The following is a 115,343-nucleotide window of genomic DNA, read 5'->3' on the forward strand; positions in this document are numbered from 1 at the left end:
CGCTTCTTGTCAAAAGAATAACCATCAAGGAAATAAATAATCCGAAAGTTGCTGTAGTCTGAATCCAAGATGTCCAGTAGCCACGCTGACCCAGCGGTGAGTGTTCCGCCACATAAGTTGCCGCACCACCATATTCACCACCAAGCGCCAAGCCTTGCAACAGACGCAGTACCAATACTAAAAGCGGTGCCATAAAGCCGATACTTTCATAACTAGGAACGCAACCAATCAAGAAGGTAGCCCCTCCCATGAGCAAAAGCGTAACCATGAAAGTATATTTACGGCCGATCAAATCGCCCAATCGTCCAAAGAATAAAGCTCCAAAGGGACGCACTACGAAACCTGCAGCAAAAGTGGCTAATGTGGATAGAAAAGCAGCAGTGGGGTTGTCTGCGGGGAAGAATTTAGTAGAAATAACCACGGCTAGACTTCCAAAAATGTAGAAATCATACCATTCGATCAAGGTTCCCAGCGAGGAGGCTGTGATCACTTTCCAAATTCCTTTTGTAGATGTTGTACTCATATAAAAATAGTTTTTAGTTTTTATAAATAGATTTGCAATTGAACGATGAATTCGCCTTTCTGCCCGTCGATAGTATCAGGCGAAGTATAAACAGGTCGTGTAGAATATTGTGTGGTTACTTTTGCATGGTGTCCATCGATAAAGAAATTTGCTCCGATATCAAACTGACTGCTGGCTTTGTCTAAGGCTTCGAAATTTTTATAAGTATACGCTCCAAAAGGCTGGATTCTTACTTTTGGCTTTTCTTGCGCAGTCGGTAATAAAAAACCTGCTTGCGTATACCAGATATTTCCAGTTCCCATCATCGCTTGGAGATTTCCAGCACCGGCAAGCGCTCTGTCTCCAGTAAAATCTGGATCGGCAGAACCTACGTTCATAATACCTAAATTTCTGAGGTAATTTGGACCGAAGTCATAATTATAGAATACGCTATAAGCTGTCAACGCCATTTTGTTTTCTGGCTTACCTATCGGCATGTCAACAAATACATCAGCAGAAAGCAACGTAATATCGTGCTTATCAATATTTCCTGCTACAGAAGTCTGCGTAGCATCTGGAGCGTTGTAAAATCCTGCTCCTAAATTGAACACTTTTTTAGTTCCTAAATACGACCCTACTTTATACGGCAAAACATTCGACTCTGTATCTAGGAATTGATATTCAAAATAACCTGCTTTAGACCATTTGGTATTTCCGTTGTTATCTACGGCAACCGCTAAATCAGAAGTTGCTACGTCTACGGGAGCAATATTGGTCGCATACGGTTTGTTGTAGCTTACGCGGTACTCGAATTTGCCATATTTCCCTTTTGCGAAAAGTCCCATCTGACGGGCAAACTGATCTGAGTTTTCAATAAGCGGCCAGCTAAAAATAGGTGAATCGATAGTCAGAAAATTTAAAGTTGAAGCCATTGTCAGACGTGAAAGTCCCATGTAATAATGCAATCCTCCTCCAAGCGAAAGACTGAATTTTTTGTCAGCTTCTGGCAGTACTATCGCATATTCATTCCATGCGTCATGAAAAAATAATCCTGGCTTTTTGCCTTGTCCGTATCCTCCAGTTCCTGTAGTACCAGCTGCTCCTCCGTTAGTAAAAGTCTGGTTATTGATTCCGAAATGGGTCACGATCATATAGCGTTTTGAAAGTTGGGCTTGAAGTAGGATTCGAAGCCTGCGGTTTCCGATATCGGTACTGGTAGTTGCTTCTTCCCCATTAATCATCGTTCCGGGATTCATTTCTGAAGAACGAAACCAGATTTGGTTCCACGCCAATACTCTGAGGTATTTTGAGCCTTCCTCGTTCAGGTTGAATTTAAGACCACTACCATAATCGGGAGCGCCTTGCGAATAACCATTAAGGGAGGCCGATAAAACTACTGCAATCAAAAAAAATCGTTTCATAATCTAGTTAGTTTATTGTGTTAATACTTCGCTTATTGGAGTACCAAATTCAATAATTGAAACGATGAAAAAAATATAGATATATATAATTGTAAAATGGTATAGCTAATCCTTGAAACGTTCCCATTTTATGAGCATAAACTTATCCCCTAGTTCGGTAATAATCATTCCTGCACCTGACAATTGTTCTTTGTTTTTAAGAAACTCAACTAACTCTAAATGACTGTATATCTTATAAGTAGGATGGTAATCCGCATGAGATGGCTTTTTGACTTTAAACTCCTTGATCCAATTGCTGACGGTTACATGCGACACTCCTAGAATTCTTTCAATTTCCCTAAAACTTAGCCCTTCAAGATAGAGCTGAAGTGCCTTGGTAACATAGTAATTATCTATCTTTTTGCCAATCTTGTTGACTGTAAAATAATAATTACATTTTTTACATAAATACCGCTGTCTGTCTTTGATGACACCACTTTTTACAATTTCATTCCGTTGACATTTTGGGCAGGCTAAAATCTCCATGTATATAAATTTTGCATAAATATACTATTTTAGCAAATATCAATAAAGAATATGATTAAAAAATTAAAATATTTTTACACACTATATAATTTTATTCTGAATTTATTGATGATTCGTAAGCTTTTGCTCTCTTTCTGTATATTGAAGTTTTTGTAACAGAAAAACAAAAACTTTAGACCTTCAAAGGTTTTAAGAATTTAATAAGAAACAAACGAATATTGATGACTATCTTTGCATAAATCACATTCCAGAAATGCAAATTCGCAAAAAAGTAATTGGATTAAAATGGCTGAAGCTTGCCCTTGCCGCATCCTTAATAGGATTTCTTGCTTCTCTTCTTGCCATTTCATTGAAACACGTTACAGAGCATTATGAAGAAATTTTCTTCGGCAGGACAGAAAAAAACAATTTTCTGCTTTTGATACTTCCTTTTATAGGACTTTCTGTCATCTATTTTTTAAGGCTCTATTTATTCAAGAACAAAGAAAACAAAGGCATTAAGGAAGTTTTTGAAAGCACAAAGCCAGGCAAAAGCCTTCCTGCTTATAAAATTCCTTCCCATTTTATCAATGGTTTGATTACCGTCGCTTTTGGCGGCTCTACAGGTATCGAAGTTTCTACAGTCGTGGCTTCTGCAGCAGTAGGCTCGATTGCCCATTCCAAAGAAAGTTTTTTGAAGAAATACAAAACCGAATTAATTTGTGCTGGAGTAGCTGCTGGAGTGGCTGCCTTGTTTGCAAGTCCGATTGCCGGGCTTTTGTTTGCATATGAAGTCATCTCAAAAAAATTATCCAAGTCTTTTTTATTTGCAGTTGCTATAGCCGTGGGCGTTGCAGGATTGTTTTTATTCTTTTTAGACGAAAAACCGCTGTTTGCCGTAGGTCTTGAGCAATGGCATTACCATGCAATTCCTTATTTTATTTTGCTCGGAATTGTAGCAGGACTGAATTCTGTTTATCTTACAAAATGTGTACTCAAGATAAAATCCTTGTTTTTAAAAATACAAACGCCGTATTACAGAGTTGTACTTGGCGCAGTAATTGTCGGAATTGGATTATTTGCCTTCCCTCAATTATTTGGCGATGGCTATCATGCTGTAAAAGAAAATATTATAACATCCAATACGGCTATTCCCGCAGTTTCGATACTTCTGACATTGGCAGCATGTATACTGTTGAAACCTGTAATGACTTCTGTTACCTTGTCTTCTGGCGGCGATGGTGGCGTTTTTGCTCCTAGCATCTTTATCGGAGCCTTACTCGGATTGTTGTTTGCTTTTGTATCCAATCGTTTTTTTAATGCAGGTGTTATTCCGTTAAATTTTATGGTAATCGGAATGGCAGCCATGCTCAGTGCTAGCATTAGTGCTCCGTTTACGGCGTTATTTTTAGTGTGCGGACTCGTAGGAAGCTATGTCTTATTCTGGCCCATCCTAGCCGTGTCTTTAGTGTCTAGATACGTAGCTCAAAAGCTTTGTCCTTACACTGTATACACTTACGTCCAAAAAACCGCCTGATGCCGATTCGAAAGATAAAACGTACTTATCGCAAGACAAGATATGTCCTATACAAAGAAACTCTTGTCGATTTCAGGGAACATTTTTGGGCCTTCATAGGCTCGTTTGTCGGAATGGGACTGATCGCCTATCTACAATATAGCAAAATGAACGAGTCGGATTTTGTGTTCTTGATCGGTTCTTTCGGAGCTTCGTGCGTTTTAGTTTACGGAGTGATTCAGAGTCCATTGGCGCAACCTCGAAATTTAATCGGCGGACATGTGGTTTCTGCTCTGATTGGAGTCTCAGTCCAGAAATTGGTCCCTGATATTTTGTGGATTGCTGCTCCCCTGGCTGTCTCACTTTCGATAGTGTTCATGCAGATTACCAAAACATTACATCCTCCTGGAGGCGCTACGGCGTTAATTGCTGTTACAGGCGGTGCGCAGATCAAAGAGCTGGGATATATGTATGTCATTTCTCCTGTGCTTAGCGGTGCGCTTATTCTTTTAATTGTTGCACTGATTTTCAACAACCTGACGCCAAAAAGAAAATATCCTGCCGTTCCAATCCTTAGAAAGCGAAAAAGAAAAAAGCTCCCAAATTAGAGAGCTTTCTAGTGTTATTTATCAACGCGAGTCCAATATTGCGTCCTTCCTAGGAGCGAAACACCTATGTACCCCCGAACTTTTAGTTTGTTTGCATTTTCAAGCGTAATGTGGCATTTGTATTCTTTTCCGTTTTTAGGATCGAGGATTGTGCCATCTTCCCAAGTATCGCCGTCTTTGGTAAGGCCTTCAATGATTACCAGCCCTTCTATAGGCTTATCTTTTTTAGCTCCTTTACACTTTTCACAGATTTTGTCTTCTTTGCCTTTTTCAAGGATTTCTAAAACCCTGCCATAAATCTTGTCATTTTTCTCATAAATTTCGACAATAGACTTGGCCGATCCGGTTTCGTCATCAAACGTTTTCCATTTTCCGGTAACTGTTTGGGATTGTCCAGATTGTATTCCCGCGAATAGCAGAAAAATACCATATACTAGCAGCTTTTTCATTTTCCAAAACTATAACGGATTCCTACATTGATACCCACGCCGCTAGCATTTACGTATTGCGTCGGAATTCTTCGTGGTGAATTAGGATCAGGAGGTCCTTGTGTAAAAGTATCCGAAAAAATAAATTTCTTTTCGTTCACAGGCAGATCAGCTAGCTGTTGGCCCGGAACCAATACGGCATTCCCGTCTGTAACTGCCGTGGTTTCATATTTGGTTATTTCGGCTGACTTGCTTTTGATACTTAAGTTTTTAAATTCAAGCTCTCCAAAAACCTGAAGTTTTGGTCCAATTGGATACGTGACACCTACCGCACCTACAAAACCAACGCTGAACTTAGATTCTACCTCCGATTCTGCATTAATATGTATATCGGTGCCGGCTCCGCCTCCATCGGTCTGGTTGGCCGTTGTTTCGATGTGTAATTTTCCTGCTGCAGGAATGATAAGTCCTATTCTAGCATAAGGATTCAGCTTGCTAAAAGCCGGTGTAAGATAGATAGCTGGAACAATATCGAGTCCTCTCAAATAAGCAATTTCTTCTGATTGTAGCTGTGGACTGGTAAATTTTCCGATGGTCTTGTCATATCCAGAAAAGTAATTAAATCCGACCTCGGCTCCTACATAGGGATTGAACATATAACCTGCCGTGATGTTTGCCTTGAAACCGCCGCCAAGCGTACCGCTCAATGATTTTATCCTAGCACTTCCATCCGGATTTATAGTAATATCCGTCGATTGCTGAATCATTGTCAGTCCATTTGGATCAGCATTATTAAACTCAGTCTTTCCTGATTCGGTAACATAACCCACGCCGCCGCGTATATAAAACTCTTGAGCATGGCTTTTCGCGCCTGTAAGCGCCATAAAAAGTGTACAAATTAGTAAGCTTACCTTTTTCATGATATAGATTTTAAATTAAAAGGAATTAGTTCTGCTCCTGTTAAGTCTTGGACAGGATGCATATTAAAGTTAGGCATTTTGAGCTAGAACAGTTCCTATTTTAGCCATACCTTAACAATTGGGACTAATCCTACAATCATGATTGGTCGTGACAAGGACTTATTTCTCCAAAGATTTAAAATACTCTATGGCCTCTACTATCGCATTATCAATAGGCTGATACTGGATTCCTAGGTGTGTGACTGATTTTCGATTGGTAAAAAAATTCACCAAAAAATAACGGAGCCCTTGAGCTCCGCTAATCACAATATACAAAATCTATGAAAATACTTTTAGAATCAACTATGGAATAGGCGTGAATTTTATAGCTGTTCCTCCACCCGCAGCCAGATTTATATCCAATATCGTAGTGCTGTTTACCGTTTTGGAAGACCTACTAACAGGATAAGGATTGGTCTTATAATCAGCCCCGTCTCCATCAGCATACACTTCTGCCTTATAGGACTTTCCGGAATCTAGGAAAGACAAAGACACTTTCAGCTTTCGGGCATCTTGGTTGGTAATAGAACCTAAATACCAGTTCTGTCCATCCCAATCTTTACGGACAATTGTAGTATATTCTCCTATTTTTGAATCCAGTACTTTGGTATCCGACCATATGCATGGAACTTCTTTTATGAATTTAAATTCAGGCTTGCCGACATAATTTTCCGGCAAGTCGGAAGCCATCTGCAACGGACTAAAAAGAACAACATACAACGCCAATTGATGCGCCAGCGTAGTCAGCACTTTTGCGCCAGCCGCTGTTTTATAGTCAAAGTCGAAGTTGCCTGGCGTATAATCCATCGGACCAGAAAGCATTCGGGTAAAAGGCAACGTAACCGTATGCGCAGGCGTATTGCCTCCGTCTGCAGACCAGGCATTGTATTCTTGCCCTCTTCCTCCTTCTTGAGTCATAAAATTTGGATAGGTACGCTGTAATCCTGTTCCTTTTACAGGCTCGTGGTTGTCGATCATGATATGGTATTTGGCCGCAGTCTCGATTACTTTTCTGTAATGACGGACGCCATATTGGCTGTCGTGCCATTCCTTTTTATCCAAATATTTGTTTACATAACCCGTCTTTACGGTATTGACACCCATCTTGTTATACAATTTAAAAGCATCGTCCAATTGGCTTTCGTAATGCTTGGCAGCGCCAGCAGTCTCGTGATGCCCGATTAAGCGGACGTTTTTCATCGCGGCATATTTGCTTATTTCGTCAAGGTCAAAATCAGGATACGGTTTTACGAAACTGAAAGCAGTTCCGTCGGCAGTCCAATCGCCATCCCAGCCTTGGTTCCAGCCTTCTACTAAAACTCCATCAAGACCATTGTCTGCGGCAAAATCGAGGTATTCTTTAGTATTTTTTGTAGTAGCACCATGCTTCTCGCCTTGCCCCCACGTATATTTTTCTAAATGCATGCCCCACCAGATGCCGATGTACTTTGAAGGTGCAATCCATGAAATGTCTTTAATCTTAGAAGGCTCGTTCAAATTGAGCATCAATGTTGAAGTCACCAAATCGCCAGGAGTCTTTCCTACGATTACGGTTCTCCAAGGTGTATCAAATGGAGCTTGCGCATATACTTTTACGCCGTCTGCCCAAGGCACCAGTTCGCTTTTATACTGATTGTTTGGCAATTTTAGCAAGGTCATCGAAGCAAAATCTGTCAGGTTGGCTTCATGTATTGCTACAAAAAGATTGTTCTTGGTTTCAAAAGTAGCTGGCGTATTGATGGTATCGGTTTGGCTCATCGGAGTTTTTTTATAAAAGCTTTCATAATAGCTGTTATCAGAATGCACCGGAATTGACCAGACATCATTATCAAAAGGAAATGTGAACTGCGTAATCTCGTTGGAAATCTTCACTTTGTCCAGATTTGGCTGTTTCGGGAAAGAATATCGAAAGCCCAAGCCGTCGTCAAAAACCCTAAAGATGATATCGACCAGCCTTCCTTCTCCGTCTTTCAAGTGAATGATGAGCTCATTGTGATGATCTCTAATTTTTTTAAATTCTCCCCAAGGCTGTTCCCAAACAGTATCAGCTGTGTTGATTTCTGTGGCTACAACTTCAAAGCCTTCGGTCATTTTCCGGATGCCTTCAAATTCAAATCCTAATAAAGAAGGCTCGATTACTGACTTCCCATTAGAAGAAAATCGGTATTGTGGCTGTCCGGATTGGGTCAGATTAAAAATGAGCTCGTTATTTTGGCCTGGAGATTTTACGATATAGGTCTTTTTAGCACTGCAGGATATAAGCAAGATGGAAGCCAAGGCTATCAGACAGAAACGGTATAGATTATTTTTCATTATTGAATTTTGCATTAATTTAGGTGCTTATTGAATTTCATTGAGTAGCGTAGCGGCTTTATTAGGTTGCATGGAAACGAAATAATTAAAAGCTAGGTCGAGCTTGCGCTGGATGGCAGCATTATTTCTGTAGGTTTTTCTCAACGTATGGAGCCTGCTGATGGCACTGAAATAGTTTCCTGAATACTGGACTCCTGCAAATGTTTTTATCTTTTCGATATACGAATAACCGAATTCTACTGTCGGCTCAATCATAGTTCCTTCTCCGAAATCGTTCCATGTAATGAGCTGCAAGTACTCTACTCCAGCATTTTGAGCCATCGAAAGTGTTTCGTCTAACGTTGCCCCATTATTGTGATTGATGGTCCAGCCAATAGTTGTCGACGTACCTCCTTCTTCATAAAAATCATTAAAACCTGGATAAGCGCTTCCAAAAGCAACTCCTAGATTTGGAAGGTTGGAAGCATAAAAGCTGCTTAGCGAATTATTGTTTTGATACACCCAAGCAAATTCGCCAGAAGCGTTTGTACCTGCTTCCCCAGACTCGTTCCATAAAGTCAAAAAAGTAGGTTTTGGATTGAGTCCGCTAAAAGTACTTGTCCAGGCTGCAGGAGTAGTCAGCGTTATAGGGCCAAAATTTAACAACAGCGGACGGTTATTGATTTTTATGTAATTGGCATCGCCAAAATAATGGGCCTGCATATAGTTCATGTCTGTTTTGGCAGCGCCAGTTACTGTCGGAGCAAGCCCGGCATTCACAATATCGTTTAAGAAACGGTCTTCGTAAACGATGGCATATTCGAGACCTACTTCATCGAGCATGTCAATAAGCTGTTCGGCGTTTTCCTTAAGTATTCTATAATCGTTAAGGTTATACGTGCCATACCAATCGATTAATATCCCATCAATTCCGGCATATTTCATCAACAGCAGATGGTTTTCGATGACCTCTTTGTCGCCAGAATGATACGGACCGATTAGCGGATAATAATGGGAGGCAATTTCCCTTCTTCCGTTGGCATCAACAGTATTCGGATTTTTGTTTGCCATGGTCCAATGATAGCCCCATTGGTTGTTGGGACTGCTTTCATTAGTTTCAAACCAAGGCATATAATGCATGTAGATTTTGGTATCGTTTGTCTTGGCCACCGCCACAGGAGCCAGAGGCTCTGAATCTGGAGGATTGGAACTGGAGTCGTCTTTGCTACAGCTAGACGCAAGAGTTACACTGAGAATGCTGATACATAAGGGCAATAGATATTTTTTCATCGTAATTCGATTAATTATTAAAAATGACAGCCTTCTATGACTAACTCAACACAGAAGACTGCCATTTGCCAACCTAATATCCAGGATTTTGGACTAAGTTTGAATTGGTAGCCAGCACAGTTGTCGGTATTGGATATATCGCTCTTGACGCTGGCGTAGCGCCTTTCTGCCACCATGGCTGGAAAAAAGTACCGAAACGGATATTGTCGGTTCTTCTTCTGCCTTCAAACGTAAACTCACGAAGCAATTCTTTATCAATAAAAGCAAGGTCGATAGTAGCTGGCATTTCTGTTCCGGCACGCGAAGTTATTTGCTGTACAAACGGAGCCGCAAGATCAGGCGAACCTAATCGTACATAACATTCTGCCTGCATCATCAAGATTTCTGAATAGCGCATCAGTACCCAGTCGTGATCGCGTTCCCACTTTTCGCCTGCTTTTATTTCGTATTTGCCCAGCCTTACGCCTTCGTTTTGTTTCGCATCTGTAAAATTCACGATGTCTTCTGTGTAGGTTAACGGCTGTCCGCTGTCCATGATGATGACTGAGCCTGTTGCCAGATTGATCTGGTCGCCCTGAATCATGCATTTTTTTCTTTTATCCGTATCTTGGAAACTAGAATACAATCCTGGCTGTCCGCAGATTCCGTTGGCGCTCCATGGATAATCTCCAGTAGCCGAAACCGTGAATCGGTGTAAGTAATGGCAGCTCATAGACGAAAGATAGTTGCCTACAGTTCCTGCGTTGGAATCATACGGAATCGAAAGGATGATTTCGCTCGATGTCTGGTTCGTGGTAGCAAAATTGGCAAAGAAGTCTGTCGTTAACGAATAGCCACTAATGTTTTGGCACATATTGATACAATCTTGCCAACGGGCAGTTCCAACAAAAGCTTCTGAATTCAAGTAAAGTCTTGCCAATAGGCCATAGACTACATTTTTAGTAAATTTTGAATAGACCACATTCGGACGTAAATGCGGCAATGCATCTAACCATTCAGATTCCACAAAATCATACACTTCTTGTCTGGATGAATTCGATGGCAAAGACTGCTCTTCAAAATTGGTGACGATTGGCACGTTTCCGAACATGTCCAAAAGCAAATAATAATAGTAGGCTCTGATAGACTTTAATTCTGCATAAATCGGCACTTTGGCCTCTGCGCTCAAACCTGATTTATCAATCTGGTAGATGATCGCATTGATTTTTGCAATTCCCGAATAGCAGTAGCGCCATGCGGACAAGATCATACCATTGCTGGCATCCCACGTATGCGTCTGTACTTGTTGGTATCTTCCGCCATCGTACCAATCGGTACCTCGAGTCGGAATAGTAGCCTCGTCTGAAGCCACCTCGTTCAAAAAGAATACATATTCGCAGGTCGGGAAAGAATTAGAAATTCCATCGCTGAAGCCTCTTAAAGAAGAATAAGCCCCGCCTACAAGCGCTTCGATCTCGTTAGGAGTCGTTCCAAAATCATCATCCTCGACCCTATCGTATAGGTCTTCGCTCAAATCTGTACATGAAAAGGTAAAGAGAAGGCTCAGGAGTAATGCTGCTTTTATTTTGATTTTCATTTTAATTTATTTTAAGGTTATCAAGTTGCTTAATTCGTCAAGGTGAAATTAAGCCCGAATGAAATGGTCGTTGGCCTTGGATAGTTGTTGAATCGGTCGATACCAGGATTGGCTAATCCAGTCAGGTCGATTTCAGGATCTACACCATCATAATTGGTAAAGACAGCCAAGTTTTCACCCAACACGTAAAGTCTTAGTTTAGAACCTTTGTTTTTAAACGGTATCGTATATCCTATAGAGACAGTCTGCAGTCTGAAAAAAGAAGCATCTTCTATCCAGTAGCTTGAAAATTTAGGTGCCGAAGTAATACCGCTGCCCAAAAATCCGTCAGGAACATTATACGCTGGAAGGCGGTTCGGATCATACAGCATCATGTTTGTGGCATTCAGCACTTCTTGCCCGAAGCTTCCATAACCTGTAAATCCGAAATCAAAATTATGGTACGTAAAATTCATTCCCAAACCTAGCGTAAAGTCAGGCTGTACGTTGCCTATCGCCTTTTCTTCGGTACCTAAGATAAATTCTCCGTTTTCGTTCAAGCCAGAACTTTCAACACCCCAAAAAGTTCCTACAGGATAGCCTTCGGCAATAATCTGGGAGAATTGGTTTGACATTCCAGAAAGTCCGTGCAGAGAGCCACTGTAGATGGCTTCTGTTTCATAAATCTGGTTGGAAAGCTTTTCTATTTTTTGCTTGTTTTTTGCAAATACGACATTGGCATCCCAGGTAAACTTGTCTCTATTGATGATGTTGGCGTTCAAAGTAAGCTCAACGCCTTTATTGGACAATTCTCCCACATTCGCAAGCATTGTTCCTACAAGATACGGTGGTTGTGGCACTTGGTAGGTGTACAACAAGTCTTTTGTCTTTTTAGAATAGATCTCAAGAGTTCCGGTTATTCTATTAAAAAGCCCGAAATCAAGACCGAGATTTAGCTGTTCGGTAGATTCCCACTTCAAGTCTGGGTTCGGATTTTGTGTCGGTGAGTACGCCAGGCTCCAAGTTCCGGTTACAGGATCATAATAGCTGTCTTGCCCCACTCCTAGTATGGAAAGCGACTTGTATTCTCCAATACCGTCTTGGTTTCCCGTCACACCATATCCTGCTCTCAGCTTCAAGTTTGTAAGCCAATCTTGTGTCGAGCTCATGAAATCTTCTCCTGTAATTCTCCAAGCGACAGAAGCGGATGGAAAAACACCCCATTTGTTATTAGCCCCGAAACGGCTGGATCCGTCTCTACGGATAGTTCCCGTAACCATATATTTTCCGTCATACGAATAGTTCGCACGTCCGAAAAAAGAAACCAAATTCGATTTTCCTTTATACGAATACACATCGCCCAAACGGTAGTTGTACCCTGCTCCAAGATTGTTATAGCTAAAAAGGTCTGTTTCAAAGCCGCTTCGCTGGGCTCCAAAACCTTCGTAGATGTTTTCAAAAAAGGAGTAGCCCGCCAAAGCATTGATGCTGTGCTTACCAATCAGTTTGCTATAGCTGAGGTAGGTTTCGATTTGTGCCGTAGTATATTCGGCATAGGTCTTTTGGGCATAACCGCCTTCTGTCCTACCTTCCATTACTGCATAAGAAGGTTTGTAGGTACTTCCCTGCATTGCGTTATGTTCTAGCGACAAATTTACCGTAGCCTGAAAGTCGTTAAAGATCTGAGCTTCCGTCTTAAAATAACCCAATACACGGTGACGTTCGTTATCTACAGTTCTGTTAGTCAATATCTCAACTGGATTTTCATAAAGCGTTCCTCCAACTGAAGTAAAATCGCCGTTTTCATCATAGACCGGAATTGTAGGATTCAAATTAAACGCTCTTTCAAAGATGCGATAATCTAGCGGATGCCATTTGTCGATATTGGCAAACAGTCCTGCATCAAACTTTAATGCTTTGTCTAGTGCATATTGATAGGTGCTGATGTTAGCGCTCAATCTTTCCAATCCTGTCGTTTTGATAACTCCTTCGCTATCAAAATACGATAAAGACGTACGAAGGCCGCTGGTTTCATTTCCTGATGAAATGCTCAACGTGTGCGATTGTGTTACGGCTGTCGGACGTTCTAATTCATCTTGCCAGTCGGTGTTTCCTCCATAATCGATAGCATCCATCAGAGAGTTTTGACGCACATGGCTTCTCCATTGGTTGGCAGAAAGCATATCCAGATGGTTAGACGATTCGCTCAATCCTGTATAGCCGTTGTAAACAATAGACAAGCCTTTAGAGCCTCCTTTGGTCGTAATGATGATAACACCGTTAGCTCCTCTTGAACCATAAATCGCAGTGGCTGAAGCATCTTTCAATACGTCAATCGATTTGATATCCGAAGGCTGTACGATGTTGATGTCTACTCCTGCTATACCGTCCACTACAATCAGCGGACTGTTACTTGCCGTTAGCGAAGTACCGCCTCTTAATCGTATCGACCCGCCGTTACTCGGGTCGCCAGAGCCGCGGATAATCGTCAATCCCGCAACTTTTCCTTGAAGCGCCAATTCCGTTGAAGGAATAGCTCCTTTTACAAGATTTTCCGAAGTAACGGTCGAAATTGCTCCAGTAAGGTCTGACTTCCTCATGGTTCCGTATCCTACAGAAACGAGCTCGACAGCCTCAAGCATGTGCACGTCTTCTTGCATATTGAGAATTAATGCAGAACCCGTAGTAGCATCCACGGTGATATTTTGGGTCAGGAAACCTATATAGGAAACTACGATGGTGTTTCCGAGAGTAACCTCCAGCACAAATTTTCCGTCAGAATCAGTCACTGTGGTATTGGTGGTGCCTGATTCTAGAACGGAAACACCCGGCAGTGCGCCGCCGGCAGAATCATAGATGGTACCCGAAATCAATTTTTTTCCTTGTGCAAACAGTCCTGCAGAAAGAAAAAGCATGAAAATAAGGAATACCAACGATTGGTTTGACCCGCATTCAGATTGGGCCGCTTTAGTATTTTTGCTATTCATTAGAATTAGTTTTAGTTGCTGTTAGTCGGTGGTTTTGAGAGGAATGTTGGTATCAGAAATAGTCCTGTTTGTATTGTCTTTGACCAAGACATGGATCTCGCTCAGTCCCTGTACTCCGTTGAGTTCAGAAACCAGATTCACAAAACCTTTGATTTCGCTGGTACCGCCTGTAAATTCTCCTGTGAGGATACGGCTGCCCGCAGTAATCGTATAAATGAGCTTGTTTACTCCAGGTTCGTTATTTTTCCTGATGATGCCCAAAAAATCTTTTTGGCTTAACTGCATCGGGAAGAATCGGAATTCCGGCGGCGGCGGCGGAATGTATTCTCCTGCATGGAGAATCTGATCTGGAGTAGTTGCCGCCCAATTGTCTTTGACCATCAAAAAGACAATATTGTCCATGACATAACCATCTTCGGTGTTGTAATATTCAGACGGGATAAGATCCATTTTATAAAAACCATCGCCTAAGTTTTTCAGCTTGGTCTTTTCCACGACATCTGGCAGCCAGGCTTGATATTCTTGCAATACCGCCCAATTATTAAGTCCGCTATGAAAATGCACGCTTGTCGCATCGGCAAACCCAGGAACCAAGTTTGAGTTGAATAAGATACTTAATCCTTTGTCTATGACAGGTGCTGTCGGATACGATCGGATCAGCTCATTGGCCGTATAAAAAGACGAAAAGCTAGTATAGGCTACCTGAGCCACGTCGCTCTGTTTGGTACCTGTCTTGTTTTTCAAACGGAACCAAAATCCGGCACTTGCCGCAATAGCTTCAGCAGTTGTAGAAAAATAGGCTGTTGGCGTTAGCGTAAAGCTCCAAACCATATTGCCTTCATACGTAAGCTTGGCAAATTCAGAAGAGTTTTCCCAATTGCCAGCATCAGGCTCGGTCGGTGACCAGATCCAAAGATACACATCGCTTTCAGGGGCAAATGTGGTACTTGAAAGATCAAAATACCATGTAACTTGTTCATCGTATTTATAAATCACAGGATAGGATGAAATAGAAGCTATAGGACCGGCAGCTTCTTGCCCAATTGCTTGGCTTGGAGCCATCATGGCAATAAACAGCAGTAGAAGTATAATTTTTTTCATATCGTTAATGGATTGCGCTTAGTTTGAATAAATAGGACACAAAGGCAGTTCCGTTAGAAACTCGCGTCAGCTGGAATTCCATCTCTTCGTTGCTTCCTGGAACTGAGATAAGGCGCAGCTCATCCGTCAGCTGCGTCTTGGCCGCATCGCTATACAGATAGATCAGCACTCCTTCGGCACGAGCCGGCTGGAAAGCAGCACTTAGCTTCCAATAGCCGCTTGGCGCAAATAACGGAGGCACGTCGCCAAGTACTTCATAAGTAGTAGGCTCCATTTTAGAGTCAACGGAAAATCGGATCTTGAAATCCTCATAATTAAAGAGTGTGCTCAAGTTTTGCTCAGAGGGTTCTACAGCATTTGACTTCGCAAACTCATCGACCATCTTCAGGCTCATCAGTCCCCACTCTCCGTTTACTTTTTCATATAAGGTAATTGGGTCGGTAGGATTTCCGTCATCTGTTTCGTTGCATCCGAGCGCAAGAAAACCGACGAAAGCCAGCAGGTAAATAATTTTACATCTCATACGTTTTTTGGTTTTTTGTTAGTAGCATTATTCTTCAAAAAAGAATCATAACGAAGCTAGATGTTAAATTAGTCTTAAGAAAATGATAGGAGAAAAATCAAGGTTATAAAGCCTACATATCTGAATCAACACTTTTAAAATCAATTATTTACAAATAATGAGTCAAAAAAAAATCAAGATGTTGTATAGGTAAAAAACACTTTCTAAAACTTAAATTAATGACAATATGAAAATTAAAGAAGCTTATTTTTTTGGATAACACATATATATCCGCAATTTTTTATAGAATTATAAAATTTTGCTGTACATTTAGCAAAACCAAAACACTTTATTGGCAATTTTAGGCGGAAAAGTATAACACAATCTCTTTCAATAATTTCCCGCTGGCCAAGAACACCACTTAAATTGAAAATAGCTTAAAAATGGGCACAGCCCTAGCCAAACATGACCATGTGCAGACTACTTATTTTATTCTTTTTTCTAAGCGGAGCTACCCTTGCCGCTAAAGACATAAACCCCGTGCTTAAGGATCTGGATAAGGCGCTTCTTCACAAAGAAGTTTATATGAAGCAGAAATATGCGAAAATAAAAGCGCTCAAGATCAATATCCATAAATTTACCCTGAGCCGCGACAAGAAAAATCTGTATTCTAATTACATGCTGCTGTTTGACGAATACCGCTCTTTTAAATATGATTCGGCTTATTATTATCTCGAAAAAGCCAAATCGGAAGCCTTAGGTCTCAAAGATTTTCAGCTGGTCGACAAGGCAAAGATCAAGGAAGGTTTTGTGTTGCTTTCGTCAGGACTGTTTAAAGAAGCCATAGACACGCTCAACAGTATTGATGCCGCAAAGCTTGACAAGAACAGCAAGTTTGATTATTATTCGGTAAAAGCCCGCGCCTACTACGATCTGGCAGACTATAACAAAGACCAGCGCTACAACATCAATTATGTGCAGAACGGGAATCTTTATCTTGAAAAAGCATTGGCCTTGATCAATACCAATACCAACGAATATTGGGCTACAGAAAGCCTAAAAAGAATGAAGCAGCAAGATTGGAAAGGTGCCGAATTTGCCTTCAGCTATTGGATCAATAATTTTAAGCTACCTGCGGAATACTACGGAATTGCTACTTCCAGCCTTGGCTATATCTATTCAGAAAGAGGATTTACCGAAAAAGCGATAGAATACCTGGCACTTGCCGCCATTGCCGACGTAAAGAATGCGACAAAAGAAACCGTAGCACTTCGCAATCTGGCCAACGAGTTATTTAAGATGGGCCATTTAGAAAAAGCCAACGAATACATCAACTTGGCTATGGACGATGCTACTTTTTATAATGCAAGGCACCGAAAAATCGAAATATCGTCTATATTACCGATTATCGAAAAGGCGCAACTGAATAAGGTAAACGACAAAAACGACATGCTCGAAAAAATCGTGATCCTTCTTACCGTCTTAGCGCTAATTATCATTCTTTTTCTGGTAATTATCTTCAAGCAGCTTAAAGAGAAGAATGCCTCCAAAAAGGCCATGGCAGCATCTTACAGCAAATTGCAGGAAATGAACATCAGCCTCAGCGAAGCCAATACGATTAAGGAAGAATACATTACGTATTTTATAAAAGCGACTTCCGACTTGATCAATAAGATCGATCATATCCAGAAGAGCACCATACAGAAAATCATTTCCAAAAAAACCGATGAGGTTATTGCAAGCCTCAAGAGATACGATGTGAGGCTAGAACGCGAGCACCTGTTCCACCAGTTTGATGAGATTTTCCTAAAGCTCTTCCCTACTTTTGTTACTGATTTTAACGCACTCTTTTCTCCTGAAAATAAAAGTATTATCAAAAAAGGCGAGTTGCTCAATACAGAATTGCGAATCTTTGCCCTTTATCGTTTGGGAATTCAAGATTCCAGCCAGATGGCCGACTTTCTAGAACTTTCCGTATCAACCATATACACGTACAAGGCACGCATAAAAAGCAAATCCGACTACAAAGAAGTATTTGAAGATAAGATCATGGAAATCAAGACGATATAATCATCGTATTAGAGCTTTTTCAATACTCTTTCCGGATAATCCGTAATGATGCCGTCTACGTGTAGCTCGATCATTCGGTCGATATCTTTGTCTTCGTTTACGGTCCACGGAATAAGACGCATTTTCAACGTCTTGAGCGAATCTTTTAGTGCTTGGTCTACAAGTCCGTAATGCGGACTGTAAATCTCTGGCTTAAAATTCAACTTGGCCAAATTCTTAGCCAGTCCTTTATCTCCAGTAAGAAAAGCAATCTTGATGTTAGGGTATTTTTTATGGAGCGCATTCAATATTTGAGGGTCAAACGACTGTATGTTGATCTTACTCTGGATGCCTTTTTCTTTTACGACTTTCATTACCAAATCTACAAATACATCAGGCTGCGGCTGTGATAAATCATATTGATCGGCGCCTGATTTGATTTCTATATTATAGCGGATAGGCTTGTTTTTTCTATTCTTGGCAGTATAGGCTTCCATATCGTCTATCAGTTCCGAAAGCAGCGGTTTATAGGCTTTCATCTTTTGCTGCTCTGGAAAATGTACATTTCCTTTCGAGCCGATATCAAATTTTCGGATGCTGTCATACGGCATCAAATACAAGTTATATGCCCTTTCTGTCTTGCGTGTCAAGCGCGTCCCATCAGGCAGCAGTACATATTCAGACGACATAAAAGGTTCGTGCGAAACTACCACTTTTCGGTCTTGAGAAATCACCACGTCTAATTCGATGACATCGGCGCCTTTATCAATAGCGCTTCGGAAAGCCTCAAGGCTGTTTTCAGGAAAATGACCGCGGTCTCCCCTATGGCCTTGTACTTCAATAGCAGGGATTTTTGCAGTGGATGTGTTGGTTGGCTTGCAAGAGCTGGCCGCTATTAGTAGCGCGCTCAAAAAAAGGATGCTGTAGTTTTTCATTATCTTTAAGATTGTATGCTTCGGGCTTTTTCGGTACGTATAGACCGTATTGCAAATATAAGCCTTTTCGATTTTTTGCCAATCTTACTTTCATAAAAGCCTTTCAAGTTTCCTCAAAAGGCTTTTATTGTTTTTATTTAAGCCGGAACTAGGTTGGTAGAAATTCCAATCCTGTTCCATACATTGATGGTAATAATTATTATGGGTTTGCCCTTATTCCTTGACGAACTTGCCAACGGCACTGCCCTGTTCCGAATAGATTTTCATTACATAACTTCCCGTTGCCAAGTCAGAAATATCCACAGAGTTAACAGCTGCTGCATTACTTATGATTAGTACCGGCTGTCCCATCATGTTGTATACCGAAATTGACTTTAGCACAATATTGTCCTTGTTTTCAAGATGCAGCAGTCCTTTTGACGGATTCGGATAGATTGAGAAACGGTCTGATAAATCAATACCCGGCGTACTTAACGACTCGATAGTCGTAACGATGCGGTCGGTCAAGATTGGCAGGTTATAATCAAAATAGATGCTGGCACTGTTGCTAAAAGTGTCCCCAACAGCCAGCGAGGGTTTGATCTTGATCTTGAACGCCACATAGCCGTCGTTGAAGTCGTTATAAAACGGAAGGTCGATATCCTTAAAGACAAACTCAACCGTATTCCCATTGCTGATCTTGGTCGTGAAAGGATGGCTGCTTTCAATTGGCTCCAAGCTTCTCATATCAAACCTATCTGTATCGATGATGTCTTTTACTATGATATTTTTGGCGATGGCCGTTCCGGTATTCTCAAAACGGACGATATAGTGCACATACTGTCCTATATACTCTGTAGAAACCCGGTCTCCCTGCAGGCAGGTCTTGTCATTTGGGTCAAAAGAATTGGTTACTTTCTGGCGGAAAGAAATGACATTATCTTCTGGCGATGCATCGAGCGCTGGAGTGGTTACGCTGGCCGTATACTTCAGGACGTCGTTAGCATTCAACGCAGGAGTATCTGTCGGCGTGTTCAGAGTAAAACTCAACACAATCGTACGCATTTCAAGAGGCATCAATTCTGAAAAAGTCCATGACAGGCGGTCTGGCCTTTCTTGCACTGCTTGCGGCACTGAAACACCCAGACGAAGGACAGGAGCGTCAAACTGCAATCCTATACTACCCGACTGTACGACGGTTCCCTTGTTTCGATACATAATCTTATAGCTGCTGGCATAGCCCGGAATAGCATCCCCTAAAGGCAACAGCACGATTTCCAAATCAGCATATTTCCCTTTAGGGCTAACGCAGAAATGTGGGTTCTGTGCGCTGTTCTGACTCGGAAACGTAACCGAGGCACTCGGCGGCGTAACCATAAAATACGAAGCATCAGCCAGCAAGGGCGTAATGACCGAATTGCCAGACTGCAATGGCAGGTTGTATTTACCGGTACGATCCGACAGATAGATCGTTTCTGTTGTTCCGTTAACGACCTTATATCCGGCAAAAGGAAAGCCAGGATCGTTTGCTTCACAGCCATTATTGTCGTTATCAAAAGCAGTGACGCTTTCTACGGCATAATAACGTCCACCCGGCGCGAAAGAACAATACGAATTCACTTCACATTGGCGTCCGGCCGTAGCAGCAATTAAGTGCTGCAGCTGTGTCGTCTCTGCCCCTTCATCTGCACAAATATAACGCAGACGCGGTACCGTCGGCAAAGCCGTCGCTACAGACGAATGGTTGTTCTTTCCATTTTTTATAAAAAGCGTAGCCAGCTGCGGATTGGATTTAAAACTCAGCACTTCTGCACCAAGACATTGAGAAACGTCCAGCGAGGTCAGCCTGTTGTCGTTAAAAAGTATCGAGCTTACTGTAGTGTCGGCCATGACCGTCAAGGCGCCCGTCAGTCCGTAGTTATTGCAGGCAATAGAAGTCAGTCCTTCATAGCCTCGAACATCCAGTAATGTTAATGGATTGTTTCTAAAATTCAGGCCTCGTTCGCCAAGACTAAGCACTGGACAGCCGTACGCTTTAAGACTTTCGAGCTGATTATCCTGTACGCCCAATTCAGAGAGCAGCGGACAAGAAACAACAAGCGAACGCAAGCGGTTATTGCCTGCCTGTACCGATTTCAAATTGCGAAATCCTACAAGGTCACTGATGGTTGCTAGCCTATTGTTTTGAGCCAGCAGCCGTTCTAGGCTGGCCAACCCCGAAAGGTCTAAAGCTGCCAGTCGGTTGTTTGAACAGTTGAGCGATTCCAGAGCTGTCTGACCCGAAAGGTCAAGCTGTACAAGAAGATTATAGCCACAGTGCAGTTCCTTGATCGGACTGCCGGTAAGGAGTAATGATGTCAGTTCGTTCGTATCACATTTCAGGTCACGCAGCGAAGCCTTTTCAGAGACGTCTAAAGATGTCAGACGGTTATGGCTGCATTCCAAATCCCGAAGGCGGTTGCATCCCGAAAGGTTCAGTTGAGTGAGTACATTAGTAGAGCAATACAGGTATTCTAAATCAGGCGAGCTGCTTACATCCAGCGACATAAGCTGATTATCATTACAAGCCAGATACTTTAATTCCGTAAAATATTCAATGCCAGACAAGTCGGCAATAGACGATGAAGCAATATTCAGGTAAGCGACAGCACTGGCTTCTGAAGCTTCAATCTCCCCGTTGTTGTTGGTGTCAATCGACACAAATTCACCCTCTAAGTTTTTGGCCACCTTATTGCCTGTACTGGCAGACAGCAGCTTTGACTTAAAATTTGAATCCGGTATATGAAGTCCTTGCCCGTTCATTCCATGCCAGCAGCAGAACCCTAAAACAGCAAAGTACAATTTTTTCATACAGAATATTTACCGTAAATATATCTTAAAAAAATCATAAAAAATAAAAACTATAAAAGTTATGGTAAAGATTTTTTAACAAACAGCAACTTTCGTAATCCATTTCTTATTTTCCAACCCAACCCCAAACTATCCACTTTCCACTATCAATTTCCCACTATCAACTATCAACTATCACTTCCCAAACAACCGATTCACCTTCTCCGGCGCCTTAAAACGATACCCAATATAAAACTCCAAAAACTGCTGCTGATCCTGTACATGAATCTTGGCTTCAGAACTGTATGAAAACGAATTCAAGCTCGTAGCAGCGCCCGCATAAAACCGTTCCGAATTATAGCCTAACGTAAGCCGAAACTGCGCCTGAAAGGAAAGCCCGTCAAAAGTCTCGTCAGGTGTGCCGTCGCTATAAACCGTCTTTGACCTATTATAACCCACGCCTCCATAGCCGCCTGCCGAAACAAGAAACCTGTCTTGGATCACCCAATTGTAATAATAACCGGGACCCACAGCAATATCAAGAATATGGTCTTTGCTCGGGTCGTTATTTTTAATGGTCGTAAAATAATAGCTGATGCTGGGCACAAAGCTGCCCGCGCTTTTTCGCTGCCATTCGCTCTGCAGGAAGATGGCGCGGAATGAAAACTCCCGATTAAAAATATACGAAGTGCTCCCTCCTATCTTCTGTACCTGGAAATGCGGGAACAAGATGTTTTCGTCCGACCCTATGTCGTCACGATCTACATAAAAGCCTTTGGTCTTGGCATATTGCAGTTCCTGCATCCAGTAGCCCAAATAAAACCGTGTCCCAAAATTATAAAACTTCGTACGCCCTCGGATGGCGTCGTCTTTATTAAAACGAATAAACTCAAGCGTATAGCCCAAATCAATCTCGATAAACTTATACATCAGCGTAAGCGTCGACCGCAGCCGCTGGTTGGGCGACAGCGTAAAATCGAGACGGCTGGTTCTGTCTTTGATATGGAAGGAATTAAAGCTGTTGCTGAATCCCAAACGCAGCTTAACGTGGTCGCTGTATTTTTCTATAGCGGTTGCAGCCGCAGGAATCGAATCAGCAGTCTGTGCCTGACAGAAAACAGTAAAAAAGACGATAAAGAATAAGGCGTATTTTACCATAAGATATTGTGCTATCCTATATGCAATGTACTAAATTGACGCGAAACTAAATGCAATTCCTGTTTTTTATAGTGCCACATTTTTTGTAATTTGCCCTATCAAGCACACCAACCCATGGACAACACTAGAGTATTTAAGATGTCTTTCGCGGGCGTCTATCCGCATTATATTCACAAAGCAGAGAAAAAGGGACGTACCAAAGCGGAGGTCGATGCCATTATCTTTTGGCTGACGGGCTATGATGAAAAGGCGCTGCAACAGATTATTGACGAGAAGACCAATTTTGAAACTTTTTTTGCCAATGCCCAGATACCTCCCAATGCGTCAAAAATTACAGGCGTTATCTGCGGCTATCGCGTAGAAGACATTGAAGACAAGCTGATGCAGCAGATCCGCTATCTGGACAAGCTAATTGATGAGCTGGCTAAAGGAAAGGCAATGGAGAAAATCTTACGACAGTAAGAAATAGTTATCTTTTATTGCAACACTATAAACGAAATCACCTTGCCATCTTTTGTAGCTCCTACATAACCCAATCCGCGTAAATAATAAAACACATAGGTTGATTTTGCATATTCGGCTTGTAATGCCATTAGTCCTGTATAATGACAATAAGGTGTTTTTAATACGGCATCCTCTGACAGAAGCGTATAAAGCACTGTATCCGTTTTATCTTCATTTTGCCAGTTCTCTCCTTTTTTAAGAGATTGTTTCCAACGTATTGTTTCTGCAGAGCAGCATTCTTCATATTGTAGTACTTTGCCATTCGCCTCTCTAAAATAGATCATGCTATTACTTCCGTCCTGCCATTGCTGTTTAAAAGCCACGTAGGTTTTGTCTTTTAGTATTTTATCGCCTTCAAGCGTTTCATAATAATAGGTATTGTACCAGACTATTTTCTTTTTCTGAATGTCTAACGGAAAATAACTTCCGTCTGTAGTTCCTTTACAGAAATTCTGTCCTTCTTTTTGTGCGAAGATTGATGTGGTGAGAAAAAGCAATAATAGTAAATATTTCATTAAGAGATTTTTGCTAATCATTTTATATGTTGAGATTATGGCAGTTAAAACTAAATCAAAAGAACAAAAACAGTTGTGTGGCTGGGACTTTTAGGAATTTTGATTGTTAAAACCAATGACTCTCGTAATAGTATCAACTGAATGGTTGGTTAATTTTTCTACGCAATTTCTAATGTTCTACATTTTTGAATTAATTTTATTTTATGTGTCACCCCATTCAAACATTGGATCATTTTTATCAACAATAGAATCTATAAAGACTTTAAAATGCTTTCTGGGATTTTCAACATATTTTATATTATCAACTGGTAAGTTATGCAACATTCGATAATGAGTTAAAAACTGATTACCTTCGTTGCCAATATAATCCCAATTTGCCCCAAATCCAATAACATAATTATAGTATAATAACTTTTGCTCTCCATTTGACATTTGCGCTCTTAGTAATTTTAGATATTCCCTTGATTGGGCATAATTAAACAATCCTTCTTTTTCTTTTTTAACAACATACTTGACGGTACTATATAAATGCCTATAATAATGTCCTAATCTTGACTCATGCCCCGTAAACGGACTATATTTTATATGCAAAGAAATTTTTTCTTTTTTTATGCCAGGGAATAAATTTATTTGTCCTGATGATTTTTTATGCTCGTCTCTAATCATTTTAAGATTCTCTCTCACTTTCAAAATAAATTCAGCACTAAAGCCATTTAAAAAAATGGTATCAGACGTTGAAGAAAAAAAGAAAATTCTATAAGCTAATTTTAAAATTTTATCTTTTTTGTATTTATGAGTAAGCTGTGAATTGTATAATTGGCAAAATTTATAGCATGCAATAAATTCCTTTTCCATTGATACAAAAACTTTTCTTCCTTCAACTGGTCTTTCTATCTGAGTTCTAGTGATTGTTTCAACTATTTTACCACTGCCAGTTTCTACTGCATTTGAAATCAAAACATCATAACCATTAATTTTCATTTCATTAATATTTTCTTTATGCAATCTAAGCATTTCAAAAAACTGACTCTCAAACTGTTGTATTTTAAATTGTTCTTGAACCTGTTGGTTAGCCCTATACTGAGCATAAAAAGCAAGAGAAGCAGCTATAATTCCAATAAAAGCTATCACAGGATTCATCATTCCACCTATAAAATCACCGTAAGGTCCTATTTTGGACAAATCACCTTTTATATTTTCTGAATTGATGAGTAAATAATTAGTCTCATTTAGTACCACAGCAAGTAAATAGCTAGAAAAGGATAATAAGAATATGGAAATTATTATTATAGAGCTTTTTCTTTCATAGGGTTCTAAATTAGGTTTGTATTTTTTTAAAAAATAATAAAAACCAATACTAAAAGCTATTACAGCAATAGAATAAAAAAATATTATAAATATAATCATGTTCTAAATACTAATAAATTGATATTTTTTTAAACGTTAGCCTTAATCTCTTCTAATGTTTTTTTGGATTGGCTTTAGTATAATATTCACCAAAACAATAATTAGTATTATTTAATTCATTAGAAATATTTAAGATGTGGTGTAAATCATCTGAAAAGAGCTAGCACATGTTCTTCTGCTTTAAAATAAGAATAGTATTAATAACTCTTTTCTTATATTTTTATCATGTGATATTTGATTAGGAAAGGCATAACAAACATAAATAATAAAAAAATAATTAACACTATTTTAATAAGAATATTTCTCAAACAAAATTTTTATAAGGCTATATAATTCAAACATAAAAAAACCCGAAGTTTCCTTCAAGGCTTTAAAATAATCACATACACAATCCTAACTAATGCGTCCGCTCCAAAAGCGCTTTCTGCCTATTAAATAGCGCATACTGCAAACCAAGAATAGAGAAAAAAGAATTGCCCGATAACTGAGCATCTTCAAAATCTTTTCCAAGGCTCAGATTGACACTTACATTTTCTACAATAGAGTATGAAACCTGTGCCGACAGCCTATAGGTAAAATCCTTTTCTAGGCGCGTTATAGGCAGCCCTGCTTGGTTTAAATCAGGAATTTCAGTACGATACCATCGTAGCATACCATCTATAGAAACATTAAAATTTTCTCCCTCTTTAATATAGCCGAATCCGGCATCAAAATTTGTTGAAGTAGTATCAGCCGTATTTGTCATTAGCCTAGCCGTAATAGTCCAAGCATCTGTTTCTGTAAAATAATTATTGGCATTGACCCAAAAACCTGCCTTTTGGAAAGCCTGATTGCCCGTTGTAGTAATAAATTTTCCAGCAGAGGCTACTTCAAGACTAAACCTGGTTCGCTTATTCGAAAGAATAATTACCTTTTTGGCAAGTGCTGTAGTTTCTTCCTCAAAGCTTTCATTCAGCGCCACACAGAACGCTTTGATTGAATCTTCGGTATTCTTATAATCCTTACTCATACCAATCGCACGCTGCTCAATTTCAAGAATCTTAGCCTCAGGAATCTCACTTTCACGCATAGTCTTGATTATAAAATCAATAGCTTGATTTAGTGTCTTGATTTCGTTACCTGCAAATGCTCTAGCACCTGTTATAGCCGACATAGCCACTTCTAATTGCTGTAAGGCTGTTTCATGTGCAGCAAATTCATCGGTCAGTTTTCCTTTTATAAGCTGTACCCTAAAGCCTAGCCCCAGATTGTTATGCCCTGTAATCGTATCTTTTACCGTAGCAGCAGAAATAGAGAAAGTCTGCAAAAAAGATTGCAAGGGTTTGGGGTTCAAGTATTCCTCTCGTGTCAGTGCCGGTCTGCTTTTTAGCCAATACGGCGTTACTTCCATACCCAGATTCATCAAAAGCTTGCCTTCACTGTCAAAAGAATTTAAAAGATCGCTTGACAGCTTTTTGGTCGATGTCGGGCGCATAACAGAAGTCGGTTCATAGCCCAAGATACTAAATGCAGGAGTATTAGGAATCTGTAGATCCTGTGCTAGTATAATCGTAGGCATTAACAACAGGATAGATGCTAAAAATATATGTTTTATTTTCATTTTTCTATCATTTTTAGCTTGATGGTATAACATACGGTATCCAAATGATTTTCTACTTCCCTTTTATAAGGGCCGAAAGAAGTCTGATTTGTCTTGTCTTTGATATGGACTGTAACGCTCGTCCAGTTGGTTTCCAGAAGCTTGTCTTTAACAGTAGCAGTAACAGTAATCCATTCCTTGATATTTGCCTTTGCGGATATGGCACCTTTTTTATTGGGTCCAATCAGGCTAGTACCATTAAAAATAAGATATCCTCCTCCCTGTCCGTCACCAATTGTCACGCTTATTTCCAAAGGAAAAGAGTTAGAACTAAAATGATACATATCTTGCGTGTCATAATAAGTTGTTGCCATAGTAAGTACGTTTTAAGTTATGTTATGTTTTAAGTTTAAAGACAGCCATTACTATCTTTTTGCAATAGTACTTTCTATAATTTTATATTCCTTACGATTTTCCTCATTTATTATTAAAAAATCATTATTTAATATAAATTAACATGAATAAACAGTTAATTTAACCTTAAATAGTATTAATTCATCATTAATTAATAATTTTGCTTTCTTTGAACAACTAACTTAAATAATAAATATTATGAATAAAGATTTTTGGGATAAACTAAACACAATTGGCACCTTTCTTTCAACAACAGTCCTTGTTATATTTACTACCATCGTAGGCTACAATACCTCCAAACTGAGCAACCAGGTAGAAAATTTTGGAAAGAGAATCGATGAGAACAAAATGATCAGTGAACTTGTAAGCAACCTTTCGAGTGATACTATCTCGACCTTTAAGTCAGATTTTGCGCTTCTTGCTCTCGAAAGATATCTAAGAAATGGTAACGAAGATGGCGAATTGATGCCTCAGGACAAGGAAATGCTTGTGGGATTCGCACAGTCACTGATACTCAATGGCAGCAAAAAAGACAGCCTCAATGCAGAAGAATCAAGGTATAAAATCCCTCGTGACTTTCTTTTCAAATACGACGTAGACAAGTGGAATACCATAGTCGGTATTTATTCCAAAGAAACCAAAGACAAGATTCCTAGCAAAGAAGTGACAAACAAGACGGTAGCTGCCCTAGAACCCGTATCGCAGGTCAACGACAGCCTCAAATCTTCACTCATGACCTCCATACTCAAAAAAATAGCCTACATACAATATGCTGGAACCGAAGGAAAAACCAAGGCAGAAACCTTGCAGCAGAGCCTTAAAGACGGGCAATGGGCAGTGCCAAAGATTGAAGAAATCAAAGGAAGCTATAGCAATGTCATCAAATATTTCCATCCCGAAGACCGTGACTATGCTTTAGAAGCCAACAGGCTCATGGGCGATAAGTTCCAGATCGTACCTTCATTTTTGCCAAAATACCAAAAGCTTGTTCCTATAGGTCAGATAGAAATCTGGATCAGCAACAAGCCCTAAAAATAGGGCAAAACGACATTTCCTAATAAAAAAAGCCCCGAAGTTTCCCCCGAGGCTTTTCCCGCTGTACTCCTACACAACCGACTATACCGCTTCAATTTCTCCCAGATATACGCTGGTAGAATACAGCCTGTCGTCTTCCGATACAAAAGAGGCCCAGCAGTGTACCTGCGAACCGACAAAAGGCGCCGGCAGGGTTACAGAAGCCGACAGTGCCGAACGCAATCCCGCCTTTTCCATCGTCTCAAATTTGTCGGTTATCGGATCATAGACCGCCACCAGCAGTCGGTCGGTTGCTTTGGCCGTTCCCTGTCCCGAATTATCCGTCCAAGAAAACTTCAAGATACCGCCCGCTTCTGCAGCAACCGCTGGCGTCTGCAATCCCAGCAGCACGCCACGCGTAATCTGCACTCGGTTCAAAAGAATTTCCACACTGTCGTCGATTTGCACCAGCGCCTCCTTCATATGGTACGAAGTCGCCAGGTTGTTCTTCGATTTGTCGCCCATCGCTATTCCGTAATAACGTCCCATGACCGGCCTCAAATCGTGTAAAAAATTCGCAACCGTAAGAAAACGCAGGCGCTGCATCTCCTGTTTGTCCGTCGCGATACGGCCCGTCTTTTTTGGCAAGCTGCGCATCACGTCCTTGCCCCTCCAATTGGCACCTACTACCGTACCGACCTTGCCTGAAAAGGCACCTAAAATTCCCTTATTGTACGTACCCATTTTTATCTATTTTTTAGGGTTACTAAAGCCCCCTCGTGGAGCTTATCTGAAACGAAAGTACAGCAGCCGATACGGCAAACAAAGGCCCTGACTGGTTTTGAACAGTATTGAAATGATTTGACGGACAATGACCGAAATTGGCTGCTTTTGACCGATTTTGACCGGTTGTTCCAGAAAAAAGGCCGTTTTGTTCCGGTCATGTTTTGGTCATGTTTTGGTCACGTTCGGAAAAAGAGGTGTTTTTGCGAAGAAAGGTGGGAGAAAAGTGGAATGAGGAATTACGAATTTAGGATTTATGATTTCGGAATTAGGATTTGGAATTTGGGATTTGGGAATGAGGAGAGCAGGATAAGCAATAATCATAAACAATACGGTGTATTATATACAATTTTGTTTATCGCTTGGAGTGTTTGGGATAGCCAGCCGAAGGTTGAGAAGAGAAGCTGTCTTGGGAGACAAGAAGCTTAGAAACCTTGGCCTTTATTTCGGCACCTGTTGCCCAACGTGCTTACGAAAAAGCTTTTCGGATAGACGAACTTGCCGCCGATCTTGGTAAAAGGAATTTCTTTGCTGATTCTCAGGCGGTAGAGGGTGCTGTCGCTGATGTTAAACATTCTTTTGACATCCGAGCTGTCAAGCCAGTAGTCGCCGATGTCAGTTCTTTTGGGGATGTTGTTTTTTTCCATTTTGCTGCATATATTTAATATTAAGTGGGGTAAAATTCGTTCAACCAAAACGCCACAACCAGCCCCTTTATTGCATCCCAGCCCTCACCCATAAATCCTAATTCATTTTACACATTTCACAATTTTCGCTTCCCAAAAATACATTCCCTTAAAAATAATTCTAAAAATTTCCTTTAATTTGTACAAACGCAAATAAAATGGAATTCAACCCTGAAGAACTGGACCAAAAAGCCATCTACAAGCTCATCACCGGAGCCATCATCCCGAGGCCGATCGGCTGGATCTCAACCATAAGCGAGGAAGGCATACCCAACCTCGCTCCTTTTTCTTTCTTTAACGTCATTGGCGACGATCCGCCTCATGTCATGTTCTCTACGGCACACGGCAACCAGCATAAAAAAGACACCCTGAACAACGCCTTGGCGACCGGGCAGTTTGTCGTAAACATGGTTACCGAAGAAATCGTGGAAGCCATGAATGCCACGGCACAATCGGTACATTCCGACATAGACGAATTCGAATTGGCTGGACTTACGCCCCTGCCTTCGGTCAAGATCAAGCCGCCAAGGGTAAAAGAAAGCCCGATTACGTTTGAATGCGAGGTAGTGCACCACTATTCGCTGGAAAACCATAAATACGGAGGCGCTACGATGGTCGTCGGCCGGATCGTCATGTTTCATTTCGACGAAGCTGTGCTGCTCGAAGACCATAAGATTAACTTAGACGTCTATAGGCCCGTATCGAGGCTCGCAGGAGCCAACTACTCCAAATTAGGAGAACTGTTCGCGGTCAAGAGAGGATAAAATAACATCATCCAACCAAACCTACTCCGTACCCTGTCAGGGTTTAAAACCCTGACAGGGTACGGATAAAAGATTAAAAAGATAAAAAAATGAAAATAACCGTAATAGGTGGCGGTCCCGGAGGACTCTACTTCTCCATACTATCCAAAAAAGCCAATCCGGAATTCCAGATCGACGTCTACGAGCGCAACAAGGCCGACGATGCCTTTGGCTTTGGCGTGGTCTTTTCGGACGAGACGCTGAGCGAGTTCCTTACGCGCGACCCCAAGTCCTACGAGCTGATCCGCAGCCGCTTTGCCTATTGGGACGACCTTGATATTGTGCGCGACGGCGAAAAGGTACGCATTACCGGAAACGGCTTCTGCGGCTGTTCCCGCAAGACCCTGCTCCAGCTCCTGCAGCAGCGCTGCCAAGAAGAAGGCGTCGGACTGCATTTCGACCACAATGTCGACGACCTGTCGCAGTTTAAGGATTCTGACGTAATCGTGGCCAGCGACGGCATCAACAGCGCCATACGCGACCAATACCCAGGCGATTTTGGCACTACTTCGGTACTCCAGAAAAACAAGTTTGTCTGGATGGGCTCAACGCGTCCGCTGGATGCCTTTACGTATTTTTTCAGGAAAACGCCTTACGGCCCTATCGTGGCGCATACCTACCAATACGAAGAAGGAAAAAGTACCTGGATATTCGAGACCTCGCCACAGACGTGGGAAAAAGCAGGTTTTGTGACCGAAGACGAAGAAGGTACCATCGAGAAGCTGTCCGAACTTTTTAAAGAAGAACTCGACGGCCACGGGCTGATCTCCAACAAATCGCACTGGAGAAACTTTCCGGTTATTACCAATGCCGTATGGCACAAAGACAATATCGTGCTGCTGGGCGATGCCAAAGCTACCGCACACTACTCTATAGGCTCGGGCACCAAGCTCGCGATGGAATGCGCCATAGCGTTGGCCGATGCCATTGCAGCCCATCCGAACGACATACCGCAGGCTTTCCAAGCCTACGAAAAGAACCGACGTAAGCGCGTCGAGATGATACAGCACGCCGCCAAGGTTTCCTTGGAATGGTTTGAGGACATCGACAGGCACATCCAGCAAGACTTCTTGCCGTTTGCCTTTGGCGTCATGACCCGCTCCAAAAAAGTCACTTTTGAGAACCTTGCCATCAGGGATGCCTCTTTTACCGATGCCGTGCTTAAGGAATTCAATGCGGCCGTAGCAAGCGAGAACCTAAAAACTCCTCCGGCTTTTACGTCCTACCAGTTGCGCAAGATGCACTTGAACAACCGAATCGTCATGGCTCCGATGGAACAATATACTGCCAAAGACAGCCTGGTGTCTGACTGGCATTTGGTACATTACGGCAGCCGTGCCATAGGCGGTGTCGGCCTTATTCTTACGGAAGCCGTAGCCGTTTCCGAAGAAGGAAAAATTACTTTAGGTTGCCCGCTGATAAACAATCAACAACAAATAGATAGCTGGAAAAAAGTTACGGATTTCGTACACCAAAACAGCAAGGCCAAGATCGGCATCCAACTCGGGCATTCCGGAAGAAGGGGCGCTGCAAAAATGCCATGGGAAGGCTATAACGAACCGTTAGAAAATCCATGGGAATTGCTGTCTGCTTCTGCCATCCCATACAGCAGCAAGATGCCTGTACCGAAAGTAATGGACCGACAGGATATGGATACCGTAATGGCACAATTTGCACAAGCCGCAAAAAATGCAGAACAAGCCGGATTCGACATGATCGAGCTGCAGGCCCATCATGGATTCCTGCTTGCCTCTTTCCTATCGCCGCTGACAAATACCCGTAACGACGAATATGGCGGAAGTACAGCCAACAGGCTGCGATTTCCATTAGAAGTATTCCAAGCCGTCAGACAAAACTTTGATACCGACCGTCCTATATCCGTAAGGATTTCTGCTTCCGACTGGGCCGAAGGCGGCATCACGTCCGAAGAAGTGCTGGAAATAGCCGAAGCCTTTAAAAAAGCGGGAGCCGACATCATCAACGTATCTTCAGGATATACCGTCAGCCATCAAAAACCCGCCTATGGCAGGATGTACCAGACGCCTTTTTCAGATGCCGTACGAAATTCCGTCCACGTACCGACGATTACGGCGGGGTCCATACAAGACATCGATCAGATCAATACCATCATCCTGAACCGAAGAGCCGATTTGGTAGCCCTAGGAAGACCGTTATTGCTAGACCCAGGCTTTGTCAGAAATGCACAGGCTTACGAACAGTATCCCGCAGAAGACATCCCGCAACAGTACGAAGCAGGAGTCTCGCACCTTTATCCGTATAAGCTGAGCGAAAGAAAAGCTGTGGAAGGAATGAAGAAAGCGTTGAAACCGGAAAGCCATAAAAAATAATTTAGGAATTAAGAATTTCGATTTTAGAGTTCAAAACCGTCATAAATCGTAATTCATACATCATAAATCATATTAAAATGTACCAAGATAATTTCGCCCACAAGCACCTCCCTTCTCAAAAGCTGCAGCCAGAGTACATCTACAGCGATCCTGATTTTCAGCTTCCTGAAGACCTGAACTGCGTAGAAAAGCTATTGGACAACCATATCAAGGAAGGGCGCGGCCATCATATCGCCATCCGTACTTTCGAAAAGACATGGACCTATCAAGACCTGTACGAAAAGACCAATCAGATAGCGCATGTCTTGGTTGATGATTTGGGATTGGTTTCTGGCAACCGCGTACTGATACGTTCCGCCAACAATCCGATGTTTGTGGCCATCTGGTTTGCGATACTTAAAGCTGGAGGCATCGTGGTCGCGACTATGCCGCTGTTGCGCGAAAAAGAACTGGAAGTGATGATCGACAGTGCCGAGATATCGCACGCCTTCTGCGACTATCGCTTGGAAGAAGCGTTGGCGGCCGTAAAATCTCCATTCTTAAAGCAGTCCATTACATTCGACGGCACCGAAAACGGAATGTCGAAGCTGGAAACCCTGATGCACAATAAGCCAAAGGAATTCCAGAACTTCCCGACAAAAGCCGATTCGGTCGCCCTTATAGGATTCACTTCCGGAACTACCGGAAATCCGAAGATGACATCCCATTACCATAAAGACATATTACTAATCTGCGAGGCCTTTCCTAAATATGCGCTACAGCCCGTGCCGGAAGATATTTTTACAGGCAGTCCGCCGTTAGGATTCACGTTCGGATTAGGCGGCCTTGTGCTGTTTCCGTTTTATTTCGGGGCATCCACTTTCCTTATCGAAAAGCCATCCCCAGAACTGCTATTGCAGGCGATACAAGACCATAAGGTTTCCATAGTATTCACAGCACCTACAGCCTGGAGGATATTGGCAACCAAGGCAGCCGACTACGATATTTCATCATTACGCAAATGCGTATCCGCTGGAGAAACGTTGCCTGAAAAAGTCTGGGAAGACTGGTACGAAGCCACAGGATTGAAAATCATCGACGGCATCGGCGCTACGGAAATGCTGCACATCTTTATCTCTTCTAACGAAGACAACATGAAAAAAGGTGCTACCGGACTTCCGATACGCGGTTATGAGGCCCGTATTGTAGATCGAAAAGGCAACGAACTCGGTACTAACGAACCGGGAAGGTTGGCCGTAAGAGGAATCACGGGCTGCAAATACCTGAACCGCACCGACAAACAGAAAGAATACGTACAAGACGGCTGGAACCTGACTGGAGACATCTTCCGCAAGGATGAAGACGGCTATTACTGGTTTGTGGCACGAGGCGACGACATGATTATTTCTTCTGGCTATAATATTGCGGCCATAGAGGTCGAAAGCGTACTTCTTAAACACGACGATATTTCCGAATGCGCTGTCGTAGGACTGCCTGACGAAAACCGCGGTATGCTCGTATGTGCTTATATCGTATTGTCCGATAAATCCAAGGCTTGCGACGAATTTGCCAAGACTTTGCAGGACTGGTTTAAGGAGAATGCAGCACCGTATAAATACCCAAGAGAAGTACGTTTTTTAGACAACCTTCCGAAGACCGAAACAGGAAAAATACAGCGATACAAATTGAAGGCAATTAGCAAGGGAAATTGATTAAAAATTACTAATATTATGGCTGGTAATTTATAATAAAACAGAGAGAGTATATGAGAAAAGTATTTGTAGTATTCAGCATCACGTCGTTGGCCATTATTGGCATCATGACCTACATCAACTGGAAGGCAAGCTTCCTGCTATTGATATTCATTCCTTTGATAATCATGGGCTTCTATGACATGTTCCAGTCCAAGAAAACCATCAGAAGAAACTTCCCGCTTGTGGGAAGGATGCGCTACCTGCTCGAGTCGCTAGGACCGGGCGTGCGACAATACTTTATTGAAAGCGACTTAGACGGAAAGCCTTTTAACCGTCTGGAACGCAGCCTTGTCTACCAGCGAAGCAAAAAAGAAACCGACTCCAACCCTTTCGGAACCCAATTAGACATTTACGAAGTAGGCTACCAATGGATCAACCATAGCATCAAGGCCATTCCGTTTTCGAAGGTCAACAGCAACCCGAGAGTACGCATCGGGTCTTCGCAATGCGAAAAGCCGTATGATGCCAGCCTTTACAATATCAGCGCCATGAGTTTTGGTTCCTTGAGCAAGAACGCCATACAGGCACTGAATGCCGGAGCCAAGCAGGGCGGATTCTACCATAACACAGGCGAAGGAGGCCTTTCGCCTTACCACCTCGAAGGCGGCGATGTCGTATGGAATATCGGTACGGGCTATTTCAGCTGCCGTGACGACAACGGAAATTTCTCTTATGAGCAGTTTGCCAAAAGAGCCGTATTGGATAACGTAAAGATGATTGAGATCAAATTCTCGCAAGGAGCGAAACCGGGCCATGGCGGAATCCTGCCAAAAGAAAAAGTAACCGATGAGATTGCGGCCATACGTTTGGTGGGCAAAGGAAAAGACATTATCTCGCCTCCTACCCACTCCGCTTTCTCTACGCCGCTGGAGCTGATGGATTTTATCAAGCTGTTGCGCAAGGGATCGGGCGGAAAACCTATCGGCATGAAGATATGTATCGGGAATAAGTCTGAATTTATTGCGATCTGCAAAGCCATGGTGCAGACAAAAACCTATTTCGACTTTATTACCGTAGACGGCGGTGAAGGCGGAACTGGAGCAGCACCACAGGAATATTCAGACCACGTCGGCATGCCGTTGAGAGATGCGCTTGCCTTTGTATACGACTGTCTAAAAGGCTTTGGCATCAAAGACCAGATCAAGATTATTTGCAGTGGCAAGGTCATTACCGGTTTTGATATCATCAAGACATTGGCAACCGGAGCCGATCTCTGCAACTCTGCCAGAGGAATGATGTTTGCCTTGGGCTGTATCCAAGCTTTGGAATGTCATGCGAATACCTGTCCTACAGGAGTTGCAACACAAGACCCGAGGTTAGTAAAAGGACTGGTTCCGGAAGAAAAGAGCATACGTGTTGCCCGCTTCCAGCATGAAACCGTAAAAAGTGCCATGGAACTGATGGCATCGGCTGGAATCTGCCACCCGGATGAGGTAGACCGAAATGTTGTCAGCATGAGAGTTGACAGGACCAAGATACAGACGTTTGCAGAAACGTATCCGGAGCTTGACAGCGGCTGTCTGTTGGATGAGAATGCGCTTCCGGAAAGCTTTCGTTATTTTTGGAAGAAAGCCACAGCAGAAAGTTTTTAAGAACAATAAAAAACATAAAACCCACTATGTAGTGGATTAGAGAATATGAGCAATTATTTTATAAAAGAAGAAAAGATACGTTTCCAGCATGTCGATTATGCAGGAATTGTCTTTTATCCCCGATTTTTAGAAATGTTAAACGCTTTGGTAGAAGATTGGTTTGAAGAAGCGTTAGAGCGTCCGTTTTCAACCATACACGAAACGAATGGCATTCCGACCGTCGACCTAAAAGTACAGTTCAAAAAGGCTGCCCGCCTCGGAGAGACTCTTACCAAATACCTATGGGTCAAAAATCTGGGTGGCGCCTCCGTAAACTGCGGCTTCCGATTTAAGGATGCAGAAGGAAAAACCTGCCTTGAAGGCGAAGTCACCTTAGTAAATGTTGCTATCAGCAAAGACCGAAACGCTATCAAAGCCGAGCCTTTTTCCGAAGACATGAAAGAGAAAATAACGCCTTATATCGTATCGGAATCTTAAGAAACAAATTCATAATTCATAATTCATAATTCATAATTCATAATTCATAATTCATAATTCATAATTCATAATTCATAATTCATAATTAAAAAAATGGAGTTCCCTAAATTCAAAGCCGCCGCAGTACAGACCTCTCCGGTATTCCTCGATGCAGGAGCCACGGCAGACAAAGCTGTCGCATTCATCAAGGAAGCCGCTGCCAACGGAGCCGCTCTTGTCGCATTTCCAGAAGTGTTTATTGCCGGCTATCCGTATTGGAACTGGATTATGACTCCGGTACAAGGCAGCAAATGGTATGAGATACTATACAAGTGCTCAGTAACTGCCCATGGTCCGGAAGTACAAAAATTGTGCAAGGCAGCGAAAGAACATAATGTGCATGTCGTCATCGGAATCAACGAAAGAGGTAATAGCTACGGCGAGATCTACAATACAAATCTGATTATAGATAACACAGGAAAGCTGATCGGAAAGCACAGAAAATTAGTTCCTACCTGGGCAGAAAAGCTTACATGGACAAGCGGTGATGGTTCTTCTTTAAAGGTTTATGACACGGAGATAGGTCCGATTGGCACATTGGCTTGTGGCGAAAACACGAATACCTTGGCGCGTTTTACGCTATTATCGCAAGGCGAGCTTATCCATATTGCCAATTATATTTCCTTGCCTGTGGCACCGCCTGATTACAATATGGCAGAAGCTATAAAAATCCGTGCCGCCGCACATTCTTTTGAAGGAAAGCTGTTCACGGTCGTGTCTTGCTCTACCATTTCTAAAGAAATCATGGACGTATTGAAAGAAGATGTACCGAATGTAGAAGAACTATTGACAAGAAAGAATTCTGCTTTTTCTGGGATTATAGGTCCAAATGGCGCCGTGGTAGGCGAACCGCTGATTGACGAAGAGGGAATCGTATATGCTGATATCGATTTATCGAAATGCATACAGCCGAAACAGATGCACGACATCTTGGGGCATTACAATCGTTTTGATATTTTCGACTTGAGAGTGAACGTCGCTCCGACAAGAAAGATTACTTTTATTGATACTCATGAGGAGTTTCATAAAAAATAAATATCCTTTTTCTTCGATATTCTACCCTGACAGGGTTTTGAACCCTGTCAGGGTAGAATATCGGTATCGAAAGGAAAGCGAATAGCATAAAAAAAATAATTTAAACGCCATACAAAATGAAAATACAACCGCTAGAACCTGGAATGTTCTATCACGTCTATAATCGTGGAAATAATGGAATTGATCTTTTTTATGATACAGATTGCTACTATCATTTTTTAAGATTGTATGAAAAATACATGAATCCGGTAGCAGACACCTATGCTTGGTGTTTGCTGGGAAACCATTTTCATTTATTGGTATATATAAAAGCAGAAGATGAGATCGATACCAGCAAGCTGGAATATTCGACAGTTGAAAAGCCGAAGGTCGTCAATGCATCCAAACAGTTTTCGCATCTGTTCAATGCATACACTCAGGCTATAAACAAGCGTTTCAAAAGAACAGGGAGCTTGTTTGAAAGGCCATTTCACAGGAAATTGATATCGTGTGAGGATTATTTCCAGAAACTGATCTATTACATCCACAATAACCCTGTGCATCATGGTTTTTGTAAGAATATAAGCGAGTATCCATGGTCTTCCTACGGAAGTATTGTTTCCGAGAAGCCGACGCAAATAAAAAGAAAAGAAGTTATTGATGCTTTTTATGATTTAGATAATTTTATAGCGTATCATAATCAGGATCAAAATTTGTTTGATATAGATAATTTGATAATAGAATAAATATACATCTAGTTATACCTACCACCCTGACAGGGTTTTGAACCCTGTCAGGGTGGTAGGTGTCAGATACCGAATACCGAACTAGAAGACTAAAAAACAAAAAATATGGAATCAAAATTCAACGACGACGTAATCGGAAGAGCCCGAGTCCAGACCACTCCGGAATTGGAAGCCTACTATAAAGAACTAGAAACCTTGGGTGCAGGAGCCTTATGGACCGTTGCCAACGACATCGAGCCATGGGAGCCTCGTACTTCTTCTGTTCCCATGCTTTGGAAATACGAAAGCCTGAGAGAGCTGGTACTTAAATCTTCTGAACTGGTGACACCAGAACAGGCCGGACGCCGCGTAGTGTATCTGGTCAACGACAAGCGCAAAGATGTCAGCGCGGCAGTAGGCTGGCTGTATACAGGAATACAGGTAACGCGTCCTGGAGAAAGCACTTCAGCCCACCGACACAAGGCATCGGCTCTTCGCTTTATCATGGAAGGCGAAGGAGGCTACACTGTAGTAGACGGCAACAAGATTACATTTGAAGTCAATGATTTTGTGATTACCCCCAACAGTACGTGGCACGAGCATGGTGTCGCAGAAGACGGAAAGACCTGCATCTGGCAGGACGGCCTGGATATTCCGCTAATCAATGCACTCGAAGCGAATGACTATGCCGTATATGACGGAAAACAAGACTTAAAGTTTCCAGTTAACTTTTCACCCCTAACGTATGGAAATTCAGGATTATTGCCAGCAGACAAAATTTGGGACAAGCCCTATTCGCCGCTATTTAAATACTCGTGGAAAACGGTCTATCCTGCCCTGCTAGAAGCCGCAAAAGTAAACGAAGGATCGCCATATGACGGCATATTGATGCACTATTCTAATCCAGTAACCGGAGGACATGTCATGCAGACTATGGGTGCTTCGATGCAATTATTGCGTGCCGGAGAGCATACAAAAGCACACCAGCATACAGGCTCTTTTGTGTACCAATGTGCCAAAGGAAAAGGCTATTCGGTCATCAACGGAAAACGCTACGACTGGAAAGAAAGAGATATCTTCTGCATTCCGTCATGGGCTGTGCATGAGCATGTAAACCTATCAGAAACGGAAGATGCCTGCTTGTTCTCTTTTAATGACTTACCTGTCATCGAATCTTTAGGATTATACCAAGAAAGAGCTTATGAAGAAAATGGAGGGTTTCAGGTAGTGGAGAATTAAAAGTCTTAAAGTCAAAAGTTGGAAAGTTGGAAAGTCCAAAAGAGAAAAGAAAAATACGATACAATCAAACCTTAGTACTACAATAAAATGAAATTAGTTACTTTCACGCATAAAAATTCAGATCCGAAGCTTGGGATTTTCAATAATGATACGGTCCTTGATCTTGAAGCCTTCGGGCACAAGCACAATGAAGAGTTTCCAACGACCATGTTGGAACTTATCGATAAGGGACTGGAAGAAGTCAGCAGAATTGCCGAAATAGTAAAGACTTCTTCTGAAAATGCCATAGCCTCAGCTTCGCTTCCTTTGAACGAAATAAAGCTGCTGGCACCGATTCCGAAGCCTAGAAAAAACATCATAGGCATCGGACTAAATTACACAGAACACGTAGCGGAATCGGCAAGGACATTAGATACGTCAAAAGAACTGCCGCAGCAGCCTGTTATCTTTTCTAAGCCGCCAACAGCAGTCATCGGAACTGGAGAAGCCATTCTTCACAATACCAAACTGACACAGCAATTGGACTGGGAAGTAGAATTGGCCGTAATCATCAGCAAAAAAGGAAAATACGTAGCCAAAGAAAATGCTATGGATTATGTTTTCGGATATACCGTCATCAACGATATCAGCGCCAGAGACTGCCGTCGTGCAGGACAATGGATTGTTTCTAAAGGACAAGATACTTTTGCTCCTATGGGACCTATTTTGGTAACTAAAGACGAAATTGAGAATCCGCACAACCTGAACTTGTCGCTGACCGTCAATGGTGTCGAAAAGCAGAATTCCAATACCAAATACATGCTTTTCAATATTCCTGATTTGATTGAAGACTTGAGTACTGTCTTCACGCTTGAAGCGGGAGATATTATTGCAACGGGAACGCCAGCCGGAGTCGGTGCAGGAAGAAATCCGCAAGAATGGATGTGGGATGGCGATGTGGTAGAAGCTATCGTAGAAGGTATCGGAACACTTGTCAATACCATCAAGAAAATCCAGTAAGCCTTGCACTTTATGACCTTTGACGTTATGACTTTAGACTTTACAACCTTACACTAAAAAACAATGAAAAAATATAAAATAGGCCAGATCGTACCTTCGTCTAACGTAACTATGGAAACGGAGATTCCTGCATTGTTTCGTTCTAGAGAAACGATAGCGCCAGAACGATTCACCTTCCATTCGAGTAGGATGCGAATGAAAAAAGTAACCAAAGAAGAATTGGAAGCCATGGATGCCATGAGCTTGAAATGTGCTCAAGAACTTTCGGATGCGCAAGTAGACGTTATGGGCTATGCCTGTCTTGTTGCCATCATGAGTATGGGACGCGGTTATCACTGCGTTTCGGAAACCAACTTGCATGAAGAGACCGTAAACAACGGCTTCCCTACTCCTATCGTGACGAGTGCTGGAGCACTTATTAACGGACTAAAAGTTCTTGGAGCAAAAAAAGTAGCTGTCATTACACCTTATATGAAACCGTTAACTCAATTAGTCGTTGATTATATCGAACATCAAGGGTTTGAAGTCGTAGATTTTGTGGCGCTGGAAATAGCCGATAATCTTGAGGTAGCAGCACAAGATCCGATGAACTTATTGCAGATTTACAAGCAGCTGAACTTAAAAGATGTGGATGTATTGGTAGCATCGGCTTGCGTACAGATGCCGTCTTTGGAAGCCATTGACTTTATTGAGAAAGAAATAGGCATTCCTGTAACTACTGCCGCCATCTGTACCACGTATGAAATGATGAAAAAGCTAGGATTGGATACGAAAGTACCTATCGGAGGCGCACTGCTTAGCGGAAAATATTAATAATTCTATCTTAAAATATTAAAGAACTTGAACGGAAATAGCTAACTTTAAGGAAAACCTTAAAAACCTATACCATGAACGGATTCTTTAAAACCATACTGGCCGGATGGGGAGCCAAAAAACTTGGAGGCGGATGCCTCGGCACTATCATCTTATTCTTTATCATTTATTGGCTGTTAGGCTATCTTTAAAATAAAAAAATCCCTTCTTTTGAAGGGATTTTTTATTTAAGGATTTGTAGACCAAAGTGAAGCAGACTTCAACAATGCCCTCCTATTCAATTTTAGCTGGGCTACGACCAGTTCGGCAAAATCTTCAGGCTGCAATACTTTTTCTGGATTACCGTCCGTGATATTTAAAGACAGTGACATTTCTGAAGCAATCGTGCTCGGCATCAAAGCAGAAACGCGGATATTGTGTTTTCTTACTTCCATCATCAGCGCTTCTGAAAGTCCGGCCACTGCAAATTTTGAAGCGGTATAAGCCGTCGTGTTGGCATTTCCTCGAAGGCCAGCCGTAGAAGAAACGTTGATAATATCGCCTGTATTTCTAGCAATCATGCCTGGAAGCACTTGGTGTGTCACATAGTAGATTCCCATGACGTTGACGTTCATGATTTCTTGCCATCGGGCCGGATCCATTTCTAAAAAGCTTCCGAACGAGGCAATGCCTGCGTTGTTGATCAAAATATCTATGGTTCCGAAAGCTTCGTGTATATAGGCAATTCCTTTTTTTACTTGCTCAAAGTCGGACACATCAAAAACGGAGTAGATTGCTTTTACGCCAAAGGCTTGTAATTCGGCCACGACCTCAAGCAGCGTCTCTTCATTCCTGCCTGTAATTGCTACGTGAACGCCTTCGGCTGCCAATGCTAACGCGGTGGCTTTTCCGAGTCCGCGGCTTCCTCCTGTTATTAATGCTTTTCTTCCTTGTAATTGTTCCATTTCGATAAGTGTTTTGGGTTTCTATACGATGACAAAGTTAGCCAATGCGCGTGGATTGGAATATCTTTTAACTTTTTGTTCGGTCCAAATTATTGCTCTTGGTTAATTTTTATAAAAAGACAAGGAAATGTGACGGCTAATAATTAAGTTTGTTATTAACCAACTTCTAGGATTTTTACAATCCTTAATTAACTCGTAGAACACTAATTACAACATTATGAAATTAAAAACCTTACTGCTCTGCCTGCTTTTTGTCGGCGCCATGACACAAGCAACTGCACAAGAAAGTGCCGACAAGATTCTCGAAAAAGCTTTTGCACAGGCAAAAAAAGAAAAGAAAAACGTCTTTGTGATGTATCATGCTTCGTGGTGCAAATGGTGCAAGAAGATGGAAAACAATATGGAAGACCCGAGCGTCAAGCCTTTTTTTGACAAAAGCTACGTGACGACTTTTTTGGTAGTGCAGGAATCTAAAGACAAAAAAAATCTTGAAAACCCTGGTGCGGAAGACATCCTGAAAAAATACAAGGCAGACAACAGCGGCATTCCTTTTTGGCAGATTTATGATGCTAATGGAAAATTATTGGCTGATTCGTTTAATGCCAAAGGCGAAAACCTAGGCTGTCCGGCTACCGTTGAAGAAGTTACTGAATTTACGGACAAACTAAAAAAATCATCAAAGCTTAGTGAAAAAGACCGCAAAAAGATTGAAGATATCTTTGTGCTAAAGAAAAAATAGACAAATAAAAAGCCTCCTGATTGCTCGGGAGGCTTTTTATTTTTAGGCTGGATACTATCAATAATTGAAGACTGCTCCGATACCAAAGCCCATATCGCTATCATAGTGCGTACGGATGCCCATATTTTTATTGATTATATATCGGAGATCGAACATATATTCTAAATCGGTGTTGGCCATAAAACCGGCTCTCAATCTTTTTGAGATTGGAATATCCTCTCGCATCAAAGATAGTCGTGCTATGCCGTCATGATATACTTCTGCTTGAACGTTGACCAGCATCGGCAAGGTGTACATGATTCCCAAACTTACGGCACTTCGGCTGTCTTTTTTATTTTTTTGTCCGAATATATTTTTCTCATGCTCGTCTTCTCCCATTTTGCGGTAGCGCCAGTCAAAACCTATAAAAGGCATCAGCCATTGCATCTTGCCAATATACCTGCCTACATGTGTTTCCACTTCATAACCGTGCATATCGTTATAGCCCAGACGCCATTCTGTACCAATTGACCATCGTGCATTCTGAAACATGGCATCGCCATCATTGCCATTAGTTGCAAAATCATTTTGGGCCATAAAGTGCGGCATATTGCTTTCTTCTTGCAGCATCTTATATGCCATTTTTTTATCTGGAAGCAAAGGATTTTCGTAATCTCCTACTTCAAAAACACGATTCATCCCCGCCATCATATGATACAATATATGGCAGTGAAAGAACCAGTCGCCTTCTTCATTGGCCAAGAATTCGATCGTGTTGGTTTCCATCGGCATGATGTCCATTACATTCTTTAACGGTGCATTTTCACCTTTGCCGTTGATTATCCTGAAATCAAAACCATGCAGGTGCATCGGGTGTCGCATCATAGAATTGTTATAGATGGTAATACGCAGAATTTCTCCTTTTTTTACTGGAATCTTATCGGTTTCTGAAAGGATTTTATTGTCCATGCTCCAGACATACCTATTCATATTTCCAGTAAGTACAAATTTCAATTCCCGTATCGGCGCTTCTTTAGGAAGTACTGTATTGTGAGGCGATTGAAGCATTGCATAATTTAGAGTTACTATATCACCTAAAGCGTTGGCATTGTATCGATTTGGGTCGTTATCCTTATTCATTCCATGCTGGCTATGATCCATTTTTGGTTTGGTTTCTCCTGTGATTTCGGGATACATTACCACATTCATATCCATTTGATTTAGGCTCATCTTCATTCCCATATCGTCAAGATCGCCATTCATTTTCATCATATCGTTCATCATCTTCATGCCTTCAAAATACTTTAGTCGGGGAAGCGTAGAAATCAACTGTTTGATACCATTTCCGATAAAATAACTTGCGGATTGCGTTCGGTCTTCTGTAGTTGCTAAAAATTCATAGGCCAATCCTTCTTCGGGAATCGTGACTACTACGTCGTAGGTTTCGGACACAGCGATTATCAGCCTATCGACTTCTACAGGCTCGACGTCATTGCCATCGCTTGCCACTACCGTCATTTTGCCTCCAGCATAACGAAGCCAGAAATAGGACGATGCGCCTCCATTTGAAATACGCAACCGTACTTTATCGCCTGCTTTTAGTGTTTTGCCATCAACCGCCTTAAGGTCTGTAGAATGATTTCCGTTAATCAATATCTTATCATAATAGACATCGCTTACGTCCATCGCCATCATGCGCTTCCATTCGTTTTTGAGTTTGGTCTTGAAGTGGCCTTCTCTTATCGCTTCTGCGTAGGATTGTGTCGCTCCTTTTTTTATAGCGGCCCAATCGTTGGCATTATGGAGCATTCTGTTGATATTGTCGGGATTAAGATTCGTCCATTCGCTTAACATGATTGGAACGGTTGGAAGATCATCTATTCCTTTGCGAAAGGTTGTATCGTCATTGCGTTTCTTCATCACAAAATTACCATACATCCCGATCTGTTCCTGCAAACTGGAATGGGAATGGTACCAATGCGTTCCGTTTTGTATAATCGGAAAACGGTAAGTATAAATAGTTCCAGGCGGAATAGGTTCTTGAGTAAGAAAGGGCACGCCGTCTTCCTTGTTTGGCAAAAATACGCCGTGCCAATGCAATGATGTGCTTTCTTTTAATTCATTATGCACTACAATTTCGGCCGTATCGCCTTCTGTAAACGTTAGTGTAGGCATCGGTATTTGTCCGTTTACTGCGATTGCCCGTTTTTCTTTGCCTGCATAGTTTACCAGCGTATCGCGCACATATAAGTCGTAACGTACGACCTTTTGTGCCTGCAGATGAACAGCTGTAAGCAATAGGAATACCGCTATAATTCCTGCCTTGGCATGATTATATTTTTTTGTCATTTCGCTATCTTTTAAAGTAATTGCCATGCAAAATGTGAGACTTCTGCATGGCACTAGCCTATTTGATTGTTTCAACTGTTTTTCCGCACGTGAGCATCTGCGAACCATAATACGGATTTTTTACCGCGTTTTCTTTGCTCAGCCAATTGGCACCTTTGTTGTCATTCGCCATCGGACAGAATTGGTAGTAGACAGGTACTTCGTATTTTGAAACCTTAAGCAATTCATAGATACTTTTAGACAAGGTGATAAAATGATCTCTTTGGTGTTTTGCATCGGCAGTTTCAGAAATGTGTTCTGCATCTTCCCTCAGGTCGTTCAAGACTTTCATCCAAACGGTATGCTCATCTGCTTTTAGTTCATTCATCTTTACGGAACCGATCGCTTTTACTAAGGATTTTGCTTTTTCTGACGCCATCTTTCCGTCTGTTTTTACCAAAGCATCTTTTACGTCAAAATAGCTATCAAAAACGGATTTAAGCTGTCCTTTTTCCTGCGTTGCAGTAGGTGCTGGCATAGCATGTCCAGCATGAGCCGTTTCTGCTTTAGCCATTGTTTTTATGGGACGGTCGTATTGGCAGCATTCTGGAAGCTTGGCATAAGCGTCGTCTGGAGCACGAAAGGCATCGCTGTCATAGCCCGCCAAGGCAATACGCTTTAAGATGTCATCCAGATTGGTTGTTTTTTGGTCGTAGGCTATAGAAGCCATCTTGGTGTCTTTGTTCCATTCTACTTTGGCAGTCTTGCTAACATTTCCTGCTTTTTCAATCGTGCTTTTGCACATGTTGCAGTTGCCGTAGATTTTTACAGTCTCTTTTTTCTCGTTTTTAATTTGTGCCTCACAGGCCGTAAATGTAAATACCATGGCAATAACTGCCATTATTTTGGATAATGATTTCATCGTGAAAATTTTATGTAATGATTATTATGTAAGCTTATAATTGTTTTCAATACGACAGACTTATGGCTGTCATGAAAGGATCTTAGCTTATTTTAGGACGCAACCAGATGGAATAGAAACCAGAAGCAAAGTCGGTTGCTCCATAATAAAATTTTAATTTCTTCTTTGTGGAAGAAATTACATTATTGGAAAACTCCTGATTAAAAAAAACGGCAGCGCTCACAGAAGAAACGGGACATATACATGAAGAATGTCCGCATTTGCCTTTACAATTCTTATGATTGTTGTCTTTACAGCCATTGTTTTTTTCACAGCTGTCTTTCTTATGCTTGTGGGAAACCATTTCTTTAGAGCAGGCTTTTTTATGGGAACCTTTACTGCAAGCCCATGAAGACTCCGGTATCAAGAAGATTCCGAGGACGACCAGCAGTATGAAATAAAGTTTTCTCATTTCTCCATAAAAAGTAATTCCAAAATTAGAGATTTATTTTGAGTACTTCACTAATAAAGTGTTAAAACGATTTTAGAAAAATACTTCCGTTTACTTTTTTTGGAGTTTTAAGGCAAGATTGATAAAAATACTCCTGTCTGATGTCATAAAGGCCATTATTTATTTGAATTATAGTATTTTTGGCAGAACGTACTATCCAATAGGCTCGCAGTTTTTTATCATACTTATGAGGAAGTTTTTTGAAGAACACTTTTAGAGACTTGAGATTACAATCATCATTATTATTAACAAACTAAAATCCTATGAAAAGACTACTGTCAGCCTTTCTACTCGTGGCGTGCTGCGTTGCCAATGCCCAGCAGCTTGCCTCACCCGACCAGAACTTAGAATTAAAATTCGGATTATCTCCAAAAGGAGAGCCTACCTATGAACTTTCTTATAAGAAAAAAGCCGTCATCAAGACCAGCAAGCTTGGACTAGAACTGAAAGGCGCTCCTTCTTTCCTTGACGGATTCCAAATCGACAAATCAGAAAAGAGTTCTTTTGACGAAACGTGGAGCCCTGTACTTGGTGAACAAAAAAACATACGCAACCACTACAATGAGCTTTTGGTAACATTGAGCCAAAAAGCTGTAAACGGAAGGTATATTCGTATTCGTTTCCGTCTTTTTAACGACGGACTGGGATTCCGATATGAATTTCCAGAACAAAAACACTTGAATCATTTCGTAATCAAAGAAGAAAAGACGCAGTTTGCTCTTGCAGGCGACCACAAGGCTTTTTGGCTTCCGGGCGATTATGATACGCAGGAATACAGTACGGTGACTTCCAATCTTTCTGAAGTGAGGGGAAAGATGAAAGATGCCGTGACGCCTAATGCTTCACAGACTACGTTTTCGCCAACAGGATTGCAGACGCCTTTGATGATGAAAAGCAAAGACGGACTTTACATCAACATACACGAAGCATCATTGATCAATTATTCGTGCATGTCATTGAATCTCGACGACAAGAATATGATATTGGAATCATGGCTGACACCAGATGCCATTGGCGACAAAGGTTATTTACAGGCCGCTACGCAATCACCTTGGAGAACCATTGTAGTAAGCGACAAGGCAGCTGATATCTTGACTTCAAGATTAATATTGAACCTAAACGAACCTACCAAATACAAAGACGTTTCTTGGATCAAGCCTGTAAAATACGTAGGCGTTTGGTGGGAAATGATTACCGGAAAAAGCACTTGGGCGTATAATGACCTAGAAAGCGTACAATTGGGCGTAACCGATTATTCCAAAACCAAACCGAACGGAAAGCACGCGGCTAATACAGCTCATGTCAAAGAATATATCGACTTTGCTTCCAAGCATGGTTTTGACGCTGTTCTTGTTGAAGGCTGGAACGAAGGCTGGGAAGACTGGTTCGGAAAATCGAAAGATTACGTTTTTGATTTTGTGACACCGTATCCTGATTTCGACGTACAGGAATTGCACCGTTATGCTGCCTCTAAAAATGTAAAGATGATGATGCACCACGAAACATCTGGCTCTGTGAGAAACTACGAGCGCCACATGGACAAAGCCTACCAATTTATGGTTGATAACGGTTATAACTCCGTAAAAAGCGGTTATGTAGGCGACATCCTTCCTAGAGGAGAATTCCACTACAGCCAATGGATGATCGACCATTATTTATACGCCATCACAAAAGCGGCAGAATACAAAATCATGGTGAATGCGCACGAAGCCGTACGTCCTACAGGATTGAGCCGTACTTATCCTAATTTGATCGGCAACGAAGCTGCAAGAGGAACAGAATACGAATCGTTTGGAGGGAATAATGCCGACCATACTACGATATTGCCATTCACAAGATTGATGGGCGGCCCAATGGATTATACGCCAGGAATCTTCCAGACTAAAATCAGCGCCTACAATCCGGAAAACAATTCTTTCGTGCATACCACTCTTGCAAAACAGTTGGCATTGTACGTAACCATGTACAGTCCGTTGCAGATGGCTGCCGACTTGCCAGAAACATACAACAAATTCTTAGATGCTTTCCAATTCATCAAAGATGTGGCGGTTGACTGGGACGATACCTATGTGATTGAAGCCGAACCAGGCGATTACATCACCATGGCCAGAAAAGCCAAAGGAAAGAACGAATGGTTTGTAGGTGGAATTTCAGACGAAAATGCAAGAACGGCCAACGTCACTTTTGACTACCTTCCAAAAGGAAAAACCTATACAGCTACAATTTATGCCGACGGAAAAGATGCCAGCTACGACAAGAACCCGCAAAGCTATGCTATCAGAACCATCAAAGTAACCTCTAAGACCAAACTGCAGCAGCCTATCGCACCAGGCGGAGGTTTTGCTATCAGCATCAAATAAGTACTACTTTTGTTTATCTTTTTAGAAATGGAGCAAGGCAACTTGCTCCATTTTTTTATACCTTTAATTTTCAAGGACGGACTGTAACATTTTGGCGGCCTCTCCTACTCATAAGGTAATCAAACCAAAAAACGATACAAATGACAGCACACGAAATTGACTACCACATCTATGGCGAAGAAATGCAATATGTGGAAATAGAACTAGATCCGCAAGAAGCCGTCGTGGCAGAAGCAGGAAGCTTTATGATGATGGACAGCGGCATTGCCATGGATACTATTTTTGGAGACGGCTCCAACCAGACCCAAGGCGTTATGGGCAAACTCTTTTCAGCAGGAAAACGACTCCTGACCGGAGAAAGCTTGTTTATGACCGTATTCCTAAACCAATACCACAGCAAGCGAAAAGTAAGCTTTGCTTCTCCGTATCCTGGCAAGATTGTTCCGATTGACCTGACCGAATATGGTGGCCGTTTTATCTGCCAAAAAGATGCTTTCTTGTGCGCCGCAAAAGGCGTTTCTGTAGGCATTGAATTCTCAAGAAAACTAGGGCGCGGACTTTTTGGCGGCGAAGGTTTTATCATGCAGAAGCTGGAAGGCGACGGAATGGCCTTTGTTCACGCTGGAGGTACCTTGGCTAAAAAAGAACTTGCTTCGGGAGAAACCCTTAAGGTAGATACTGGCTGTATCGTAGGCTTTACAAAAGACGTGAACTACGATATTGAATTTGTTGGCGGTATCAAAAATACTATTTTTGGAGGCGAAGGATTGTTTTATGCGACGCTCACAGGTCCTGGAATTGTCTACATACAATCGCTTCCATTCAGCAGATTGGCGGGAAGAGTCTGGGCATCGGCACCTCAAGGTGGCGGCAAAAGCAGAGACGAGGGCAGTATCTTAGGCGGTATCGGCAACCTTTTAGATGGCGACAACAAATTCTAGTCCCTAGACTTAAAATTATCAATTATATTTACCCTCTATAACCGACCTACTTATGATCCAGGACATACTACAGCTACAGCAACGCCATGAGGAATTTATAAAGAAAATCTGCAAGACCGAAAAAGTATACGGTCTTGAAAACCAAATAGGGTTTGCCACCTTAGACTCCGCCAATTACGAAGACGAAAACGGAAAGTCCATGCCTGTTATGTGCTTTTGGTCAGACAGAAACGGCGCCAGGGCTTGTGCCAAAGACAAATGGAAATCCTACGAACCGTCGGAAATCCAGCTGGCAGAATTTATAGAAGAATGGTGTGTCGGAATGTACAATGAAGGCCTTTTAGCCGGAACTGATTTTGACGAGAACAAGCTGGGCAACGAAATCGATGCACTGGAACTATTGCTGGAAATCACTACAGAACTGCAATCACAGAACAAAGAACTGCAATTTAAGAAGTTTGAAAATCTTTCCGATCTGGAAGAGCAAATCCGAGAAATTTTAGAATAAATCCATACGCCTTTAATCCAATCTTATGAGCATGAAAAAAAATAGCTACTCCACGCTGCCCTTTATCCTAAAGCCTTCTTTCGTAAAACAATTTCTATTGCTCTTTTTCCTCCTATCTGGAATCTATTCTTTCGCTCAGGAAAAAGCAACAGCACCCGCTAAACCTGTAGCAGAGAAAGGCAAGCCTTCGATCTTTACTGACGATGAATTGGCTTCTAGCGATTATCTGGCTTCCATAGAAAGAGCCGGAGAGCTGTTAGACGATTCCAAAAACAAAGGAGCGCTTGATGCGAGCGTATTGTTTCTGCTAGGCGAAGTCCATCAGACCAAAGAAGCCTTAAAGCTTATCGATTCGAACCTTGGGTCGCAAAATAACGGCAACGTGCGCAACCAGCAGATGTACCGAAAAGTGCTTTTGGAACTGCAGCAAAAGTTCGAGATTTACTGGAAAGCGCTGAATGAGAACGATGAAAAGATTGTGAAAATTAGAAAAGGCAACAAAAGCATTCTTAAGGATACCGTTTTTGCCAAGCTGATAAAAGATACCTTGCGTATTAATGAATTTCGTCCGCAGCTGAAAGACTTAAAAGCAAAATGGATTACAACAGATAGCCTGTTAAAAGCCAATATCGATTCGCTTAACAGCTGGAAAAAAGGCATTACTGAAAAAAGAATGCTGATTTCCAAAGACCTGATCCTTGTGAATGAACGCCTGAACAAATCAGGAGTTTCTCTTTTTGGCAGTGAACATCCAAACTTATGGAGCACCGACCAAAAAGCTAAAACGCAAGAAATGCAGGCCTATCTAAAAGATAAATTCAATGCCGAGCAGAAAGCATCGGCCTATTATTTTAGTTACAGCTTGGGCAGTACCTTCATGCTCCTGCTGCTTGCCGGACTGTTATGGTGGTGGGTTAATTTCAATTTAAAATCTCTAAAAAAGGCACAGCGGTTTGAAAACTTAAACGTATTCCAGTTCCGCTATCTGAATCACAGTACTATATTCCCTATCATCGTGATAGGGCTGAATATCGCGATTGCCATAAACCTGTATGCTCCTGCCCTGTTTATCGAATCCATGCACCTGGCACTTTTGGTAACACTCACTGTACTATTCAAAAAGATATGGTCAGAAAAAGCATTCCGTAACTGGCTGCTGCTGGTTGTTCTTTTCGCTTTGTTCTGCTTCCTCGATCTTTTTGTAGAAATTAGCCAGTTACAGCGTTGCTTGTTTGTGCTGGTCAACCTTGCCTGTATTCGCTTCGGATTTGCTTACTTGCAGACTATCCGTGATGAAATGTATATCAAGGGTCTTTTAAAATATGCCAAAGTCTTGTTTATCAGCTTGAACATCCTTGCGGTACTTTTTAATCTTTTCGGACGCGTATCTCTAGCCCATACGCTGAGCCTAGCGGCTATCATCGCCTTAACACAGGTAATCGCGCTTTCTGTTTTCTTGAAAATTATCTTAGAAATAATTACGTTGCAGATCTATACGATTCGTATCCGCAGGGGCATCGACAAGATTTTTGATTTTAGGAATCTTGAAAAGAACTTGAAAAAACCTTTCATGCTTCTTATTACTTATCTGTGGGTCATTGTTATCGCTTCGAACCTCAACCTTTCTAGCGTATTTTATGATGTTATCACTTCGATCGTAACGACTGAAAACAAAATCGGGAACTTTACCTTCACTATCGGCAACATATTGCTTTTCTTGCTGATTGTCTGGATAGCCCATATCATCCAGAAATATGTAGCTTATTTCTTTGGAGAAATAGACGATGAAGATGAAGAAAGCGTTAACAAAAAACAACATTCCAAACTGCTTATCACAAGATTATTGCTTTTGATATTAGGATATCTATTGGCTATTTCGGCAGCCGGAATTCCTTTAGACAAAATTACTATTGTACTTGGAGCACTAGGTGTCGGTGTTGGTTTGGGACTTCAGAATATCGTAAACAATTTTGTTTCGGGCGTTATTCTGATTTTTGACAAGCCGATACAGATCGGTGACGTAATTGATGTAGGTGCCCAAACTGGAAAAGTCAAAACCATCGGATTAAGGACAACCAAAATCGATACGTCTAATGGCGCTGAGGTCATCGTTCCGAACGGAAATATATTGTCACAAAATATCGTAAACTGGACGTATACTAATAACTCTAAACTGGTCGACTTGAGCTTTACATTGCAGGGAGAGATTTCTCAAGAAGCAATCAAGAAAACGATAATAGACTGCATCAGCACTATCCCGCTAATTTATTCTGAAAAAGAGCCACAGCTTTTTTACAGTTATATTTCGGATACCAAGCATCAGCTTAAGATTCAATTCTGGTGCAATATTTATAGGACGGAAACGGCTATCAGTGAAGCAAGGATTGCGCTGTATGACGGTTTTAAAAAACAGGGCGTTGTTTTTGAATAGTCTTATATTTTTTCTTTACACTCCTTGCAGAGTGAAAGAGTTTCGTTATCAATCGTAGCAATACTTTCGACTGCGTCAGTCATCACGCATTTTTTGTTTTTGCAGTGTGGCAGGCCCAAGTTGTGTCCAAATTCATGTACAGCAACTTTTTCCAGCCGTTCAAATTGCTTTTTGGAATTTGCATGACGTAGTCTGAAAGTAGAAACGACACAGCTTTTGCCCGGACAAAACCCAAGTCCCATAACACCCCAATCCGAATAGCGTGAGGCAGGTTGTAATATTTTACCATCGTTGTCTCTTTTAGTAGTCGAGACATCTTTAGTTGTCAGTCCAATGATAAAGTCTAATGAATCCGGAAGGTTTCGTTGCTGTATCCTGATAATACTGTCGGCTCTATACCTCGGAGACTTTACGTTTATAAAGGCTTGTGCATACAATTTCTTTTCAGGAAGGACAACCGTTTTTATAGCATAAAAGCTATCGATTGTTTTGGCAATACGGCGTGCTTTTTCTTTAGAAAAGCCTTCATAAGGCAAAATGCCCACAACCATTTTTTCGGTCACAGGCATTTGCTTTTGGCATGAGCATAAAAGAAGCAGCAATGAGGCTAGTAAATATCTCATCTACATTTTTTCTTTTAGCATCAATTCTTTGATATATTTAACTGGAGCGCTGCCATAACTAAGGAATTTCTCATGAAAATGCTTCAGGTTAAAGCTCTTGCCCTGCTCCTTTTTAAGCTGTTCTCTAAAGTCATAGATTTCAGTATAGCCTGTAAAATACGAGCAAAGCTGTACTTGCGACAAGGTCACACGTTTCCATTTGCCTTCAGCTTCTGCGTCTTGCTGGAAAGCTTCTTTGGTCAGCAGATGGATTCCTTCTTCTTTAGACATATTTCGGGTATGCACGCTATTGTCTAAGATGGTATTACAAATTGTTCTCAGATTCCATTTATAATACATCAGCCACATTTCGTCTGAATTCTTGTAGCCGCTCTCTAGCATCATTCTTTCCGTATAGACTGCCCAGCCTTCAATCATTGCACCATTGCCCAGAATGGCCTTGATAATACTCGGCGATTGGTTGCTGTAGACCAGTTGCGTATAATGTCCAGGAATTGCTTCATGGATGTTCAATATCTGTAAGATATAGTCATTGTATTCTCTCAGGTAGCTTTCGGCATCTTCTGCCGACCAGCCTGAAAGGCTTCCGACATTATAATACGTATTTCCATTTTTATCATAAGGACCAGGTGCCGAAATTGAAGCACCCGCCACGCCCGCCATATAATCTGGTTCTTTACGAACGACTAAAGGCTTGGACGGATCGATATAAATTAGGTCTTTTGTTTTTACATAAGAGATCAGTTCTGGAATTTGCATTTCAATTTGCGACTGGAACTTTTCAGGCGTCGTATGCTGCAAGGAAATTTTGTCAATTACTTGCTTGATTAGGTCTAGCCTATCTGTCGGTTTTGGCGCATTGCCTAAGTATTTGCTCCATAATTTATCTGCCAGTGCAAACATCTTGTCGTGCAGTTCTTTTTTCTGACTGATGGCTTTTTGGTAGATCTGTTCGGCATTATAACCCGACTGGATGTCGAAATCAAACTTCTTGGCATACAGTTCTTTTCCGAGTCGGAAAGAGCGCGGTGTCTTATTATCCAGCTTCTGCAGCCAGTCGGCATAGTCACGGATAGCTGTTACAGCTGTAGTCGCTTTTTCAAGAATGGCGACCTTCTCTGCCTTACCAAGCTTGCTTTTGTCTACGGCTGCCTTAAGGTCTGTTTCAAAAACAGAAATACCGCCTAAGTTTTGCGCTATTGCCAGCTGCGTATGTTCTACCGTAGGGTTCTTTATATTTTTTTTCGCCGCGGCATAATAGGCCGGAATATTGCCCATCTTAAGGCTGATGTTTTTCAAGCGCGCTTCGAGCGAATCGTAATTGCCATTCAGCATTTCAGCAAAAGAGCTACTCACGTTATAGGAAGAAGGATCCCATTCGTCTGATTTTACTTCCTTAATAGTAAAGACCACGTTTTCTAAAAGATTCTTGATCATATAGAAATCGGTCTTATTGTTGTCTGACAGGTTTTCGAGCGAATATTTTTTTAGCGAGTCCAATTGCGAATTGGAAAACTCCAGCTGTTTTTTCTCATAAGCCTCATCAGGAATCATCAAAACGCTATCGTATTTATGATAACCTTGGCTTGAAGCCCAGCCGGGATTAAGCTTCCATAGCTCATCGACAAAATGTTCTTTGTAGTTTTCAAAGTGAATATCTGCAAACTCATCGGCCTCTACTTTGGCGGTCTTGTTGCAGGAATAAAGCGAACCTAAAACAACTAACGAAAGTAATGTTCTTTTCATATAAGGAATAAATTAAAGCCTAAAGATAGGAAAATGTTTATGAGGTTGAAATTATTTTGAGGTTTTATAGAAATCTAAAAGGAGTAATTTCGTTAGATAAATTTAATGAATATATTCGCACCAAAATTGGAAATATTGCAAATCATTAATCAAGTTATTGCTAGGCTTATCCTATTCCATCACTTAAAAAAACAGCTGGAAGATGAGCTTGCAGAATAAGCATGCAAATGAAGGGCAGTGGCTTGTTTTTAGTATATTTGATTTGTGGCATTTGCCGGAAGTCAACACTAACAAATAGCCATTCCTTATTTTGAACAACATTATAAATACACTACCCTATCCTTTGTCTTGATAAACATCTGGACATTGTATGTTTTTTTTGATTATTTTGTTACAAGACATAAAATATTTAGCGAAACGGGATTATTCATTTTCTTCGTTAAAAGTATTTTTTTTTGCATAGTTCTTGGAGTGACCCTGATTCTTTTGAGACTTTTCTATTTTAAGAAAAAGCGAAAAGACAAATTGAGAGCCAACTTCTTTTATATTTTTGCAGGTGTATTTAATTTGTATGTTTTTATCATTTGGCTTATTTGTCTTTTCTTAAAATTACTTCCAGCTGATACGCCTTTAGCATTTTATATGCTTGGGAATCTCACGATAGCACTATTCATTGATTTTGATATTTACTATAAAAAATAAGTATAGCGTCATAAACGGCAATCACACATCTATTTAACCAACAGCAACATGTCTATCACAGAATTCGAAGAATATAGAAAAATGGTTATAGGCAGGGTCCTGACAAACTTATTTTTCACGAAACAAGACGGCCCCTATGATTATATGCCCGGAATATCGCCTGCTTATTATTTTTGGACTGTTATGGAACTGGACAATAGCACAAAACTCCGCTTCGGGAATGACTATATAGTGGAATGGGATGGTAAAGAAGAATTGATTGTCTTAACAAATTATAATTGGGAACTACCCGAGGATATCATTTTTAAAAACCAAAAAATAACAGACTTAATAAAAGATGATTACGACCAATTAATCTTCCATTTAGAAAACGGAATAACAATAATTCATACTATCGACTATGGTGATGCATTGTTTATTGAGAACCAAACTAATATGCAATAACATCCAAAGCTATAAATTAAGCATACATATCAAAAAAATTGCCTATTATCTTAATCTTAATTTTTTTACGCTTTCATTACATAAAATCTTATAATATCACTTATTCTACTACTGTCTTCTTGCACTTTTCTTCTAGGTGAGTCCATAGTGAGTCCATAATGACTCCATAAAAAACATTATTCTTATAGACTCACTATAGACTATAGAGTCAGTATAGAGTCATATGCAATGCAACAAAAAGAAAAGCCAAATAAGAATTAGACATTCTAGGAAGATTATAAATAAAATCATGTCTTACGAACATAAAAAAATCCCAAGAGAACTAATTCTCTTGGGATTTTAATTTTTAGGTTCAGGGTTTATCTAGCTTTCCCTGCTCCTATTGGTATTACTTAGTTTTTAACCAATTTGAAAGTCGCAGTACTTGCACCATTCTCTAGTTTTGCCGTGTAATAACCCGCTGACAGATGTGAAAGATCAATTACGTTATTCTCTTTCGGAGTCAGGACTGCAGTGAATACTTTTGCACCCAATAGGTTGTACACATTAATTGAAGAATAAGGTGCGCTTTCTTGGCTCAAATCAATATTGAACAAATCGCTACTTGGATTTGGATATACCTTTATGTTGCTGAAAGTTGGATTGGTATCGATTTCAGGCTCGCTTACATATACTACGCCTGTACCTCTTGACTGCAATCCTGAATCGCCAGAAATTCTGGTAACAAATCCTGCAGATAATCCGTTAAATGTTTTGAACCTTCCGCCTACGATTACCTTACCGTCTGGTTGTAGTTTTAACGCTCTGATATGATTATAACAGAACGGACAGCTAGAAGAACCTGGCAGGTCTGTTGTTCCAGAGCCGATACTGAATGTAGTATCCCATGTTCCGTTGGTGTTTAGGCGTATCATCTTTTTCACGGCACTTCCGTTAAACGTAGTAAACTCACCGCCAATAATGATCTTGTTGGTAACCGGTTCCATGATTACGGTATTGATCCCTCTATCTACACCTGTAGTAGTATTAAAAGTCGGGTCAATCTGTCCGTTAGACAATAAACGCACGATACATTTTGTATTGGTACCGTTGTATTTAGTGAAGCCACCCACAACTACGATTTTGCCGTCTGGCTGCACAGTTGCTCTTGTTAATGGACTGTATATAGAAACGTCTAGATCTTGATAATTTATCGTACCAGCAGTATCTCCTGCCAAGAATCCAGCATCCAATGTACCATTAGCATTCAATCGAACGATATTTTTTGCTGTAGCGCCTGCAACCGGAGGAGAGAATACACCTAGTAAAATGATTTTTCCATCAGGCTGTACAGTTATCGAATGAACAACCGATCTGAAATAGGTATTCAATTCTGTAGGATTAAAGGTAGCATCAACTGTACCGTTAGACAGAAGCCTAGCAATTCCTAGTTTTTGTACGCCATTATAATAGTAGAAGTCACCTCCTACCAAAATTTTTCCGTCTGTCTGAATAGCCGCTGCATGACCGATATTGTTAGAAAGACTTGGATGTCTTGCCGTGCCTACACCACCTACGTTAAAGCTGGTATCTACACCTCCATCAGGTAATAGTCTTGCTACACATGAAGTACCTCCAAATATAGGATTGGCTGCTACTACAATAACTTTATTGTCAGATTGTATCGCCATTCCTCTTGCTTCTTGATTTCCTGTATAGGTAAAAGCAGGGTCTAAAGTAAGATCGGTATTCAATCGGGCCATATTAATTTTCGACACGTTGTTGTAGGTCGTAAAGTATCCTGAAATGATAATCTTGCCTGTAGACTGCAATCCGATATTATTAACCGAATTGTTAGCTCTTATGCCTGGCAATGTGCTCGTACCGTTTACCACGATAACAACAGTTGCCGTATCTGTTGCATTACAGTTTCCTGTACCACTTAATGAATATGTCAAAGTATACGTACCTGATGGAGTATTAGCAGGAACATTAATCACTCCAGTACCGTCAATACTAGCTCCAGTAATAGAGATCGGATTCACCAAAGCAAAAGAAACATTTGATAAAGATGCCGGAGTAGACAATACGCCATTATAGTTATCATTTGAATAGACGCTAGGAGTAAGTCCACCTGTGATGCCATTTACTGGTATGCTTGAGAAATTGTCATTTACAGCGTCTACAGGAATCGTGTTCGTAGATGTTGTAGTTACGTTGATTGTGTCATACAATGTCGTAGGACAGCCGCTCGAATTGGTATACGTATACGCAATAGTGAAAGTGCCTACGCCCGTTACGGAAGGATTGAAAGAATAAATACCACCCGCTACTGATACGCCAGGACCAGAGAAAACTCCGTCTGTATCTACGTCAGACAGATAGACGCTCAAGTCATTCAGCCTTTGTGTGCTGCATACGGCAGTTGGAAGTTCAAATGTTGCACCGTTAGTAGGGATCAACACTACATTGTCTAGATAGTATCCTCTAAAGTGTTGCTGATAATCATCAGGACCTTGGTTATTGTTATTATAAGTACAACTTGTGTTATTTACTGCAGCAGTATTGGTTACAAGTCCTGCATTGTTTAGCAATCCTAAATATAAGTATTGTTCGCCTCCTGTAGTTGTAGTGAAGGTAAAGGTAATCGTATCCCAACCACCACTATTTCTTATTATAGAAGGGGAAGTCAGCAGATTAGCCGGATTCGGAATGCTTACATCCATATTAGAATTTATAGGCAACACAGCAGTATTGGACAAATAAGCCTGCAAATAGCCTGCATAGCCGCTCATTCCATCACATAGAGACACATCAAAGCTTAGCTGATAAGTAGTGTTGGCCGACAAAGGTGCTTTTAACATTGTATACAAATGCTCCTTGCCTCCGTGACGGCTAGTTCGTATTTGAGCATAACCGTTACCGATATTATTGTTTGCTGCTTGAAATCCAAATATGTTACAAGGAACACCAACCCAAGACGCAAAAGTAGTCGAGCCTGGCAATACAAGCCCATTAAAGTAAGATGGAGAATATTGCGCATTGGCATTTGGATAGCTCCACCCACAAGCTCTTATTATTTGGCTAATTTGAGTAGGCAATGTAGAATATTGCTCAAAATCACCGTTCATTACCATATTGCAGGCAGTAGGTGTCGGACTGCATCCACCAGGATTTGGCGGCGGTATGATATAAACATATAAATAGGTAATATTACCTCGCTGTGTGCCATTTATCGGAACATAACGCAACAAATGCAAACCAGGGACTGCCGTCGTAAAGTTGACTGTCGTACCCGAAGTACCTGCTGTAGCAGAAAGCGTCGCTGCTCCAGTAATGTCTTGAAGACATTCGAATCCTGTAGCATTTACATCATTAGACAAAAGTATGTTTCCTGATATAGCCACATTTGTACTAGTACCACCAGTTGTAGTGATTGCGCCTGAAAAAGTATAGGAGCCGTTTGCACTTACACCATCATTCAAACCTGCTACGATAATACCGCCGCAAACTGTGCCTCCATAATTGAAGAAACCACCGCTTGTAGTGCTCGAGCCATAAGTAGTCTTTACGCTATAGCCCATATCACATAAGGTTCTTCTCTCTTCTGCTTTTAGGTATCTTTTGGTAACACCTTTCGCGATGCTATTGCTTACTACGAAATATGTATCATTGCCATTAGGACTGGCACATGAAGGATATAACATGTCTTCAAAATGGCTCAAGCTACTTCCTAATTCAAAGCAAGTTGGCGTATAAACTGGCACGGTAGACGATCCTACGTATCTTATAGCATTGTTGCAAACCGTAGTGTTAAGCGAACCTGTACCCAAATTGTCTGGCAATGTACAACCCGGACGCAATACTGTTGGCGATACGGCAGAGTTGAAATTTACGTTATACATAGAGCAACCTCCAATTGTCAACAAAGGCACATTGGCATTTGTTCTTAAAAAGGTATCGTATCTGCTGTAATAGCCCGCTCCTGTTATAGAAGCTCCATTCTGATTGATAAAGCTGCCAAAGCCTAAAGCATGCGTTACTTCGTGAAGTACTACAGTATACAAATCATACAAGTTGCTAGGCGCATTGGTTGTTAGGTCAGTATGCCATTGGATATTGGCATCGGCAAAATTAAAAGCAATCTCCCCATGATACAGATTGACTGAACTGCCTAAATTGGTATAAGAATCTTGGCCAAGATGTATGGTCTTCCATATCTCGCCATCCAAGATGCCTCCTGTAGTGATGCTGTTATTGCTAGGCGCAATATAGTAAGAAGACGCAGAACCTAAAACTCCTGCCGGAGCAGAGCCAGAAGCAATATCTTTCACCCAGATGTTTACTTTTTTTCCGCTAGCCGTCAGCGGGGAATTGATAAAATTGGAAAGGTCTTCAAAAACTTTGCAGACCACTGCCCTACGGGCGTTGTGAACCGGATCCGCTGTGTTTTCCATTCCACAGCCGTCTTCAAAGTATAAATTAAAGTAGGAAGTCGAAGAGCAGGTAATCTGTTGTGCTCTTTGCAACATCCTTCTTCCTGGAGTAATGATCATAATGTCCGAAAGAGAATGCTCTTTACCATATCGGTCGTATACTTTTTCAAGTACGCCCTCTGGTGACAGTTTTGGATCAAATAATACAGGTTTCGGCTCGAACTCAATAGGAATGGTTCCCCGTTGAGAATAACCTGTAAAAAAGCTCATCAGCATCAAAAATGCTAATAAAAGCTGTTTTGTCATGTGTTTGTTTTTTTTCATACGATTGGATTTAGGGTAGCTAAGTTAACGAAAATTAACATTTATTAATATTTTTTTAATAAGAAAAAGAATACTTTTAAAAACCCTTTATTTACGTGGCTTCGCACATTGTTTTCTTATAATTTTGACTTTCAATTTGCGATAATTTAATTTTTTTAGCATCAAAAAAATCTCAATACAAAGTACAAATAGATTTTATTTTTTAGATAAATAGCTTACTGTGTTATCCTTATACTAGTTTTATATACAATCGGTATTGATTAGTTTTTTGAAGAGTTTTAGTATCGCAATGCGCGAATCCTATTTTAGTTTTCCTATATAAATAGGCTGCTGACAGGTACGGAAAGCCAGTCGGAACATACTTGTAAAAACACGACATTTCTGATTCAAATAAAATCCTACCTTTGCCCTACTCCTTCAAAAACATAATTTCTATGGATTATGACAAATTTATCTTCTGCCTTGAAGCTGTTCCCGATATCGAAACAGAAACTACGACCGATGCTTTTAAAAGCCTAGAAAAACTTGCATTACAGACAGGTATCGACAGCATTTACAAAACCTGCGATACAATTGAAGGACTGGAAGAAAGCTTAAACGTTTTGCTTTATGAAGACCATAATTTCAAGAATTATGAAATCATCTACCTGATCATGCCTGGTGAAGGAAATACGATCTGCCTGAACAATTATTATTACAGCCTCGAAGAGATAGCCGAAATCTTTGAAGGAAGAATGAAGGGCAAGATTCTGCATTTTGCTAATGCAAAGCCTTTGGATCTAAGCGAAGAAGAAGCGCAATATTTCTTAGATATTACGGGAGCTAAAGCCGTTTCGGGCTATGGAATCACTTACCGCAAGGCCACGAGCAGCCAGCTCGATAATGTTTTCTTCAGTCTGTGCCAAGATGAAGATGATGTAGTCGAAATTGTAGAAACACTACATGAAAAATATTATGCAGCCTGCAAGGTGTTGGATTTTAGGCTGTATTATTAAATAGCAACAGCCGCTTTTACAAGCAGCTGTTTAAAATCTTTTATCTGTTTTTGAAATTAACGCGTCAGCCAGCCTCTCCTGCCCGCCGTAGCTATCGCATAAGGCATGATCCAGAATAATCCGAAAGTATATAAGAGGCTGTACGAATAGGCCCATAATGATTCTGAAAAATTATGACGTTTTGCATAGAAAAACACAGGGAAACTCGATAAGATCAGGATGCCCAAAAGCGTTGAGCTAAAAAACAGTACGGGGTGTATCAGTATAAAATACAACATGAATAACAGGAACGGATAGGCCATAGCAATAGTCAAGAACTGGTTGAGAAATAACAGCCTCGCTCCTACTTTAGGGCCTTTTCTAAAATTCGTGAAGACAAATTTCGACATCATCAGGTTTTCTCGTACGTTGCTTCTGCCCCATCGGATAAACATTTTTGACAAGCCACGGTATTTTTCTGGCACGTTTGTAAGCACGTAAGCATTTCTCTGGAACAGCACATGATGGCCTTGCTTTAAGATCATATTGGTCATGGCACGGTCTTCACCTATGTCTGAAGCTTGTCCCATAAACGTCTGATTGATCCATTCTTCAAGGCAGGCAAATACGGCCGTGCTGCGGTAAGCCGCCAATGCACCTGGCGTACAAAGCACAGAGCCGACTCTGCTTTCTGCCGAACGTATAAATTCAAAGCTCATCACAAAGCTCACATTGAGCATTTTCGGAAGCATCGCTTTTTCATTGTTCAATACCTGAACATTTCCGGCCACTGCACCGCAGTTTTCATCCACTACAAACGGGCTGACCAAATTTCTAAGAGTATCGGTCTTTACGATAGAATCGCTATCAATCGTTACAAAAATTTCTCCTGTGCCCATATTAAACCCGCGGTAAAGCGCATGTCGCTTTCCTTTGTTTTCGGGCTGCTGATAAATTGACAATCGGTCGCCCAATCTTTTTTTGGCTTCTTGCATCCAATACCAAGTATCATCCTTGCTTCCATCATCGATTGCTAACAACTGTAGTTTTTCTTGTGGATAATCGCTTTCAGCTATGCTCAGTAGCGTATCCCATACCAGCTTGCCTTCGTTATACGCCGGAACGATTACGGTGCACGTCGGCAGTTCTTCATCGGTTACAGACTTGATCGGCTTGTAGCGAAAATAAAGGTAAATATTATAGAGCATAAAGCCCGCCTTGAAGAGCAGCAATACGCTGGCAAGAACCAAGAAAGGAAATCCTATGACCGAATTTAGACGTTCGATATTGAATTCGTAAAATTCGGGCTGCAATTCATACGCCAGATAGGCACCTGCCATCAGTAACAGGAAAGTACCTGTTAATACCATCAAGTTTGCCTTTCTGGGATAGCTCAAAAAGAGCATTTTTTCTAGGATCAGGCTGTTGATTTTAAAAATAAAGCTTGTCAATCCTTGTTCGTCGGCATGGATATCATTTTGGGGGTAAAATTTTGTAGAAGTAATTGTTTCACTTTTCATGCTATACTACTTAAATTAATAATGGGTTTGGTGGTGTGTCGTACGAAGGTTTTTTTTCTTCCTAATTTTCTGTTGAGGAAAACCGTAATGAAATGTAAGTAAGCACGTACAGCAACACGATTAGCAAGCCTCGTGCCATTTGGCTTATCCTCATAATTAGGGGCTTTAGAGCACTTGTCGTTTCCACAAAATGTAGATTTTTTTAATAGAGAACAACACAATTCCCCAATGCAATTGTGGATTTTTTGTATGATTTAGATTGAAGAAGTAACTGCTCAAACCTTAGTAATTATACTTTTTATGGACATTATTGTTTAGCAGACATAGCTTTTTCGAGTATAAAAAAAGCCACTCAAAAGAGTGGCCAGGGAAAATAGTCAGGAAATTTTTGAATAGGCTACTTGTAAAAAAGTGGTAGTGTTCGGTTAATTTTTACAGGGATATTGCAGCTTTATGTCTTGAATAATCAGTTCGGCGTTAGTTTTGTTTCCGGCAGGAATAAAAAAATAAGAATAGATGATGCCGTCTCCAAGATCGGTTTTCATAAACTCCATCATGTCTCTATGATAGGCAATGTAGACCAGGCTGTAGCGCTTGGGTAAAAACAGGGAGCAGGCGATGCATACCAAGTCGGTTACGGGTAATATTTCTAATCTGCTCGGCCTGAATTCCCAAGCTTCATACGTTTTGCTCAGCCCTTCTACTTTGCTTTTGGGATGCAGGAACTTACAAAAGTTCATGATTTTTCAATATATGAGAAACGATCATTTTTTACTTTTTCAACAGCTAAATGTATTGTTTTTATTAAAATTCATGATGCCCTGGTGAGTAGAATTATTACTACATCTTTAAACAAACAGATTCGATTCAATTTTTCTTCTTTTCATTACAAAATACTTACCGCTTCTTTCACTTTCGACTGTAGTATTGTAACGGCTTCTAAATTTGCGGGCTTTTAAAAAACTTAATTATGAAAAAAATTACGCTTTCCTTATTCCTCCTTGTCCTTTTTGCCACCCAAATCGCAATAGCGCAAACGATCGAACCAGCCTATCCAATTCCTAAAGAATCTAAAGTGACATTTGGCTTTTTTGAAGGAACTGTTGTCGCAGGCTATGTAGATAAAGGCGGTTTCCTAAATTTTACGGGGCCAAACGTCAGCTTCACCTCTGGGAAATCAAAACTATTGCTAGGCATGCTTCCTTCGCTGCGCTTCAAGGAAGACAAATCGCAAGTAAAAAATTCTTTTGTCATGCCTACGCTCGGAATGGGACTTACGTACAGCTATAAAAAACTAGCCCTACAGGTACCTCTGTATTATAATGCCAAAACAAGTACGGCAGATGGAAAATGGAATGTCGGTATCGGAGTCGGAATAAAATTGAAATAAGTAAAAAAAGAAAAAGACATGGACAATTAGTTTGCGTGGTTCATGTCATGGAACACCAAGCCAATCATGTGTGGGCAGATTCAGATGATCCGAAACGTTTTCCTGAAAAATAGACGACAAAAAAAGGTGTAGATTTCGCTACACCTTGTTTATTTATATCTAAAATCTAGTACGCCATCAGCTCTTTCAAAACATCTTCAAATCGGCTCTTTGCCAAGAATTGGTCTTCGAGCGCTTTTGTAAACGGAATCGGCGAATCAAGGCTCGCTACACGTTTTACAGGACCGTCAAGATATTCGAAGCAATGCTCCATAATCATGGCAGAAATGTCGCTGGCAACGCCGCCAAACATTGTATCTTCTTGCAATATGATTGCTTTTCCTGTCTTTTTTACAGAAGCAAAAATAGCTTCGGTATCGAGAGGCTGCAACGTTCTCAAATCTAATAAGTCTGCAGAGATTTCCGTATTTTTTGCCAAAGTCTCCAAAGCCCAATGCACGGCAGCTCCAAAGGCAATAATAGTTACGTCTTTTCCTTCTTTCAGCAATGATGCTTTTCCTAGCGGTAATGTGTAATAATCTTTAGGAACGTCTTGGTATACGCTTCTGTACAATTGCTTGTGCTCAAAAAACAAAACCGGATTCGGATCGTTGATCGACGTATTTAAAAGTCCTTTAGCATCATACGGGAAGGCTGGATAAACTACTTTCAGGCCAGGTGTTTTAGTAAACCAAGCTTCATTGGTCTGCGAGTGGAAAGGCCCGGCTTGGGTTCCGCCACCGCAAGGCATTCGCACTACGACATCGGCATTTTCGAGCCAACGGTAGTGTGATTTTGCCAAAAGATTTACTATTGGATTGAAGCCTGTCGATACGAAATCGGCAAATTGCATCTCTACGATAGCCTTATGCCCGTTGATTGAAAGTCCCATTCCTGCAGAAACTACGGCACTTTCGCAGATTGGCGTATTGATGACTCTTTCTTTTCCGAACTGCGCCACAAAGCCGTCGGTAATTTTAAAAGCACCGCCATATTCTGCAATATCCTGTCCCATGATCACTAGGTTTTCATGACGTTCCATTGACTGCTTCAAACTGGTTGAAATAGCGTCGATCAGACGGATATTTACTTTTTTATCCGAAGGAGTAACTTCTTCAAAACCATAAGGTTTATATACATCATTTAATTCTCCTTCATAAGTAGCTTCAATTTCTGGCTCGGCCTGAACCATTGCCCAATTCTCGTCAATTTCTTTCTTGATTTCGGCACGAATTTCTTCGTCAAGTTCAGAAGTAAGCACATCTGTTTCTGAAAGGTATTTTCTGTAATTGTCTACCGGATCTTTGATTGCCCATAGATCCATTAATTCCTGAGGTACATATTTCGTACCGCTGGCTTCTTCGTGGCCGCGCATTCGGAATGTCTTGAACTCTAATAGCACAGGTCTTGGCTTTTCGATCATTGAAGCTTTAAGCTCTGAAAGCTTATTAAAAACTTCCAGAATATTATTTCCATTGATAATATGCGACTCCATGCCATAGCCGATTCCTTTATCAGCCAGGTTTTCGCAACGGTACTGCTCGTTCGTAGGTGTCGATAGCCCGTAACCGTTGTTTTCGATTACAAACATTACTGGCAATTCCCAAACCGACGCAATATTCAGTGCTTCATGAAAATCGCCTTCACTGGTAGCGCCTTCGCCTGTGAAAACTGCTGTTACCTTTCCGTTTTTCTTTAATTTATTTGCCAAGGCGATTCCGTCGGCAACTCCCAATTGAGGGCCCAAATGCGAAATCATTCCTATAATCTTATATTCTTGTGTCCCGAAGTGGAACGAACGGTCGCGTCCTTTTGTAAAACCATTAGCTTTTCCTTGCCATTGCGAAAACAAGCGATACAATGGGATATCTCTTCCTGTAAAAACGCCAAGATTTCTGTGCATCGGAAGAATGTATTCGTCTTTGTCTAAAACGGCAGTAACGCCGCAAGCGATTGCCTCCTGCCCGATTCCGGAAAACCACTTGGAAACTTTTCCTTGACGGATCAAGATGAGCATTTTTTCCTCAATCAGTCGGGGCTTTAAAATTCTTTTATATAAGTCTAACAGTTGGTCGTTGGTCAGGTTTTTTCTGTCGAAATTCATAATAGTTACGAAAAGGTTTGCGTGTTTTTTAAGTTGTCCAAAAGTATAAAAAAATAACAGCATAAACTCGTAATGTTACAGAATTTTCAATTGTTGATAACTTTTGAAATTAAATTCTCAAAATAATCTATACATTTGTGATAACAAGGCTTGACGCCTAGCAAAGTTATTAACATATATTTTTAAAGAGTATGCAAAATATTCCTAGTGTTGACTTGCGTGATTTCCTTTCGGATGACCCGAAACGTAAACAAAAATTTGTAAATGAAATCGGAAAAGCTTTTGAAGACATTGGCTTCGTGGCTTTAAAAGGTCATTTTTTAGATGACCAATTGGTAGATGAATTGTATGGCGAAATCAGAAATTTCTTCGCCCTGCCATTAGAAACCAAATATAGTTATGAAATTCCAGGAATTGGAGGACAGCGTGGTTATGTTTCCTTTGGAAAAGAACATGCTAAGGGAAGAAAAGAAGGTGACTTGAAAGAATTCTGGCACTTCGGACAGTATGTAGACAAAGATTCAAAATGGGCTAACGAATATCCAGACAATGTTGAAGTAAAAGAACTTCCTCGTTTTAATGTTGTGGGAAAAGAAGCCTACCAAATGCTTGAGAAAACAGGTATTTATGTACTAAGAGCTTTAGCCCTACATTTAGGATTGGATGAGTTCTATTTTGATAAATATGCCGAAGAAGGCAACTCCATCTTAAGACCTATCCATTACCCTCCGATCACACAAGAGCCTGAAAACGCGATTCGTGCTGCAGCTCATGGCGATATCAACCTGATTACCCTTCTTATGGGTGCTCAAGGACGTGGCTTGCAAGTACAAAACCACAATGGCGAATGGATTGATGCTATTGCAGAACCAGACGAATTGGTGATTAACGTAGGTGATATGCTTTCAAGACACACAAATAACAAGCTGAAATCTACAATCCACCAAGTGGTCAACCCACCTAGAGAATTATGGGGCACTTCGAGATATTCTATTCCGTTTTTCATGCACCCAGTAAGCGACATGCGTTTGGATTGCTTGGAAAACTGTATTGATGACCAAAATCCAAAACTATACGAAGATATTTCGGCTGGAGAATTCCTTCACGAACGTCTGGTTGATTTGGGATTAATCAAAAAATAAGTTTTACATTTATACTTTAATTAGAAAGACATTGAGTTTTGCTTGATGTCTTTTTGATTTTTTAGAATATGAATTTAGGCACGAACACCTATTTTTATAAGTCGTATTCTACAAAAATTATCAAAAATAAAATCTGCGAATATCAGTGCGATCAGCACGTATCCGCGTCCAATTAAATGCATATGGACTTACAAGACCAATTAAAAAAACTATTCCCAGACCACGAACCGTCTGAAGAAATTGAAGAAACTGCCGCAGAACCCAAAGAACTCTGGGTACAGAACGAACCGATGATTTGCAAATTTGAAAAGCGAAAAGGAAAGCCTACTACCATAATCGAAGGTTATACAGGCGCGGACGAGGATTTCAAGATCTTAGCCAAAGAACTGAAAACCCGATTAAGTGTAGGCGGCACTTTCAAAGACGATTCGATTATCATTCAAGGCGATTACCGCGATAAGATCATGGCCATCCTTAAAGAAAAAGGCTTTAAGGTAAAACGTGTTGGCGGATAAGAACGACCTACCTCCATTTACAAACAAAAAACTTAGTAACTCAGCAACTTTGCCTTAGCAACTTATAAAAAATGATACAATCCTCAGAATTAATATTAAACCCTGACGGTAGCGTCTACCACCTGAATCTAAAACCAGAACATATTGCCAATGATATCATCTTTGTAGGCGACCAAAACCGCGTCGAGAAAATAACGCAGTTTTTCGACAAGATCGAATTTTCTACACAAAAAAGAGAATTTAAGACGCAGACAGGTATCTTCAAAGGAAAAAGAATTACTGTAATGTCAACTGGAATCGGTCCTGACAATATCGATATCGTAATAAACGAGCTCGATGCCTTGGTCAATATCGACTTAGAAACCCGTCAGCCGAAAAAAGAACTGACATCGCTGAACATCATACGTATCGGAACTTCAGGGTCATTGCATAAAGATATTCCTGTAGATAGCTTTGTCATGTCTAAATTCGGACTGGGCTTAGACAATATGCTTCGCTCCTACCTAATCGACAGGATTTCGGAAGATGCTATAGAAGAGGCCTTTATTCATCATACAAATTGGGACATCCGAAAAGGAAAACCTTATGTGATACGATGCAGCGAAACACTGGAAAAACTGATTGAAAGCGATAAAATCTTTGAAGGAATTACCGCAACTGCCGGAGGATTTTATGGCCCTCAAGGACGCGTACTGCGTTTGGAAATCCAAGATCCTCAGCTAAACGGCAAGATGGATAATTTCAATTTCAACGATAACAGGATTACCAATCTTGAAATGGAAACAGCAGCCATCTACGGATTATCTGCCCTGCTCGGCCATAATGCTTTGTCATTAAACGCTATCATCGCCAACCGTGCAAGCGGTACTTTTAGCGAAGATCCTTATAAAGCCGTAGACGAACTGATTGCTTATACTTTAGACAAAATAGCACAAGGCTCCTGATGATGCAAGATGTAATTCGTAAATTCGAGAAATTGCTGGACCAAAATCTTGACTATATCAAGAAGGCGGACAAAGCAGTTTTAGAATTCCAACCAGAAAATAAATGGTCTAAAAAAGAAATTTTGGGACATTTAGCTGATTCCGCCATCCATAATCTGGTACGATTTACGGAAATACATTATGTTGCAAAGCCTTATGCTTACAGAACTTACAACCAGAACGACTTGGTTAAAATCAATCGTTATCAAGAAATCGATATTGAGGAATTAGCACAGTTATGGCTTTCGATCAACAAGCAGATTTTAAGAGTTTTTAAGTCCGCAAGTGAGGAAACACTACAGTATGAAATCGAGCTCAACGACAAGTCAATCGTCAACCTAAGATTCTTGATGACCGATTATGTTGACCACCTAGAACACCATATCAACCAAATAAAAAGCAACTAGTTAAAAAGATGAAAACACTAAAAATAGCAGGAGTACCAGAGCATTTCAATCTGCCTTGGCACCTTTGTATCGAAAATGGAGAATTTGAATCGCAAGGTATTGATTTGCAATGGACTGATGTTCCGGAAGGAACCGGAAAGTTGTGCCAGATGCTACGCAATGGCGAAACCGATATTGCCGTAATCTTGACAGAAGGAATTATCAAAGATATTGTAGCTGGCAATCCAAGCAAGATTGTGCAGGTATACGTACAGTCGCCTCTTATCTGGGGCATCCATGTAGACGCTGCTTCTGACTATAAAACGCTTTCTGACCTAAAAGACACCAAAGCTGCCATCAGCAGGATTGGTTCCGGATCTCAGCTTATGGCCTATGTCAATGCCCATAATCAAGGATGGAAAACAGAAAGCCTGCAATTTGAAATTGTGAATACTATAGATGGCGCAGTTGAAGCATTATCAAACGGCACAGCTGACTATTTTATGTGGGAACGTTTCATGACCAAACCCTTGGTTGACAAGGGCACATTCCGCAGAATAGCCGACTGTCCTACTCCGTGGCCTTGTTTTGTAATTGCCGTTCGAAATGAAATACTAGAAAATGATCCAGGTAGCATCGAAATATTGTTGGATGTAATCAACCAAACGACCGAAGAATTCAAGGATATTCCAAGCATCGACAAGACTTTATCTTCTCGATACAATCAGAAAATCGAAGACATCCGAGAATGGCTTTCGTTAACAGAATGGTCGCAAAAGCCCTTGGATAATAAAACGTTAAACAATGTCCAAAATCAGCTATTGGAACTTTCTCTTATTGATAAAAAAGGTACTTTTGCAGATATAGCAAAAATCTAATCGTAGATTGGCCTTTGGGTTGATATGGTAAAACAGAGTAACATAGACTTTCAAAAAATAAAGGAGAAGCTTCAGGTCAAAAAACCTTGGGACAGCGTCATTATTTTTGTGCTGAATATTTTGATTGCTATTCCTGTTTTTATTATCATCCACCAAAACATTATTGACCCGAACTGGTATTTCCACATCGATAGGATTTTGCTTTTTCTGCTCGTAGTAGTAGCTATTCAATTGGTACTGAGACTAATGAAAACCATTATCATCCTTTGTATCGCCTTATATCTTATGGCCTTGATTTATGGAAGCTTGTTTGGCAACTATGGTTTCAATAGCGTTTTTGAAGACTATCGTTCTATGGTCTATAGTATGTCTGAAGACCCAAATCCACAGGACATAATTATTTCAAAATTATTGCCATTTCCGAACAAGTCAAAAATCCTAAACGCTATTGAATATGACAATCCGAAAGTGCGAAACTTTGCATTGCTGGCCACTACTAAATATTTCAGGAATGTAAAAGGCTACAGTGAATACCGACGTCAAATCCAGAGTTTTGCGGTTTTCAAGGAAATACAGAGCCGTTGGAATTATGTAAGTGATCCGAAAGGAAAAGAATATATTGCCCGCGCGACAGAATCCTTGATTCACTTTTCAGGTGATTGTGACGACCATGCCATTCTTATGGCAGCCTGTGTTCGTGCAGTAGGCGGTACACCAAGGCTGATTCACACTGGAGGACATATCTATCCCGAAGTCCTAATAGGAAACAAGACGGCAGACTTAGAGGCAATCAACTATTTAATCAAAGAAGTACTTTTCAAGCAAGAAAGCAAGGGCAAGGAAATCCATTATCATATTGACGAACGCGGCCAGATTTGGCTCAACCTTGATTATACTGCGACCTATCCCGGCGGACCGTTTATGTCTGAAGAAATTCTCGGTGCTTTGACTTTGAATTAATCCATACCAATATAATTAAGGGAATTTGGCAAATTTATTTTATGTACTGTCTGCTCAAAATCAGGCAATCTTTTTTCTATATTTACAGACAGTTTCAAAAACACGACTATGAAAAAATGGCTCTTCATTGCATTAATCGCCTTCCAGTTTTCAAATGCTCAGGACGGTTCTAATATCCTTGCTTCCAAACAAAACGAAGTCAAGTTTGATGTGCTGTCTGCTATCGCATTTTCTAAAATTCATATCAGCTATGAGCGCTTCTTAAACGAAGATTTTTCTGTCGGTATTAGCGGCGGATTCCAAGACAGCAAGAACGCGAAGGAAGATTTCGATAAAGGTTATGATCGTACGCTGCCGAAATACGAGATCAATCCTTTTGTAAGATATTCATTGTCACAAAGCCAAAAAAGCTTCTATTTTGCAGAACTATTTGTTTCAGCAAACGGAGGGAAATATAGAGAATTACAGCGTTTTGTAGACGAAGCTGGTAACGGTTATTATGACACTTTTGAAGATAATTATACAGATGTAGCCATTGGCGGTGCTGTAGGATATAAGCTGTACATCCAAGAAAAGTTCGGACTTGAATTGTTTCTGGGAATGGGAAAAAATCTTTTCAATACCGACAAAAGTCCTGAAGTAGTACCGCGCGTCGGCTTAAACTTTGGCTACCGATTTTAATAAAAAATACTATGAAAAATATAAAGAACTTATTACTCGCAATTATCGGACTCGCACTGTTTGCAGGCTGCGGTGATGATGACGAATTTTACAATTCCAAATACCTTTCTTTACCGAATCTGATAGCGATAGAACACCAAAACAGTTTTGCTGTCGGCGATATGCTTTGGGTGAATACGAATTTCTCAAGATACCAACCAGAGCCCAACCAGACGACTCCTCTAGATCTTTTTAGGACTACTGGCGGTGCTTCTTTCAGTTTTGTGTATGGACTGGAGAAAAAGACAGGAACTGACACGTGGACGCAGCTTGATATCCAAAATATAATAGAAGATGAAGGGGATGCTGTAGTCAATTATTTTGTGATTGCCGAAAGTATTTATGATCCTGCTTCGCAAAATTATAAGTTTAGAGCTGGAATTCCGCTGACACAGGCTGGCGAGTATCGGTTGGTTTTTGGATTTACAGAAGTATCGCAATTAGAACTGTCATCAAACAACAGCACGTCTGAAGACACTTTTCTGACGATACAGACAACAGCCAATAACGTATCGGGAGGCTATTATAATTTTACCGTACAATAGCGTCTACCACTCGATTTCCTTTTTGCCTAACGACTTCAAGTAATCATTAGCCTTGCTAAAATGCTTGTTGCCGAACCAGAATCCTCTGTTGGCGCTCAAAGGCGAAGGATGTCCCGAGGTAAGAATCAAATGTTTAGAAGTGTCGATCAAAGCTCTCTTGTTTTGGGCAAAACCACCCCAGAGCAAAAAGATAACCTGCTCCTTTTCACTTGAGACTTTCTGAATTACGGCATCAGTAAAGGTTTCCCAGCCTTTCTTTTGATGGCTTCCCGCTTCTCCTTTTCGGACAGTCAATGTTGCGTTTAAAAGCAGTACGCCTTGATCAGCCCAGCGTTCCAGATTTCCCGTTTTTGGCAGAGGCTTTCCTAAATCGCTTTCGATTTCCCTAAAAATGTTATACAAAGAAGGGGGAAAAGGAATTCCGTCGTTAACAGAAAAACAAAGACCATTGGCTTGGTTTGGACCATGATAAGGATCTTGCCCGATAATTACGACCTTAACATCGTCAAAATGACAATGATCAAAGGCAGCAAATATCTCACTTCCCTTAGGATAACAGGTATGATGGGCATACTCTGATTTCACGAAATCAATAAGTTGATGGAAATAAGGCTTTTCAAATTCTCCAGCCAAAACGGCTTTCCAAGAAGGATGTATCTTTACTTGCATATAACGCGGGTTTGGTTACAAATTTCGGAAAGTTTAGCAGAAAACAAACTAAAAAATATAATTCATTTCACACAAAAGGCAAAAACTTTGTAAGTCCCGATGGCTTTGTTTTTTGTACTTTTGTATATAAAATTCGCTTAAAGATAAAATGACCAGCATAACAGACAAGACATTACAAGATTTAGAATTTAATACCGTCCTGCAAGCCATTTCAGAAATCTGCAATACAGATATCGGAAAGGAAAAAGCATTACAGATCACGCCTTTTCGAAACAAAAAGGACTTGATGGATGCCTTGCACCAGACCTCAGAATATGTTTCCTCATTCACGAATAATAATGCGATTCCGAACCACGGATTCGAAACCATCAGCAATGAAATAAAATTTCTTGCCATAGAAGACAGCTTTTTAGAGGTTGGCAGCTTTCGAAAGATTGCGGCCATTTCAGATACCGTAAACGTATTATTGCTTTTCCTGAAGAAATTCAGCGATTATTATCCTATACTGAGCGAAAAAGCCGCCACAGTAGAGTTCACAAAATTTATCTCCCAAAAAATTGACGATATTGTTGACAAATATGGTGAAATCAAGGATAACGCATCACCCGCCTTGGTCGATATCCGCAGAAACATGAACATGGTTCGCGGAAAGATAAACCAAAGCTTCGGTATGGCATTGAGCCAATATAACGGACTCGGCTATTTGGATGACATCAAGGAAAGCATTGTAGAAAATCGCAGAGTACTCGCTGTTTTAGCGATGTACAGGCGAAAAGTAAAAGGTACAATTCTTGGAAATTCAAAGACAGGAAGCATTACGTATATCGAACCAGAAACCACGTTGAGATTTTCAAGAGAGCTGAACAATTTGGAATACGAAGAAAAAGAAGAAATCACAAGAATCTTAAAACAGCTGACGAATGATATCCGTCCGTTTTTAGAATTATTGAAGGCCTACCAAGAATTCTTAAGCGATATTGACGTAATAGCCGGAAAGGCCAAATACGCAAACAGAATCAACGGAATCTTGCCAAATATTACCGAAGAGAAACGACTTTATTTTAGAGAAGCCTTCCATCCTATCCTTTATCTGAACAACAAAAAGAAGAACGAAGTTACTTTTCCGCAGACCATCGAACTGACCAACGAAAGCAGAATAATTGTCATTTCGGGTCCAAATGCTGGGGGAAAAACAATTTCGCTAAAGACCGTCGGATTATTACAGCTGATGTTGCAAAGCGGTATGTTGATTCCTGTTCATGAACGAAGCGAAACGTTCTTGTTTGACCGAATCCTGACCGATATTGGAGACAATCAGTCCATTGAAAATCACTTGAGTACCTACAGCTACCGATTGAAGAACATGAACTATTTTCTCAAAAAGTGCAATGCGAAGACCTTGTTTCTTATTGATGAATTTGGTACGGGTTCTGATCCAGAATTAGGAGGTGCTTTGGCTGAAACGTTCTTGGAAGAATTCTATCACAGAGAAGCTTTCGGAATCATAACTACACATTATTCCAACTTAAAGATTTTAGCCAACGAATTGCCTTATGCTTCTAACGCTAATATGTTGTTCGATGAAAAATCATTAGAACCAATGTATAAGCTGATTCTCGGTCAAGCGGGAAGCTCTTTTACTTTTGAAGTGGCGCAAAAAAATGGCATTCCGTACGGATTAATAAATCGTGCCAAGAAAAAGATCGAGGGCGGCAAAGTACGTTTCGACAAGACAATTGCTACGCTCCAAAAAGAACGTTCTAAACTAGAGAAAACGTCGCAAAATCTGAAAGAAGAAGAAACCAGAGCTCGTGAAGAAAGCAAGAAGATGGAGAACATCAATTCAAAAATCCAAGATAAGCTGGAGCGTTATCAGGAATTATATGATGCCAACCAGCGCTTGATCTACATGGGACAAAAGCTAGATGATATTTCTGAAAAGTACTTCAACAATAAAAACAAAAAAGATCTTATCGGAGAATTTCTAAAGATGGTAGAAATTGAGAATTCGAAAAGAAAAAAGGTTACGGTTAAGGAAAAAAAGGCCAAGGAGATTATCCAAAAGCAAATCATTCAAGAAGTAGCCGTAAAAGTAGAAGAAATCCGAGAAGAGAAGAAAGAAAAGAAAATTAAAGCCATCAAGCAGGAAGCCAATAAACCTAAGCCTGTCTTAAAGCTGGGTGACCGCGTTAGAATGGTCGACGGAAAAGCGATAGGAACGATTGATAAGATCGAAAAGAACAAAGTTACGGTCAATTATGGCATATTTACCTCAAAAGTAGATTTAGAAACATTGGAATTAGTAGAAGCTAAGAAATAAAGGCTATGACAAACTTACCACAAGATAAAAAGATAATCCTGTTTGACGGAGTCTGCAACCTCTGCGATTCTTCCATACAGTTTATCATCAGGCACGACAAGAAAGATCTTTTCCGTTTCGTGGCGCTGCAGTCAGAAATAGGTATGGAAATAATTAAACATATTGGTGTGGATACTTCTAAAATAGATTCAATCCTTCTGTACGAGCCAGGTAAAGCCTATTATTATAAAGCTGAAGCCGCCTTAAAGATTGCAAAAGAATTAGGTGGAATTTATACAGCTATTAGCTGGTTTGGTATTCTTCCTAATTTTTTGACCAATTCTGTGTATGATTATATCGCTAAAAACCGATATAAGTGGTATGGAAAAAAAGACGCCTGCATGATACCTACGCCAGAATTAAAAGCTAAGTTCTTATAATAAAAAAAGCCAAACTTTACAGTTTGGCTTTTTGATTTTATCTAAACAATAAATTAGTTTTTGATAATTTTTTTAGTTGTAGATCCTTGATCAGAGTTGATGTTCATCATATAAACACCAGCAGACAAATCAGAAATATTAACTTGAGCAGAAGAATCTCCGTTCAATTCTACAGTTTTAACTGTACGTCCGTTCAAATCTGTAATGCTAACTGAATTCAAAGAAGAGTTCAAATCGCTAGAAATATTTACTAAACCGTTAGATGGGTTAGGATATACAGAGAATTTAGAAACTGCTGCAAAATCATTAGTGCTCAACAAGTCAATTGTTGGAGTTGCAGTAACTACATAATTATCATAGGTATTTTCAGAAACGGCAGCATTTGTAGTAGGAACAGCTGAACTAAAAACAACTCTTTCTGGCTGGAACGGACCTGCATAGTTAGCCTCATTTATACCTGCGTTAAATCCTGGGCCTTTCCATACTACTTCACCAGTTGTTGTATCATATGCCACTCCTAATCTGTACCATGTATTATCTTCCAAAACAATTGGAGTTGCCGCAGATGCGCCCAAGCCTACTAAATAGGTACCTAGAGTAGCGCCATTTGTTAAGTAAGCAACTCCTGATAAAGTTTTAGTACTTGGAACATAAGCAAATCCTCCTACGATTCTTAGAGAAGCTCCATCAACTCCGTAAATAGACATACCATTTTGAGCTGTACTAGTAGAAGCTGCACCTGTAAAGAAATCAAATTCTAATTGAATAATGTCATTTCCTGTTGTTCTAGCAGTCCATGCATCATCCATACCCGCTTTAAACATAAAACGTGATCCTTTATTTCCGTTTGAAGATACGATTTTTATACCGTTTGAGCTTTGTCCAGATGTAATTACTTGGAAATTAGTAGGTCCAGAATTAGTTCCTGTTGTTGGAGCTGCTCCATTAGATGATTGTGTAAACCAACCGTCTTGTCCTGCAGTTACACCAGTCATATCAGTCCCTATGTTTCCTACTGTCAATGTATTAAAATTATTCGATTCTAATACTTGAGCATTTACACTAAAAAAAGAGCCAAATAAAAGCCCTGCAAAAAGTAATTGTTTTTTCATATTTCTTAAATTAATGATTTGGTCACGAAATTAACAATAAAAACAGACAAGCATACAATTTTTATTGTTAAAATATATGCTTTGATGTTGTTAAAAGAATCTTTTTTCGATTAAATTGTATTAAATAGATAATAATCTGCTATAACTAATGCTGCCATTGCTTCTACGATAGGAACAGCTCTAGGAACTACGCACGGATCATGCCTCCCTTTTCCTTGCATTTCCACTATATTTCCTTGTGCGTCTAACATTTCTTGCTTTTGCATAATTGTGGCCACTGGCTTGAATGCAACCCTAAAGTAAATGTCCATTCCGTTGCTTATTCCTCCTTGTATACCCCCCGAAAGATTGGATTGGGTAGTTCCATCTGGATTGTAAAGATCATTGTGCTCACTTCCTCTCATTTTTGCACCACAAAATCCGCTCCCATACTCAAAACCTTTTACGGCATTGATAGACAGCATGGCTTTTCCTAGTTCCGCATGCAGTTTGTCAAAAACAGGCTCGCCCAAACCAATCGGAACGTTTTGAATGACGCATGTAACAGTTCCTCCGACAGTATCTCCTTCTTTCCTAATTTCTCTGATGTAATCTTCCATCTTTTTCGCAGTAGCTTCATCTGGACAACGAACAGGGTTGGTTTCTGTTTTAGAAAAATCTAAGGCTTGGTAAGGCTTGTCAATAAAAATATCTCCTACAGACGAAACAAAAGCATTAATCTTAATATATGGAATGACTTGTTTTGCAATCGCACCTGCCACTACTCTGCTTGCCGTTTCTCTTGCTGAGCTTCTTCCCCCACCTCTGTAATCCCTGATTCCGTATTTTTTTTCATACACATAATCGGCATGACTGGGTCTATAATTGTCTTTTATATGAGAGTAATCGTCTGATTTCTGATTTGTATTGGGTATGATGAAACCTATCGGGGTTCCTGTAGTCTTTCCTTCAAAAATTCCAGAAAGAAACTGTACTTCGTCGTCTTCTTTTCGTTGTGTTACTATAGCAGATTGTCCAGGCTTCCTGCGTGACATCTCAAATTGGATGGCTTCAAAATCTAGTGTAATTCCGGGCGGGCATCCGTCAATTATGCCACCTAAGGCTTCTCCGTGCGATTCTCCGAAAGTCGTTACTCTAAATAAATTTCCAAAACTATTTCCTGCCATTTTTACTTTATTTTACAACAAATGTAGGGATTCTCACGGAGATTTAAACTTAATTAAATCATCACTATATGTTAACATTCTGGTAAGTATCTATTCATAGATGTTTTATTTATTTGCTAAACTTTAAAGCACAATACGTTGAAAAAAAGAATTGTTGATTTAGTAGTAATCTCAGATGTCCATCTGGGCACTTTTGGCTGCCATGCGAAAGAACTTCATAATTATCTTTGCACAATAAAGCCTAAAACATTAATCTTAAACGGCGACATAATCGATATCTGGCAATTCCGAAAATCTTATTTTCCGAAATCGCATTTAAAAGTAATCCGAAAAATTTTAGACTTCGCATCAAAAGGCACGCAAGTATATTATATCACTGGAAATCACGACGAGATGTTACGAAAGTTCAGTGATTCTAAAGTCGGTAATTTTTCGATTATTGACAAGCTTGTCCTTGATTTAGACGGACAGAAAGGATGGTTTTTTCATGGTGACATTTTTGACTCTTCTGTACAACATGCCAAATGGATTGCTAAACTTGGAGGCATTGGTTATGATTATCTTATTCTTCTTAATCGTTTCTTTAATTGGTGTTTAAAAAAAATGGGGAAAGAACCTTACTCTTTTTCTAAAAAAATAAAATCTGGTGTAAAGTCTGCGGTAAAATTTATTTCAGATTTTGAGACGGCTGCTATAGATCTGGCTATTGAAAACAAATATGATTATGTAATCTGTGGCCATATTCATGAGCCAAAAATTTTAAACCAGACTAATAAAAAAGGTAAGACCGTCTATCTAAATTCTGGCGACTGGGTCGAAAACTTAACAGCATTGGAATATAACAAGAAGCGCTGGAAACTCTACAGGTATTCCGAAAATGTAGAAATTGTTGAAGAAGACTATCTCGAAATGGAAACGAAATTAAGTGAAAAGCTGATTTCTGGCTTCATTTTTTCAAAATAAGGCAGAAAAAAGGCTTTCTATTTTTGTTTGGTTATCAGTATTTTACAAAAAAAATCATTTTTTTCTTGTTATAAAATTCACAATTTAACGTTTTTTGGCAATATTATTGCTACCTTGTATTAAACTCTAAATTAAAATTTTATGAAAAAACTGTTTTTATCGGCTTTTATGCTGGCTGGGATGGCATTTAGCGCACAGGCACAAGAAATTTCAAAAAACGCATTAGGTTTGCGTCTTGGTGACAATGATGGTTTTGGTGGTGAGATTTCTTATCAAAGAGGTTTATCTAGCAACAACCGTCTGGAAGTAGATTTAGGCTGGAGAGATAGCAATCACGTTGATGCTATTAAATTAACTGGGGTTTACCAATGGGTATGGAATATCGAAGGTGGTTTCAACTGGTATGCCGGCGTTGGTGGTGGTCTTGGTACTTGGAGCTACGATTATCGAGGAGCTGACGATAGCGGTACATTCTTCTTTGCTGCTGGTGACATTGGTATCGAATATAAATTCGACATTCCTTTGATGCTTTCTTTAGACTTCAGACCTGAACTTTATTTCAATCATGATGATTTCAGAGATGATAGCTTTGGACCAGATATCGCTTTAGGTATCCGATATACATTCTAAAAATACCTTTATTTATAAAAAGAAACATCCCGATAATTCGGGATGTTTTTTTATTGAAAGATAATTTCCTTGGTCGAATTGATCTTGACTATCGTATAAGGACTCGTAAAAGACATGGTGACAATATCGCCAGAGCCGGGCTTGGTTTCTTCTACGGCTACATATATCTTCCCTCCTTTTTCAGAAACATTTTTTACTTTGATGGCATAGCCGCCAGAACTTTTTTCTCCCATAAACAAGGCAACAATTCTTTCTTTTGAAAAGTCTACTTTAGGAACCTGAGGATCATTGACAGCTTCGTATAATTTTACCAACGAAGCATTGTCTTTTATAATTTCATAAGACTTCTCTGTTTTACCTTGATAAGCTGATTCGCTTAAAATCTGGTACAAAGCTGTAGAAGGATTTTTTTTACCATCAGCTACAGGTTTTTGGTCAGTTGTCTTTTTTGTGCTGTCACAAGAAAAAAGCAGGACAATAAACGGCACTAAAATTAATTTTTTCATATCATTTGTTTTTTAATGCCTTTTCGTAAATGGCTTCATACAAAGGCATGATGTTTAAAATATCAAACTGTTTTGCCACATTCAAGGCATTCTGTTTAAATTTACTCAATTCTTCGTCACTTTCCAAAATTGACAGGGCATTTTTTGCCATATCGTCTATATCTCCCACATTACTCAAATAACCTGAAACTCCGTTAAAGTTAACCTCTGGGAGTCCGCCAGAATTACTTGAAATGACAGGAACGCTACAGGCCATTGCTTCTAAAGCAGCAAGACCGAAGCTTTCTGTTTCTGAAGGAAGCAAGAATAAATCGGTATAGCAAAGAATCTTATCGATATCATTGCTGTTTCCAAAAAAGATAACTTTATCGCTAATTCCGAGTTGCTCGCATAGCATTTCTGCTTTTTCTTTTTCTGGACCTTCCCCTACCATCATCAGCTTGGCTGGAATTTTTTTCTGGATCTCGTTAAAGACTTTTACCACATCAGGAATTCTTTTTATTTCTCTAAAATTACTGATATGGGTTACAATTCGTTCGTCTTTGGAAGCCATCAATGCTCTTTGGCAAGGCGCATTTTCGTCTAATCTGTTCTTGTTGATTTCAATGAAATTTGGAATCACTTCAATTTCTTTCTTGATATCAAAAAGCTTATACGTTTCATCTTTGAGACTTTGAGACACGGATGTCACTATATCTGATTTATTGATGCTGAAAGTTACTGCCGGTTTGTAAAAAGGATGGTTTCCGACCAACGTAATATCAGTTCCATGGAGTGTCGTGACCATCGGGATTTTGATTCCTTCATGTTTCAACATCTGTTTGGCCATATATCCTGCATAAGCATGAGGAATGGCGTAATGTACATGGAGCAGCTCAATCTTATGGAGTTTGACCATATCGACAAGCTTGCTGGAAAGGGCTAGTTCATAAGGCTGGAAATGAAATAGCGGATATTCAGGAACATTAACTTCGTGATAATGGATATTCGGATTTAAAAGGGCCAGCCTCACAGGTTGGCTATACGTAATAAAGTGTATTTCGTGTCCTCTTCTGGCAAGTTCAAGGCCTAATTCTGTGGCTACTACACCGCTACCTCCAAAAGTCGGGTAACATACAATTGCAATTTTCATAATTAATCCTAAAATGAATAACGAAAGTACTCAAAAAAGTAAGGCAAAACTGAATTTCCCATAAAATTAACGCTTATACAATCTTTGAAAAAGCTAAGTTGTTTTTATAAAAATATAGCCTTAAATTAGGATAAAGTTTCCGTTAAATTCATGATTTTCACCAAATGACACGCAACCTAAAACAACTTATTGTATCCTAATGAAGTATATCTAGCTGATAGAAATTAGAATATGATTTTTAAAAGCAAGGTTTTGTTTTAGTTTTAATAAAAAAGCCAATCACAGTCTTCATGGATTGGCTTTTTTCATTTTTTATTTTCTAAATGCACTCTCATACATCTCGATCCATTTTTCCGGAGTGATTTTTCCGAGCAATTCAGCAATCAACTCATACGGAATTTGGTCCATTTTTTTGAAACGGATACAGCTTTTGCCCATGTCAAGCTTTTGTTTCGAATGTTTAGGATATTCGGCAACAAACCAATTGAGCAATTCTGGATCAGCATAGATTCCCATATGATACAAAGCTATAAAGTTTTTTTGGGAAGCTAGATTCAAGAAAGGCAATGGCATTTCTGGATTGCAATGATATCCATTAGGATAAATTGAAAACGGAACGTTGTAACAAAGCATGCCATAGTTCATACTTTCTTCAAATCCTTTTGGAAGTTTTTCAAGAATGCTATTTCGAAGTTTTCCGATAGCTTCTTTCCTATCATCAGGAAGGCTGTCTAAATATTCTTTTGGATTTTTGGCTGTTGACTGCATCTTCTAAAAAATTAAAATTTAATTCTCTATCGCATCATAGATTACTTTCTGGATATTTTCACGCACATTTTCTTTCGACAATGTATTAGGCGCGTTGGAGTCCGGATAGGTTCTGTTTGAAAGGAAAATATATACCAATTCATTTTCCGGATCAGCCCAAGCCATCGTACCTGTAAATCCGGTATGCCCAAAACTTGATTTCGAAGCACAGCCACATGTCGGACCTGTAGTTCCAGGTAATTGTTGCTTGTCAAATCCTAGTCCTCTCCTATTTCCTTCTTTGCAATAATAACAGGTATTAAAGGCATCAAAAGTAGCTGGAGTGAAAAACTGCACGCCGCCATAGTTTCCTTTTTGAAGATACATCTGCATCATTTTGGCGAGATCCATTGAGTTTGAAAAAATTCCGGCATGACCACCGACACCGTCCTGCATGGCCGCAGCCATATCATGCACATAACCTTGGATCGTCTGGTATCTGAAATAATTATCTACTTCTGTAGGTGGAATGATACTCATGTCAAATTTCCTCAAAGGATTATAAGTCGTATTATTAGCGCCAAGTTTTTTATAAAAATTTTCTTCAGAGAGCACATCTAGCTTTTTTCCAGTTTCTTTTTCAAGATATTCTTTTAGGATTATAAATGTAAAATCGCTGTATTTGTATTCTTTTTTAGGCAAGAGCTTACTCTCGGCTATTTTCTTTATGATCGTATCTTCGTAATCGTTTCTCAAGAATAAATTTTCTGCTACTTGCATTGAAAATTCAGGAGTTAATGTATTCTTATAATATTTTTCGCTTGGTTTTTTGTCAGCATTCAGAGTAGCTTGATAAAATGGAATCCAAGCTTGTAGCCTGGCATAATGCGATAGCAGTTCCTTAAACGTGATGTTCTTTTTATCGGTATCTGCAAACACAGGAAGCATCGTCCCCAATTTTGTCTCTAAAGTGATTTTTTTCTGGTCGTATAATTGCATGACATCAGGCAGAGTAGAAACCATTTTTGTTAAAGAAGCCACATCATATAAGTCTGAATTTTTGACTTTCACTTCGTTTTTATAATCGTGATATCCGTATGATTTCTGGTAGACAACTTTTCCTTTTCTGGCTACTAAAACTTGTATTCCAGGTGTCATCTGCCTTTCGATCGCATTATTGGCAATACGGTCGATTTTTTCCAATGCTTTTGAATTCATGCCTACATTTTCAGCGATTGTAAATCCAAGTCGGTTGAGTTTTTTTGTTTTTAAGCCATCATTCACCTTAAAGTTAGTGCCGATAGAAACCGGAAGTTTTCCTTTTGATTCGATAGCACCAAAAATAAGCTGCGCGGAAACATTCTGCGCTACATCGCTGTTTTGGTACGAAACAACTAAACCTTCGATATCAGTAAAAGAATTAATCGGCAAAAGCGAATAAGGCTTCGTGAAAATATCTAAAATGACCTTATTATTTTTAGAAATCTCTTGTATCTTGACAAGCTCATCTACCGTAAAATCGTGCTTTTTCCAAGCACCATCTGCCTTATGATATCCGATTATGACAGTGGTGTAATTTTTCAGCTCATTCATCAAAAGATGCAAGCTATCGTTAGAAACTTCTGTCACTTCAGTATATTGCTTCAACGTGTTTAGGAAAGAAGAATTGGTATCGTCTCCTAATTTTACGTAAGCTATCTTTTCGTTTTCAACATCCTTGATCGGAAGGATTTCGTTTTCGTTTTTTAATACCGTAACAGCATTTTCATACAATTGATATTGCAATGCCTGTGCTTCCGCATTATTTAAATCATCATATAAATATGGAATTTCGATTGGTTTATAATTGTTCAGTCCTGCCATATATTTATATCGCAATATCTTTTTTACGGAATACTCCAATCTTTTTTCAGAAATAACCGTATCCTGAATAGCAACACAGATTTTTTCCAAAGCCAACGGAACATTTTCAGCAAAAAGCAAAATATCGTTTCCTGCTAAAAAAGCTTCCAAATCGATATCGCCTGGCTGTTTGAAATTCGTTGCTCCTTTCATATTCAAGGCATCAGTGAAAATAAGTCCTTTGAAATGAAGCTCATTTTGGAGCACGTTGGTAACTACATTATAGGAAAGCGATGTCGGATAATTTTCTCTAGGTTCCAAGCTCGGAACGTTCAAATGCGCTACCATAACGCTCGCCAACCCTTCCCTGAACAATCGTTTGTACGGATAGAACTCAACATCATTTATTCTTTGTTTTGAAAAGTTAACCATCGGAAGCGTATGGTGCGAATCGGTTTCCGTGTCACCATGTCCTGGGAAATGTTTTCCTGTTGCAAAAACGCCTTGATTTTGAATACCTTTCATTAAGGCAAGTGCTCTCTCAGTAACGTTCATCTTGTCTTCGCCAAAAGAACGGTTTCCGATAATTGGGTTTTTGGGATTGGTATTGATGTCTAGAACAGGTGCAAAATTGAACTGTATTCCCATCCTTCTGCTTTGCAGTCCGTATTTTTCGCCTACCTTTTCAATCAGCTTCATGTCTTGGATCGCACCAAGCGTCATGTTCCAAGGATAACGTATCACAGAATCCAAACGCATTGCTAGTCCCCATTCGGCATCAATTCCGACAAAAAGCGGCACTTTCGATTTGGACTGGAAACGGTTGGTAAGTTTTGCCTGGCGTACTGGTCCGCCTTGGAAGAAAATCACGCCACCAATGTGTTGTTCTCTTATGAGTTTGTCAATAGCATTCGTGTGTACGCTATCTTTATTGGAATAGGCTGCCACCATAAAAAGCTGCCCTATTCTTTCCTGCATCGTCATTTTATTATAGATGCTGTCGACCCAGATTATTTCTTTGGTTCTGTCTAAATTTAATTTAGGTTCATGGAGCTGTGAAAATGCAATCTGACTGAAGAACAGTAAGGCAATAATAAAATATCTCATTCAAAAAAAGTTTGTTTTTAGAAAAAACGGCTATGCCAGCTTTCATGTGCTGGAACTTCCCAATATTCATGCCATTCCCCTACAGTATTAACGAGATTATTAAAAACAATTGTATTTGCAGAAACTGCTTTTTCTTTAGCCATTTTTTTAAATTCGACCAAAGGTTTGTGTGCAATGTGTTCGCCAAGCTTGAACGTGACGTTCATCTTATCCAGCAAATCAACATTGTATTTTTTTTCTAATTCTTGTATGAATTGTACTGAACTATCAATAGAACAGCCTGTTGCTGATTGAACTTCTTGGTTCACAGCCAATATGATGAATCGATTGTAACGCAACTGATAAGAAGCTTCTAGGCCCGTTCCGTGAGCCGCCCAGCTTTCAACAAAAGCTTTTACGTCAGATTCAATTTCAGCCATCTCATCATCTGAAAATTTTCTGTTTGATTGGTAAATCCAGATTCGTGATTCGTCTGGCAAATTTTCAAAAGGAATGTACATAATTATATTTTTTTTATGCCTTGGATTACTTTGTAATATCTGAAATCCTTGGCTTTTACGTCGTAAAATTCTTGTTCCCAGTAATCCACGGAAACTTTATCGTTTTTCTTTAATTTGTTTTCGATCAGAAGATTGGAGTCTTCAAAAAATGTCAGCATCAACATCGTATGGTTTCTTCCTGAATTATCCTTGATTACTACTGTAAGGAATTGCTCAGGCTTTATTTCCACGATACGCCCTTCAACAGTCGAATGTTCTTGTTCTACTTCTGTAGAATCTATCTCAGACATGCCCATTTCTGCCAGCGACATCAATACATCCGGACAAATTCCGGCCATTTTCATTCCTACATCGCCACCGAGTTTTTCCATAGCACCGTCAGCTTCCATCACATTTCCGTATTTTGCTGTCACTTCTTTCTCGTGATTTGAAAAGCTTGAGATAATGCACAATCCCAATTCCATCTGCATTTTTTGCGAATCGGCTCCTTTTAGCGTTTCTTTTTTACCGCCTGCACAAGAGCAAACTTCTTTGGCCATTATATCAAGGATATCTTGACTTTGGGCATTACTGAAAAATAATGCAAATGCAAATACGAGTAGTGATTTCTTCATAATGTAATTGGGTTTATGACTTACAGATCTTTAGCGTTTGCGATTAATTCCGCTATATCCATAACTTTAACTTCGGCTTCTTTTTCTTTATTTTTGACACCATCCGTAAGCATTGTATTGCAGAACGGACAACCAGCAGCGATAATTTGCGGAGCGGTTTCAAGAGCATCTTCGGTTCGTTCGATATTGACTTCTTTATTTCCTGGCTCGGCATCTTTAAACATCTGGGCGCCTCCTGCTCCGCAGCACAAGCCATTGGCTTTGGAACGTTTCATTTCGACAAGCTCAACATCAAGCTTTTCGATCAATTCGCGTGGTGCTTCGTAGATTTTATTGGCTCTTCCAAGATAGCAAGGATCGTGGAACGTAATTCTTTTTCCCTTGAACTGTCCACCCTCAATCGTCAGCCTTCCTTCATCCAAAAGGGATTTTAAAAATTGCGTATGATGAACTACTTCGTAAGTTCCTCCTAATTCAGGGTATTCGTTTTTCAACGTATTAAAGCAGTGCGGACAGGCCGTTACTATTTTTTTAGCTTCGTAAGCGTTCAAAACTTCAATATTCATCATGGCCTGCATCTGAAACAGAAATTCGTTTCCGGCTCTTTTAGCAGGATCACCTGTACAGCTTTCTTCTGTTCCGAGAACTGCAAAGGAAACTTCGGCCCTGTTTAGTATTCTAACAAAAGCTTTGGTAATTTTTTTTGCTCTATCGTCAAAGCTTCCGGCACAGCCTACCCAGAAAAGAACTTCTGGCTGTTTTCCTTGAGCTAACATTTCGGCCATTGTAGGCACTGATAAAACTTCTGACATATATTTTATTGTTAGATTGTTAGATTGGCAGGCGTTAAATTCGCCTAAAAATCAAATAACCAAATTTATTCGTGTTGTCCGTCATCAAAAACTTGTATGGTCACTTCTTTGTCCACCAAGTCTGTAAATTTTCCTCTATAGCGGGTAGCTTTAACCAAATGATTGTCTATCCAATGGTAGTTTCCACCACGAGGTTTTCCCATTACCATTCCGTGATATTTAAAGCCGTGTATTTTTAGCCATTGCTCCGTCACTTCGCGATGTGCTTCGGTTCTTGACGTAAAAAAGAAAATAATATGACCTTCGTCATACCATCTGTTTAATGTAGCAAGCGCATCAGGATACACTTCAGCAGTCAGCATTCTTTCGGGTTGTTCGTTTGGAATATCGTCGCAGATGGTTCCGTCAATATCAATAAGGTAGTTTTTAATTCCTTCAGGCAATATTGGGCTGATTTGCTCTCCGTCTTGAGTAGCTGCTACTAAGTTTTTATCGATATCTTCAGTCTTCATATTATTCTAAATTCTAGTTTGATGTATTGCCTGCTAGTTGCAAGGGCGGAAGTCTTATTGTTTTTCAAGAAGACCAATTCAGAAATGCCTTCTCTTAGTTTTCGTTTTTCCAGTTCAATCGGTCTTGCTGACTGTATTGCCATGGCGCTCCGTTGTTCTCTACGTTTGTCATCATCGCATTCAACGACATCGGCGCAGCACTTTGTTCCATGACCAAGTAACGTCTCATGTCCATAATAATTGAAAGCGGACTGATATTTACTGGACATTCTTCAACGCAGGCGTTACAGCTTGTACAAGCCCATAGCTCTTCTGGAGTAATATAATCGTTTAGTAAAGTCTTATTATCTGGAATAAAAACGCCTTTATTGGCGTCGATATTTCTTCCTACTTCTTCCATCCTGTCGCGCGTATCCATCATTATTTTTCTAGGCGACAGTTTCTTTCCTGTAATATTTGCAGGGCATGAAGACGTACAACGACCGCATTCTGTACACGTATAGGCATTAAGCAATTGAACCCAGTTCAAATCTTGTACATCGCTGGCTCCAAATTTTGTAGGAGCTGCATCAGCATCAGCGGGCGGTGCTGCAAATGGATCGGCATTAGGATCCATCATCAGTTTTACTTCTTTTGTTACCGATTCAAGGTTGTTGAATTTCCCAAGAGGATTTAGGTCTGCAAAATAGGTGTTTGGAAAAGCCAAAAGAATGTGCAAGTGTTTTGAGAAGTACAGGTAGTTCATGAAAATCAAAATTCCTGTAATATGCGTCCACCAAAAAACTCGCTCCAGAATGATAAGCGTACCTGTTTGCATACCGCTGAATATCGGTGCTATAAATTGGCTTATCGGGAAAGCTCCAGCTTTTATAAAATGTGGCGCTCCTTTTTCTTGTAAAGCCAAGTCAGATGCATTCATCAACAAGAAAAGAGCCATCAAGGCTATTTCAAAATAAAGGATATAATTGGCATCGCCTTTTGGCCATCCTTTCAAATCATTATGAACAAATCTCTTAAGCTTGATAATGTTTCTTCGTATCAAAAACGTAATGACCGCAAATAGAACCAATATGGCCAATATCTCAAAAGAACCAATCAACACATCGTATGCAGTACCCATAAAAGCAAAGACACGGTGCGTACCAAAAAGTCCGTCGATAATGATTTCTAATAATTCTATATTGATGATTACGAATCCAATATAGACAATAATATGAAGTATTCCTGCAATAGGACGTTTTACCATTTTAGATTGGCCCAAAGCTATTCGGACCATGTTGGCCCAGCGTTCGCTTTTATTGTCAGAACGATCTACATCCTGACCTAATTTGATATTGCGAACAAGCTTTTTTACGTTTGATATGAAATATCCAAAACCAAGACCCAGTAAAACTGCAAATAATATATTATCTATATAGCCCATGAGCTTTCTTAATTTTTAATAGTATCTTTTACCTTTTTAGGCTCTACATAAGGTGTTGCTTTTTTTCCAAAAACAGAAAAATGCACATAACGCTTAGGATTGTTTTTCAAATCGGCTAGCAACTGTTTCAATTCCAATGACGCGCCTTCAAGATTTTTATACATTCCTTCGTCTTTAAGCAGTTTTCCTAAAGAACCTTTTCCAGCTTGCACATCGTTGATAATATTGTCAACATTCGCCAATGATTTTTCTAGTTTTTTCACGGCTTGGCCTAAGTTAGCCTGTGCCAAAGAATCAGATAGCTTCGAAAAGTTTGCCGACGTATGGTCTAAATTAGCAAACGTACCATCAATTTTTGTCTTGTTATCCGCAATTAATGAATTGATTCCTTTGGCCGCTTGGCTGAATTCTTTCATTGTTGAAGCTAATTCCGCAATAGAAGCTTGTAAATTTTCTTGTGTCTTTTTATCAAATATGTTGTTGATGCTTACCAGCAAGCTGTCAGCCGACACAACCGTTTTCTCTACTTTTGTCTGAAGCGGTGAAAGCTTGTCGCCTAAAGACGAAAGCATTCCCGGTTTTATGTTTGTAGATAACGTCTGTCCGTCTTCTGCTTCTGAAGGATCTTTGAAATTTGGAATGATGGCGATATTTTTTCCGCCAATAAAACTTGGTTCATAGATCGTAGCAATGCTAGATTTCGATATCGGAAAATCAGTCTTCACTTGAATTTCTACAAGAAGTTTTCCGTTATCGCTCAACGTTATACTATTCACCTTGCCCACGGCAAGACCGTTGATTGTTACGGGAGCTGAAGGAGCCAGTCCTTCTACTTCATCGTATACGGCGTAAAATGTCTTATAATCGTTAAAAAGATCTCTTCCTTTTAAAAAACTATATCCCCAAATAAATAATAATATTGAGGAAATTACTAAAATGGCTGTTTTGACTTCTCTAGATATTTTCAAAGCTTTGGTGTTTTTAAACAAATTTAAATTAAATATTTCAAATGCATTCCAAAAAGCTATTTTAATGCTTCTTGTATGCTGATTTTTTTGCCATTCTTAAAGGCAATAAGATAGGATGAAGTAAATCCTTTTGCTTTGGCATCTTGTACCAGCTGTTTTGCTTTCTCATAATCGCTGGTTTCGCCATACATGTATTTGTAAAGATTTCCTTCCGAAATCATAGAAATATTATCCAATCCTTTAAAGTTGCTCGGAACTAAGTCCAGTTTGGTACCGCTTGCCGATATCTGCACTTTGAAAATAACTCCTTTAGAATCATTTTTTGTTTCTGTGCTAACCGTCGGAGTTTTTACTTCTGGTTTCTTTGTGTCTGGAACTTTCGCCACTGGAGCTTTAGCGCTGTCTTTCTTAACAGGCGTAACAACTTCTTTCGGTCTTTCAACTCTCAAAGCTTCTTTGTCAATCTTGTTTTCTACAGACGTACCTCCGTAATATTCTTTTTTATAGCCCATGATGGCATCTGCTATCGCTTTTGCAATTTCGTTTTGTCCTTCTTCCGAATTCAAATACTGCCCTTCTGTCTTATTAGATAAAAAGCCCATCTCAATCAAGATGCTTGGCATTGAGGTCTTGTGCAATACCATGAATGGCGCTTGCTTAACGCCTCGGCTTTTACGGCTCAACTGCTGGGTAAAATTATCTTGTATCTTGCTGGCTACAGCAATACTGTGATCTAAGTGTTCTTCTTGAATGAGCGTAATCCCGATCAAAGATTCTGGCGATTTCGGGTCATAACCTGCGTATTTTACCTTATAGTCCGCTTCAAGCGTAATTACTTCGTTCTCATTTTTGGCGACTTCAAGATTCGATTTTACTTTAGTAAGACCCATAACATAGGTCTCGGTACCGAAAGCTTCAGAATTTGGATTGGAATTGCAATGCACCGAAACAAACAAATCGGCATTCGCTCTGTTGGCAATATTAGCACGTTCTACCAGTTCAATAAATACATCTGTACTTCTAGTGAAAACTACGTCTACATTAGGTTGCTTATCCAGCAGCCTGCCTACTTTTAAGACAACTGCCAACGCTATGTTCTTTTCAACAAAATTATTCTTTACGGCTCCAAAATCTTTTGCACCATGACCAGCATCAAGAACTACTTTAAATTTTTCACCGGATTGACCAAAAGCGGTAAAAGATACAATACAGGCTAATAAGGCGAACGAACGTTTGAATTTCTTATGGATGTACATATTTCGCTAAAGTTAATTTTAATAAAAATGCTATGGTTATAATTTTGATATTTCCTTATTTTTGATGAAAAATATATGTAAGTTTGGCACGTCAAAAATTAAGCCATATTTTTACAAAAATAGTATTTAAACCTTTGCGCACAAACTTATTTCATATCGTTTTATCAGCAATTTTCCTAACATTAGGAAGTGCAGAAGCATATTCACAAGAAGGGAAAAACAAAACCACGACAATACCCGCTGAAAAACAGCCTTCTACAAAAAAAGACTCTACAAAAGTCAGCCTTTCCGAAATTATAAAACCAGCCGATTCTACTGCCCAAGATACGCTAAAACCCAAGAAAACCTTCCTCGAAAGCAAAGTAAAACGCAAGGCGGTGGATTATGAAAAAATGGACCAGAAGAAAAAACTTCTTACTCTTTATAACCAAGCGGAACTTTATTACCAAGATTTTGAGCTCAAGGCAGGAATTATCGTCATGGACTATGAAAAGAATGAAGTTTATGCCGGAAGGATTAAAGATTCGCTCGGAAATTATACGCAACGTCCTGTTTTTAAGCAAGGAAGCAATGTTATCGAACCTGATTCGATCCGCTTTAACACGGTAACGAAAAAAGCTTTGGTATGGAATTCCAGGTCTACTCAAGGCGAATTGAATATCAAGGGAGAGATTACGAAAAAAGAAAACGATTCTGTTTATTTCATCAAAAACGCAAGAATCACCACCTCAAAAAATATTGACGATCCTGAATATTATTTTTTAGCTCGAAAATTAAAGCTCGTACCCGGAAAAAAAGTCGTTGTGGGATTGACCAACATGGTTATTGCGGACGTACCGACTCCTTTGGGAATTCCTTTTGCTTTTTTTCCAATGTCAAACAAAGGAACTTCAGGATTGATACTTCCCTCGCCTAACGACTCGAACAGACAAGGGTTTTCATTACAAAACGGAGGAATCTATCTCGCGCTCTCGGACAATTATGATTTAGCGGTCATGGGCGACTACTATACGAACGGAAGTTATGCGATGCGTTTTGAGTCAAGCTACGCCAAACGATACAAGTTTCGCGGCAACCTGAACGTACGTTTTGAAAACCAGATCGAGAGTGAACGAGGCTTTCCGGATTATGCCAAGACGACGCAGTACAACATCCAGTGGTCGCATACACAAGATGCTAAATCCAATCCAAATTCGAGATTCTCGGCTTCTGTCAACTTGGGAAGCAGTAAATACTACCAGCAATCTTTAAACCAGTCTAACGTTGGTTCTGCCTTGAATAATACGCTGAGTTCTTCTGTTTCTTTTTCAAAGACTTTTAATACGGTGCCGCAGGTGAATATGTCGATTACTGCTACCCACTCTCAAAATACGCAGACTGAAACCATCAACATGACCCTTCCTACATTCCAAGGAAGCGTTGACAGGATTTTTCCTTTTGCTTCAGAAGATGAAATCAAGAAAGGCTTTATAAAAAACATCAACTTTCAATACAACCTAAACGCCCAAAACCAGATTACGACTAAAGATTCGTTGTTTTTCAAGCCTCAGATGTTTAGAGATGCTAGAGTTGGTTTCCAGCACTCTATTCCGATCAGTACCAACTTCAAGATTTTCAAGTATTTCAGCGTTTCTGCGGGAGGAAATTACAACGAAGTATGGTATATGAAAACCATCGAAAAACGATTCAATGAAGCTACGCAAAAAGTCGATAATGTTGATATCAGAGGATTTGACGCTTTCAGAACCTATAACTTCTCTTCCAGCATCGGTACGACAATTTACGGTACATTCAATTTTGGAGAGAAAAAGAAGATACAGGCCATCCGTCACGTCATGAGACCGTCTGTTTCTTACAGCTACACGCCTAGCTTTGCTAAATATTACGATACTTACGATCCCGACGGAAGCGGTACAATGCTAAAAGAATATACCCGTTTTGAAGGCGGAATTTATGGAGCACCAGGCAAAGGTGTTTCGAACAACATCGGATTCAGCTTGAGCAATACTTTTGAAGCGAAGGTGACTGACAAAGACAGTACTAAGACTGAGCCTAAAAAAGTAATGTTGCTTAACAATTTGAACTTCTCGACTTCTTACGACATGACGGCAGATTCGCTTAAACTGGCTCCTTTGAGAGTAAGTGGCGGAACAACATTGCTTGAAGATAAAATGAATGTCAACTTTGCAGCAACGCTTGATCCTTATGCGCTGGATAATGCCAACAGAAGAATCGACATGTTCAACATTGACAACGGAGGAAGTTTATTCCGTTTATCAAGTGCCAACATCACGATTAATTATTCTTTCTCGAGCAAAGATGGCACCGATGAAAACGACCGTTCTGATCCTTTGAAAAACCAAGGATTGAGAAATGGAGGTCGCGAAGATGATTTGTTTGGAACTGCAAGGGATTTAGGCGACAGCAGGCAGAGCCAGTTTAATGATGAAGACACCGAAAAGGCCGAAAAAAGAACGACTTTTTATAAGGCCCTGCTCCCGTGGGACCTGCGCCTCGCCTACTCGCTGACCTATAGCAATTCGACCCGACAGAACGAAATAACCAACAATTCCCTGATGGTTTCTGGAAATATTGACCTGACGCCGCGATGGAAAGTCGGGATTTCTACAGGATACGATTTCGTGCAGGATGGAGTCACGTTCACCCAGCTTCGTTTCGAAAGAGATCTGTTAAGCTGGAGGATGGATTTCAACTGGATTCCGATTGGAGATTATACTTCTTGGGGATTCTTTATCGGAATCAAGTCGTCTGTATTGAGCGATATCAAATGGGACAAGAGAAAACAACCGGATAAAAGACTTCGTTAATTCAATCGTATATGAAAAAAATAATTTTTACAGAAAAAGCTCCAGCTCCAATAGGGCCATACAATCAGGCTGTATCTTTCGGAAATATGCTTTTTACGTCTGGACAGATTGCTATCAATCCTGAAACAGGCGACTTGGTACTCGACGACATCGAGACAGAAACCAAACAAGTAATGGAGAACATGAAAGCCGTTCTTGAAGAAGCCGGAATGACCTTTGAAAACGTAATAAAAACTTCTATTTTTATTATGGACATGAACAATTTCGCAAAAATAAATACTGTTTACGGAAGCTATTTTGATGAAAAGACAGCGCCTGCCAGAGAAACTGTGCAGGTAGCCGGATTACCAAAAGGCGTGAATGTCGAGATTTCGATGATAGCGATGAAATAAATAGCGCTGGTTTAAAATAACAAAAAGGCTCAATAATTATTGAGCCTTTTTTAATGTCGGTATAAAACCAAAACTTAGTTAATCCTGTGGTATTCTATCAGTCCGTCAATCGGTCTTCTTAAAACATTTCCTATTTTCAAACCGTTCTTTTCCAAGACAAGCTTTAATTCGTCTTTCAGGTAGAAAGCGATGGAGCCTACAAAATGAATCGGAACTTCATGGCAGTCTTCAAACTGCGTAATATAGTTGTCTACAAAAGTCTGCATGGCCTCAAAAACCAATTGCTGGATAAATTCTTCATCCTTGTGTTGGATCAGGAATTTCGCAAAGGTTGCTAGATAAGCGTTCGGATTGGCCTGCTTATAAAGATGGTTCTTGATTACGTCGGCATCCAAATCATATTCTTTTTCAAAAAGAGAAGCGAGTTTTTTCGGCATCTTGCCAAAATAATAAGCGCGAATCAAGTCTCTTCCAAAGCGGTTACCGCTACAATCGTCCATGGCAATATAGCCAAGCGACTGCACTTTTTGGTGCAATTCTTCTCCATCAAAATAGCTGCAGTTTGAACCTGTACCTAAGATGGAGATGATTGATCTTTCGTTGGTCGGATTGGTCGCATAGGCCGCCGCATATGTATCTTCTTTAACAGATACTTCCGCGTTTGGGAAAAACTCCCTGAAAGTCTCAGAAAGCGAATTTTTCATTCTGTCAGTTCCGCATCCTGCTCCATAGAAAAAAAGGTGCGTGACTGCTTTTCTATTGTGATAGATATCGAAACGGTCTTCCAAACGCTCGATAACTTCTTTTTTGTCTAAAACTTCAGGATTCAATCCTAAAGATTGCGTGGTGAACAACTTGTTTCCATTATCATCTAATGCAATCCAATCTGCTTTTGTTGAGCCACTGTCTACTAATAATTTCATTTATGGTCGTTAGTTAATTTCGTATTATGGGCAGAAATAAGAACACCTTTCTCTCTTATTTCCGATTCCGAATTTTAAACAAATCTTGCGCTATATACAGTTCGATTCTGAAACTAAAATACGGAAAAAATAGTTGGCATAAATCGGTATTGATTTGTTGCCGAAAAAATAAAAAAGTCCCGCCAAATTAATGACGGGACAATTCAATTATTAATTACAGTTGCGCGATATGTACAGATAGGTCAATCAATTTGCTTGAGTATCCGTATTCGTTGTCGTACCAAGAAACAATTTTAAAGAAAGTTGAGTTTAGTCCGATTCCAGCCTTAGCATCAACGATAGAAGTGCGAGAATCAGAGATAAAATCTTGAGAAACCACATCATCTTCAGTATATCCGATAATGTTTTTATAGTCTGTTTCAGAAGCATTTTTCAATACTTTCATTATTTCTTCGTAAGTAGTTTCTTTTTGAAGTTTTACAGTCAAATCCACAACAGAAACGTCTGCGTTTGGAACACGCATCGACATACCTGTTAATTTTCCATTCAATTCTGGAATTACTTTTCCTACTGCTTTTGCAGCACCTGTTGAAGCTGGAATAATATTTAAAAGGGCAGCTCTTCCGCCACGGAAATCTTTGCGAGAAGGTCCGTCAACTGTCAATTGCGTTGCAGTCGTAGCGTGGATAGTTGTCATCAAACCTTCAACGATTCCGAAGTTGTCATTGATAACTTTTGCCAATGGCGCCAAACAGTTGGTCGTACAAGACGCATTTGATACAATCGTGTCAGATGCTGTTGCTTTGGTATGGTTCACGCCCATCACGAACATTGGAGCGTCTGCCGAAGGAGCCGAGATCACTACTTTTTTAGCGCCTCCTTTGATGTGGGCATTGGCTGTTTCAAGAGTCGTGAAGATTCCTGTACATTCTGCTACTACATCCACTCCTACTTCGTCCCATTTTAATGTCGATGGGTCTTTTTCTGCTGTAACACGAATTTGTCTGTCGTTTACGAAAAGCTTTCCGTCTTTCACTTCTACCTTTCCTGCAAAACGGCCGTGTACTGAATCATATTTTAAAAGGTAAGCCAAATGCTCAACATCTAATAAATCGTTGATGGCTACTACTTCTACATTATCTCTATTGAAGGTTTCTCTAAAAACGATTCTACCAATTCTACCGAAACCGTTTATTCCTAATTTTACTTTTGACATTTTTTTGCTTGCTTAGGGCTTCAAGCTTGCGCTTTTAGCCGATTATGTAATTTGTTTATTTTGCTTGTTTGAAAAGAAATACACTGCCAGATGTATTTCAAAGAAGGGAATTATTATGTTGTCATGATGTCTGACACTCTCAATAATTCTCTGTCGATTTGCGAATGTCCTTTGATAGCTTGTTCTAAAGGAGTCAGTTCGATCTTGTCGTTTAGTAGTCCGACCATATAGTTGCTTTTTCCATCCAAGATAGATTCTACAGCTTTTACGCCCAGACGACTTGCCAAGACACGGTCGAAACAAGAAGGAGCGCCTCCACGTTGCATGTGTCCTAACACAGAAACACGCACATCGTATTCTGGCATATTTTCTTCCACGTAATCTTTTAGCTCGAAAACATTCTTGCCAATCTTATCGCCTTCTGCGATGACTACGATACTTGAAGATTTTCCTGATAATTTACTTTTGCGAAGTGATTCCAATAGCCTTTCTAATCCTAAATCCTCTTCCGGAATAAGGATTTCTTCTGCTCCTGCACCGATACCTGCATTCAAGGCAATATGCCCAGCATCACGCCCCATAACCTCTACAAAGAACAGTCGGTTGTGCGAGCTCGCCGTATCTCTAATCTTATCGATTACTTCTACGACCGTATTCAAAGCCGTGTCATAGCCTAATGTATGAGTAGTTCCGAATATATCATTGTCGATAGTTCCAGGAATTCCGATGACAGGGAAACCGTATTCTTTATTAAAAACAAGGCCACCAGTGAAACTTCCATCACCGCCGATAACCACCAAAGCTTCCACTCCAGCGTCAACCAAGTTGGCATGGGCTTTCTTTCTGCCTTCTTCGGTCATGAACTCTTTCGAGCGGGCTGACTTTAAGATCGTTCCTCCTTTGTTAATGATATTGTTTACGCTACGAGGTCCCATTTCCTTAAAATCGCCTTCAATCATTCCTTGGTATCCTCTGTAAATCCCGACGCATTCAATATTATGATAGGCACAGGTTCTGACTACAGAACGAATTGCGGCATTCATTCCAGGGGAATCTCCTCCAGAAGTCAGCACGCCGATTTTTTTTATTGTTTTTGACATTTATTTGCTATTAATAATGTAAAATTAGCAAACATATATTACTTTAAAGGTAGGGTTTTTAATAATTTAGGAAACAATTAGAATTTCAATCGATTTCGTTGATAAGTTTTTATTTCCATCTCCTAGAAGTTGATAATTTTTGTAAATTAAAGGAAAAATTGGAGCACATTTATTCCGATTCTGGAACTTTTTGCTGTTCCGTTTTTGGATTTTCGGTCTTTTTTCTTCTGTCCTGAGTCCATTGAATAAAGTCTGGCGATAGGTCAGAATCCGGAACATGATCGGCAGCATTTTCTTTTTCTTCTTTGGTCTTGATATTGAAAATCTTATACCACAGTTCTTTTAAGGTATCAAAATCGACTTCGTAGGAAACTCCAAGCCCTTGCGTATAGCCGATGCCTTCCCCTATATAGTTGATGTCGTTTTCACGATTGAATACCCTCAAGTTTAAAGTTCCGTCTTCGTTTACTCTATATTTTACTTCGACGTTACCTACAATAACCGACTGGTTTACCCCACCTACGGGAACTCCGACTTTTCCATCTATAGAAATTCGTTCGTTAATCTGTGTCGTGATTGCAATTCCGAATTGGCTGCTGGTTTCGGCAGTCGGCGTTCTATCTGCCATCTGATAATCCAGAGCTACTGTAAACTTACCGTCTTCGTCTTGGAAAAGGTCATTGAACAATCCGCTCGCTCTTTCGAATAAGCTTCCATAAACTGCGCTTCCTGCATTTTCAGAACTCAAAAAATTACCCGTACCCAAAAGCGAAAGCGCTTGGTTGACACGCGTATCTTTATCGTCAAGCTTTACTTGCAATTCCGATTTCAATACCGAGCTTACCGTTGGAAAATTAATGGTAAAATCGGGCTCAGGATTCATCAAGTTGCCTGTAAGTCCGATTACGACTTCTACTGGTACTTTTCTGTTGAATGAAGCATTATCTTGCAAAACGGCTGGGTTTGCCTGCGTCTTATAAATTGCGTCGATATTCAGACGGGCACGAAGCGGATCTCCGTCCCAAGAAATAGAACTTCCTTTCTTCACCAAGAATTTTTTATCAATGATACCACCGTATTTGAAGTTGTATTCTCCTTCCCTCACTTGATAATCGCCCCACATATTGAATTTTCCGAGAGTACTAATTTCCAGCCTCATAGTTCCGTCACCTTTGCCTTTCAGCGCATGTCCTGTATTTCTATCGATGATAATCTCTATTTCTGCTTCAGGCGTGATCTTCAAGTCGAATTGCAGCTCAAGACCCGAATTATTCACGACCTGTTCGACTATACCATTTTCTTGATTGTATTTTTCTTTCGGACTCAAGAACTTTATGAAAGTATTATTGCCCACACCTGATGCGCTATTGATCGGAATCTTGATTGCAGTTCCTTGTTTGGATTCTGCATCAACCGTAATCAGCAATCCGTTTGTAGGGCCTTTTATAGAAGCTGTTCCGGCGATAAAGGCTGTACCGAAATACATGGCATCATCGGAATCTTTCGTATCCAAAGCCAATAATCTATCCGACTTTATGTTGAGATCTAGCACCCATTTTTTGAAATTTTGGTGTTTGATGCTTCCCGTCAGATAACCTTTTGTATTGTATTTGGTGTCGGTCATTCTTGCATCGTTAAAACGAAATTGGTTTTCCGTCAAGTCAACGATCGAACGTTCGTCAAACTCATAGTCGACGTTAAGGTATGGCACTTTCAGTCCAACTTCGTCTAAGAATAGCCTTCCATTAATCTGTGGATCTTTCAAGGTTCCTGCAAAATTGGCATTCCCTGAAGCAAATCCTCGAATTCTTGAAATAACATTTCCGCCTAGCGGACTCAATGCTCCAAGGTTAAATCTGTTAAACTTAAAATCTAGATCAAAAAGCGTCTGCTTGTTCAATATGCCGATATCTCCAGTTATTATAAAGTTTTCTACGTCGTTGTTTTGCAATACTGAGTTGACGCTGAAACGATTCAGGTTTTCATTTCCTTGTATCTTCACAGACAGGTCACCCAAGGCGATTTCATTGACATGCAGACTGTCGATTGTAATTGTTGATGTAGGCTGGTAGACTGTTTTGTTTTGCCTAAAGTCGATTTCTCCATTCAGGTTTCCTTCTACCCGAAGGCTGTCCATAGAGGGCAATAACTTACCTAAACTGACATCATTAAAGCTAAGCTTGATATCTTTATAGGTACTATCTCGCATAATACCTTCTAGCTCAATTCGCTGGTTGTTGTGCGTCATCAAAATGTTTTCAATAGAGAAATTTTTAAACTTCTTATCAAATACAATCTTGTTGTCGTTTGCATCATTTTCGTTCAAGAACCACATATAGTCCTTGATATTTACTTCCGACTTTTTGATACCGACAACGTTGTTGTTCTTTTCGTCAATCGTATGGTAGACGTTCAGATTAAAAAAGTCCTTGCTTTCTTTGCCTCCTTTAAACTCTGTTCTAAAAAAGAGCGTGTCTTCCAACTTTACGTTAATAGTACTGAAATTCGAAATCTTGTATCGTTTGGTCTTGATACTGTCCATTTCGATATACGCATTGTAAAGCGGATTTTGATTGTCAATTTCCAACGAAACTTTGTCAAAATAATTGCCATAGGCTTCAATCTCCGGCGAATCAAAATTCATCTTGAACTCATTAGAGTCGGAAGTCATTTTTCCAGAAACGACCGTATTAGTTCCTATCGAGACATCAGGAAGGAAAACCTCTACAAGTTTATTGTATATCGAAAGATTAAAATCTAAAAACTGCCCTGGCTTGACTTTATTGGGCTTATAGTTGGTATATAAACTACCAATAGCATTTTCTATAATTTTTGGCACCTGCCTGAATTCGTATTTCCCAACAATCTGCCCTTTGATAATATCAGGCGAGTTGATCGAAATAGTACGCACCCTATTTTCGTCAAAGCGTGATTGTATCGTAAAATCATCAAAGAAATAAATGTCTTTTTGGTTTTGGTAAGATGTCTGGGAAATAGCAATATCGCCGTACATATTGTCGATGCTGTTTCCTGTAACCTGCATCATGATATCTCCCTTGAAAAGCGAAATAGAGTCTCTTTTGACCAGCTGCAGCTTGTTTAAATCGGCATAATCGATTAAGGCATGGAAATCATAACGGTTTTCTCTTTTGCTCAAGTCTACCAAGCCTTTGAAATCCATTTTAAGATTTTCATCATTTATGAGTACCGTTCCTTGAAATAAAGGATTTTTAAAAGTTCCATCGATTTCAATATTCTTGTAGTTGTATTTTTTGAAATTCAGGCTATAGACGGTACCGCTTACTTTGGTATCTAAGAATTTTCGCGTGAATCCTTTTCCTTCTACTTCTAAATCCAGCGTAACAGCACCAAAATCTTTCTGTCTTAAAAATCTTCCGATATTAAATTTTTCGAAATTTATATTCCCTTTATATGAAGCATTGTCAATATTATCAATGTCAAAAAGCTGCAAGTCTGCCGCAAGCTCCCCAATGGCAGTTGTCAGATAGATATCCGCTTTTACGTCCGTTTTGGTAACTTCTGCATTTCCTGTAATATCAAAATCACCTAAATATTCCAACGAAGAAGGAAGTTTTTCACCAAGAATTCTTGGTAAAATGCCTTTCAGGTTAGCATAATCAGAGGACAGTCGCTTAAAATCTCCTCGGATAAGAAAAGCATTCTTGTCAGGATTAAAAAGATTCTTAAAGTTGATATCTCCTACAATTCGAGAATGATTGTCTACCACCAATTTCAGGTTGCGGGTGTAGAAATCATTCATGCTTCCGCTTAAGATCGTAGAAAAGTTAAACTTTTTGTTTTTGCCGAATTCATTGTAGAAATGGTTCAAGTCATTTGTGGAAATCGAGGCCGAATCCACATCTACATCAAAATGCACTTTATTCACAAAGTCGGCAAGCCCACCTTCTTTATAAGTCAGTACGACATTGCCTTTCAAGTTGGATTCTTTTGTAAAAAGGTTAAGTTCTTTCAACAAGATGCTTTCTTTAGAGTAGCTGAATTTTCCTGTCAGATCTTTGACAAACAGCCCTCTATGGTCTTGGAATGCTAGTTTTTTTATTTCTGTGGTAATGTCGCTTCCGTAAATCTTGAACTTGCGTACACTGGCGTCCATCTTCGTAAAATCGACGCTTGTTTTAGTGACAGCATTTTCATTCGTCACCTTAAAATGACTCTTGGTCAGATAGATATTATCCGCATTCAGCTGGAAAGGTTTTGGAGATTTCTTTCCTGTTTCAAATAATTTTACAAAAACATTGATGTTGGATTCCTTTTCGCCTTTATAATTCTTAAGATTAAAGAAGAGCTTGTCTGCATAAATATCTCCAAAAATCAAATCCCCAGATTTTAGTTTCTTGAAGCTTAAGATATTGGTCTTTATGGAATTTGCATAAATCAGTGTATCTTTGTGATGGTCCCTAATGAGTACCGTTTTCAGCTTTACACCGCCGAAAATCGAAACAGCAACCTGATCAACGTTGATATCTGTTCCGTAATCTTCGTTTAAAGTTTCGGTAACGTAATGTGCAATTTTAGTCTGTACAAAAGGGAGCGAAAGCGCAATGCCGAGTAGCAGCAAAAGTAGGATTATACCCAGTAAGGTACGAAATACTATTTTTTTAAATTTTTTGATACTCTTAATTGTTTTATTTTTGTCAAATATAATTCAAAATCCGTGCCCTTTTATGGGAAATAACTCTCTTTTTATATTGGCCATCGAAAGTTCTTGCGATGATACTGCAGCCGCCGTCCTGCAAGACAACAAAGTCTTGTCGAATGTTGTTGCAAATCAGAGCATTCACGGCGAATATGGCGGTGTCGTTCCCGAGCTTGCTTCGAGAGCCCATCAGCAAAATATCGTTCCTGTTATCGAGATGGCTATTCGTAAAGCAAATATCGATAAAAATCAATTAAATGCAATAGCTTTTACGCAAGGTCCTGGGCTCATGGGATCGTTGCTGGTAGGGAGTTCTTTTGCCAAATCGTTGTCTTTGGCTTTAAAGATTCCATTGATTGCGGTCAACCATATGCATGCCCATATCTTGGCCCATTTTATTGAAGAAGAAGGTTATGATAAACCTGAGTTTCCTTTCTTGGCTTTGACCATCAGCGGCGGACATACACAGATCGTTAAAGTAAACAACTTTTTTGATATGGAAATTATCGGAGAAACTACTGATGATGCTGTTGGCGAAGCTTTTGACAAGAGTGCTAAAATATTGGGGCTTCCCTATCCTGGAGGGCCTTTGGTTGACAAATATGCGAAGCTAGGGAACCCGAAAGCTTTTCCGTTCACGAAACCAAAAGTACCTGGGCTTGATTTCAGCTTCAGCGGACTGAAAACGGCTGTCTTATATTTCATTCAGAAAAATGTAAAGGAAAATCCGAATTTTATAGACGAAAATCTGAATGATATCTGCGCATCGATACAATATACGATTATCCAGATTTTGATGGACAAATTAAAACTTGCAGTCGCACAAACCGGAATAAAACAGATTGCCATCGGCGGCGGCGTTTCGGCTAATTCTGGAATCCGACAAACGCTGAAAGAAGCAGAAAAAAAATACGGATGGAAAACATTTATTCCTAAATTCGAATATACAACCGATAACGCAGCCATGATTGGAATTGTCGGATATCAAAAATACCTTTCTTCAAAATTTGAAGACAACTCAGTGGTTTCTAAAGCACGAATTGATTTTTAAGTATGCAATTATTCTATAACCCCACGATTACCCAAAACGGCGAAATTTTTTCTTTTGATAAAGAAGAAAGTAAACATATAATTAAAGTATTACGTAAAAAAGAAGGTGATAATTTATACGTAACCAATGGTTTAGGATATTTATTCAAAACAGAAATTACACTAGCTTCTGATTCAAAATGTTTGGTAAAAATTGTTTGTTCAGAAAAAAGCGAACCTTCAAAATACTACCTGCATCTGGCCGTAGCACCGACTAAAATGAACGATCGTTTCGAGTGGTTTTTAGAGAAAGCGACCGAAATCGGGATCAGCGAAATCACGCCAATTATCTGCGATCATTCCGAAAGAAAAGTTATCAAGACCGATCGTTTTGACAAAATTATATTGTCGGCTATGAAACAATCTTTGCATTATTACCTTCCAAAATTGAATGAACCTATTTTGTTTAAGGATTTTATAAAGCAGCAGAAAAGCGAAGGCTTGAACTTGATTGCGCATTGTGAGGAAACCGACAAAAAATCATTGAAGGAAGTTGTAAAACCAAATAAAGATATAACGATTTTGATTGGTCCTGAAGGCGATTTTTCTGAAAAGGAAATCAAGCTAGCGCTCGAAAACAAGTATATTCCCGTAACTTTAGGAAATACACGATTAAGAACTGAAACCGCAGCAGTCGTTGCCTGCCATAGCGTTGTTTTTATAAACGAATAATTTGGCCGAAGCCTAAACGTATGAAAAAAATATATTTCGCTTTCCTTTTGTGTCTCTCGCTTGGAGCTAATGCCCAAGAAATTGCCTTATTAAAATACAATGGCGGTGGTGACTGGTACGGAAATCCGACATCATTGCCCAATTTGATCAAGTTCTGCAACCAGAATATCAATACTCGAATTGCTTCAAAACCAGCTACTGTAGAACCTGGAAGCTCTGATCTGCTTTCCTACCCATTTGTCCACATGACAGGACATGGAAACGTTGTTTTTAGCGATTCTGAAATGATAAACCTTAGAAATTATCTGACTTCGGGAGGTTTTCTACACATCGATGACAACTACGGAATGGACGAATACATCCGAAAAGAATTAAAAAAAGTTTTTCCAAACAATAATCTTGTTGAAATTCCTGCAAACCATCCTATATTCCAGAAACCGTATTCTTTTCCTTCTGGAATTCCAAAAATTCATGAGCACGACAATAAAAGACCACAGGCTTTCGGAATCTTTATCGAAAATAGGCTAGCGCTTCTTTACACCTATGAAACCGATTTAGGCGATGGCTGGGAAGATGCCGAAGTCCATAACGACCCAAAAGAAGTCAGAGAAAAAGCTTTAAAAATGGGTGCCAATATCATCTATTATATTTTTAATAATTAGAACGATTCCCTCAAAACAATTATTATAAGCTTTTAAATTAGGACAACTCCGTTTTTTTTAACTACATTAGACTTACAAAAAAGAAAAATATGGTGACTTCAAAAACTATCGGAAACGGAATATTACGAGCCTTAGCCATTACTGCCGGGATTTTACTTTTATTATTTCTTTTGTATAAAATACAGTCCGTCATTCTTTTTCTATTCATATCGCTAATCGTCAGCATGATAGGAAATCCGATTGTGAAATTTTTAGAGAAAAGGCTGAAATTCAATCATATTGTAGCGGTTGTCGTAACACTCCTATTCTTCATTTTGCTTTTGGCAGGTTTTATCATGATGTTCGTTCCGCTGATTATTTCGCAAGGAGAAAATCTTTCGCTTTTGGATACCGCCAAATTGGAAGCCGATCTGACAAATTTGACTGAACAATTAAACAATTACTTTTCAAGCCATAATATCGATATTGAAAATATGGTCAAGGAGTCGAATTTGGCTTCGAAACTAAACCTAAATTTTATCCCTAACTTTCTTAACTCCTTGATTTCCATCCTTGGAAATATTGGAGTTGCCATCGGATCCATAATCTTTATTACTTTCTTCTTCTTAAAAGACCGAAAGCTATTTACGGTAAATGCCAAAAAGATTTTGCCGAACGAACATGAAGATAAGATTTTGAATTCTTTCAGAAAGATAAACCATCTGCTAAGCCGTTATTTTATTGGCCTAATCGGACAGGTAACCATCTTATTTATCTGTTATTTGATTGTCTTGCTCATATTCGGTGTAGAAAATGCTTTCATCATCGCCTTTATTACTGCTTTGCTAAATATCATTCCGTATATCGGACCGCTGATCGCAACGATATTGGTAGCCGTACTGACGATGCTCGGTCATATGGATCCGGAATCCCAAGGCGAAATGCTTTCGACCACATTATATGTCTTGATTGGATATTCTGTAGCACAGATAATTGATAACAACATTACCACGCCGCTCATATTTTCAAACAGCGTCAATTCGCATCCTTTGGAAATCTTTATCGTAATCCTTGCCAGCGGCTTTATATTTGGCGTGCTAGGAATGATTGTAGCCGTACCGCTCTATACGATTGCAAAAGTGGTCGCCAAAGAGTTTTTCCCTAATAATCCTGTCGTCAAAATATTAACCCGAGGCATTTAGTTTGATTCCTGAAATTTTAAAATCCGAAGTTCAAGATTTTATAGAAGCCAATATTCGAAAAGATATTTCAAAATTGGCTTTTCAAAAAAATCCATTTCCTTCTATCGATTATGCTTTGCTCCTTAATCAGATTGCTGCGAAAAGTAAATCAGAGCATAAGCTTCCTACGTGGTTTAACTCCAAAGGAATTGTTTATCCTCCAAAAATATCAGTAGAACAGACTTCTTCTGAAGACACCGCATTTTATAAATCAGAAATTGTCTCAGGAGAAAGCCTTATCGACTTGACAGGTGGTTTTGGCGTTGATGCCTATTACTTCTCAAAAAAAATGAAATCGGTCGTACATTGCGAAATGAATACTGACTTATCAAAAATTGCAAAGCATAATTTTGAAGTTCTTCAAGCTAGAAATATTGAGTGTTTTGCTGGTGACAGTTACGAAATCTTGCAAAAGCTGGACAGAAAATTTGATTGGATTTATATCGATCCTTCGCGAAGAAGCGATGTAAAAGGCAAAGTATTTCTTTTAAAAGACTGTCTGCCTAATGTTCCCGAACTGCAAGAATTTTACTTTCGACATGCTGAAAACTTATTGATAAAAACAGCGCCCATCCTAGACCTCGCGGCCGGACTCTCAGAACTCTCCAATGTAAGAGCAATCCATATTGTTGCTGTCGAGAACGAAGTCAAGGAACTGCTTTGGGAAATTTCAAAAAATCACCAGGGAAAGGCAGTGATCAAAACCGCGAACCTCACCAAAGAGAAAACAGAAAAACTGGATTTTACCTTTGACGAATATGAACATGCACAATATGGCCTTCCTAAAAAATACCTTTACGAGCCGAACAGCGCTATCATGAAATCTGGATTTTTTGATGCCGTCGGCAATAAATTCAATTTAGACAAGCTTCATGCCCATTCGCATCTTTATACTTCGGATGAGTTAGTGGACTTTCCGGGAAGAATTTTTCAGATTGAAGAAAAGATAGGCTACACTAAGGGAGAAATGAAAAAATTTCTATCTAACAAAAAGGCCAATATAACAACTCGCAATTTTCCTGAAACTGTAGAACATATCAGAAAAAAATGGAAAATAAATGATGGAGGAAACCTGTACTGTTTTTTTACTACAGATATGAATAATGACAAAATAGTATTACTTTGCACCAAAATAAAAACAGAATAATGAAACGATTGCTTTTAATTGCTTTTTTAATGCTTCAGATGGGTGTTTATGCCCAAAAACCATGTGAATACAGTTCTAATTTTACAGATTCTATTGGCAGCTATAAGGAAACAGTACAAAAGATAGTGCACGAAAAAAACTTTGCTGGAACTTCAAGTTATATTTTTTTTTCGTTGATCAATGCCAGCGATATTCCTTTGCTTAATTTTCAATCTATCCAAAAAAGCAAAGATTTTATCAAGGCCAATTGTTTTGATAAAAACTCCAAGATTTACCTACAACTGACCAATGGAAAGATTATTACGTTGTTGATTTCCGACGAAGGTAATTGTGGTTCTATGGTTCGCGATGAAGCGCAAAGCGCAAATATCCGAATCTCATCAGGTTCTTTTCTTTTTATGAAAAATACGATGGAAGAATTGGAAAAATCTCCTGTTTCGTTGATTCGTGTAAAATATGCGACAGAAACTATCGATTATGTGATGAAGAAAGAATTGGTATCTGAATTAAACGGTGAGAAATCGTATCCAGAAAATTTCTTTATCGACAACCTCAAATGCCTGAATTAATTCTTGCAGTCCCATACAAAATTTGATATCGGCAGCGTTGAAGCATTCGTCAAGTTATAATGCCACCATTCCGAAGCAAAAGACTTGAAACCGTTTCTTAACATGATGTCTTTCAGCAATTTTCTGTTTGCCAAAACTTCAGCTGAAAGATTTTTATAATCATGCGCCGCTTCTGGCCCAAAATGGTCAAATTTTGTTCCCATATCCAGCTCATTGCCACTATAATCCGTTAAAGTAATATCTACAGCACCTCCTCTATTGTGAATGGAACCTTTTTCAGGATCTGCCACATAGGTAGCATTTGGAGTTATCGCCCACATCTTTTTTTGCACATCCAACGGACGATAACAGTCGTATATCTTGATCTTGTAGCCTAGCTTTACAAATGCCTGATTGGCTTTAACTAACGCCTTTACAGTCTTGAATCGAAGGTAGCATTCTGGGCAATCATACACTTTTGTTTTCAAAAAATTATCTTCGGTCGCATATTTCATGTCGTAAAAGAAATCCTTTCCATACTCTTTCAGGCTTACAAAAGAAGTATCGCTTATATTCATCTTGGCCGCTTCTAAAAGTGCCGCATTTTCTTCGATATATTTCCGATTGCTCGATAGCAGCGCATCGCTGTAGACAACTTCTTGCGGATTTTTACAAGACGAAATAAAAATTAGGCACGCTATTAGCAGTAGAGATCTCATAACTGTAGAAAAGTTTAATTGCAATACAAATCTATTCATTTGTATTAATTAATTTACTAATTTTAAATCAAATTAAAAACACAAAGTATGAAAAAATTAATTGTTTTAGGAATTGCTTTGTTATTTTCCGGCTACATCAGCGCACAGGAAACAACAACACAAAAGAAGGCAAAAGCTGAAGTAGCCCAAGCAAAAGCAGATAGTAAAAAAGCAGCCGACAAGGCTGAAGCCAAAGCTAAAAAAGCTGAAGAAACGGCCAAGAAAGATGTCGCTAAAGCGAAAGAAAAAGCGGCCACATCAAAAACAGAAGCTAAAACGGATGCTGCTAAGGCAAAAGCTGAAGCAAAAGTAGAAACGGCAAAAGCCAAAGAAAAAGCTACTGTTGCTAAAATGGAAACTAAAAAATCTGCAGCGGAAGTAAAAGATAAGGCGTCTGGCGAATTTTACAACGGCAAAAAAGTATACACCGGACCTAAAGGCGGCAAGTATTACATCAACAAAAACGGAAATAAAACGTATATCGATCAGAAATAATATTAGCTGATTTAGTAAAATCCCGATTGTTTTACAATCGGGATTTTTTATGACTGCTCTTTACTTTTATGGCTTAATTAACGTAGGATACAATTTTTCTATTTCCTCATTGTTAGGCTCTTTCTTCATCACACGGGTAATTTCTCCTTGAGATGTCATCCATCTGTAGAACCATGAGATTCCCCACTTTTTTTGGTAATTGTTTTTTTGCTGGTAGACTTTATCTTTTAAGGCTTCATCTAGGCTGATAAACGTAAATTTTTTAGCTTTCAAGAGCCTTATAATTTTAGGCAGATAATCTGCATTTAAAGAATTATCATGACACAAGTAAATCTGGCTTATCTGACGATGAAATTGCAGTTCAGATTGTGCTTCGAAAAAATCAAAAATTTCTATTGTCTTGCTGACATACTTCTCTCCTATTATCTTAGCATTTGCCTTGTCGCCTTTAGCAAGATAATACTCATAAGCAATATCAAAGGCCCAGTCTGTGCTTTCAATGGTGAAAGGAGTTATCTGGTAGTCTTTTTGGGCTAAATAATTTTCTGTTTCCTTACGCTGTAACGAATCTTTTCCCAAATCATTAAACGGAAATCGGAAATGCTTTAGCGGTTTTCCGAGCTTTTTTGCCAGTTCTCTGGTAATTGATTCTCCTTTGTCAATATCACTCATAAAAGCATCAAAACCCACATCGGAGTATCTGGGATGGCTAAAAGTATGATTGCCCAGCGTGATATACTCCCTTTTCGCCCAATCATTGAGCAATTGGAAATTTTTTGAAACTGAATCCGTCGCATAAATTTTTCCTTCGTTGATAAAGATAGCAACCGGCAACTGCATAGAATCTAGCTTTTTCAGAAGCTGTGCCTTGAATCGATCCTGCTGAAACTTTTTTGTATTAGGAACATCATCTATGGTAATGGCTACCTGTTTCTGCGCCTGAGCGAAAACTGATTGGAAAATAAAAACAGCCAGTAGAATTGCCTTTATATTTAGTCTCATGATTACTTTTTAGATTATTGCCAAATATAACAAAACCATAATTCGGCTGTAGCAAAACAAGCTATAATATTCCTGAAAAATCACGCCGTTTCGCCTTTGAAACTGCAAAAAAAACAATAAATTAGCAACTTTAATTTTTATAATCAACACAAATGAAAAATACTGCGTTAACGCACATTCACGAGAGTTTGGGAGCTAAGATGGTTCCATTTGCCGGATACAATATGCCTGTTCAATATGAAGGAGTAAATGCAGAACACGAAACCGTTCGTAACGGAGTCGGTGTCTTTGACGTTTCGCACATGGGAGAATTCCTGATTTCAGGTCCGAATGCCTTGGCATTAATCCAAAAAGTGACTTCAAATGATGCTTCTACGCTGACTATCGGTAAAGCGCAATATTCTTGCCTGCCAAACGAAAATGGCGGTATCGTAGACGATTTGATTGTTTATAAAATGAAGGAAGACCAATACCTTTTAGTAGTAAACGCTTCGAATATTGAAAAAGACTGGAACTGGATTTCTACAAAAAATAATGTCGGAGCTGAGATGAGAAACATCTCTGACGACTATTCGTTACTTGCTATTCAAGGCCCTAAAGCCGTAGAAGCCATGCAATCTTTAACATCTGTTGACTTAACGGCCATTAAATATTATCACTTTGAAGTTGCCGATTTTGCTGGAATTTCTGATGTAATCATCTCTGCAACTGGTTATACGGGTTCTGGAGGTTTTGAAATCTACGCGAAGAACACAGACATCGAACAAATTTGGAATAAAGTTTTTGAAGCTGGCAAAGCTTACGGAATCAAGCCAATCGGTTTGGCCGCAAGAGACACGCTTCGTTTAGAAATGGGTTTCTGCCTTTACGGAAACGATATCAACGACACAATATCACCTTTGGAAGCTGGTTTAGGATGGATCACCAAATTCACCAAACAATTTACCAATTCTGAAAATCTCCTTAAGCAAAAAGAAGCTGGAGTATTGAGAAAATTAGTCGGTTTTGAATTGACCGAAAGAGGAATCCCTCGCCACGACTATGAAATCGTAGACAAAGATGGAAACATTATCGGTGTTGTGACTTCAGGAACTATGGCACCATCTTTGAATAAGGGAATTGGGCTGGGCTATGTTACGACAGAATTTTCTGGAGCTGATAGCAAGATTTTTATCCGCATCAGAAAAAATGATATTCCCGCAAAAGTCGTTAAATTGCCTTTCTATAAAAAATAAAAAATACATGAACAAAATCTGGCTGTTTTTACTGTTTGTTGTTTGTGTGTCTTATTCGCAAGACAGTGGTAAATCCTGCAATGTTTTGATAAAAATAAATACGCTCATACAGAACGAGCACTTTAATCCTAAACCGGTAGACGACAGCCTATCGGTTTATGTTTTTGAAGCCTTGATGAATGATTTGGACACCGACAAGAATATTTTCTTGAAATCGGAATACGATTATCTTTCAAAACACAAATTCAAGTTCGATAATTATATTGCTGCTAATGACTGTTCTTTTTTTGAAGATTTTGCAAAAACATATAACACCGCATTAGAACGAAGCAAATCGGCAATTGAAAAACTGCAGAAAGAAAAACTAAGTTATACTACAAATGACACTGTACGCTTTACAAAAAAGGATTTCCCTTTTTATGTAAAAGCAGAAGATGTCAGTAAAGTATATGCCAAAAGATTGCGATTCGACATTCTAGAAGATATTGCCAAAGCCAGCAAAAATTACGATTCGCTGAAACAAAACTTCGCAAGTCTAGAAAAAATCTCAAAGCAAAAAATATTTGAGACTGCGCTCTGCAAGATTAACAACCGAATCGATTCAAAAGACGGTATCGAAAAAAACATACGCAATAGTTTTTATACTATTTTCTGCTCTTATTTTGATCCGCATACCTCCTATTTTTCATACGATACAAAATCATCTTTTCTTTCAGAACTTTCTACTGATAATCTTTCGCTCGGGATGTACGTCAGCCTAAACGAAAATGACGAATTGGTTGTTCAAGAAATTGTACCAGGCGGTCCAGCGGCACGCACCGAAATTATTGAAAAAGGCGATCAGGTCATCAAAGTTTCGCCTAAAAAAGGAGAAGATTTTTTGGTATCCTGCAGCTCCCTAGAAACCATCGGAAGTATTATTTTTTCTGATACGCATAAGGAAATTACGCTTTCATTGAGAAAGAAAAACGGAAGCTTGTACGATGTCACCTTACAGAAAAAAATCATGAAAGCAGACGATCATGCGGCTTACAGTTATATCGTTTCAAAAAATGATACGCGCATAGGCTATATCAATATCCCCAGCTTTTACACTGATTTCGACAAAAATACCGTCCAGGGCATTTCTGACGATGTGGCTAAAGAAATATTGAAATTGAAAAAAGACAACATCCATGGACTGATACTTGACCTGCAAGACAATGGTGGCGGTTCTATGGAAGAAGCCATAAAGCTTTCTGGAATGTTTATCGATGCTGGTCCGGTTTCTATCTTAGTTAATAATAAAAAAGAGCAGAAAGTAATCAAAGACTTTAATAGGGGCTCAATTTATAACGGGCCTGTCATTGTTTTGGTAAACGGAAATTCTGCTTCGGCCAGCGAGTTTTTTGCCGCAGCTATGCAAGATTATAATCGCGCTATCATTGCTGGTTCAACTACTTTAGGCAAAGCCACCATGCAACAGATTCTTCCGATTGAAGAAGATAATGAACAAGATTTTGTGAAACTGACCATCGAGAAATTTTATAGAATCACCGGAAAAAGCCACCAGTTAACAGGAGTCGTTCCCGATATCGCAATCCCGACTTTATATGACGGAATAATTTCAAGAGAAAAAAGCTATAAGACTGCATTAAAAAATGATGCCATTGCTTCAAAAGCTAAATTTACGCCTTATTCTAGAAGTGATTTTGAAAATCTGCTTGTAGCAAGCAAAAAAAGAATCGGCACTAATGACTATTTCAATCAAGTAAAAGCGGTCAATGAAAAAGTAAATTCGATATACAATTCGCAAAAAGCGCCAATCGTATTGAACTTTGAAAGCGTTTTCAATGATGTGCATAGTATTGATTCGGTTTTTGACTCCGTGAAAAAACTTATAGAAACACCAATTGATTTTGAGATTTCAAACACATCGTATGAAAATGAAATTTTAAAATTTGATGAATTCCAGAAGAATATTAGCGAGTACCGAATCAAAGACTTAAAAACCAATGCTTATGTCTTGGAAGGCATTAACATAATTGCCGATTACTACGCTTCACAAAAAGATTAAATATTCTATGAAGAAAATTTTCCTCACCATTATTACTTTGTTTAGTTTAGTTGTAGCTGAAGCTCAGGATTTTAAGACTCCCATTGACTATCTGAATTTTATCGGAAAAGAAACGGATGCTATTTCAAGGAATACCTGGAATTATACCAAAGCTGTAGCGCATAGCAAAAGCGCAAGAAGAATTGACGCTACTCGAAAAACACTGGTGAAATCCATACAAAATGCCACAAAGAAAATTACGAATCTTAAAGAAGGCTATAAAGGCGATACAGAATACCGTGACCAGCTCCTTGCCTATTTAGCCATTTCAGAGAAATACATTAATGACGACTACGGCAAAATTATTGACATGCAAGAAGTCGCCGAACAATCCTATGATTTCATGGAAGCTTATATCATGGCCCGTGATCTGGTGAATGAAAAAATTAATGAAGAAGTCGAAAAATTAAATGCCAACCAGAAACTCTTTGGAAAAAAATATAACATTCAAATTACCGAAGACAATTCTGTTCTTGGAAAAAAGATGAAGATTTCGAATGCAGTTTTCAAATACCATACTGAAATGTATCTTATTTTTTTTAAGGTAAATGTGACCGACATCAATTTGATGAAGTCAATAGAAAAAAAGGATTTAAATGCCATACAGCAAAATGCTTCTTCATTAGAACTCTATGCCAATGAAGGCTTAAAAAAACTCGAAGCAACAACTCCATTTAATAAGGATGCTAGCCTAATCGCCTCTACCAAAAAAGCATTGGAATTTTACAAAAAAGAAGCGTTAGAACTGACACCGAAAGTAATTTCATTCCTGATGCTGAACCAACAAGCCGAAGACACCAAAGAATCTTTGGAGAAAAAACTTGAGAAGAACAGGACAAAGCAAGAAATCGACAATTTTAATAACCTAATCAAAGAAGTAAACCAAGAAGCGGAAGCTTATAATAAGCTGAATGCCAAATTTTATCAAGAGAAAGTCGCCGTAAATACAAATTGGGAACAGGCAGGCGAACAATTTATTTCAAAACATGTCCCGAAAGATTAAAAATAGATTTGAAATAAAAAAGGATAAGCTTATTTTTGCAACGTTTAAAAAATTTTAGAAATGGGAAGAGCGTTTGAGTTCAGAAAAAATAGAAAAATGAAGCGCTGGTCAGCAATGGCTAAAGCATTTACAAGAATTGGAAAAGATATCGTAATGGCGGTTAAGGAAGGCGGTCCAAATCCAGAGTCTAACTCTAGATTAAGAGCCGTTATCCAAAATGCCAAGGCCGTA

General features: G+C 39.8%; 98 protein-coding genes (2 of these 98 running past the window's edge). 48 read left to right on the top strand and 50 right to left on the bottom strand.

Going from position 1 to position 115,343, the window contains the following annotated elements; genetic code table 11:
* The 3 genes from OLM56_RS12245 to OLM56_RS12255 form a co-directional block, all read right to left on the bottom strand.
* On the bottom strand, window positions 1-523 hold the 5' portion of the coding sequence (locus OLM56_RS12245; protein WP_182494433.1) for an MFS transporter. 1,016 nt of this gene lie to the left of the window's left edge; 523 of the gene's 1,539 nt are visible here — the first part of the coding sequence; it begins with the start codon at window positions 521-523; its stop codon lies beyond the left edge, outside the window.
* Window positions 524-543: 20 nt separating this feature from the next.
* On the bottom strand, window positions 544-1,923 hold the full coding sequence (locus OLM56_RS12250; RefSeq protein ID WP_264527153.1) for a porin: 1,380 nt from the start codon (window positions 1,921-1,923) through the stop codon (window positions 544-546).
* 105 nt (window positions 1,924-2,028) lie between these two features.
* Window positions 2,029-2,448 (bottom strand): helix-turn-helix domain-containing protein, encoded by a 420-nt coding sequence (locus OLM56_RS12255; protein ID WP_121377051.1) that lies wholly within the window; start codon window positions 2,446-2,448, stop codon window positions 2,029-2,031.
* A gap of 253 nt (window positions 2,449-2,701) precedes the next feature.
* On the opposite strand from OLM56_RS12255, the gene OLM56_RS12260 reads away from it, so the two are divergent.
* Complete coding sequence (locus OLM56_RS12260; RefSeq protein ID WP_264527154.1) at window positions 2,702-3,964, top strand: chloride channel protein; 1,263 nt, start codon at window positions 2,702-2,704, stop codon at window positions 3,962-3,964.
* Complete coding sequence (locus tag OLM56_RS12265; protein ID WP_264527155.1) at window positions 3,964-4,551, top strand: HPP family protein; 588 nt, start codon at window positions 3,964-3,966, stop codon at window positions 4,549-4,551. Before OLM56_RS12260 ends, OLM56_RS12265 begins: the two co-directional genes overlap by 1 nt.
* A 14-nt stretch (window positions 4,552-4,565) precedes the next feature.
* Here OLM56_RS12265 and OLM56_RS12270 read toward each other — a convergent pair whose 3' ends face one another.
* The 8 genes from OLM56_RS12270 to OLM56_RS12305 form a co-directional block, all read right to left on the bottom strand.
* On the bottom strand, window positions 4,566-5,000 hold the full coding sequence (locus OLM56_RS12270) for a DUF2147 domain-containing protein (RefSeq protein ID WP_264527156.1): 435 nt from the start codon (window positions 4,998-5,000) through the stop codon (window positions 4,566-4,568).
* Window positions 4,997-5,899 (bottom strand): outer membrane beta-barrel protein, encoded by a 903-nt coding sequence (locus tag OLM56_RS12275; protein ID WP_121377054.1) that lies wholly within the window; start codon window positions 5,897-5,899, stop codon window positions 4,997-4,999. The genes OLM56_RS12270 and OLM56_RS12275 overlap by 4 nt, the downstream gene beginning before the upstream one ends.
* A 342-nt stretch (window positions 5,900-6,241) precedes the next feature.
* Window positions 6,242-8,251, bottom strand: a complete 2,010-nt coding sequence (locus OLM56_RS12280) for a glycoside hydrolase family 97 protein (protein WP_264527157.1) — start codon at window positions 8,249-8,251, stop codon at window positions 6,242-6,244.
* Window positions 8,252-8,278: 27 nt separating this feature from the next.
* Window positions 8,279-9,520 carry a glycoside hydrolase family 71/99-like protein gene (locus OLM56_RS12285; protein ID WP_264527158.1) on the bottom strand — a complete coding sequence of 414 codons (1,242 nt, stop codon included), beginning with the start codon at window positions 9,518-9,520 and terminating at the stop codon, window positions 8,279-8,281.
* 73 nt (window positions 9,521-9,593) lie between these two features.
* Entirely contained in the window at window positions 9,594-11,096 is a 1,503-nt protein-coding gene (locus tag OLM56_RS12290; protein ID WP_264527159.1) for a RagB/SusD family nutrient uptake outer membrane protein, read from the bottom strand.
* Between the two features lie 29 nt (window positions 11,097-11,125).
* A complete protein-coding gene (locus OLM56_RS12295; RefSeq protein WP_264527160.1) occupies window positions 11,126-14,062 on the bottom strand; it encodes a SusC/RagA family TonB-linked outer membrane protein in 2,937 nt (978 codons plus the stop codon).
* A gap of 21 nt (window positions 14,063-14,083) precedes the next feature.
* Entirely contained in the window at window positions 14,084-15,163 is a 1,080-nt protein-coding gene (locus OLM56_RS12300) for a hypothetical protein (protein ID WP_182494424.1), read from the bottom strand.
* A 4-nt stretch (window positions 15,164-15,167) separates the two neighbouring features.
* Complete coding sequence (locus tag OLM56_RS12305) at window positions 15,168-15,686, bottom strand: DUF5004 domain-containing protein (protein WP_182494423.1); 519 nt, start codon at window positions 15,684-15,686, stop codon at window positions 15,168-15,170.
* A 450-nt stretch (window positions 15,687-16,136) separates the two neighbouring features.
* Here OLM56_RS12305 and OLM56_RS12310 point away from each other — a divergent pair, with 450 nt between their 5' ends.
* Entirely contained in the window at window positions 16,137-17,735 is a 1,599-nt protein-coding gene (locus OLM56_RS12310; RefSeq protein ID WP_264527161.1) for a DUF6377 domain-containing protein, read from the top strand.
* 8 nt (window positions 17,736-17,743) lie between these two features.
* On the opposite strand, the gene OLM56_RS12315 is transcribed toward OLM56_RS12310, so the two are convergent.
* The 3 genes from OLM56_RS12315 to OLM56_RS12325 form a co-directional block, all read right to left on the bottom strand.
* Complete coding sequence (locus tag OLM56_RS12315) at window positions 17,744-18,649, bottom strand: glycerophosphodiester phosphodiesterase family protein (RefSeq protein ID WP_264527162.1); 906 nt, start codon at window positions 18,647-18,649, stop codon at window positions 17,744-17,746.
* Between the two features lie 213 nt (window positions 18,650-18,862).
* Window positions 18,863-21,478, bottom strand: a complete 2,616-nt coding sequence (locus tag OLM56_RS12320) for a T9SS type A sorting domain-containing protein (RefSeq protein ID WP_264527163.1) — start codon at window positions 21,476-21,478, stop codon at window positions 18,863-18,865.
* A gap of 174 nt (window positions 21,479-21,652) precedes the next feature.
* Window positions 21,653-22,615: a DUF4421 domain-containing protein gene (locus OLM56_RS12325; protein ID WP_264527164.1), complete on the bottom strand. Its 963-nt coding sequence runs from the start codon at window positions 22,613-22,615 to the stop codon at window positions 21,653-21,655.
* A 114-nt stretch (window positions 22,616-22,729) separates the two neighbouring features.
* Here OLM56_RS12325 and OLM56_RS12330 point away from each other — a divergent pair, with 114 nt between their 5' ends.
* Window positions 22,730-23,077 (top strand): DUF2200 domain-containing protein, encoded by a 348-nt coding sequence (locus tag OLM56_RS12330; protein WP_264527165.1) that lies wholly within the window; start codon window positions 22,730-22,732, stop codon window positions 23,075-23,077.
* 14 nt (window positions 23,078-23,091) lie between these two features.
* Here the strand turns inward: OLM56_RS12330 and OLM56_RS12335 are convergent, their stop codons facing one another.
* The 4 genes from OLM56_RS12335 to OLM56_RS12350 all read right to left on the bottom strand — a co-directional run bounded on the left by OLM56_RS12335 (window position 23,092) and on the right by OLM56_RS12350 (window position 26,994).
* Window positions 23,092-23,634, bottom strand: coding sequence for a hypothetical protein (locus OLM56_RS12335; protein WP_264527166.1), 543 nt, complete (start codon window positions 23,632-23,634; stop codon window positions 23,092-23,094).
* A gap of 201 nt (window positions 23,635-23,835) precedes the next feature.
* Window positions 23,836-25,041, bottom strand: a complete 1,206-nt coding sequence (locus OLM56_RS12340; protein WP_264527167.1) for a putative phage abortive infection protein — start codon at window positions 25,039-25,041, stop codon at window positions 23,836-23,838.
* Window positions 25,042-25,438: 397 nt separating this feature from the next.
* Entirely contained in the window at window positions 25,439-26,641 is a 1,203-nt protein-coding gene (locus tag OLM56_RS12345; protein WP_264527168.1) for a hypothetical protein, read from the bottom strand.
* Window positions 26,638-26,994: a hypothetical protein gene (locus OLM56_RS12350; protein ID WP_264527169.1), complete on the bottom strand. Its 357-nt coding sequence runs from the start codon at window positions 26,992-26,994 to the stop codon at window positions 26,638-26,640. Before OLM56_RS12350 ends, OLM56_RS12345 begins: the two co-directional genes overlap by 4 nt.
* Window positions 26,995-27,232: 238 nt before the next feature.
* On the opposite strand from OLM56_RS12350, the gene OLM56_RS12355 reads away from it, so the two are divergent.
* On the top strand, window positions 27,233-28,066 hold the full coding sequence (locus OLM56_RS12355; protein ID WP_264527170.1) for a hypothetical protein: 834 nt from the start codon (window positions 27,233-27,235) through the stop codon (window positions 28,064-28,066).
* 84 nt (window positions 28,067-28,150) lie between these two features.
* Here OLM56_RS12355 and OLM56_RS12360 read toward each other — a convergent pair whose 3' ends face one another.
* The gene (locus OLM56_RS12360; RefSeq protein ID WP_264527171.1) at window positions 28,151-28,792 is read right to left on the bottom strand and encodes a DUF6266 family protein; all 642 of its coding nucleotides are present in this window, start codon (window positions 28,790-28,792) and stop codon (window positions 28,151-28,153) included.
* Between the two features lie 464 nt (window positions 28,793-29,256).
* Window positions 29,257-29,478 (bottom strand): helix-turn-helix domain-containing protein, encoded by a 222-nt coding sequence (locus tag OLM56_RS12365; protein WP_121377072.1) that lies wholly within the window; start codon window positions 29,476-29,478, stop codon window positions 29,257-29,259.
* Between the two features lie 197 nt (window positions 29,479-29,675).
* Here OLM56_RS12365 and OLM56_RS12370 point away from each other — a divergent pair, with 197 nt between their 5' ends.
* The 10 genes from OLM56_RS12370 (at window position 29,676) to OLM56_RS12415 (ending at window position 41,299) form a co-directional block, all read left to right on the top strand.
* Window positions 29,676-30,281: a flavin reductase family protein gene (locus OLM56_RS12370; RefSeq protein ID WP_121377073.1), complete on the top strand. Its 606-nt coding sequence runs from the start codon at window positions 29,676-29,678 to the stop codon at window positions 30,279-30,281.
* Between the two features lie 89 nt (window positions 30,282-30,370).
* Complete coding sequence (locus tag OLM56_RS12375) at window positions 30,371-32,668, top strand: FAD-dependent monooxygenase (RefSeq protein WP_264527172.1); 2,298 nt, start codon at window positions 30,371-30,373, stop codon at window positions 32,666-32,668.
* A 77-nt stretch (window positions 32,669-32,745) separates the two neighbouring features.
* On the top strand, window positions 32,746-34,359 hold the full coding sequence (locus OLM56_RS12380) for an AMP-binding protein (protein WP_264527173.1): 1,614 nt from the start codon (window positions 32,746-32,748) through the stop codon (window positions 34,357-34,359).
* Between the two features lie 53 nt (window positions 34,360-34,412).
* A complete protein-coding gene (locus tag OLM56_RS12385) occupies window positions 34,413-35,993 on the top strand; it encodes an FMN-binding glutamate synthase family protein (RefSeq protein WP_264527174.1) in 1,581 nt (526 codons plus the stop codon).
* 45 nt (window positions 35,994-36,038) lie between these two features.
* On the top strand, window positions 36,039-36,470 hold the full coding sequence (locus OLM56_RS12390; protein ID WP_264527175.1) for an acyl-CoA thioesterase: 432 nt from the start codon (window positions 36,039-36,041) through the stop codon (window positions 36,468-36,470).
* Window positions 36,471-36,563: 93 nt separating this feature from the next.
* Window positions 36,564-37,544 (top strand): carbon-nitrogen hydrolase family protein, encoded by a 981-nt coding sequence (locus tag OLM56_RS12395; RefSeq protein WP_264527176.1) that lies wholly within the window; start codon window positions 36,564-36,566, stop codon window positions 37,542-37,544.
* 116 nt (window positions 37,545-37,660) lie between these two features.
* The gene (locus tag OLM56_RS12400; protein ID WP_264527177.1) at window positions 37,661-38,269 is read left to right on the top strand and encodes a hypothetical protein; all 609 of its coding nucleotides are present in this window, start codon (window positions 37,661-37,663) and stop codon (window positions 38,267-38,269) included.
* A 105-nt stretch (window positions 38,270-38,374) separates the two neighbouring features.
* Entirely contained in the window at window positions 38,375-39,487 is a 1,113-nt protein-coding gene (locus OLM56_RS12405; RefSeq protein ID WP_264527178.1) for a cupin domain-containing protein, read from the top strand.
* A gap of 87 nt (window positions 39,488-39,574) precedes the next feature.
* The gene (locus OLM56_RS12410; protein ID WP_264527179.1) at window positions 39,575-40,486 is read left to right on the top strand and encodes a fumarylacetoacetate hydrolase family protein; all 912 of its coding nucleotides are present in this window, start codon (window positions 39,575-39,577) and stop codon (window positions 40,484-40,486) included.
* 63 nt (window positions 40,487-40,549) lie between these two features.
* Window positions 40,550-41,299 (top strand): Asp/Glu racemase, encoded by a 750-nt coding sequence (locus tag OLM56_RS12415; RefSeq protein ID WP_274485929.1) that lies wholly within the window; start codon window positions 40,550-40,552, stop codon window positions 41,297-41,299.
* A 227-nt stretch (window positions 41,300-41,526) separates the two neighbouring features.
* Here the strand turns inward: OLM56_RS12415 and OLM56_RS12420 are convergent, their stop codons facing one another.
* Window positions 41,527-42,243, bottom strand: coding sequence for a 3-ketoacyl-ACP reductase (locus tag OLM56_RS12420; RefSeq protein ID WP_264527180.1), 717 nt, complete (start codon window positions 42,241-42,243; stop codon window positions 41,527-41,529).
* A gap of 217 nt (window positions 42,244-42,460) precedes the next feature.
* On the opposite strand from OLM56_RS12420, the gene OLM56_RS12425 reads away from it, so the two are divergent.
* Window positions 42,461-42,982, top strand: a complete 522-nt coding sequence (locus OLM56_RS12425; protein WP_264527181.1) for a thioredoxin family protein — start codon at window positions 42,461-42,463, stop codon at window positions 42,980-42,982.
* Window positions 42,983-43,039: 57 nt separating this feature from the next.
* Here OLM56_RS12425 and OLM56_RS12430 read toward each other — a convergent pair whose 3' ends face one another.
* The 3 genes from OLM56_RS12430 to OLM56_RS12440 all read right to left on the bottom strand — a co-directional run bounded on the left by OLM56_RS12430 (window position 43,040) and on the right by OLM56_RS12440 (window position 46,662).
* Window positions 43,040-45,310 (bottom strand): multicopper oxidase family protein, encoded by a 2,271-nt coding sequence (locus OLM56_RS12430; RefSeq protein WP_264527182.1) that lies wholly within the window; start codon window positions 45,308-45,310, stop codon window positions 43,040-43,042.
* A 58-nt stretch (window positions 45,311-45,368) separates the two neighbouring features.
* Window positions 45,369-46,211, bottom strand: coding sequence for a DUF3347 domain-containing protein (locus tag OLM56_RS12435; protein WP_264527183.1), 843 nt, complete (start codon window positions 46,209-46,211; stop codon window positions 45,369-45,371).
* A gap of 82 nt (window positions 46,212-46,293) precedes the next feature.
* Window positions 46,294-46,662, bottom strand: a complete 369-nt coding sequence (locus tag OLM56_RS12440) for a hypothetical protein (protein ID WP_264527184.1) — start codon at window positions 46,660-46,662, stop codon at window positions 46,294-46,296.
* A gap of 302 nt (window positions 46,663-46,964) precedes the next feature.
* Here OLM56_RS12440 and OLM56_RS12445 point away from each other — a divergent pair, with 302 nt between their 5' ends.
* The 4 genes from OLM56_RS12445 to OLM56_RS12460 all read left to right on the top strand — a co-directional run bounded on the left by OLM56_RS12445 (window position 46,965) and on the right by OLM56_RS12460 (window position 52,941).
* Window positions 46,965-49,061 (top strand): glycoside hydrolase family 97 protein, encoded by a 2,097-nt coding sequence (locus OLM56_RS12445; RefSeq protein WP_264527185.1) that lies wholly within the window; start codon window positions 46,965-46,967, stop codon window positions 49,059-49,061.
* Between the two features lie 140 nt (window positions 49,062-49,201).
* Window positions 49,202-50,002, top strand: coding sequence for a TIGR00266 family protein (locus OLM56_RS12450; RefSeq protein WP_264527186.1), 801 nt, complete (start codon window positions 49,202-49,204; stop codon window positions 50,000-50,002).
* Between the two features lie 52 nt (window positions 50,003-50,054).
* Entirely contained in the window at window positions 50,055-50,510 is a 456-nt protein-coding gene (locus OLM56_RS12455) for a DUF2750 domain-containing protein (protein ID WP_264527187.1), read from the top strand.
* 31 nt (window positions 50,511-50,541) lie between these two features.
* A complete protein-coding gene (locus OLM56_RS12460) occupies window positions 50,542-52,941 on the top strand; it encodes a mechanosensitive ion channel family protein (RefSeq protein WP_264527188.1) in 2,400 nt (799 codons plus the stop codon).
* A 2-nt stretch (window positions 52,942-52,943) separates the two neighbouring features.
* Here the strand turns inward: OLM56_RS12460 and OLM56_RS12465 are convergent, their stop codons facing one another.
* On the bottom strand, window positions 52,944-53,564 hold the full coding sequence (locus tag OLM56_RS12465) for a matrixin family metalloprotease (protein WP_264527189.1): 621 nt from the start codon (window positions 53,562-53,564) through the stop codon (window positions 52,944-52,946).
* On the bottom strand, window positions 53,565-55,310 hold the full coding sequence (locus OLM56_RS12470; RefSeq protein WP_264527190.1) for a DUF885 domain-containing protein: 1,746 nt from the start codon (window positions 55,308-55,310) through the stop codon (window positions 53,565-53,567). It lies immediately after the preceding gene.
* Window positions 55,311-56,060: 750 nt separating this feature from the next.
* Between OLM56_RS12470 and OLM56_RS12475 the strand changes: the two genes are divergently transcribed.
* Window positions 56,061-56,456, top strand: a complete 396-nt coding sequence (locus tag OLM56_RS12475; protein ID WP_264527191.1) for a hypothetical protein — start codon at window positions 56,061-56,063, stop codon at window positions 56,454-56,456.
* Between the two features lie 392 nt (window positions 56,457-56,848).
* Here OLM56_RS12475 and OLM56_RS12480 read toward each other — a convergent pair whose 3' ends face one another.
* On the bottom strand, window positions 56,849-61,195 hold the full coding sequence (locus OLM56_RS12480; RefSeq protein ID WP_264527192.1) for a T9SS type A sorting domain-containing protein: 4,347 nt from the start codon (window positions 61,193-61,195) through the stop codon (window positions 56,849-56,851).
* 434 nt (window positions 61,196-61,629) lie between these two features.
* Here OLM56_RS12480 and OLM56_RS12485 point away from each other — a divergent pair, with 434 nt between their 5' ends.
* Entirely contained in the window at window positions 61,630-62,190 is a 561-nt protein-coding gene (locus OLM56_RS12485) for a DUF6642 family protein (protein WP_264527193.1), read from the top strand.
* Between the two features lie 56 nt (window positions 62,191-62,246).
* Here the strand turns inward: OLM56_RS12485 and OLM56_RS12490 are convergent, their stop codons facing one another.
* Complete coding sequence (locus OLM56_RS12490) at window positions 62,247-63,689, bottom strand: glycosyltransferase (protein WP_264527194.1); 1,443 nt, start codon at window positions 63,687-63,689, stop codon at window positions 62,247-62,249.
* A gap of 425 nt (window positions 63,690-64,114) precedes the next feature.
* Window positions 64,115-64,429, bottom strand: coding sequence for a hypothetical protein (locus tag OLM56_RS12495; protein ID WP_264527195.1), 315 nt, complete (start codon window positions 64,427-64,429; stop codon window positions 64,115-64,117).
* Between the two features lie 230 nt (window positions 64,430-64,659).
* On the opposite strand from OLM56_RS12495, the gene OLM56_RS12500 reads away from it, so the two are divergent.
* A complete protein-coding gene (locus OLM56_RS12500) occupies window positions 64,660-65,079 on the top strand; it encodes a hypothetical protein (RefSeq protein WP_264527196.1) in 420 nt (139 codons plus the stop codon).
* Between the two features lie 166 nt (window positions 65,080-65,245).
* Here OLM56_RS12500 and OLM56_RS12505 read toward each other — a convergent pair whose 3' ends face one another.
* Entirely contained in the window at window positions 65,246-67,222 is a 1,977-nt protein-coding gene (locus tag OLM56_RS12505; RefSeq protein ID WP_264527197.1) for a dehydrogenase E1 component subunit alpha/beta, read from the bottom strand.
* A 191-nt stretch (window positions 67,223-67,413) separates the two neighbouring features.
* On the opposite strand from OLM56_RS12505, the gene OLM56_RS12510 reads away from it, so the two are divergent.
* From OLM56_RS12510 to OLM56_RS12545, 8 genes are all read left to right on the top strand, one after another.
* Window positions 67,414-68,364 (top strand): isopenicillin N synthase family dioxygenase, encoded by a 951-nt coding sequence (locus OLM56_RS12510; protein ID WP_121377100.1) that lies wholly within the window; start codon window positions 67,414-67,416, stop codon window positions 68,362-68,364.
* A gap of 182 nt (window positions 68,365-68,546) precedes the next feature.
* The gene (locus OLM56_RS12515) at window positions 68,547-68,879 is read left to right on the top strand and encodes a translation initiation factor (RefSeq protein WP_121377102.1); all 333 of its coding nucleotides are present in this window, start codon (window positions 68,547-68,549) and stop codon (window positions 68,877-68,879) included.
* 71 nt (window positions 68,880-68,950) lie between these two features.
* Window positions 68,951-69,823 carry a nucleoside phosphorylase gene (locus OLM56_RS12520; RefSeq protein WP_264527198.1) on the top strand — a complete coding sequence of 291 codons (873 nt, stop codon included), beginning with the start codon at window positions 68,951-68,953 and terminating at the stop codon, window positions 69,821-69,823.
* Entirely contained in the window at window positions 69,823-70,269 is a 447-nt protein-coding gene (locus OLM56_RS12525) for a DinB family protein (protein WP_264527199.1), read from the top strand. Before OLM56_RS12520 ends, OLM56_RS12525 begins: the two co-directional genes overlap by 1 nt.
* An 8-nt stretch (window positions 70,270-70,277) precedes the next feature.
* Window positions 70,278-71,126, top strand: a complete 849-nt coding sequence (locus OLM56_RS12530; protein WP_264527200.1) for a substrate-binding domain-containing protein — start codon at window positions 70,278-70,280, stop codon at window positions 71,124-71,126.
* A gap of 24 nt (window positions 71,127-71,150) precedes the next feature.
* Window positions 71,151-72,086: a transglutaminase gene (locus OLM56_RS12535; RefSeq protein WP_264527201.1), complete on the top strand. Its 936-nt coding sequence runs from the start codon at window positions 71,151-71,153 to the stop codon at window positions 72,084-72,086.
* A gap of 108 nt (window positions 72,087-72,194) precedes the next feature.
* Entirely contained in the window at window positions 72,195-72,767 is a 573-nt protein-coding gene (locus OLM56_RS12540) for a DUF3575 domain-containing protein (RefSeq protein WP_121377106.1), read from the top strand.
* Between the two features lie 11 nt (window positions 72,768-72,778).
* Complete coding sequence (locus tag OLM56_RS12545; RefSeq protein ID WP_264527202.1) at window positions 72,779-73,351, top strand: hypothetical protein; 573 nt, start codon at window positions 72,779-72,781, stop codon at window positions 73,349-73,351.
* Window positions 73,352-73,354: 3 nt separating this feature from the next.
* On the opposite strand, the gene OLM56_RS12550 is transcribed toward OLM56_RS12545, so the two are convergent.
* Window positions 73,355-74,020, bottom strand: coding sequence for a uracil-DNA glycosylase (locus tag OLM56_RS12550; protein WP_264527203.1), 666 nt, complete (start codon window positions 74,018-74,020; stop codon window positions 73,355-73,357).
* A gap of 148 nt (window positions 74,021-74,168) precedes the next feature.
* Between OLM56_RS12550 and OLM56_RS12555 the strand changes: the two genes are divergently transcribed.
* Together OLM56_RS12555 and OLM56_RS12560 are read left to right on the top strand one after the other, a co-directional pair.
* A complete protein-coding gene (locus tag OLM56_RS12555; RefSeq protein ID WP_264527204.1) occupies window positions 74,169-76,340 on the top strand; it encodes an endonuclease MutS2 in 2,172 nt (723 codons plus the stop codon).
* Between the two features lie 5 nt (window positions 76,341-76,345).
* Complete coding sequence (locus OLM56_RS12560; protein WP_264527205.1) at window positions 76,346-76,759, top strand: thiol-disulfide oxidoreductase DCC family protein; 414 nt, start codon at window positions 76,346-76,348, stop codon at window positions 76,757-76,759.
* Between the two features lie 53 nt (window positions 76,760-76,812).
* On the opposite strand, the gene OLM56_RS12565 is transcribed toward OLM56_RS12560, so the two are convergent.
* Both OLM56_RS12565 and aroC read right to left on the bottom strand, forming a co-directional pair.
* Window positions 76,813-77,871, bottom strand: coding sequence for a T9SS type A sorting domain-containing protein (locus OLM56_RS12565; RefSeq protein ID WP_264527206.1), 1,059 nt, complete (start codon window positions 77,869-77,871; stop codon window positions 76,813-76,815).
* Window positions 77,872-77,981: 110 nt separating this feature from the next.
* Complete coding sequence (gene aroC / locus OLM56_RS12570) at window positions 77,982-79,037, bottom strand: chorismate synthase (protein ID WP_264527207.1); 1,056 nt, start codon at window positions 79,035-79,037, stop codon at window positions 77,982-77,984.
* A gap of 138 nt (window positions 79,038-79,175) precedes the next feature.
* Between aroC and OLM56_RS12575 the strand changes: the two genes are divergently transcribed.
* Window positions 79,176-80,000, top strand: a complete 825-nt coding sequence (locus OLM56_RS12575; RefSeq protein ID WP_264527208.1) for a UDP-2,3-diacylglucosamine diphosphatase — start codon at window positions 79,176-79,178, stop codon at window positions 79,998-80,000.
* Window positions 80,001-80,141: 141 nt separating this feature from the next.
* The gene (locus OLM56_RS12580) at window positions 80,142-80,630 is read left to right on the top strand and encodes a hypothetical protein (protein WP_121377114.1); all 489 of its coding nucleotides are present in this window, start codon (window positions 80,142-80,144) and stop codon (window positions 80,628-80,630) included.
* 50 nt (window positions 80,631-80,680) lie between these two features.
* On the opposite strand, the gene OLM56_RS12585 is transcribed toward OLM56_RS12580, so the two are convergent.
* From OLM56_RS12585 to OLM56_RS12635, 11 genes are all read right to left on the bottom strand, one after another.
* Window positions 80,681-81,136: a protease complex subunit PrcB family protein gene (locus OLM56_RS12585; protein WP_264527209.1), complete on the bottom strand. Its 456-nt coding sequence runs from the start codon at window positions 81,134-81,136 to the stop codon at window positions 80,681-80,683.
* Between the two features lies 1 nt (window position 81,137).
* Window positions 81,138-82,268 carry an N-acetyl-alpha-D-glucosaminyl L-malate synthase BshA gene (gene bshA, locus OLM56_RS12590; RefSeq protein ID WP_121377116.1) on the bottom strand — a complete coding sequence of 377 codons (1,131 nt, stop codon included), beginning with the start codon at window positions 82,266-82,268 and terminating at the stop codon, window positions 81,138-81,140.
* A gap of 312 nt (window positions 82,269-82,580) precedes the next feature.
* Window positions 82,581-83,036, bottom strand: a complete 456-nt coding sequence (locus OLM56_RS12595; RefSeq protein ID WP_264527210.1) for a DUF1801 domain-containing protein — start codon at window positions 83,034-83,036, stop codon at window positions 82,581-82,583.
* A gap of 18 nt (window positions 83,037-83,054) precedes the next feature.
* On the bottom strand, window positions 83,055-85,964 hold the full coding sequence (locus OLM56_RS12600; protein WP_264527211.1) for a glycoside hydrolase family 3 N-terminal domain-containing protein: 2,910 nt from the start codon (window positions 85,962-85,964) through the stop codon (window positions 83,055-83,057).
* A 17-nt stretch (window positions 85,965-85,981) separates the two neighbouring features.
* Window positions 85,982-86,464 (bottom strand): ABC transporter ATPase, encoded by a 483-nt coding sequence (locus OLM56_RS12605; RefSeq protein WP_264527212.1) that lies wholly within the window; start codon window positions 86,462-86,464, stop codon window positions 85,982-85,984.
* A gap of 2 nt (window positions 86,465-86,466) precedes the next feature.
* The gene (locus tag OLM56_RS12610; RefSeq protein ID WP_264527213.1) at window positions 86,467-87,078 is read right to left on the bottom strand and encodes a hypothetical protein; all 612 of its coding nucleotides are present in this window, start codon (window positions 87,076-87,078) and stop codon (window positions 86,467-86,469) included.
* Window positions 87,079-87,098: 20 nt separating this feature from the next.
* A complete protein-coding gene (locus OLM56_RS12615; RefSeq protein WP_121377121.1) occupies window positions 87,099-87,890 on the bottom strand; it encodes a (Fe-S)-binding protein in 792 nt (263 codons plus the stop codon).
* A gap of 65 nt (window positions 87,891-87,955) precedes the next feature.
* Window positions 87,956-88,402, bottom strand: coding sequence for a phosphoheptose isomerase (locus OLM56_RS12620; RefSeq protein ID WP_182494369.1), 447 nt, complete (start codon window positions 88,400-88,402; stop codon window positions 87,956-87,958).
* 94 nt (window positions 88,403-88,496) lie between these two features.
* Entirely contained in the window at window positions 88,497-89,825 is a 1,329-nt protein-coding gene (locus OLM56_RS12625) for a (Fe-S)-binding protein (RefSeq protein WP_264527214.1), read from the bottom strand.
* An 8-nt stretch (window positions 89,826-89,833) separates the two neighbouring features.
* A complete protein-coding gene (locus OLM56_RS12630; protein ID WP_121377237.1) occupies window positions 89,834-90,793 on the bottom strand; it encodes an MlaD family protein in 960 nt (319 codons plus the stop codon).
* Window positions 90,794-90,849: 56 nt separating this feature from the next.
* On the bottom strand, window positions 90,850-92,049 hold the full coding sequence (locus tag OLM56_RS12635; protein ID WP_264527215.1) for an N-acetylmuramoyl-L-alanine amidase family protein: 1,200 nt from the start codon (window positions 92,047-92,049) through the stop codon (window positions 90,850-90,852).
* Between the two features lie 83 nt (window positions 92,050-92,132).
* Here OLM56_RS12635 and OLM56_RS12640 point away from each other — a divergent pair, with 83 nt between their 5' ends.
* Together OLM56_RS12640 and OLM56_RS12645 are read left to right on the top strand one after the other, a co-directional pair.
* Window positions 92,133-94,877, top strand: coding sequence for a putative LPS assembly protein LptD (locus tag OLM56_RS12640; protein ID WP_264527216.1), 2,745 nt, complete (start codon window positions 92,133-92,135; stop codon window positions 94,875-94,877).
* 11 nt (window positions 94,878-94,888) lie between these two features.
* Window positions 94,889-95,269 (top strand): RidA family protein, encoded by a 381-nt coding sequence (locus OLM56_RS12645; protein ID WP_121377126.1) that lies wholly within the window; start codon window positions 94,889-94,891, stop codon window positions 95,267-95,269.
* Between the two features lie 74 nt (window positions 95,270-95,343).
* Here OLM56_RS12645 and OLM56_RS12650 read toward each other — a convergent pair whose 3' ends face one another.
* The 4 genes from OLM56_RS12650 to OLM56_RS12665 all read right to left on the bottom strand — a co-directional run bounded on the left by OLM56_RS12650 (window position 95,344) and on the right by OLM56_RS12665 (window position 103,108).
* On the bottom strand, window positions 95,344-96,192 hold the full coding sequence (locus tag OLM56_RS12650; protein ID WP_121377127.1) for an N-acetylglucosamine kinase: 849 nt from the start codon (window positions 96,190-96,192) through the stop codon (window positions 95,344-95,346).
* 214 nt (window positions 96,193-96,406) lie between these two features.
* Window positions 96,407-97,408, bottom strand: a complete 1,002-nt coding sequence (gene gap, locus OLM56_RS12655; RefSeq protein ID WP_121377128.1) for a type I glyceraldehyde-3-phosphate dehydrogenase — start codon at window positions 97,406-97,408, stop codon at window positions 96,407-96,409.
* A gap of 113 nt (window positions 97,409-97,521) precedes the next feature.
* Window positions 97,522-98,508 carry a 6-phosphofructokinase gene (gene pfkA, locus OLM56_RS12660; RefSeq protein WP_121377129.1) on the bottom strand — a complete coding sequence of 329 codons (987 nt, stop codon included), beginning with the start codon at window positions 98,506-98,508 and terminating at the stop codon, window positions 97,522-97,524.
* Between the two features lie 169 nt (window positions 98,509-98,677).
* On the bottom strand, window positions 98,678-103,108 hold the full coding sequence (locus OLM56_RS12665; protein ID WP_264527217.1) for a translocation/assembly module TamB domain-containing protein: 4,431 nt from the start codon (window positions 103,106-103,108) through the stop codon (window positions 98,678-98,680).
* Between the two features lie 106 nt (window positions 103,109-103,214).
* On the opposite strand from OLM56_RS12665, the gene tsaD reads away from it, so the two are divergent.
* From tsaD to OLM56_RS12695, 6 genes are all read left to right on the top strand, one after another.
* The gene (gene tsaD / locus OLM56_RS12670; protein WP_121377131.1) at window positions 103,215-104,237 is read left to right on the top strand and encodes a tRNA (adenosine(37)-N6)-threonylcarbamoyltransferase complex transferase subunit TsaD; all 1,023 of its coding nucleotides are present in this window, start codon (window positions 103,215-103,217) and stop codon (window positions 104,235-104,237) included.
* A 2-nt stretch (window positions 104,238-104,239) separates the two neighbouring features.
* Entirely contained in the window at window positions 104,240-104,947 is a 708-nt protein-coding gene (locus OLM56_RS12675; protein ID WP_264527218.1) for a 16S rRNA (uracil(1498)-N(3))-methyltransferase, read from the top strand.
* A gap of 20 nt (window positions 104,948-104,967) precedes the next feature.
* Window positions 104,968-105,609, top strand: a complete 642-nt coding sequence (locus OLM56_RS12680; protein WP_264527219.1) for a DUF4159 domain-containing protein — start codon at window positions 104,968-104,970, stop codon at window positions 105,607-105,609.
* Between the two features lie 89 nt (window positions 105,610-105,698).
* Window positions 105,699-106,790: an AI-2E family transporter gene (locus OLM56_RS12685; protein ID WP_121377134.1), complete on the top strand. Its 1,092-nt coding sequence runs from the start codon at window positions 105,699-105,701 to the stop codon at window positions 106,788-106,790.
* A gap of 1 nt (window position 106,791) precedes the next feature.
* Window positions 106,792-107,976: a class I SAM-dependent methyltransferase gene (locus tag OLM56_RS12690; RefSeq protein WP_264527220.1), complete on the top strand. Its 1,185-nt coding sequence runs from the start codon at window positions 106,792-106,794 to the stop codon at window positions 107,974-107,976.
* The gene (locus OLM56_RS12695) at window positions 107,976-108,545 is read left to right on the top strand and encodes a hypothetical protein (RefSeq protein ID WP_264527221.1); all 570 of its coding nucleotides are present in this window, start codon (window positions 107,976-107,978) and stop codon (window positions 108,543-108,545) included. The genes OLM56_RS12690 and OLM56_RS12695 overlap by 1 nt, the downstream gene beginning before the upstream one ends.
* Here OLM56_RS12695 and ddpX read toward each other — a convergent pair.
* On the bottom strand, window positions 108,542-109,243 hold the full coding sequence (gene ddpX, locus OLM56_RS12700) for a D-alanyl-D-alanine dipeptidase (protein ID WP_121377238.1): 702 nt from the start codon (window positions 109,241-109,243) through the stop codon (window positions 108,542-108,544). The two genes, OLM56_RS12695 and ddpX, sit on opposite strands and share 4 nt — an antisense overlap.
* 87 nt (window positions 109,244-109,330) lie before the next feature.
* On the opposite strand from ddpX, the gene OLM56_RS12705 reads away from it, so the two are divergent.
* On the top strand, window positions 109,331-109,777 hold the full coding sequence (locus OLM56_RS12705; protein WP_264527222.1) for a hypothetical protein: 447 nt from the start codon (window positions 109,331-109,333) through the stop codon (window positions 109,775-109,777).
* 66 nt (window positions 109,778-109,843) lie between these two features.
* Here OLM56_RS12705 and OLM56_RS12710 read toward each other — a convergent pair whose 3' ends face one another.
* A complete protein-coding gene (locus tag OLM56_RS12710) occupies window positions 109,844-110,779 on the bottom strand; it encodes a polysaccharide deacetylase family protein (RefSeq protein WP_264527223.1) in 936 nt (311 codons plus the stop codon).
* 152 nt (window positions 110,780-110,931) lie between these two features.
* On the opposite strand from OLM56_RS12710, the gene gcvT reads away from it, so the two are divergent.
* The 4 genes in view from gcvT to OLM56_RS12730 are tightly spaced (at most 60 nt apart) and all read left to right on the top strand, a layout consistent with a single transcriptional unit that may run on beyond the window.
* A complete protein-coding gene (gcvT, locus tag OLM56_RS12715; protein ID WP_264527224.1) occupies window positions 110,932-112,014 on the top strand; it encodes a glycine cleavage system aminomethyltransferase GcvT in 1,083 nt (360 codons plus the stop codon).
* A 7-nt stretch (window positions 112,015-112,021) separates the two neighbouring features.
* Window positions 112,022-114,070, top strand: a complete 2,049-nt coding sequence (locus tag OLM56_RS12720) for a S41 family peptidase (protein WP_264527225.1) — start codon at window positions 112,022-112,024, stop codon at window positions 114,068-114,070.
* A 7-nt stretch (window positions 114,071-114,077) separates the two neighbouring features.
* Window positions 114,078-115,112 carry an LIC11966 family surface protein gene (locus OLM56_RS12725; protein WP_264527226.1) on the top strand — a complete coding sequence of 345 codons (1,035 nt, stop codon included), beginning with the start codon at window positions 114,078-114,080 and terminating at the stop codon, window positions 115,110-115,112.
* 60 nt (window positions 115,113-115,172) lie between these two features.
* Window positions 115,173-115,343, top strand: partial view of a YebC/PmpR family DNA-binding transcriptional regulator gene (locus OLM56_RS12730; protein ID WP_264527227.1) — the 5' end (the start) only. It continues 546 nt past the right edge of the window; 171 of the gene's 717 nt are visible here — the first part of the coding sequence; the start codon lies at window positions 115,173-115,175; the stop codon falls past the right edge of the window.

This window comes from Flavobacterium sp. N2550 (assembly GCF_025947265.1).
In the GTDB taxonomy this organism is placed as follows: Bacteria; Bacteroidota; Bacteroidia; order Flavobacteriales; family Flavobacteriaceae; genus Flavobacterium; species Flavobacterium endophyticum.

Bases quoted from the DNA above. Each gene is read 5' to 3' on its own strand.
- OLM56_RS12260 (WP_264527154.1), top strand. From the start codon at position 2,702: ATGCAAATTCGCAAAAAAGTAATTGGATTAAAATGGCTGAAGCTTGCC.
- OLM56_RS12560 (WP_264527205.1), top strand. From the start codon at position 76,346: ATGACAAACTTACCACAAGATAAAAAGATAATCCTGTTTGACGGAGTC.
- OLM56_RS12430 (WP_264527182.1), bottom strand. From the start codon at position 45,310: ATGACAAAAAAATATAATCATGCCAAGGCAGGAATTATAGCGGTATTC.
- OLM56_RS12370 (WP_121377073.1), top strand. From the start codon at position 29,676: ATGGAATTCAACCCTGAAGAACTGGACCAAAAAGCCATCTACAAGCTC.
- OLM56_RS12435 (WP_264527183.1), bottom strand. From the start codon at position 46,211: ATGAAATCATTATCCAAAATAATGGCAGTTATTGCCATGGTATTTACA.
- OLM56_RS12585 (WP_264527209.1), bottom strand. From the start codon at position 81,136: ATGAAAAAATTAATTTTAGTGCCGTTTATTGTCCTGCTTTTTTCTTGT.
- aroC (WP_264527207.1), bottom strand. From the start codon at position 79,037: ATGGCAGGAAATAGTTTTGGAAATTTATTTAGAGTAACGACTTTCGGA.
- OLM56_RS12610 (WP_264527213.1), bottom strand. From the start codon at position 87,078: ATGAAGAAATCACTACTCGTATTTGCATTTGCATTATTTTTCAGTAAT.
- OLM56_RS12605 (WP_264527212.1), bottom strand. From the start codon at position 86,464: ATGTACATTCCTTTTGAAAATTTGCCAGACGAATCACGAATCTGGATT.
- gap (WP_121377128.1), bottom strand. From the start codon at position 97,408: ATGTCAAAAGTAAAATTAGGAATAAACGGTTTCGGTAGAATTGGTAGA.
- OLM56_RS12545 (WP_264527202.1), top strand. From the start codon at position 72,779: ATGAAAAATATAAAGAACTTATTACTCGCAATTATCGGACTCGCACTG.
- OLM56_RS12425 (WP_264527181.1), top strand. From the start codon at position 42,461: ATGAAATTAAAAACCTTACTGCTCTGCCTGCTTTTTGTCGGCGCCATG.
- OLM56_RS12335 (WP_264527166.1), bottom strand. From the start codon at position 23,634: ATGAAATATTTACTATTATTGCTTTTTCTCACCACATCAATCTTCGCA.
- OLM56_RS12535 (WP_264527201.1), top strand. From the start codon at position 71,151: ATGGTAAAACAGAGTAACATAGACTTTCAAAAAATAAAGGAGAAGCTT.
- OLM56_RS12685 (WP_121377134.1), top strand. From the start codon at position 105,699: ATGGTGACTTCAAAAACTATCGGAAACGGAATATTACGAGCCTTAGCC.
- OLM56_RS12620 (WP_182494369.1), bottom strand. From the start codon at position 88,402: ATGAAGACTGAAGATATCGATAAAAACTTAGTAGCAGCTACTCAAGAC.
- OLM56_RS12580 (WP_121377114.1), top strand. From the start codon at position 80,142: ATGAAAAAACTGTTTTTATCGGCTTTTATGCTGGCTGGGATGGCATTT.
- OLM56_RS12565 (WP_264527206.1), bottom strand. From the start codon at position 77,871: ATGAAAAAACAATTACTTTTTGCAGGGCTTTTATTTGGCTCTTTTTTT.
- OLM56_RS12420 (WP_264527180.1), bottom strand. From the start codon at position 42,243: ATGGAACAATTACAAGGAAGAAAAGCATTAATAACAGGAGGAAGCCGC.
- OLM56_RS12555 (WP_264527204.1), top strand. From the start codon at position 74,169: ATGACCAGCATAACAGACAAGACATTACAAGATTTAGAATTTAATACC.
- OLM56_RS12465 (WP_264527189.1), bottom strand. From the start codon at position 53,564: ATGAGATATTTACTAGCCTCATTGCTGCTTCTTTTATGCTCATGCCAA.
- OLM56_RS12365 (WP_121377072.1), bottom strand. From the start codon at position 29,478: ATGGAAAAAAACAACATCCCCAAAAGAACTGACATCGGCGACTACTGG.
- OLM56_RS12480 (WP_264527192.1), bottom strand. From the start codon at position 61,195: ATGAAAAAAAACAAACACATGACAAAACAGCTTTTATTAGCATTTTTG.
- OLM56_RS12315 (WP_264527162.1), bottom strand. From the start codon at position 18,649: ATGAAAAACTACAGCATCCTTTTTTTGAGCGCGCTACTAATAGCGGCC.
- OLM56_RS12265 (WP_264527155.1), top strand. From the start codon at position 3,964: ATGCCGATTCGAAAGATAAAACGTACTTATCGCAAGACAAGATATGTC.
- OLM56_RS12305 (WP_182494423.1), bottom strand. From the start codon at position 15,686: ATGAGATGTAAAATTATTTACCTGCTGGCTTTCGTCGGTTTTCTTGCG.
- OLM56_RS12330 (WP_264527165.1), top strand. From the start codon at position 22,730: ATGGACAACACTAGAGTATTTAAGATGTCTTTCGCGGGCGTCTATCCG.
- OLM56_RS12675 (WP_264527218.1), top strand. From the start codon at position 104,240: ATGCAATTATTCTATAACCCCACGATTACCCAAAACGGCGAAATTTTT.
- tsaD (WP_121377131.1), top strand. From the start codon at position 103,215: ATGGGAAATAACTCTCTTTTTATATTGGCCATCGAAAGTTCTTGCGAT.
- OLM56_RS12510 (WP_121377100.1), top strand. From the start codon at position 67,414: ATGCAAAATATTCCTAGTGTTGACTTGCGTGATTTCCTTTCGGATGAC.
- OLM56_RS12350 (WP_264527169.1), bottom strand. From the start codon at position 26,994: ATGGCAACAACTTATTATGACACGCAAGATATGTATCATTTTAGTTCT.
- OLM56_RS12250 (WP_264527153.1), bottom strand. From the start codon at position 1,923: ATGAAACGATTTTTTTTGATTGCAGTAGTTTTATCGGCCTCCCTTAAT.
- OLM56_RS12270 (WP_264527156.1), bottom strand. From the start codon at position 5,000: ATGAAAAAGCTGCTAGTATATGGTATTTTTCTGCTATTCGCGGGAATA.
- OLM56_RS12490 (WP_264527194.1), bottom strand. From the start codon at position 63,689: ATGAAAAGTGAAACAATTACTTCTACAAAATTTTACCCCCAAAATGAT.
- OLM56_RS12625 (WP_264527214.1), bottom strand. From the start codon at position 89,825: ATGGGCTATATAGATAATATATTATTTGCAGTTTTACTGGGTCTTGGT.
- OLM56_RS12595 (WP_264527210.1), bottom strand. From the start codon at position 83,036: ATGCAGTCAACAGCCAAAAATCCAAAAGAATATTTAGACAGCCTTCCT.
- OLM56_RS12530 (WP_264527200.1), top strand. From the start codon at position 70,278: ATGAAAACACTAAAAATAGCAGGAGTACCAGAGCATTTCAATCTGCCT.
- OLM56_RS12390 (WP_264527175.1), top strand. From the start codon at position 36,039: ATGAGCAATTATTTTATAAAAGAAGAAAAGATACGTTTCCAGCATGTC.
- OLM56_RS12515 (WP_121377102.1), top strand. From the start codon at position 68,547: ATGGACTTACAAGACCAATTAAAAAAACTATTCCCAGACCACGAACCG.
- OLM56_RS12495 (WP_264527195.1), bottom strand. From the start codon at position 64,429: ATGAACTTTTGTAAGTTCCTGCATCCCAAAAGCAAAGTAGAAGGGCTG.
- pfkA (WP_121377129.1), bottom strand. From the start codon at position 98,508: ATGTCAAAAACAATAAAAAAAATCGGCGTGCTGACTTCTGGAGGAGAT.
- OLM56_RS12355 (WP_264527170.1), top strand. From the start codon at position 27,233: ATGAATAAAGATTTTTGGGATAAACTAAACACAATTGGCACCTTTCTT.
- OLM56_RS12460 (WP_264527188.1), top strand. From the start codon at position 50,542: ATGAAAAAAAATAGCTACTCCACGCTGCCCTTTATCCTAAAGCCTTCT.
- OLM56_RS12500 (WP_264527196.1), top strand. From the start codon at position 64,660: ATGAAAAAAATTACGCTTTCCTTATTCCTCCTTGTCCTTTTTGCCACC.
- OLM56_RS12440 (WP_264527184.1), bottom strand. From the start codon at position 46,662: ATGAGAAAACTTTATTTCATACTGCTGGTCGTCCTCGGAATCTTCTTG.
- OLM56_RS12540 (WP_121377106.1), top strand. From the start codon at position 72,195: ATGAAAAAATGGCTCTTCATTGCATTAATCGCCTTCCAGTTTTCAAAT.
- OLM56_RS12360 (WP_264527171.1), bottom strand. From the start codon at position 28,792: ATGGGTACGTACAATAAGGGAATTTTAGGTGCCTTTTCAGGCAAGGTC.
- OLM56_RS12645 (WP_121377126.1), top strand. From the start codon at position 94,889: ATGAAAAAAATAATTTTTACAGAAAAAGCTCCAGCTCCAATAGGGCCA.
- OLM56_RS12550 (WP_264527203.1), bottom strand. From the start codon at position 74,020: ATGCAAGTAAAGATACATCCTTCTTGGAAAGCCGTTTTGGCTGGAGAA.
- ddpX (WP_121377238.1), bottom strand. From the start codon at position 109,243: ATGAGATCTCTACTGCTAATAGCGTGCCTAATTTTTATTTCGTCTTGT.
- OLM56_RS12295 (WP_264527160.1), bottom strand. From the start codon at position 14,062: ATGAATAGCAAAAATACTAAAGCGGCCCAATCTGAATGCGGGTCAAAC.
- OLM56_RS12415 (WP_274485929.1), top strand. From the start codon at position 40,550: ATGAAAAAATATAAAATAGGCCAGATCGTACCTTCGTCTAACGTAACT.
- OLM56_RS12455 (WP_264527187.1), top strand. From the start codon at position 50,055: ATGATCCAGGACATACTACAGCTACAGCAACGCCATGAGGAATTTATA.
- OLM56_RS12710 (WP_264527223.1), bottom strand. From the start codon at position 110,779: ATGAGACTAAATATAAAGGCAATTCTACTGGCTGTTTTTATTTTCCAA.
- OLM56_RS12445 (WP_264527185.1), top strand. From the start codon at position 46,965: ATGAAAAGACTACTGTCAGCCTTTCTACTCGTGGCGTGCTGCGTTGCC.
- OLM56_RS12680 (WP_264527219.1), top strand. From the start codon at position 104,968: ATGAAAAAAATATATTTCGCTTTCCTTTTGTGTCTCTCGCTTGGAGCT.
- OLM56_RS12725 (WP_264527226.1), top strand. From the start codon at position 114,078: ATGAAGAAAATTTTCCTCACCATTATTACTTTGTTTAGTTTAGTTGTA.
- OLM56_RS12705 (WP_264527222.1), top strand. From the start codon at position 109,331: ATGAAAAAATTAATTGTTTTAGGAATTGCTTTGTTATTTTCCGGCTAC.
- OLM56_RS12615 (WP_121377121.1), bottom strand. From the start codon at position 87,890: ATGTCAGAAGTTTTATCAGTGCCTACAATGGCCGAAATGTTAGCTCAA.
- OLM56_RS12285 (WP_264527158.1), bottom strand. From the start codon at position 9,520: ATGAAAAAATATCTATTGCCCTTATGTATCAGCATTCTCAGTGTAACT.
- OLM56_RS12505 (WP_264527197.1), bottom strand. From the start codon at position 67,222: ATGAATTTCGACAGAAAAAACCTGACCAACGACCAACTGTTAGACTTA.
- OLM56_RS12525 (WP_264527199.1), top strand. From the start codon at position 69,823: ATGATGCAAGATGTAATTCGTAAATTCGAGAAATTGCTGGACCAAAAT.
- OLM56_RS12280 (WP_264527157.1), bottom strand. From the start codon at position 8,251: ATGAAAAATAATCTATACCGTTTCTGTCTGATAGCCTTGGCTTCCATC.
- OLM56_RS12695 (WP_264527221.1), top strand. From the start codon at position 107,976: ATGAAACGATTGCTTTTAATTGCTTTTTTAATGCTTCAGATGGGTGTT.
- OLM56_RS12635 (WP_264527215.1), bottom strand. From the start codon at position 92,049: ATGTACATCCATAAGAAATTCAAACGTTCGTTCGCCTTATTAGCCTGT.
- OLM56_RS12320 (WP_264527163.1), bottom strand. From the start codon at position 21,478: ATGAAAAAATTGTACTTTGCTGTTTTAGGGTTCTGCTGCTGGCATGGA.
- OLM56_RS12255 (WP_121377051.1), bottom strand. From the start codon at position 2,448: ATGGAGATTTTAGCCTGCCCAAAATGTCAACGGAATGAAATTGTAAAA.
- OLM56_RS12340 (WP_264527167.1), bottom strand. From the start codon at position 25,041: ATGATTATATTTATAATATTTTTTTATTCTATTGCTGTAATAGCTTTT.
- OLM56_RS12410 (WP_264527179.1), top strand. From the start codon at position 39,575: ATGAAATTAGTTACTTTCACGCATAAAAATTCAGATCCGAAGCTTGGG.
- OLM56_RS12385 (WP_264527174.1), top strand. From the start codon at position 34,413: ATGAGAAAAGTATTTGTAGTATTCAGCATCACGTCGTTGGCCATTATT.
- OLM56_RS12325 (WP_264527164.1), bottom strand. From the start codon at position 22,615: ATGGTAAAATACGCCTTATTCTTTATCGTCTTTTTTACTGTTTTCTGT.
- OLM56_RS12650 (WP_121377127.1), bottom strand. From the start codon at position 96,192: ATGAAATTATTAGTAGACAGTGGCTCAACAAAAGCAGATTGGATTGCA.
- gcvT (WP_264527224.1), top strand. From the start codon at position 110,932: ATGAAAAATACTGCGTTAACGCACATTCACGAGAGTTTGGGAGCTAAG.
- OLM56_RS12450 (WP_264527186.1), top strand. From the start codon at position 49,202: ATGACAGCACACGAAATTGACTACCACATCTATGGCGAAGAAATGCAA.
- OLM56_RS12380 (WP_264527173.1), top strand. From the start codon at position 32,746: ATGTACCAAGATAATTTCGCCCACAAGCACCTCCCTTCTCAAAAGCTG.
- OLM56_RS12600 (WP_264527211.1), bottom strand. From the start codon at position 85,964: ATGAGATATTTTATTATTGCCTTACTGTTCTTCAGTCAGATTGCATTT.
- OLM56_RS12375 (WP_264527172.1), top strand. From the start codon at position 30,371: ATGAAAATAACCGTAATAGGTGGCGGTCCCGGAGGACTCTACTTCTCC.
- OLM56_RS12310 (WP_264527161.1), top strand. From the start codon at position 16,137: ATGTGCAGACTACTTATTTTATTCTTTTTTCTAAGCGGAGCTACCCTT.
- OLM56_RS12400 (WP_264527177.1), top strand. From the start codon at position 37,661: ATGAAAATACAACCGCTAGAACCTGGAATGTTCTATCACGTCTATAAT.
- bshA (WP_121377116.1), bottom strand. From the start codon at position 82,268: ATGAAAATTGCAATTGTATGTTACCCGACTTTTGGAGGTAGCGGTGTA.
- OLM56_RS12395 (WP_264527176.1), top strand. From the start codon at position 36,564: ATGGAGTTCCCTAAATTCAAAGCCGCCGCAGTACAGACCTCTCCGGTA.
- OLM56_RS12300 (WP_182494424.1), bottom strand. From the start codon at position 15,163: ATGAAAAAAATTATACTTCTACTGCTGTTTATTGCCATGATGGCTCCA.
- OLM56_RS12520 (WP_264527198.1), top strand. From the start codon at position 68,951: ATGATACAATCCTCAGAATTAATATTAAACCCTGACGGTAGCGTCTAC.
- OLM56_RS12470 (WP_264527190.1), bottom strand. From the start codon at position 55,310: ATGAAAAGAACATTACTTTCGTTAGTTGTTTTAGGTTCGCTTTATTCC.
- OLM56_RS12405 (WP_264527178.1), top strand. From the start codon at position 38,375: ATGGAATCAAAATTCAACGACGACGTAATCGGAAGAGCCCGAGTCCAG.
- OLM56_RS12290 (WP_264527159.1), bottom strand. From the start codon at position 11,096: ATGAAAATCAAAATAAAAGCAGCATTACTCCTGAGCCTTCTCTTTACC.
- OLM56_RS12275 (WP_121377054.1), bottom strand. From the start codon at position 5,899: ATGAAAAAGGTAAGCTTACTAATTTGTACACTTTTTATGGCGCTTACA.
- OLM56_RS12485 (WP_264527193.1), top strand. From the start codon at position 61,630: ATGGATTATGACAAATTTATCTTCTGCCTTGAAGCTGTTCCCGATATC.
- OLM56_RS12475 (WP_264527191.1), top strand. From the start codon at position 56,061: ATGTCTATCACAGAATTCGAAGAATATAGAAAAATGGTTATAGGCAGG.
- OLM56_RS12720 (WP_264527225.1), top strand. From the start codon at position 112,022: ATGAACAAAATCTGGCTGTTTTTACTGTTTGTTGTTTGTGTGTCTTAT.
- OLM56_RS12345 (WP_264527168.1), bottom strand. From the start codon at position 26,641: ATGAAAATAAAACATATATTTTTAGCATCTATCCTGTTGTTAATGCCT.